Below are 115,343 nucleotides of genomic sequence, written 5' to 3' on the forward strand. Positions count from 1 at the left end.
GCCTTAGCAGAACAAGTCTCCTTTAACGATCCCAGCATTCAAGCCAGTTATGTGAAGTTTCCCTCCCCCGAGGGCTATGGCGAAGGTCGCGGTTATTTAGTGATGCCAGCTTCTATGCTGATCCCTAGCCAAAAGGCGGGCGATCCTAAGACCTTGGACCCCACTAAAAAAGCACCTGTGGTGTTAGTGGTGCATGAAAACCGTGGCCTGAATCCTTATATCGAAGATGTCGCCCGCCGCTTAGCGGCCAAGGGCTATATCGCCTTTGCCCCTGATGCCCTTTATAGCCTTGGCGGTTATCCTGGTAATGACGATGCGGGCCGCGCCATGCAGGCCAGCCTCGATAGAGCAAAAATTGAGCAGGATTTTATCGCCGCCGCCCGCTTTTTAAAGGCTCACCCGCAAAGTAATGGCAAACTTGGCGCCGTCGGATTTTGCTTTGGTGGCTATATAGTCAATATGCTCGCCGCAACCATTCCCGATGAGTTAGCAGCTGGTGTACCTTTTTATGGCACGCCAGCGGCTACAGAGTTACGCAGCCGTGTCAAAGGCCCGCTGATGTTACAATTTGCCGCGTTAGATCAACGGATTAACGACACCTGGGCCGAGTATGAAGCCCAATTAAAGGCTAACAAGGCCGAATATATTGCCTACCTCTATCCCAATGTGAATCATGGTTTCCATAATGATTCCACCGCCCGTTATGATGAGCCAACCGCCGAGCTTGCATGGGCAAGAACCTTGGATTTTTTTGGGAAGCATCTACAAGGTTAGGGGTTGCCGAATTGCAAAAGGGAATTTTGTGATGCGGGGACACATTTGTTGCGGCCTCTCGGCCGAGATAAATCAAAGTCGTGGGGCTTCACCCCACAGCCGATAATAGTGCTAGTTCGCTTGGTTGCTAATTAGCAATAGATTACTGCAAAGCAACAGTGCGCCCCATTGCCTGCGTAGGCTTTGCATTCTCTTGTATTAGCCACCCCAGTGACACGCCATGGTATTTGATTGAGCAAATAGACTCACGGCAGCATCTACTAAAACCTCCATGTTTTATAAGGTTACTGGTGCAACTGTGCCACTGCTGGCGTTCCTATTGACGATCGAATGTTAGTTTGATGATTGCCTATTCGAATTGAATTAAACATTTAATTTACATTTAGTTAGTTGACCGTGGTCAATAAACCGCAAAATCAGAGTGTTATATTTATTCTAACCATCGTGAGAGGATTTCTTCGAGCCTAAAGCATATACAAAGGTGATATATGAGCCTGCATCTGAAATTATCGTGGTTGTTTTTGGCATTATTAATTATGCCATCGGCTTTATTTATGACGGGTAACGCCACTGCGAAAGAGGCGTCCAATGCCCAACAACTAGAGGTGCCGTGCAAATGTCTTTGGGATAAAAATCGCAAATTCAATCCTGATAAAATTAACTATAAAGGCAATATTTGGCGATGCAGTGTGTATTTAGACAACGGAGCTTGCAATAAAGTGGAGCTTATTGGCCCCGCGGATACCACTAATCCACTTAATCCTAGCCATGTCTATAGCCTAATGACCGCCGTGCGAAAAGGGGAAACACGCATGGCTGATTTGTCAAATGCCGAGCGCAAAGCAGTGCTGGAAGCACATCTATCTGCGAGTAACTATCCCCATCAAACAGCGAATATGTCTTGCAATGAGGTAAAGTCGCGAGCTGCAAGTGCTAAGGCAAAGTTACTCGAGATGGTGACGGGATTGAAGACCTGTCTTCAAGGGGAATTGAGACAAGATTGCGACAATTTTTATCAGGACCAAAGACCACTGTGGGAGGCCTATACTGCTGAGCGTACAGAGCAGTTTTTCCATTGCGAGTAGTGCGTAAGTTTCACCCCACAACCCTATGATGTTGCTGGTTCGCTTTGTGTCGCGAACTGGCAATTGTGTCGCTGCAAAGTAACTTTGTAACTCATTGCCTGCCGCAGGCTTTTGCATTCTCTTATATTAGTCCCCCCTGTGATACGCCGTGCCAATATCTACTTTTAGAAGGTCACAGGTGCAGCAGTGCCACTTCAGGCATGCCCATTGAGTTTGCAGTTGTGGGCTTGACATAAAAGCTATTATCCAAATTAGTCATCACTTAACTATCTAATTTGTAATGTGAAAGTGGTAGACAGATGTTAAACAGAACGTTATCTTAGGTTTTTAACAAGGATGAAACTTAATCGTGACCACGGCTAAGTTCACTTGCATCAGGAAGATGTATCTTTATCTCGCAAGAAACACCTCCTGAACAATATGCGATAAGACTCTAGGTGCTAGGTGCTAGGTGCTAGGTGCTAGGTGCTAGATTCTAGATTCTAGATTCTAGATTCTAGATTCTAGATTCTAGATTCTAGATTCTAGATTCTAGATTTTATAAAAGCATTACAGCAGTGCAATCCCTTGGCTAACGGGCGTTGGCCAAGTGCGGTAGCCATGGCAGAGCTTTTGTTTTTGCGGCCTGTTGGCCGAGGTGAATCAAGGTCGTGGGTCTTCAACCCACACCCGACCAAGGAGGACTGCTCGTCCTATCCTCCTTGGATGCTCCAAGACGCCCCTAGCGAAGTTACATGCATTAGTTACTGGCCTAGCGCTTATTCGAAAATCACTAACGCTTCCGATGGTTCCGCTTTACATCCCTGTAAAGCCCTCCAGTTCGGCAGTCCCTGCCTCTCGCTCATGAGCGCGAAAATCACCGATTTTCATTCGCCCCTTCCCCGAAAGCTACGCAGACGTCCTGTCTGCGTCACGCGATTTCCTTCAACGCCCTTCAGCAACTTCGCAGGGGAGGTGAACTCCTTAGGCTTTGGAGTTGTATGTATATTTTTAAAAGCAAAGTGCCAAAATTAGTCATCACTTAACTATCTAATTTGTAATGTGAAAGAGGTAGACAGATGTTAAGCAGAACGTTATCTTAGGTTTTTAACAAGGATGAAACTTANNCGTGACCACGGCTAAGTTCACTTGCATCAGGAAGATGTATCTTTATCTCGCAAGAAACACCTCCTGAACAATATGCGATAAGNCTCTAGGTGCTAGGTGCTAGGTGCTAGGTGCTAGATTCTAGATTCTAGATTCTAGATTCTAGATTTTATAAAAGCATTACAGCAGTGCAATCCCTTGGCTAACGGGTGTTGGCCAAGTGCGGTAGCCATGGCAGAGCTTTTTTGTCGAACGACAAAGTTGAAACGTTTTGATGGTGCTGGTTTGCTAGGCGTCGCGAATTGGCAATGTTATCGCTGCCAATTATCAGTGTAGCTAATTGCCTGCCGCAGGCTTTTGCATTCTCTTACATTAGTTACACCAGTGACACGCCGTGCATACATCCCTGTAGGCTCTACTAAAACATCCATGTTTTAGAAGGTCACTGGTGCAACAGTGCCAGTTCTGGCGTCCCCATTGGCAATGGAGTGTGAGTTAGTTTGGGATTGGTTTTTGCGGCCTGTCGGCCGAGGTATGTTTAAAGTCGTGGGGCTTCACCCCCTGATTTTTAAACAAGAGCCGACCAAGGAGGACTGCTCGTCCTATCCTCCTTGCCTATTGTTTTCACATCAGCCAAGACGCCCCTAACGGAGTTGAAAGCCCCTTGTACTCATTGGCAAATTTGTTATCGCTTCCGAAGGATGCGTCCCTGCACCTGCGAAAGCTAGCTCGCCATCTGATGGGCAGGATGCCTGAATGTCGTGACGTGTATGGATGCACGATAACGACCATGGCGAGACTCACGCAATTTGCCTATTCGCCCTGCGGCAAGTCCGAGGGGATGGTGTACTCCTTTGGCTCAGGTGTTATAGGTCGATGGTTAAGGCATAAAAGTGCCTGTCCAATTTTTTTAACCTTAGTGTCAGTTATAAACAATGAAAGTTATACCTATCCGAATATTTTAAATAATTTAATAAAATCAAATAAATGGATGTTATGATATGAAATATGCACTTGTACCCCTTTTGTGTTTATGTCTTTCAGCATGTGGTGGCGGTGGTGGAGATTCTTCAGCAGAAACACCTACCCCACCTCCTGTCACCAAAGACCCCTTGTCTAAATTTATCAATATTAAAGACCAATATGCAGGTATTGAGTCTGCAGCTCCATTGAATACAGAAACATTAGGCCAAGTGTACAAGTACATCTTTACACTCATTCCTGAGTTACTACCGGACTATAACGATCAAAGTGGCGAACTGGGTTCGACTTGCTCTGGTGGTGGAACGATTAAAATTTCGAATGGAAGCTCAGATAAAGAAAAAAATATTGCTTTCACTAATTGCGTTGAAGATGGCATGACAACTAACGGTAAAGCTACTGTGAGAGCAAACCGATTTTCCACCGATGGAATACTTATTGATAGTACCGTGATTTTTGAGGATGTTGATGTAAAAGGTAATTTAGGTCACAGTTTACTTGCTGGTACTGCACAATATGTAGAGCAGGACTTAACTTGTGCAAAAAATGAAACAACATATAATTTAATGTTTTCAGATATAAATAATAAAAAACAAATCTTATTTTCAGATTTTAAATTTATTAGAACTGGTAATGAGATGGTGTTATGTGGAAATGATGGTTTTAGGATACAAGGTCGCTTATTCGATTCATCTTTAGGTTTCTGGGATGTCCAAACAAATGAATTATTTAAACTTAACACTATGGTACATGCCTATGAAGAAAGCGGTGAGTTTGTTGTTAGGGGAAGTAACAATAGTCAAGCAAAATTTTCAGTTGAATTCTATAAGGAGTTGAGAGGAAACATAATCTCTAATTACACCTATTATAAAATTATGCTACATAGTGGCATGGTAAATAAAGAATATGCTTTTTTAAAGGAATACTATAAACCCTCCATATTGACCTCATTTGAGGATGCGGATAACGATGGAATAACTGATGGTTGGGAGTTGGCTTTTGGTTTGAATCCAACATCGGCTTTGGATGCAACTCAAGATTTAGATGGTGATGGCTTTACAAATTTGCAAGAGTTCTTATCTTTTGGTCATCCAAAAGATAAACAAATACTTCCTAAAATTGCTGACCTCGGAGTTACTTTATCCCATCAAACCCAGGGTTATTCTAAAAAAATTATCGTAAAAGCTGAAGTCGAAAGTGATGTAAAGTCAACTGAAAGTGGAACAGTGTTGACGACCTATTCAACATCTCTTCCTGTTTATTTTGATAGCGATAGTTATGCTCATTCCAATTTTTGTACTTTATCTGATAATCTACTCGAACTGACCTGTAAATGGGATAATATATCTCCAGGATATAAAGCTGTTCACGATATATATTTAAATGCCGACTCAGCTAATGGATCAGAGATTAAGAGTGTTGTCACTGCAAAAATACAGCATCTTGGACATGATGAGGATTTGTCGAATAACCAAGCAACAATTGATGTTGCAAGACATGCTGCTGATGTATCTTATCGATTGTGGATTGATAACCGTCAAGAGTATATGATGGAATTAGTTGGTACTTCACAAAAGTTAGCGTTTACAATTCATCAGCAAGAATCTAAATTTGGTGGCTTTGATCCTGTAACCGGCAATAAAATTAGACTGGACATACCGGAACATATTACACTATTAAGTGCCGAATGTATTAATAGTCATGAAAAATATAGTTGTTTGGTTGGAAACGAAATTGTTTTTAAAGACTATCAATGGGCTTATAGTTTTACACTTGATATTAGGGGGGATAGTCAAGGGGAAGGGAAGTTAGTATTCAATTCACTTAGCTCTATAACTGGTGATAAAGTGTTATCTTCAATACCATTTCCAATAGTGGTTGGTCAATCTACAGATGCATTACAAAAACAGATTGATATGGCGGCCGATGGTGAAAAAGTTAATGTCCCAGCAGGGATTTATATTGGTAATGTAGATTTATCTAAAAAGCAAACTCTATTAGAGGCTGAATCTAAAGATGCTAAGCTTTATAGCAGCGAAACTTCATTTGGGCAACCTAGTTTAATTATTGATAAAAATAGTAGTGTAAATGGTTTTACCTTAGCTAATCACTATATAAAGGTAGGGAGTAGTGGTGGTGCTATTACACGCAATTTGTTCGATGGCACACCAAACAACCTCATGTCCGTATCCGTTTTAAATAGCGGAGATATGCTTTTTGAACAAAATATATTGATAGGTAAGGCTCTAGATAATGGTTATGTATCTAGTAATTTTGATGATGATTACCATTGCCCTAGGATTGAAAGCGGTAATTATGCTGTTGCACAAAATACTAAGACTAGATTAGTAAATAATATATATTTTGGCAATCTTTTAGATATGCCAGATTTAGATTTTGGATGTCAGTTCTTTAATGCTAGCATGTCTTCTGAATTAGAGATGTATAATAATACATTTCTTGGGCTAGAATCTGTAGTGAAGCTTTTTTATTATGGGCTTGATGAGCCATATTATAAAATATCAATTAATAATAATATTGTTTCAAAATCTAGAACGTTAATTGATAATGCTTCGTATGCTAGTACTTTATATAAGTTTGCTCCTGGTACCAGCATTAACTTAAGTAATAATATAGTTTATGAGGTAGACGACTTGTATATAGATATGCAGGATCAACACGTTGAAGTGAATACTCTTTTTGCCGATCCTTTACTTGATGGTAATGGATATCCTTTTAGTAACTCGCCGGTAATTGATGCTGGTGTGCCGTTAAACGTAGATGTCGATCTATATGGTGTTGCAAGACCAATTGACGGTGATAACAATGGAACAAAAGTCATTGATATTGGTGCAATAGAATTTAGATTAGACTGAATATGCTGCATTCTTTAATTGTTCTCTAATTGCTCAACAGTGGATGCAAGTTTGCTAAATAGCTACATATAGCTGTGTAGCAGCTTGGATCTACAGCACCGGAATGGTAGGTCAGTATTATTGTGACTTGCCATTTTTCATAACGTCACGGGTGTAGCAATGCTAGTTCGGGAGTATCCCGTAGCATTTATGTTTTCCTATGAAAATGACTAATTCAGAATAGTAATGGACTTTAGAAGTTAGCAGAATAAAATGGACATTCATTGTTAATAGCTCGGCCATAACATCATGATTCTTCTTGGGTTAAGCATTAAACAGATTATTTAATATTAGTCCTTATGGAATTCAGGAAAGCTTCGGATAATTAACAATGATTCGATATCTATTATTCATATTGTTTGCTCTTGTGACATGTGTGGGTGATGCGCTGGCTGGCGAATATCAGCTGGATTGGCCTGTCTCAGGCGAGGAACTGACTTATCATTCCTGCGGTTGTGCTGATTCATGTTGGGTTGCTGAGGTTCGCCAAGCTAAGGCGGAAAAACTGCTTATCGCCAAACTGAGATGCGACTGCGAAAAACTCTATTTTACTGATAAAACTGGTATAGAACGGGTTGTTGCTGAAAACTGTGATGACTTAAACACCGACAATAAAATGGATTTGATCCCAGAACGAATCAAGCAACTTCAGTCACATTTTATTACTCCACATTAAGTTGAATTCCTTTCTCGTTTTACGAGTGATACTATCTTCAGTGATATGCGTGGTTGAGAACTCGGTAAATGTTAATGATAACATGTTGAAATATTGTGTTATTTTTCATTATTGTCGATGTCTATTTAAAGTTAATCAATAGTCACAAGTAAAACAAGGAGTAGTAATATATGGATTTTTTACGAGATGGTTCAGTCCATCCAGCAGTGTTCTTTTACACTATCATCAGTATCGGTATTTCGATTGTCTGTTTTTTATTAGCTAAAGATAAAAGACGCAATACAGTTATTGCTGTTATTACAGGCCTTGTTCCAATATTAAATTACTTTGCACTTGCCTACTATGTTGGTATTACAAAGTTGGATGTAACTGAAGAAGTTTAAAGAGTGTAATCTGTGGTTTTTTTAGGGTGAGTAACATGTTTCGCTATTTATTATTGGTTTCAATGCTGCTCTTATCTGGCTGTGCCAGTGTAGATAAAACAAGTGTGAAATTAAGCTCTGCTACTATTAATAAAGTAAGTTACATAAAAAATTCTGATGGAGTTTTTGAGTTCTCATTCGACTATGTTATTGATAGTTTTTTAAGTGTTAAAAATATCTATTTTTGTTCCGTGCATGTGCTTGCTATTGGTGGAAAAACTATTATGTCGCCTATAGAGGGCGAGTCTTCAGCTTGTATCATTGATACATTTAGCGGAAAGGCTAAAGTAAATTGGACTGCAAAAGGAGATGTTAATTCTGATTTGACTGTTCAATATTTTATTGCCATCTATCAAAAAGAATCTAAAGATTTAAGCCAGAGTATTGCTAATAGCCAGTTAGCTAAGTTAGAAATCTAATTTTTAAAGATGCAGGAGATACATAGCTTTTTAAATGTGAAACGTTAACTCTACTCTTACAGAAGTTCACCTATCCTCTGCGAAGTTACTGATTAGTAAGAAGCCACTCTTCTTGTGGCTAATATTTGAATTAATTAGCCCACAAAATATATGCTGAAACTGATGGGTACACCAGATAGGGCATTGTTGCACCAGTGACCTTCTAAAACATGGATGTTTTAGTAGAGCCTACAGGGATGTATTCACGGCGTGTCACTGGGTAACAGTGCTAAAGCCTGCGGCAGGCAATGAGTTGCACTATCACTTTACAGCGATATTGTTGCTAGTTCGCAATGCAAAACGAACCAGCAACATCGGGTGTGGGGTGAAGCCCCACGACTTTAAGCTTTTATCTCAATCTCAAAAATTAAACCAAAAATTAAGGGGCTAGGATTTAGCCCCTTAATTTATCTATTTACTCAGTTGCCGAAGTTCACCTAAGGCAACTCACAGAGTAAACATGATTACTCTGGATCACTCCCTATTCGGGATCATAATCCAACACTGGCGCTAGCCACTTCTCCGTCTCAGCGACTGTCATCCCCTTACGCTTAGCGTAATCCTCCACCTGATCGCGGCCGATATTGGTCACGCCAAAGTAGCGGGATTTCGGGTGGGCAAAATACCAGCCGGATACCGCGGCGGTGGGGAACATGGCGTAGCTTTCGGTAATGTTTAAGCCAATGGTTTCATTCGGCTTTAACAGTTCCCACAGCAGGCCTTTTTCGGTGTGATCTGGACACGCTGGGTAACCCGGTGCGGGGCGAATACCTTTGTATTTCTCGCGAATTAAGGCTTCGTTATCGAGCTGTTCATCGGCGGCATAACCCCAGAATTCCTTACGCACGCGCTCGTGCATCCGCTCGGCAAAGGCTTCGGCTAAACGGTCGGCTAAACACTTGAGCATAATGGCGTTGTAGTCATCGTGATTGGCCTCAAAGCGGGCGATATGCTCATCGATACCATGGCCTGCGGTGACCGCAAAGCCGCCCATATAGTCGGCAACGCCGCTGTCCTTGGGCGCCACAAAGTCGGCCAGACAGAAGTTATCGTTACCCACCCGCTCAAGCTGCATCCGCAGGTGATGGGTGGTCATTTCGACTTCGGTGCGAGTCTCGTCGGTATAGAGCTCAATATCATCAAAGTTGATGGTATTGGCGGGGAATAGCCCAATCACGCCCTTGGCGGTGAGCCATTTTTCTTCGATGATTTTTGTAAGCATCGCCTGACCATCGGCGAACAGCTTTTGCGCCTCAACGCCGACTACTTTGTCTGTTAAGATCTCCGGGTAATGGCCGTGCAGCTCCCACGCGCGGAAGAAAGGCGTCCAGTCGATACGGTCAACTAAATCGGTTAATGGATAATCATCAAATACTTGGCGACCCAGCACATTAGGTTTGAACGGGGTGTAGTTTGCCCAGTCGTGCTGACAGCGGTTTTCGCGGGCAGCCTCCAGCGAGACGATTTCCTTACGCTTGGTTTGCGATAAACGCTTAATGCGCATCTCTTCGTATTCGGCGTAGGTCTCATCGATAGTCGCTTGGCGAGTTTCATTACTCACTAGCTTGCTGACCATAGGCACGGCGCGGGAGGCGTCGGCAATGTAAATCGCGCCATGGGGATAATGGGGCGCAATCTTCACCGCGGTATGGATTTTCGAGCAGGTCGCGCCGCCGATAATCGCTGGAATGGTGAGCCCTTCACGGTGGAAGGTTTTCACATTGTGCACCATCTCATCAAGGCTTGGGGTAATCAGCCCCGACATGCCGATAATATCGATATTGTGTTCTTTAACCGCCTCGAGAATGCGCTCTACCGACACCATTACGCCTAAATCGAACACCTCAAAACCGTTACAGGCGAGCACCACGCCGACTATGTTCTTGCCGATATCGTGCACGTCGCCCTTAACCGTGACCATCAAAATTCTGCCGTTAGATTGGCCTTCGACCTTCTCTTGCTCGATAAAGGGGTTGAGGTAGGCCACGGCCTTTTTCATCACCCGCGCCGATTTTACTACCTGTGGCAGGAACATTTTGCCCGAGCCAAACAGGTCGCCGACGATATTCATACCGTCCATCAGCGGGCCTTCAATCACATCCAAAGGCCGTGAGGCAAGTTGGCGCGCCGCTTCGGTATCTTCGTCGATAAATTCGGTTATGCCTTTGACCAGCGCATGGGCGAGACGTTGATTAACCGGCCATGAACGCCATTCTAAGTCTTCTTTCTTGGCGGCACTTGAGCCATCGCCACGGAATTTTTCAGCAATCTCAAGCAATTGCTCGGTGTTGTTTGAGTCTTCAACTGGGCAGGGCAGGTTGAGCACGACGTTCTCTACCTTATCCTTAAGCTCGGGGTCGATATCATCGTAAATCGCTAGCTGACCCGCGTTGACGATACCCATGTCCATGCCGACTTTAATCGCGTGGTACAGGAATACCGCGTGAATCGCCTCACGCACAGGATTGTTACCGCGGAAGGAGAACGACACGTTCGACACCCCGCCGGAAATCATCGCGTGGGGCAGGGTGGCCTTAATCTCTTTAATGGCTTCAATAAAATCGACGGCATAGTTATCGTGCTCATCGATACCCGTGGCAATGGCAAAGATATTCGGGTCGAAGATAATGTCTTCGGGTGGAAAACCCACCTTATCGACTAGCACGCGGTAGGCGCGGGTACAGATCTCGACTTTGCGCGCCTTAGTGTCGGCCTGACCTTGCTCGTCGAACGCCATAATAATGGCCGCGGCGCCGTAGCGTTTCACTAGGGTTGCCTGCTCGATAAACTTCTCTTCGCCTTCCTTCAAGGAAATAGAGTTTACGATTCCCTTGCCTTGAATACATTTGAGGCCCGCTTCAATCACCTCCCACTTAGAGGAGTCGATCATAATCGGCACGCGGCTGATATCCGGCTCAGAGGCGATAAGATTTAAGAACTTATGCATCACCTCGACGCCATCGAGCATGCCTTCGTCCATGTTGATGTCGATGATCTGCGCGCCGCTTTCTACCTGTTCACGGGCGACATCGAGCGCCTGCTCGAACTTACCTTCTTTGATCAGTTTTAAAAACTTAGCAGAACCCGTGACGTTGGTACGTTCACCCACGTTCACAAACAGGGTTTGGGCGTCGATAGTGAGCGGTTCCAAACCCGATAGACGGCAGGCGACGGGGATCTCGGGTAATAGCCGTGGGGCAAAGGGCTCTACAGCTTCGCGAATGACCTTAATATGCTCGGGCGTGCTACCACAGCAGCCGCCGATAATGTTGAGCATGCCTTCACGGGCCCATTCTTGGATAACGCTCGCCATATCCTCTGGGGTTTCATCGTAACCGCCAAACTCGTTTGGTAGACCCGCGTTAGGGTGCGCCGACACATAACATTCGGCGATGCGAGATAATTCTTCGACGTAGGTGCGCAGCTCCTTAGGGCCGAGGGCACAGTTAAGGCCGATGGATAAGGGCTTGATATGGCGAAGGGAGTTATAAAAGGCTTCGGTGGTTTGTCCGGTCAGGGTTCGGCCCGAGGCATCGGTAATGGTGCCGGAGATCATAACTGGCAAACGCACTGGTGAATTTGGTCCAAAGAGTTCATCGAACACGGTTTCGATGGCAAATAAGGCGGCCTTAGCGTTTAAGGTATCGAAAATGGTCTCAACCATAATGATATCGGCGCCGCCTTCTATCAGGGCGCGGGTCGATTCGCAGTAAGCGGTCACTAACTCATCGAAATGGATATTGCGAAAGCCTGGATCGTTAACATCGGGGCTGATAGAGCAAGTGCGGTTAGTGGGCCCTAACACACCGGCGACATAACGTGGCTTACCCGTGGCTTGCTCGATTTCATCACAGGCCTCACGGGCGAGGCGCGCACCTTCGCGGTTAATTTCGGCGGACAGCGACTGCATATCGTAGTCGGCCATGGCGATAGTGGTGGCGTTAAAGGTATTGGTTTCAATAATATCCGCACCGGCTTTAAGGTAGTCGATGTGAATTTGTTTGATGATATCTGGCTGCGTGAGCACTAAAAGATCGTTATTGCCCTTAACGTCGGTATGCCAATCCTTGAAGCGCTCGCCACGGTAATCGGCTTCCTCAAGCTTGTAGCCTTGGATCATAGTACCCATGGCGCCGTCTAAAATCAGAATGCGCTTTGACAACTGGTTGCGAATGTCTGCCAGTGTTTGGCTGGCTCGATGGAGAGATATCGCCATAAATGATTACCTTTACTACAGCTAAGTTGAGTCCAAAGTACGCAATCGGGTGACAAATTGCATTTTATTATTGAATGTCGTTCGTTATGCTTTGGACATTTATACGTATAGACGTCCATAATACGCGACATCGGATTGTCAGGGCAAGGTGAAAGTCATTAGGAGCGAGAATCTAGAATCTAGGCTTTGGTTCCTAGCACCTAGATTCTAGGCCCTAAGTTTTTAAAGGCATATATGAAACAAGTTCGCTTATTACTGTTGCGCCACGGGGAATGTGAAGGTGGGGCGATTTTGCGTGGCCGAGTCGACGTGCCTTTGAGTGACAAGGGCTGGCGGCAGATGTCGGCGGCGGTGGCGGCGCAGACAGCTGTGTGTCACGGCATTTATAGCTCGACCTCAAAGCGCTGCGCCGAGTTTGCTAAGGCTTTTGCGGCTGAGCTGCATTCGAGTGCGTCAGTAGGCATAAGTTTAGATGCGCCCGCGCCTTTGCCGCTCAAGGTCAACCTGCTAGAGGAGTTACAGGAAATAGCCTTTGGCGATTGGGATGGCTGCCTGCTCGATGACTTATATCAACGCGATGGCGAGCGGATGACGGCCTATTGGCAGAATCCCTGGGAGGTGACGCCGCCCAATGGTGAGACCATGGCAAGTTTCGAGGCCCGTATCGATGGCGCGATAGCGCAAATCCTCGATAAAGAGTTTGCGCTGCTGACTATGGATGATGAACAGGCCCATGGGGAGTTTAATGCCAGTGCTCCTGCGGCCAATATTTGGGTGGTGACCCACGGCGGGGTTATTCGCCACTTGATGTCAAGGGCGCTAGGGGCGGTGAAAACCTTAGGTTTTTACAGTCAGCTCGCCTTACCCGTGGCGGCGGTGGTGACCATCAATATCCTCGAGGATGAACAAGGCAAAAGATACTGGCGTTTAGATTGGCCATCGGGCCACTGTGAGTAGCTTGCAAGCATCAGTCACCGACATGATGAAAATTTTCTGATTTAAACAGCATTGCCTAATGAGCAAGATATAGGATAATGCTTTTCCCTGACGTTTGAGTTAGATAGCGTGCTCTGTACGTTTAACTCAAAGGTCGCAGAAATAGGTGTTAGGAATTTTGTGCAATTGAGTGCTATTGCTTAAAGGCAACAGTGTTTAAGCGCGCCGGATAACCCAAACATAATAGGGAATCGGGGAGCTGCCCGTCAGTAGCCCGAACTGTACCCGCAACTGTGAGTAGTTAAAAGAAGTACCTAGAACCTAGAACCTTCTTTTCTACAAGTCAGGATACCTGCCTATTTCTGTTTTCGCTGCGTGCAGCCTTAGTTCTCGAGCGGGTAACTCGAGGGAGCAGAAGATGACATTTATCAGTTTTGTCCTGTTGGCCCAAGTGGCAGCAGGCTTAAATCACACCAATCAATATCCATGTGGGAGCAATCGTTAGTGATGCATACCACATCGAGTCTTGCGCCAATAGCACCCGCTACTGCTTCTGCTAATACGGCACTTAAGGTCAGCCAATTGAGCTGGGCGATTGAGGGGAAAACCATTCTCTCGGAGATTAGCTTTGCCCTGCCGCAGGGGGAGATGCTCGGGCTGATAGGCCCAAATGGCGCGGGTAAATCCAGTCTGCTGCGCTGTTTATACCGCTTTATTCGCCCTGCTAAAGGTCATATCAGCTTGTTTTCGCAGGATATCAGCGAGCTGTCGCCCAAGGCGTTTGCCTGTAAAGTGGCTGTGGTGCAGCAGGATACACCGCAATATTTCGATATGACCACAGAGCAATTGGTTGCCATGGGACTCACCCCCCACAAGGGGATGTTCGATACCAACTCTAGCGGCGACGGTGAAAAAATTGCTAAGGCGCTGGAAAAGGTAGGCCTTAGTCATAAAGTGCATCAACAATACGATCGTTTATCGGGTGGCGAGAAGCAACGCGCCCTGATCGCCCGCGCCATAGTGCAGCAGCCGCAACTGTTGATTTTAGATGAGCCGACAAACCACCTCGATATCCGCTATCAAATTCAAATCTTAGAGCTAGTGCGCAGCCTTGGGATCAGCGTGATCGCCTCGATTCACGACCTCAATTTAGCCAGCGCCCTGTGTGACCACTTACTGCTGCTGGATAAGGGGCAGGTGAGTGCCATGGGCACACCAGCTCAGGTTCTAACCGAGGAACGTATCGCCGAAGTCTTTGGGGTATGCGCCCAAGTGACGCCCCATCCACAGCATGGTAACCCATTGATTAATTACTTTTATGGTTATCAAAAGCCACAGGGAGTTGCGGCGGATGCAGTTCATTCCCATACGCATCAGAAGCAAGGGGGGTCATCCGTGACTCATTCCAGCCACAGCGCAAACGCGCAAAATGAGAGCGTAGAGAATGCGCCATGATAGACACACTTAAACTGGTAACCATGAATTTATTAACCCAAATATTAACGCCGCTTACGCGCCAGCAATGGCTGATTTTAGGCTTGGTGGGCTTTGCTTTATTGACGCCAATTGCAGCGGCTAGTTTTGGCGCGGCCAATATTGGCTTTTTAGATGTTCTGCACGTGTTTATTAGTAAATTCAATTACTTTTTTGCCAGTGATGGGGCAGCCCGCACTAGCAGCATGACTGAGCGAATCGTCATGGAATTAAGGCTGCCACGGATTTTACTCGCCTTTGTGGCGGGGGCAGGGCTGTCCTTGGCGGGCAGTGTGCTACAAACGGTGACCCGCAACCCTCTTGCCGATCCTTATTTGTTCGGCATTAGCTCTGGTGCCTCTTTTGGCGCCGTGGTGATGCTGACCCTGTTTACGGGTTCTGGTCTTTTTGATAATGCAGGCGTGATAGCCAATTCGGGGATTTTTAGCGGTTCGGGGGCTTTTGCTGGCTTGTTATGGTTTAGCTTACCCTTCGGTGCCTTTATTGGCGCGAGTCTGTCGGTATTAATTGTGCTGGCATTGGCTGGTTTAGGCCTTAAGAGCCAAGTGGAGCGCATGTTGCTCTCTGGGGTAGCCACCTCTTTTATGTTTAGCGCCTTAACCAGTTTATTGCTGTACTTTGCCAGCCCGCAGGCTACCGCTTCGGTATTGTTTTGGAGCTTAGGCAGTTTTGCTAAGGCCAGTTGGTCATTGCTGGTGTTGCCATCCTTGGTGGTGCTGGTGAGCTTTATGATTATTCTCGGTTGGAAACGCCAAATCATGGCGTTGCAGGCGGGGGATGAAACGGCCCACACCTTAGGGGTCAATGTGCCTAAGCTGCGCCTCAATATGCTGCTACTCTGCTCGCTTATCACTGCAATCTTAGTCGCTACTTGTGGCGGTATTGGCTTTGTCGGCTTGATGATCCCACACACTGTGCGTTTGTTGTTCCCCGGTCGGCAGCCTATCTTTCTGACGGCGCTGGTGGGCGGTTTGTTTATGGTGTGGATTGATGTACTCGCCCGATGTTTACTTGGTAATCAAGAATTACCCGTAGGAATTATCACCGCCGCGATTGGTAGCTTCTTCTTTTTGCTGATTTTGCGGCGGCGCAAGTTATCGAGCTAATTGTTTTATGCAGATCATCAAAATGAGTACTTAGTGCGTATAGCAAATCGCTGCCGAATGCGTCGTAGTGGTTATCTTAGAATGTGTTATGAGCAGCGGATCTATCATTGGATCCGAAATTGCCACTGGAGTGTGAATGTCTCAATCTGTCCCGTTATTTCAAATCGAGCCTGTGAGTAAAGCGCAGGATCAACTCATCCAGCAAAAGATCGATCTTAAGACTAAGCCGCCCGGTGCTTTAGGGCAGTTAGAGTCTTTAGCACTGCAAATTGCCCGCATCCAAGGGGCTAAGCAGTTGCAGATTGTTAACCCGACTATGCTGGTATTTGCTGGAGACCATGGGATTGCCGCCGAAGGCGTGTCTATTGCCCCGAGTGAAGTTACGCGGCAAATGGTGCAAAACTTTGCCCATGGCGGCGCGGCCATCAATGTGTTTTGCCGTCAGTTAGGCTTCAATCTCGAAGTGATTGATTGCGGCATTTTAACCCCTGTTGAGGGTGTCGAAGGCATTATCGACCAACGCCTTGGCGCTGGAACTGGCGCGATTCATTTGGAGCCTGCCATGACGTTAGCCTCTGTGGATAAGGGCTTTGCCATGGCGCAGGCGTTAATCGAACGTCACCATCAAGCGGGCTGTAATTTGGTCGCCTTTGGCGAGATGGGCATAGGTAATACTTCGTCAGCGGCGGCGATTATGGCGGCTATTATGCAACTCGATGTGGTCGACTGTGTTGGCCGTGGCACGGGCATCAATAGCGAGACTCTAGAGCGTAAACAGATGCTTATCGAACTCGCGCTGCTATTACATCAGAGTGCGATGACTGGGCCTAAGCAAGTGCTGGCCTGTTTGGGCGGCTTTGAAATTGTGCAGATGACGGGGGCCATGCTCGCATCGGCAGAGCGCAAGATGCTGGTCGTGGTGGATGGTTTTATTGCGACCGCAGCGGCTTTGGTTGCCGTGACTATCAATGCCCATGTGCGGGATTATTTGATTTTTGCCCACCGCTCCGAGGAGCAAGGTCATCAGCGTATGTTGGAACATTTAAAAGCTAAACCCTTGTTATCTATAGGGTTGAGATTAGGCGAAGGCACGGGCGCCGCCTTGGCATTGCCGTTAATTCAAGCCGCAGTAAATTTTTACAATCAAATGGCGAGTTTTAGTGATGCGGGGATTGAGGCTGTTGTATGATGTGCGCTGCTAAGTGGCTTATTTAAAATAATAACTTTTAGCAGACCTTTTTAATCTTAAACCTTGCAGCAAGTGTTAATTCACTAAGGATGCTTTATGTCAGAACGCGAAAGCTGGCACAAAGAGATAGATTTGTTTTTAGTGGCCATGGGCTATTTTACCCGCATTCCTATGCCCAAATGGGTTGAGGTCGATGCCGACAAACTCAATAAAGCCAGCCGTTACTTTGGCTTAGTGGGCCTGCTGGTGGGGCTGCTCTGTGCCATCGTGTTTTGGCTCACCCAAAACTGGTTACCCGCCGGCGTGTCCGTACTGCTGTCTATGGTCACAGGCGTGCTGCTAACGGGTGGTTTTCACGAGGATGGCTTAGCTGATACCTTCGATGGTTTCGGTGGCGGTTGGACGGCGGAAGACAAGCTGCGGATCATGAAAGATTCACGCCTGGGGAGCTATGGCGCCTTGGCTTTGATGCTCGTGCTGATGCTCAAGTGGCAATTATTAGTGGAACTCGCGCTTTATGATCCCGTGGTTGCAGGCTCGGCGATGATCGTCGCCCACACTGTGAGCCGCGTAGTTGCCGCCAGCCTTATCTTTACCGAGAAGTATGTGCGCGACGATGAGTCCAGTAAATCCAAGCCGTTAGCACAGCATCAAGGCATTAATGAACTGTTTATTTTGATCGCCAGCGGCGTGTTAGTGCTGCTAGTGCTTAAGGGAATTGCCGCGTTGTCGCTGCTGTTGGTGATGATAGGTCTGCGCCGTTTGATTGTAGTGATCTTTAGACGTCAAATTGGTGGCTACACGGGCGATACCTTAGGCGCGGCGCAGCAGATCTGCGAAATCGTCTGTTATTTCGTGCTGCTCGTTGTGGGTAGCATACTGTGATTCATTTAGTGCTGGGCGGCGCGCGTAGCGGCAAGAGCCGTTACGGCGAAGCCTTAGTGCGCCAGTATACGTCTTTAGGATTCGATGCCTGCTATCTGGCGACCGCACAGGCGCTCGATGCCGAAATGAGCAGTCGCATTCGTTTACATCAGGATGGACGTGCCAAGGATGATATCGACTGGCAACTCGTCGAAGAACCCTTGGCATTAACCGCCAAGCTCAAACACTTAGCTAAATCCGGCCGGGTGATTCTGGTGGATTGTTTAACGCTTTGGCTCACCAATCAATTACTTGCACAAAGTCCTGATGCCGAGCCCGCTTCAACGGAATCGGACTTTGCAGTGGATTTTGCCAGTTCTCGCCATGAGCCTTTAGAACACTGGCGGCAGCAACGCGCCGATTTTATCCAGACTTTAAACACTCTTGAGGGCGTGGTGATTTTAATCAGCAATGAGGTCGGCTCTGGCATTGTGCCCTTGGGTGAATTGAGTCGTCAGTTTGTTGATGAAGCAGGGTGGTTAAATCAGGCGGTTGCCGAGGTGGCGGATCATGTGACCTTAGTGGTGGCGGGTCTGCCATTGGTGCTTAAATCGAGCTAAGACAAAGTGTTATCGACGCATTCTTAGTGAGGGAGCGAACCGATTCCCCTTTAGTCAATTTTCCTCTGTTGAGTGATGTTCTTGCCCATGAATTCAAATAACGCCTCTAATCCTACTTCAGCTTTGTCGCAAAAACAGTTTCAAGGTGTTGTAAGCCAAAGCGTGGCTCAGCATTCGGGCGCAAAAGTGCTTATGGTGCAGGGGACCACCTCGGATGCGGGCAAAAGTACGTTAGTGGCGGGGATTTGCCGTCTGCTCGCCCGTGAGGGGGTTAAGGTCGCGCCGTTTAAGCCACAGAATATGGCGCTCAACAGCGCCGTCACCATTGATGGTGGTGAGATTGGCCGCGCTCAGGCGCTGCAAGCCGCAGCCTGTTTTCTCGCGCCGCACACGGATTTTAACCCAATTCTGCTGAAGCCGAGCTCGGACACGGGCGCGCAGATCATAGTGCACGGCAAAGCCTTAACCACCTTAGAGGCCTCGGACTTTTTCGGAGAAAAATCTAAGGATTATAAAGCCATGGCGCTAAATGCCGTGCTGGAATCCTTTGCGCGTTTAGGGCTGCAATACCAAACGATTGTGGTAGAAGGGGCGGGAAGCCCGGCGGAAATCAATCTGCGCGAAGGTGATATCGCCAATATGGGCTTTGCCGAGGCGGTCGACTGCCCAGTGATCATCATTGCCGATATCGATAAAGGCGGGGTGTTTGCCCATTTGGTGGGCACTTTAGCGCTGTTGTCGCCCTCCGAGCAATCTAGGGTAAAAGGCTTTGTGATCAATCGCTTTCGTGGCGATATCAGCCTGCTACAGTCTGGTCTCGATTGGCTCGAGGCACATACGCAAAAGCCCGTGTTGGGCGTGTTGCCCTATTTGCATGATTTGCATTTAGACGCCGAGGATTCGCTTATCGAATCGCCCACTAAGCAGGCAAAAAGCCGTTTTAAGGTGCGGGTATTAGTGTATCCCCGCACCAGTAATCATACGGATTTTGATCCGCTTAGACTGCACCCCGATATCGATTTTGATTATGTGTCGCTCCAGACTCAGGCCTCAGCTCAGACGCAGGATATTGCCGCCGATCTGCTGATTTTGCCCGGCAGTAAGAATGTTCGAGCGGACTTGGCTTTTTTACGCGAGCAAGGTTGGGACAAACAAATTGCCAAGCATCTACGCTACGGCGGTAAGTTGCTGGGGATTTGCGGCGGCTATCAAATGCTGGGTGAAAGCATTGCCGATCCCATGGGGATTGAGGACACGCTCGGCGTGAGCCAAGGGCTGGGATATTTACCCATTACCACCGAATTTAAGGCTGAAAAACAGTTACGTAGGGTCACAGGCCATTTAGCGCTGCAAGGGCAACAAGTGGAAGTGAAGGGCTATGAGATCCACTGCGGTGACTCCCAATACCTTAACCTAAGTACCGCGGTAAACTCTGCCCCACTATGGCTGAAAACTGAGAATAGCCAACAGGCTAACCCCTTTGCCGATGGCTGTTTAAGTGACGACGGGCAAGTGCTAGGCACATATTTACACGGGCTATTCGACAGCCCAGAGGCGTGCCAGCTAGTCCTTAACTGGGCGGGGTTGGAAAATGCTCAAGCGATTGATATCAATGAAATTCGCGAACAACAGATAGATCGTTTGGCCGATGTATTAGCCGAGCATCTCGATATACAAAAACTTGCGTCCATTATAAATGCATAAGAATTAGCAGTAGGAAGAACAGAAGATCATGACAACAGAAAACGAAAAACAGCTCGACAATGAGCAAGTGCAAATCAAGGCTGAACGCCACAAGGCGCGCCAACAAAAACTCAAAGCGGGTGTTGATGCAAAAATTGCCGCCGCTCAGGATGAAAAGGGCATTTTGTTAGTCCTAACGGGCAATGGCAAAGGTAAGTCGACCTCAGGTTTTGGCACGGTTGCCCGCGCGGTGGGCCATGGCAAAAAAGCGGCGGTAGTGCAATTCATCAAGGGCACATGGGAATGCGGTGAACGTAATCTGCTTGAAGGTGCGGGCGTGGCCTTTCATGTAATGGGCACCGGCTTTACCTGGGAAACCCAAGACAGAGAAAAGGACACAGCTGCCGCTCTGGTGGCGTGGGAAGCCGCCGAAGCCTTACTGCAAGACGAGAGCATTGATTGCGTGATGCTCGATGAGCTGACCTATATGGTGAGCTATCACTATCTTGATGTGGAGCGGGTGCTCACGGCGCTGAAAAATCGTCCACCCATGCAGCATGTGATTATCACTGGCCGCGCTTGCCACCGCGCGATTATCGAACTGGCGGATACGGTTAGCGAAGTGCAGCCCATTAAACATGCCTTCGAAGCGGGCATTAAAGCGCAGCCGGGATTCGACTATTAAGTTGAGCGGCTATGGAGGGTGGGTTACACCGCGAGCGCCCTTTAAACCCAATTAGGGCTGTTGTTCCTCGGTAAAATCCGTTAGCGTTCTATTGAGCGGTTTAATGGGCATGGATAACTCAAGGATGATGCGATGAATAAACGTATTGTGATTTGTGCCGACGGCACTTGGAATCGGCCAGAGAAAGACCTTAAGGTGGATTTTCCCACCAATGTGCTACGTCTGGCGCGGGCTATCAGCCCGATGGCGGCCGATGGAAAACCCCAGCAGGTGTTTTACGACTGGGGCGTTGGTTCCTATTACGATGAAGTGATCGGCGGTGCGACGGGGCGTGGACTACATAAAAACATCATGGATGGTTACCGCTACTTAGTGCAAAACTACTCCCCCGGCGATGAGATTTACCTCTTTGGCTTTAGCCGTGGCGCCTACACAGTGCGCTGTTTGTGTGGCCTTATTAATAATTGCGGCATTCTTAAGCGCCCCGATGCTCGGCTTATCCAGCAAGCCTTTGACCACTATAAAAAAAGCAGTGCGCCCTTTGCTCCAAGCGGCGATAAATCCGTTGAATTTAGACAAAAGCACTGCCACGAATCGCGGGAGATTAAGTTTGTTGGCGTGTGGGATACGGTGGGCGCCATGGGGATCCCGATTTCGTTCCTCGGCTTATTCGAAGATAAAGACGAGTTTTACGACACTAAGATTGGCCGTAATGTGCGGGCTGCCCGCCATGCCTTGGCAATAGACGAACACCGCAGCGACTTTGAACCCACGATTTGGCAACTGCGCGACAATATGGATATGCAACAGGTCTGGTTTGCTGGCGCCCATAGCAATATTGGCGGCAGTTATCAGCCGGATAAGGATGGCTCGCTATTGTCGGATAATGCGCTCGCGTGGATGATGGCAGAGGCTGAGCGATTTAATTTGAGCTTAGAGCCGCACCTAGCGGCGAGTTTACACCCCAATCCCTTAGCAACCTTACACGACTCGCGCCGCAGCTTTTACCGAATTAAGCAATCCTATTTGCGCCCAATTGACCCTAATGTCGCGCCCGTGTTGCTGCATCGCTCGGTGAAAACGCGCTGGGATCAAGACCCTAAATATCGGCCTAAAAACCTGCAGACCTACCTGGAACAGTACGGCTGGCCAGAAGAATTCATCGATTAAATCATAAGGAATATCATGTTAATCCGACGCTTTATTGCCCTCGGCCTGAGCTTTGCGCTGTTACCCGCAGTAGCGATGGCCGAGCCAGCAAAACGTATTATTGCGCTTTCGCCCCATGCGGTTGAAATGCTCTACGCCATCGGCGCGGGGGAGTCGATTGTGGCCGCGACCGATTATGCTGATTATCCCGAAGCGGCGAAAAAAATCCCCAGTATCGGTGGTTACTATGGGATCCAGATTGAGCGGGTATTAGAGCTTAATCCCGATCTGATTGTGGTGTGGGATACGGGCAATAAAGCCGAGGATATCAACCAACTCAAAAACTTAGGTTTTAAACTCTATAGCAGCTCCCCAAAGACGCTTGAGGATGTTGCCAAAGAAATTGAGGAATTAGGCCAATTAACGGGGCATGTGGAGCAGGCTAATCAAGTGGCAGGTGATTATCGCCGAGAGCTGCTTCGGCTTCGCAATGAAAACGCCGCTAAATCTGAGCCAAAAGTGTTTTATCAGCTATGGTCCACGCCCTTAATGACAGTCGCCAAAAACAGTTGGATTCAGCAGATTATTGGTGTGTGTCATGGCAAAAATGTTTTCTACGATGCGGCGAGTGATTACCCGCAGGTGAGTTTAGAGAATGTGTTACTGACCTTGCCCGAGGTGATTTTACAGAGCGAAGAGGAAGGCAATGTCAAAGGGATAGATTGGAGCAAGTGGGCCGAAATCCCCGCGGTTAAAAACCAGCATATTTATCAATTAAATGCTGATCTATTGCACCGCGCAACACCTAGGGCATTACTCGGTGTGAAGGCGGTCTGTGATGCCTTGGATAAAGCACGTTAATCGCTTATCACGTATTATTCAATTTAATGCAATGTACTGTTTTATTGATATTTATCATCAAAATAATAAGGAAGTTCCATGCATACATTACTGACTTGTTTGTTTATCGCTATGTTATTGCCGTATTTGGCCAAGGGCCCCGTTGCATGGGCAATGGCCAAAGCCGGCGGTTATGATAATCATCATCCGCGCACGCAACAGGCACAATTAACCGGATTTGGTGCGCGGGCTCTCGCTGGGCATCAAAATGCCTTCGAGTCCCTGCTCATTTTTGGTTTGGCAGTGCTGACGGTTATTGCTACAGGCAAAGTGACGCCGACGGCTGAGTGGTTGGCAATCGTTCACATTGCTGCGCGGGTGGCGTATCAGATCTTGTATCTACTGAATAAAGGCACATTACGGTCTCTATCTTGGTTTGTGGCGATTTTTAGTGCTTTTGGGATCTTCTTCCAAGCGTTTTAAGAGGCGCAGACGTTTGAGCTGTCATTTTGTTATTAAGGCGTTTGCAAGCTCAGCAGAACGGAAAAATCTCATCTGAGAATATTATGTGTTGTTATAACTGATAGGTATTTCAGTAGATTGTGCTAGCTAAGAGCAACCATTAAGTTTGTGGTTTGCTAAGTAATCTGAGCTCTGGATAAGTAGAGCCGCTGACAGGGCATCTTTTCGGGCCTCTGTGCGTGGCTCTGTCTCACCATAGCTAGCAGCAGTGCGTCGAGCAAAGCTAAATTGTGAGTTTAAGGTATTAGATAATAGGATAACGTAATGAAGTTAGACGCTATTTTGTGGGATTATGACGGCACTCTCGTCAATTCTGTACCCAAAAATATGGCAATCACTAAGTCGATATTAGAGATTGTAGCGCCCCATTTAACTGGGGATAATCTTCCCTTATATTTGCAGACTGAGGCGCTTTATCATCAGGCAAACCATAGTGCTAAAAATTGGCAGGAATTATATCTCGAGTACTATGGGTTAACCCATGATGAAATGTTGCTTGCTGGTTCAATGTGGGCAGAACAACAACTGAATAACCAAACCCCCGTTATGTTATTTGATGGAATTAAACAGGTTGTCACTCAGTTTTCTCAACTTCCCCATGGTATTTGTTCTCAAAACGCTCAACATAATATTCGTTCAATCTTGAGTAAGAATGGGATTCACAACCAGTTTAAAGCCGTTGTCGGTTATGATGATGTTCCTAGCCAATATCAAAAGCCCCACCCGATGGGAGGCATGAAATGTTTAGAGGCGATTTATGGGCATAAACAACGTCAGCAACTGATTTATATCGGTGATCATGAAGCTGACACACAATTTGCGCGAAGTTTGCAACTGGCATTAGGTGATCAAGCTCAAGTCATTTCGATTGCAGCGGCTTACAGCGGTTCCCAGCCACAAGATTGGACTCACCAACCAGATCACATTGCCTATGGGGTTGAGGATTTAGTCCCAATTATTAATCAATACCTTTAACTTATTGGCGCTTCAATCAATAAGGGTGAAATACGTATCGTCATACCGATCTAGTGCTTGATAATAGATTTCGACATAAATGTACGAAAACGCATCAAAAACAATAGTTAAACGCTACTCTAGGGGATGTTGAGCAAGCTCTTGCTCTTACTTTCAATCATTCAACCCCGTCCTTCGGGAGCCTCACAGGCATCTCACTGGCGTGTTACATTGACTTAAAAGGGAATAACCATTTCTGCGTCAATGCGCCTTGGATTGAGATGTCCGTGAGGCTCTGAACTGATTAGATATTTAATGTGATTGGTATAATAGGCCCTAGAGCACAGAATTAACTTGTTGCGTCAAAAATTAATATTGATGAATTTATCGTCGATTTTCTGGCGTTAATTAAGCAGAACATGATTTATTGTCACTCGAATATTTGATGTCAACTATTCGAATGTTTTAAAGACTTTGATGCCTATTTTGACTTATAAGGCGTTATTTTGTCTTGAAACAGCTAAATCTATGTAATTAATGGGGTTTGATATTTTTTATCTTATTGATTAATGGCGGTTATTTGGCAGATTTAAGCCATTATATTGACAGTTTTCTTTATGAAAAACCTCAGCTATATTGCAATTGTTGATACTATTTTTGAGGTTTAAATACAATGTTACGTCTACTAACCTATGGCCTAGTTGCCGCTGGTGCTTGGTTTATTTATCAGGATGTTTCCGAGTATTTTGGTATGGAGACTTTTGATAAGGCGTTAGCTGAGGATGTGCAACATAAAGTGGAAGCGCGCAAGGCTAAAGCGGCGGCGGAGCAATACGCTCAGCAGCTGAAACAGCAGGCTGCTATAGAGTGCCAAGCAACTAACACATGCGCTCATTAATGGCGAGACCTACTCAATAACCTATATGTATCACCTTGGTTCTTGCTGCGCATCAGTATGAGCTATCTCTGTCATGGTGATAATTAGGGCGTGTTGACGTTTCGAGATTAGATTTTGTTCATTCTGGCAAGTACGTGCTCGCGCAACGACATTTGGCTGCAAAAATAACCCTGAAACGTCAACACGCCCTAGAGGGGCATATATAAATATTTGCCCCTCTTTACTTCCAAATCTTCTTTATCGATGGCAATGCCGCTGATCCTTGATGTTTACTTCTTATATTTACTTTGCTTGAGTCATAGCAGTTAGTTTATTTAACGTACTAAGTTTCATAAAAGTGCATTAAATGGAAAGGTAACTATACTTTTATACTGACCCAACCATGAATCAGGGAAGTTAATATGGCGCACAAGGATGTTATAACTAAAGATAATGAAGTTACCTTTTCTGAAGATCTGCAGTTAGTTTCGACCACCGATCTAAATGGCGTTATAACCTACGCCAACCCCGGGTTTTGCCAAGTTGCAGGATATCAACTGGATGAAATGGTGGGTCAGAACCACAATATTGTCCGGCATCCTGATATGCCAAAAGCAGCTTTTGCCGATTTATGGAAGCATTTAAAGCAGGGCAAACCATGGCGCGGTATGGTCAAAAACCGTTGTAAAGATGGCAGTTATTATTGGGTAGATGCCTATGTTACTCCTATCTATGACAATGGGCGGGTCTCCGGCTATCAATCTGTCCGCTGTTGCCCCACACCTGAACATAAGGCTCGAGCTAATGCGATGTACAAAGAGCTTAGAGCACATGAAAACAAGAAACATGTATTTTGGGGCAGTAAGTTAATGTCAACTCATCTGCTGAGTTTGTTTTTATTAGCAGTCCCCATTCTTTGTAGTGTTTGGTTGCTAACTTTGCCTCAATCACTATTAGTTATTTTGCCCCTATTCATGCTTATTATGCTGAATCGGCAGCAATTATTTTTGACACCGAGATACTTACAGCGTTTAGAAAACGACTACGATAGCATTAGCCGACTCATTTTTTCTGGCGATGCGCCCCATAGTATTGCAGATTTTCATATAAAGCTTGGGCAGGCACGGATTCGTACTGTATTAGGCAGAGTCGATGATGCAACGCTGTCGCTAAAATCGATTGCTGATCAGATTAGCACCTCAATGTCGACTACAAGTGATGATATCTCCTCCCAGGACTCCCAGATCCAGCAGGTGGCTACGGCTGTGACTCAAATGGCATCCGCAGCAGAAGAGATTAACCGTAATATTCAAGCGAGTAATCAGCAGATTGAAGAAGCTCGGCATCACTGTGTTGTGACCAGTCAACAACTTAAAACGGTGGAAACCGAAGTGGCTTCACTTGCGAGTCAAGCAGAACAAGCTTTTGAGTCTGCGGTAGCCCTATCGAGTGAATCAGAACGAATTGACACTATCATGTCGGAAATTCAGGGCATTGCTAATCAAACGAATTTGTTAGCGCTTAATGCTGCCATTGAAGCGGCTCGCGCAGGGGAGCAAGGACGGGGTTTTGCAGTGGTTGCGGATGAAGTGCGTAATCTTTCTACTCGTACTCATAAAGCGACAGAACAGATCCAAACGAGTATTGGGCATATTCAGCACACATTAGCGGAATGGAAAGAGTTAATGCATCAGAATGTTGGTCGAACTAATACCTGTCTCTCGAGTACTCGGATTGGAGCTGAATATTTAAATCATATTACGGTTGAAATAGATAAAGTATCAGCATTTTCTAGCCAAATATCATCAGCTACAACTGAACAACAAGCGGTTATTGAGGATATTAATAAAAATATTAATGTTATTTCATCCATATCCCATGACAATAGCATTAAAGTTGAAGATGTTAACGCCACAAGTAAAAGTTTATTGAATAGGGCGAACCAACTTAAAAACTTAAGTCAAACCTTTGGTTAATTAAGTTTGAATATGGGATTTAGCCATTTTATATGGAATAAGTTTAGCTGATTTTAATTATGGAGTGAGTTATGGACAGTACAATCAATGAACGTGTGCATTATGTTCATTCTCGACTCCGTAAGAATTTTGATAAACTCACTCGAATCGCTATTGCGATTTATGATAAGCATACTGACAAAATTAAAACCTTTGTTCACAGCACGGATGGTCGGCCACCTTTAAGCCTCTATGAGGCAAAGTTGAGTGAAACACCATCACTTCAACATATCGTTGAAAGTCGACAGGCGAGGGTACTGGATAATCTATGCTCTCAACTGATATATAGTTCGGAACATAGCCGAAAAGTGCTCGAAGCGGGTTATGAGTCGAGCTATACAGAGCCACTATACTTTAATGACCGGTTTATTGGATTTCTCTTTTGCAACTCTAAAGAAAGTGGATACTTTGATGATGCAATACGGGCAGAGCTTTCAGCGTACGCACAAATTCTTGCTGGAATTATTGCTGTTGAATTTCTTTCTATTCAAACTTTTAATGGGGCGCTGATTACTGCAAGAGCATTTGGCCGTTATCGCGATGAGGAAACCGCAAATCATTTGCATCGGATGTCTTCATATTCACGAATTATCGCTAAAACACTCGCAAAAGAGTTAGGCTTAAGTGATGAAGAAGTTGAGTTTATTTACCTATTTTCCGAGTTACATGATATAGGGAAAATAGCTGTACCTGATTCAATACTGTTGAAGCCGGCTAAATTAACCTCAGAAGAATTTGAAGTGATGAAAACTCATACAATCAAAGGTCGAGAGATGATTGAGCTGATGATCAATGAGTTTAGTCTTAATGGTCTTCACCATACAGAAATGTTAAAAAACATCATTAACTATCACCATGAGCGTTTTGATGGCACGGGTTACCCTGAAGGGTTAAAAGGGGATGATATTCCATTAGAAGCTCGTATTGTTGCCGTGGCAGATGTTTTAGATGCCTTAACGAGTAAACGTCCATATAAAGAGGCATGGTCATTTGAAGATGCATTTACTTATCTTGAGGAGCATGCGGGACAGCAGTTTGATCCTAGATGCGTCATTGCTGCACTCAAAAATAAATCCGAATTTTTGGCTATTCATAATCAATATATAGATTAATAAAATATCATACTTATATGTTGGTGTATTTTTTGTTAAATTACCCAAACCTATGCATGTAATATAAATAATTCAGTAGCGTTTTTTATAATCCAGTGTTGTTAGATTTCAAAAAATTGCCATAACTACTCTAAATTAATACATTAGCTGAACTCTCTAAAAACAAATTGGTTTTTCCCTTTGCGTTTTGCTTCATACATCAGACTATCTGCGGCATTAAGAGTGAATGGGGTAGCAGGCGTAGGATAAAAGGCACATCCCAAGCTTACCGTTAATGAAATCACCGTATTTGAGGCTAACGGTAGACTTTTCTGTGCTATTTGCTGGCAAATACGTTTAGCTAGTTGCTGTGAATCTTGTGCCGATTGGCCTCGGGTTAAAATGGCAAACTCTTCACCTCCAATTCTGGCAAACTGCATTTCAGGCTCAAGGACTTCACGCACACAAGTGGCTATAAGGCAAATAGCCTTGTCCCCTGCACTGTGTCCGTAAGTGTCATTTATCGACTTAAAATCATCAATATCAAATACGATTAATGTTAGGCTGCTAGCCAGATCTTGAGTGTCATTTAACTGGTTAAAAAAGTAATGGCGATTATGGATGCCCGTTAAGCTATCTGTCTGGGCGAGAAGGGTCAATCTACAGTTGGCATCTTCAAGTTGACGCGTGCGTATTCTTACCGTGCGACGTAATTGCAGGGTATAGAATAATCCTGCGCTCAACACTCCAATAGCCAAAGCAGGAATAAGATAGCGAGGATAAACTGTTTCAATATGGATCCAACGGCTTAAAATGCGATTTTTCTCTTGTGCATTAAGCTTTTTAAAGCCTTGATTAATTTGATTAAGTAATGCTTGATTGCCTTTTTGAACGGCGGGGCGAAGCGGCTCTGAATAGAGAAATTGCGCAGGCATAAATTCTTTTGCGCCATTAGCCACCACAATATAAAAGTTGCCGACTTGCGTATCAGCAATAAAGGCATCGAGCTCACCGCGTTTTGCGGCTTGCATCATCAAGTCATTATCAATGTACTCGATCAAAGACAGCTGAGGATAATGTCTCTGTGCAAACTCTTGTTCAAACCCACCTTTAACTACTCCTACCGCAGTATCCAACCGTCCTGCAAGTAGCTCCTGTAATTTGTCACCAAGCAGCGTTTGATGCACATAAAGTTGTGTGCTGATCTCTAATAAAGGCTCATCAAAATCAAGGTATTCTAGCCTTGCGGGTGAGCGGACTAACCCTGCATGAATATCCGCTTTTCCAGACTTAACAGCGAGCAGAGAGTCATTCCAATCCATTAGTTGAAATTCGATATCCACATTATTTGCTTGGCCGTAAGCGAACCATAGGTCAATTAATATGCCAGATGGCTTACCTTGGTCGTCGATATAAGAATAAGGTTTCCATGCCTTTGAGTTGGCAATGATCAACTTTTGTTTTTCGCCAGCAACGCCAATTGAACTAGATAGGATAGAGAACAGCATCAAGAGTGTGAATGACAAACATTGAACAAAGCGATAATTCATCCGTAGCTATCCTTGATAGGGCTCATCCGACATGAGGGTGATTAGTTTTCCATGAATATAGGTAAATAGAAAGTATGGAATTGAGTTGGGATGAATACAAATAACCTCGCAACATTGCGAGGTTATTAATACCAATCGTATTAAATATCTGTTCATTCAGCGGGAGTTAAACGGGCTTTAGACAAGGCGAAGGCTTGAAGGCATAGTGGCGCTCTGTCGAAAGCCTTAAACGCAGTATAAAGCCCGTTCAACCCCGCCCTGGGGAGCCTCACAGGCATCTCACTCCGATGTTACATTGACTTAAAAGGGAATAACCATTTCTTCGTCAATGCGCCTTGGATTGAGATGCCAGTGAGGCTCTGAACTGATTAGATATTTAATGTGATTCGTATAATTTGCAAATTCATGCGACTGGGTCTGGTTTATCTTTTTAACGATACTTTTTGGGATGCCATGGTGGAGGAAATATTACTTTTGCGTAGCGCGGTAATGGTCGAAGTTTTCAATATAGTCTTCGAGATTGGCGTCGATCATCTCTTTATAGCGCTCGATATAGTAATCCATCATTTCCTGTTTTTTGGCCTGCATTTGCTCTTTGGTTTCAAAGCTGGTGGAACCAAACCAAGCGTTGTAGCGGGCGACGGCCCACATAAAGGAAGCGCTGACCTCACCGGTTTGGATCTCGGTGTTTTGGTTTTGCTGGTTCGCGAGCTTAATCATCTCAGTGGCACGTTCGTAAAAGGCTTGTTGGTTATCAGACATCAGCAATTCCTATGGTTGGGTTAAGTAAAAAGAGCATGTGTTGTATCACTCTTTTGGCTGTTGCCAATAACCCTAAGGCATTTTGTGGCTGATGGACAGTCGTGCGCTTCACAGAATCCGTTGATATCACACCAAAAGGCGGCGCCGAAATGAAATATGAGATAGGCGTAACATTTTTCACCGCTTTGTCGAGCGCCTTTGCCGCAGATGATTGTTGCTACGCTAGTCAGCTTGATATGACCATTTAGAGCGCGCTCTAGTTAGCGGCAAAGCTCCACATCGCTTGGATAAGGCCATTGGATACTTCAAACACCACCATCACTTCAAAGGGTTCGTTGCGTATGCCGCAGATCCGTTCCTGATCGACGACCTTATACCAATCGTATTAAATATCTGTTCATTCATCGGGAGTTAAACGGACTTTAGACAAGGCGAAGGCTTGAAGGCAGAGTGGCACTCTGTCGAAAGCCTTAAACGCAGTATAAAGCCCGTTCAACCCCGCCCTTCGGGAGCCTCACAGGCATCTCACTCCCGTGTTACATTGACTTAAAAGGGAATAATTTCTGCGTCAATGCGCCTTGGATTGAGATGCCTGTGAGGCTCTGAACTGATTAGATATTTAATGTGATTGGTATTATTGCCGACCACCATACGATTTAGGATCTCGGCGTGCAGATGCGGCAAGTTAAAACGTTCATTCTGATAGAAATCACTAAAGGCAGCCTTGCCTCAGATCACGGGCTCTGAGGCGGGTGGGCGGTAAATACACACATCGTCGCTAAAGAGCGCCACAAAGCTTGCAAGGTCGCGTTGGTTATAGGCAACTAACTGGGCTTGCACTAAGGCTTCGGCTGTTTGTTCTGCTATCTGGGGTATTTGCTGGCTCAAGCTATCTTCCTTCAAAACCGGTGCTGAATCTGACAAGAGACGTTAACCCGTCAAGGTTAACGAGAAAGGGCTTTCAACGCTTATTATCGTTATCTCAGCCTGCTTTCCCGCCATCGCGATTAATGATGAATTTATATTAAAATTTATTATTCCAATAGCTTAAGCTGCGTTTGCCCCCAAGGTGTGGCAAAGGGCATGGCTTCTTGAGGGGTTAAGATAAACTCCTGCTCACAACCATCACCACGGGGCATTTCCCAAAACTTAATCCCATTCGCCTCGAGGGTGAGCTGAAAATACCCAGAGCCGTCGGCACTTGGGCATTCGGCATCTGGGACTGCATTGGCGAACAACTTTTCCTTAAGTGCAGGTGGGAGTGGATAACTCATGCTTTCTGGTAAGTTTTGCGTGGGTTTATCGGCGATAAACCACTGCCACGGATGGAAAGGTTTACCATCGACGAGGGAGAAGCTAACAAACTCTTGGCTGATTCCATTGGCGCCAAAACCCGCCGCCCAGCGGTATAAACGCACGCTGAGCCAATGCTGATTGAGGAAAATCGGTTCTGCATAGGTTTCATCGGCCACAAAATGGCCCATTTGAGACAACATTCTGCGGCGCGTATCAAAGGTTTGTGCCAGCTGAGTATCATCGGTGAGCTTTTTCTCAAGCCACTGATTAATGGCGGGAATGCCTTTTTGTGGGCCGTTAAATTCGATACCGACTTCGGTGCCATAGGTTAGCGGACGGTATTCAATGGTTTGAAAAGATTGCCATTTTCCACGGCTCAGTGAAGGTTTGGTTTCAAGCGGCAGATTGTAGGCATCGGCGCTGCAGTCATCCTGGTTGTCGGGGCTGAGTTTGCGCTCAAGCTTTATGGGTAAGGATTTGCCTGAATTGTCTTTAAACCAATGGCCGCTGAGTTGCTGCGCCGTCGCGCTATCAAACTGCCAGTTTCCGGTGTTGTTTTCTTCTTTCCAAATACCGTTTTGCAGCTCGAGCTGTATTGGGGTTAGGTAGCGTTGATAGTAGTAACTGCCGCTGCCGTATTGGTTAAAGCAGACTCTAATACTGCTTTTACCCAGCGTTCCTTGCCAGACTCCTGAGAGTTCATCGGCGGCAAGAGTGCTAAAAGGTAGCGTAGTGGCAAGCAATAGGCTTGAGGACAGCAGCGTTAGTAACGTCCGTGTATTCATGTTTTTCTCTTAAAAGATAATCGCTTATGGTTTTACATGTCGGTTATAAAAAAGTCGCCCTAAGGCGACTCTTAACGGTTTAAGCTTGATAAACGGCAGGCTTAGATCGCCGTTTATCGCGTCAAAAGGCCTGTTTATTCGACCTGCCAATCGATTTGTTCACCGGCGCGAATTGGCACCACATTGTTGTCGCCAAGTGGGTAACTGACTGGCACATCCCAAGATTTTTTCACTAGGGTGATGGTATCGCTGTTGCGGGGCAGATTGTAAAAATCTGGGCCGTTGAAGCTGGCAAAGGCTTCTAATTTATCCAGCGCATTGACCGATTCAAAGGCTTCTGCGTACAGCTCAATGGCCGCATGGGCAGTATAAGAACCCGCGCAGCCACAGGCGGCTTCTTTACGATCTTTAGCGTGTGGCGCAGAGTCGGTACCGAGGAAGAACTTCTTATTGCCACTGGCCGCGGCACCTAACAGCGCTTGCTGGTGGGTATTGCGCTTTAAAATCGGCAGGCAATAGAAGTGCGGACGAATACCGCCAGCCAACATATGGTTGCGGTTATAGAGCAAGTGGTGCGCGGTGATCGTGGCGGCCACGTTTTCAGACGCTTGAGTCACAAAATCGACCGCATCCTTAGTGGTGATATGCTCGAGAACGATTTTAAGCTTAGGGAAATCGGCCACGATCTTGCTGAGGATATTCTCAATAAATACCCGCTCACGGTCGAAAATATCAATCGATGAATCAGTCACTTCACCATGCACTAGGAACAACATGCCCACTTCCTGCATCGCTTCGAGGGCGGGGTAGATGTTCTTCAAATCGGTCACGCCAGAATCCGAGTTGGTGGTCGCGCCTGCTGGGTAGAGTTTCGCGGCAACGATTTTGCCCGAGGCCTTGGCTTTACGGATTTCTTCTAGGCTGGTTTTGTCGGTGAGATAGAGCACCATTAAGGGGTCAAATTGCGAGCCAGCTGGCACTTGCGCCTTGATACGATCGTAATAAGCCAATGCGGTTTCGGTATCGATAGCGGGAGGAACCAGGTTTGGCATGACGATAGCGCGGCCCATATAGCGGCTGATATCGCGAACCGTGTCTTTTAATTGTGCGCCGTCTCTTAGGTGAATGTGCCAGTCGTCAGGACGAGTAATAGTGAGTGTTGTCATAGGGCGATTCATCTTGTTGAATATTTTTGCTGCGAGGGTGGCAGGATCTTATGTGGCAAGGATTTAGCTGTAAAGGGAAACTCAGACAATTCGCTAAGAAAAGTGTTAACACATGTTGAGTGCCCACTGTCAGTCTTTCACTTAGCTTTACCTACCCATCTGGAGCGGACACTTTCTCGAAAATCTGCGGACACTTTTTAATAAAGCCCTCTGTGTCCGCGGACACTTTTATCTTGAGTTTCACTTAACTTTATGAAAATAAATATTTTAATGGAATTGGCATAGGCGTTGCTATTACTGGTTATCGATTTTTAATAGTGTCCGTAGCGATGGGCCTATCCAGCCCTACGACAGGGAAGCGAGAAACGCCATGATTAAAGATACCAGCGGCCAAGATAAAGTCCTTGTGCCATCGACCGCCAAGCGCCTCAAGTTGCCTCTGATGATTGGCGGCTGCACCTTACTGGTTAGCGCCCTAGTGTGGGCCAGTTTTGGTAGCGATAAAGTTAGCCAGTCCATCAGCCGTAGCGAGCTCACTACCGCCACTTTATATGTTGGCACGCTCACTCGAGATGTGGCCACCACGGGCAAAATTGTTGCCGCCAATGCCCCGATTCTCTACAGCACCGAAGAAGGCACAGTAACGCTATTGAGCAACCCCGGTGATAGCGTTAGCAAGGGTGATGTAGTCGCAAAGCTGGAGAGTCCAAGATTAACCAATCAATTAGAGCAGGCGAAATCGCTATTGGCGGGATTAGAGAGCGCCCTTGAGCGTGCCAAGCTGGACGCCAGACGCAACCAATTACAAGTCAATCAAACCTTAGATATGGCCAAGGTGGATTTGGAAGCAGCCGAGCGTGAGCGTCGTCGTGGCGAATTGCTTATTCAAAGCCAACTTATTGGTCAGATCGACTACGAGAAAGGTAAGGACGATCTGCATAAGGCTAAGTTGAAATTTGAGCATGCTTTGCAGGACGCTGCATTAACAAAAGATACCTTGAGCTTCGAAGTCAAAAATAAAGCCCTCGAAGTGGAACGCCAACAGTTAGCAGTGCGTGAGCTTGAGCGTCAGGTTGAGGCTTTAAATATCAAAGCTCCCGTTGGTGGCATTATTGGTAACTGGTTGACCGAGCAAAAAACGCGTCTAAGTGCCAATCAGCCCATCCTGACCGTGGTCGATTTAAGTGCCTATGAGGCCGAGTTAGCTGTGCCTGAATCCTACGCCGACGAGTTAGGACTCGGAATGGAGGTCGAACTGAGCTTCGGTGAAGTCAAACTCATGGGCAAGTTATCCTCTATTTCCCCCGAAGTGCGTAACCGTGAAGTGACTGCCAGAGTGCAATTTGCCCAGAGCGAAAGCTTGAAGCTGCGCCAAAACCAACGTATCTCCGCCAGAGTCTTGCTCGAACACAGGGCGAATGTGTTGATGGTTAAACGCGGCGCCTTTATGACCAGCGGTGGTGGCGATGAGGTGTATCAAGTCGAAGGCGATATTGCTACCCGCCGCGACATTAAGCTCGGCAGCACCAGCATGAGTCAGGTGGAAGTGATCGAAGGCGGTAAAGCGGGTGACGAATGGGTGATCTCCAGTGTTGAGCCCTTCAACCATGCCGAACAGGTCAAAATGCATTGATGACCGATAGTCAAAAATTACTTATTAATCAAATTGATGTAATTAACGCCGCTCTGGCTAAAAAGTCTGCGGCTAAGGTGTACAAGGAGTTCATTATGCGTACTAAAAGCGTCGATCTTGGTCTGCTGATGTCATCCAAATTGTTTGGTGTTCTGGCCTTGGCCTTACTGGTGGTGGCAGTGGAGCTGGGCATAGGTGAGGCCAACAGCTGGTTTTTCCTCGGTTTAAATATTTTGGAATGGACGAATCCCCTAGAAGAAGCGCGCCAGGTGGGTGATGTCTCGATGGAAAGTGTGAGCTTTATATTCGCTTGTCTTAATGGGATGTTTGATGCCTTGAGTGGGTTTGTGATGGGGCGTTTTGCGGGGTAATGGATTTGGCTTTGCGTCAGCCGTTACCACTTAAAGATAAAGAAATACTGGCGCGTTTTATAAGCCGTTTGCGCGTAAAGATAAAAATTAATCAAGGAAATTAAAATGTTATCAATGAAGAATATCAGCAAGGTTTTTAAAACGGACTTAGTGGAAACCCATGCGCTGCGGGATTTCAACCTTGAGGTGAACGAGGGCGAGTTTGTGGCGGTTACGGGTCCTTCGGGCTCAGGCAAAACCACCTTCTTAAATATCGCTGGCTTGCTTGAAGGCTTCACCCATGGGGATTATTTTTTAGATGGGATTAATGTCTCCAACCTCAGTGATAACAAAAGTGCCGCAGTGCGCAATGAGAAAATAGGCTTTATCTTCCAAGGCTTTAACTTAATCCCCGATCTTAACCTCGCGGAAAACATTGAAGTACCGCTACGCTACCGTGGTTTTAGTGCCAAGGAGCGTAAACGCCGTGTGGAGCAAGCGTTAGAACAAGTGGGCTTAGGCGCGCGGATGAAGCATTTGCCGACCCAATTATCCGGCGGTCAGCAGCAAAGGGTCGCGATTGCTCGCGCTTTAGCTGGGGAACCCCGTTTTCTGCTCGCCGACGAACCAACGGGTAACCTCGACAGCTTAATGGCCCGCCAAGTGATGGAGTTATTAGAGAATATTAATCAGTCTGGCACCACGATCATCATGGTGACCCACGATCCTGAACTGGCTCGCCGTGCCCAGCGCAATATCCAAATTGTCGATGGTCAAGTCTGCGACTTTACCATGTATCAACCCAATGCGGCCCGCAGTGCAAGCCATAGCAGTGTCGATAAACTGGTTGCTAACGCCCAAGGCTAGGAGCGGTTATGTTCTTCTATTACTTAGATTTAGCTTGGCGTAGCATCAAAAAAACGCCCATGTTGTCGGCATTGATGATCATGGCGATTTCTATCGGCATTGGCATCACCATCACCACTCTTAACATCTACAAAATGATGTCCACTAACCCTGCGGGAGAGAAGTCTGGCAAATTGTTTGCGGTGCAACTGTGGAGCCAAGGGCCAGATGCCTGGGACCGCTTCGATCCACAGATCACCTATCAAGATGGTTTTAACTTACTTAAGAGCGATATTCCACGTTTGCAAACGCCAATGTTCCGCACGGGCGGCGCGGTGCAAACCGAAGATCCTGCGTTTTTACCCGTGCTGCAATCTCGAGTGCGGGTGACCAATAACGACTTTTTTCCAATGTTCGGCCTCGAGTTTCAATATGGTCAGGCGTGGGATGACAGTGTCGATCAGGATGCTCGCTACGAAGTGGTGCTCACCGATGAGCTGAATAAGACCCTGTTTGCGGGCAAAAATAGCGTGGGTAAAACGATTTATTTCAATGCTAAGCCCTATCAAGTGGTTGGAGTGCTCAAGCCTTGGGCACCGAGTCCAAACTATTACGATCTTAACAATGGCGCTTTTGGCAATGTGGATACCTTGTTTGTGCCCTACAGCTTAGCGCCGATTGAGGAATATGGTAGTTGGGGAAATACCAACGGCTGGAACTATGAAAGCATCAACAACTATGCACAGCGTTTAACCTCCGAAAAGCATTGGACGCAGTTTTGGGTGCAACTGGATTCGCCTGAGCAAGTGGCAGAGTACCGTCAGTGGGTACGCCAATATATTGAACAGCAGAAGAAATTAGGTCGCTTTGGCTCACCTAAGGCCGATGTGCAGTTGTCCGATGTTGACCAATGGTTAGCCATTAATAAAGTGGTGCCAGAGGATAACAAGGTGCTGGTGGGCCTCAGTGTACTCTTCTTGATTGTCTGTTTAGTCAATATGTTAGGGTTGTTGCTGTCGAAGTTTTTACGTCGAGCTCCCGAAATTGGCGTGCGCCGCGCCATCGGCGCTAGCCAAGGGCAGATCTTTGCCCAGCATATGGTGGAAGTGTCTTTGATGGGATTATTCGGCGGTTTACTCGGCTTGGCTTGGGCCTGGGGCTCATTGATGCTGTTGACCAAGAAGTTTGACTTGGTGGCGTCTTTAACTCACCTCGATACCAGTATGTGGTTGATAGCACCAATGATCGCGATTTTGGCGGCTGTGGTGGCTGGTATCTACCCCGCGTGGCGTGTGTGTACGACTAACCCAAGTGTTTATCTCAAGAGCCAATAATCGGGGGCAATATGTTACATATCAAACCTATTTTAAGCAGTTTATTACGCAGTAAAAGCGGCCCCTTGTTACTGTTGTTACAGATCATTTTATCTGTGGCTATCGTGGCAAATGCTAGCTTTATTATCGCCGAGCGCCTGAATTTAATGGCCCGTGAGTCGGGAATTGTTGAAAGTGAAGTCTTCGATTTCAGTATTTATCATTTTGATAAATCGACAGATTTAGTCGCGCAGGATAAACGGGATTTGGAACTTCTGCGTGCTATTCCTGGGGTGATTGATGTTGCGCCCACCTCAATGGCTCCCCTTAGCGGTGGTGGTTGGTCGAGTAACTTTACGCTGGGGCCAGAGGAGCGCGCTAAATCTACGCCCAATACGGGCATGTATATGAGTGATGAGCATTTTATCAACTCCCTAGGACTGAAGTTAGTCGAAGGACGTAACTTCTATCCCCAGGAGATCACCACAGAGTTGCTGGAGGATGGTGGCAAGATGATTGTCACTAAAGCCTTTGTTGATAAAGTGTGGCCGAATGAGTCAGCCCTTGGCAAGAGCGTGTATATGGGTACGCAGCACTATGTGGTGATTGGGGTGGTTGAACGCTTACAAACGGCATGGGTTGATAACAGTAATCTTGAGTTTAGTTCCGTATTGTCGGTGAATTATCCCGCTGACTATAAACGCTATTTAGTAAGAGCTAAGCCGAGCGATATCGCGCGCTTAAAAGGAGTCATTCCCGAGCTGCTGCACAAGGAATATCCAAGCAGAGTGGTTGAAGACTTTACGACTATTGCTGAGCGACGCATCGAGGCGTACCGTGACCATGAGTTAATGGCAACTGTACTGACCATGATGGTGGTGTTACTGCTGTTGATCACATCCCTTGGGGTGACAGGCATGGTGATGTTTAATATCCAGCGCCGCACTAAGCAAATAGGCACTCGCCGCGCATTAGGGGCGAAAAAACGGGATATTATCAGCTACTTCCTCGTCGAGAACTATTTGCTCTGCTTGCTCGGCGGCGGCATTGGAGTGCTGTTAGCGATTCAGCTCGGCCAGCAATTGATGAGCCTCTATAGCCTGCCGATGCTGGAGATAATCTATCCATTGTTAACTGTGGTGGGACTGTTTGCGGTAACCACCCTTGCGGTGTACTTACCTGCTCGCAAGGCCGCTAAGATTTCTCCAGCGACAGCTACCCGCAGTGTTTAAATAAGTTGAAGGGCATTAAGTGTGATAACAGTAGGATGTTATTGCACTTTTTGTTACTTTAAGGTTAATAGTTTTACTCAGGACGCACATGCTCACATGGACACTATTCTGATTGTCGACGATAACCATGCCATCTGCCAAGCCTTAGGCTTAATGTTGGAGATCAATGGTTACCAAGTGTTGACTTGTCATACGCCCGAAGATGCCCTTAGCCTAATGGCAACCCAAGATGTTGATTTGGTTATCCAAGATATGAACTTCACCCGCGATACCACCTCGGGGGAAGAGGGAAAACAGTTATTTTATGCGCTACGTGAGCGTCAGTCTGATCTACCAATCATCCTGATGACGGCCTGGACCCAGTTAGAAACGGCGGTCGAGTTAGTGAAAGCGGGCGCCGCCGACTATATGGGCAAACCGTGGGATGATGCTAAGTTACTAAATAGTATCACTAATTTAATCGCGCTACATAAACTTGCCCGTGCAAACCAACAACTCGAACGGGTGAACTCTCAGCGCCAAGTGGCGATCGCCGATGCGGATCTCTGCGGAATCGTGTTTGGCAGTGGCGCCATGCAGCGCTGTATCGACTTAGCCTTGCAACTGGCGCGTTCCGATGTGTCTGTGTTGATCACTGGCCCCAATGGTGCGGGTAAAGACAAGCTTGCCGATATTATTCACGCCAATTCCCCTTTAAAAAACAAACCTTTTATCAAGGTGAATGTGGGCGCCTTGCCGATGGAGTTGCTCGAGGCCGAACTCTTCGGTGCTGAGGCGGGAGCTTTTACCGGCGCCAATAAGGCACGCATTGGTCGCTTTGAGGCGGCCGATGGCGGCACGCTGTTTTTGGATGAAATTGGCAATTTACCCCTGTCGGGCCAAGTGAAATTGCTGCGGGTATTACAAACCGGAGAATTCGAACGCTTAGGCAGCCATAAAACCTTAAAGGTGAAGGTGAGAGTGATCAGTGCGACTAACGCCGACCTTGCCCAAGATATTGTCGAGGGGCGTTTCCGTGAGGACTTATTCTACCGCTTGAATGTGATTGAATTGGCATTACCGCCGCTGAATCAACGTGTTGATGATATCTTACCTTTAGTGAAACATTTTGTCGGTGAGGGCTTTAGCCTGAGTAAACCTGCGCAGCAAGCCCTATTACAGCACCGCTGGCCGGGCAATGTGCGGGAGTTGGAAAACGCCTGTAAACGTGCGGTACTGTTGGCGCAAAGCCGAGTGTTAACCGAAGCTGATTTTGGTTTGCCCACTGCCCATGGAAATCATTCCAGTGGAATAAACACAACGACATTTGGGCGAACCTTGTCCGCAATAACACCGATTGAACCGCAGGTGAAAAGTTTGCCTCATGCCGAGCCTGCTCAATCGGACTCCAGCGACGCTATGGACGTTAGCCGTGAGCAGATTGAAATGGCCCTAAGGCAACACAAGGGCGTGATTGCGCGTGTGGCGAAATCCCTAGGCTTGAGTCGACAGGCCTTGTATCGCCGCATGGATAAGTTTGGTCTAGAAAAATAACCATAGCATGATAAACACTGAGCATTAGGCGGAATTTTAGGTGCAACTGCGAACAAAATTAATCATTTATTCAACCGTTTGTTGCGCCTTAGGTGTGCTCTTGACCTTAGGTGTTGTGAGCTATCGTCCGTCTATCTCGCCCGTTGAAGTCGCTGCGCCCATCAAGATCCCCGATATAACTATACCGCCCTTCGATATAGATAAGCTGCAAGAGACTGTCGAGGCGGCGATAAAGAATAACGAGCAATTACAACAAACTCTGCCACTACAGGAACGTTTAAGGACGGAACAAATTAGGCATGAGCTGCAAAAGTTGGAGCAACTTAAGCAAGAACAGCTGCAAATCAAGCTCTATAAACTCGAGCAACTTAAAGATGGACTCTTTAGCCCTTCAGTCCATCCTGAAGTGCCCCCCATAGCGCCACCCGCTGAATCTATCTCGCTGCCTAAGTTGAAGTTAGAACACGAGGCTGTGTCCACACCGCCAATCACTGAATGGCTATTCATATTACTGTTTGCCTGCGGAATCTGTGCCTTAGGTGTGGCTTGGTTTACCCGCCATTTAGCTCGCAGTCTCAATGCCTTAGAGGTTGGTTTACTCAACTTTAATGACAATGACTTTAGCGTCAGCATTCCTGCAAATGGTGAGGGGCAGTTGAAAGCATTGGCTGAGTTATTCAATGATTCGGCGGCTAAGCTGCGCCAAGAGCGGCAATACATTTACCAGCGCGAATTGCTATTGGATAAGGTGATTCAAAGCTCTCCGAATGTGATGCTGCTGTTTAACGACCACCAAAAACTCATGTATGCCAACGATGCGGCGCGGCATCTTTTTCATATCAAAGGCAAGATGGAAGGATTGAGCCTAGACGAGTTGCTGCAAGACTTACCCGAAGCGCTTGCCTTGGCCCTTAAGCAAGAAAAGAGCGGCCTGTTTACCATGGGTGAGGATGATACTGAGACTTGGTATCTGAGTCGTGGCCAGTTTTTACTGAATAACCAGCAGCATAACTTAATTTTGCTCAAGCAGATGACCCGAGAGCTCAATCGTCAGGAAGTGGCGGTATGGAAGAAGGTGATCCGCATTATCAGTCATGAGTTGAATAACTCTGTCGCGCCCATCGCCTCCATGGTGAACTCGGGGCGTTTACTGACGAAAGATCTCGATAATCCCAAGCTTAAGCTGATATTCGACACCATAGAGAGTCGCACGAATCACTTGAGCCAGTTTATTTTCAATTATGCGCGCTTTGCTAAACTGCCTTTACCACAGCGACGTGAGGTGCCATGGCTGCAGCTTGTCGAGCATTTAACCCAGCATTATCCTTTTACCTTAGCCAATGAGTTACCTGCTGAGATGGGCTATTTCGACCAAGGGCAAATGGAGCAAGTCCTGCTGAATTTACTGAAAAATGCCCATGAATCAGGTTCTAATCCCGATGAAGTCACGCTCTCGATTCGCTTTCAAACGCTGGTGGATGGAGCGGGCTTTAGTATCAAAATCGAGGATCGCGGCAGCGGTATGTCAGAGGAAGTGTTAGAGCAAGCCCTATTGCCCTTTTACTCAACTAAACAATCGGGTACAGGCTTAGGCTTACCACTTTGCCGCGAAATCATTGAGGCCCACGAAGGCAGTATTAGCATGCATAATCGCAGCGACGGCGGGCTATCTGTACAACTCTGGTTACCGCAATAATCTGCGATTAAGAGTGTATCAAGAGTTTTCATTACTCATTCTAACGTATTACCCAAATGGGCTATTTTGCGGTTTTTACCTTAGCTTTTTGGGCTAATTTAGGTCTCAGTCTAATGACTAGCGATCTTCAATCCTGTTAACCTTTCTTTAATGAAAATAAGCGTGAAATGTTACATGCACAACATGGCGTAGTATGCGTTTACGCTAAAGCGGCATCTTAAGGTAAGGAGGGACCTGTGAAATCGTTAATTCAGCGGTTGTTGTTCAGTTTCTTGTGTCCATTCTTGTTGATAAGCGCTCCCGGCGCGTTAGCCGATGATGATATTGAAATCAGTGGGCTTGTGATAGATAGAACCTTAACGCGTTTTGGTAAGGATTTTGGTTTTTACTACTCAAGTTATTGGCGCGAATTGCCGTTTACTCAAGGGTTTAACGTGACCTTGTATGAAACTGTATTTCCACAGGCGGGGACAGTTTTGAATTTAGAAGTGAATGGAACTCGTATTTACACCACACACTTTGGTCGTCGGGCGAACCCGATTAAGGAGAGCGCAGAGCAGGCCATTTTGTTGACGATTGATTACTTAGCTCAAGTCAGGGCTAATGCGATTACGGGTGATTTTTCAGGAACATCGGACGATTTGTAGGATAACAATAATGACATTCAGGACGTTACTTTCTCTTGCTGTGCTTTGCATAGCTCACACTAGCCAAGCAACCGAATTAATCTATACCCCTGTCAACCCAAGCTTTGGGGGCAATCCAGCGAATGGCTCCTTTTTACTCAATAAAGCGCAGGCTCAAAACGATAATAAAGCCAGCTCTAGTGAGAAGGACTTTGTTACTCGTTTTAAGGAATCATTGGAACGTAACATCATTAACTCCATCACCCGCGGCGTTGCCGATGGTGAGATCACCGATGGGGTGTACGATACGGGCGATTTTCGTATCGAAGTTGCTTCTACTGGCACCGGGGTGATGTTGACCATCACTAACATTGAAACTGGTGAAGTGACTGTGATTGAAATGCCAACTTTTGGAGGCGGAAACTAATGGCACGTTCCATCCTTATCGCTTCTATGCTGCTGAGTATGTCCGCCTGTAGCTTGATCCCAAAGCCTGACTTAAATATTACTCCTGCTCAAGTTAATCCGATGAGTGAGGTAATGAAGGAACTACAGAGTCAGCCTGGGCCTAAGTTTCCTATACCGGTAGCTGTCTATTCGTTTCGCGACCAAACAGGCCAGTATAAGCCTCAGGCGAACGTGAGTTCATTCTCCACCGCGGTCACACAAGGGGCGACATCGATGCTGATGCAAACCTTGATCGACTCTAAATGGTTTACGCCCGTTGAACGTGAAGGCCTACAAAATTTATTAACTGAGCGCAAAATCAGCAATAAACAAAATGGCTCAAAGGGCGATGATATCCCCGTGTTATCGACGGCGAGATTGCTATTAGAAGGCGGCATTATCAGTTACGAGACTAACACCAGTACAGGTGGTACAGGGGTTGAATATTATGGTATCGGCGCCTCGGAAATGTACCGTGAGGATCTGGTCACTATCTATCTGCGTGCTGTTGATGTTCACACAGGCAAAGTGATGATGTCTGTATCTACAAGTAAAAGGGTACTTTCACAGGAAATGCGTGCAGGCCTGTTCCGTTATACCAGTTTGAATCGTTTGGCCGAAGCCGAAGTCGGTTTTACGACTAACGAACCCGTGCAATTTTGCGTGTTGCAGGCTATCGAACTCGCGGTCGCCGAGTTGATCGATAAGGGCATTAAGCAAGGCTATTGGAGTCAGGCACAAGTGGCACAGCCCGCTGAAAAACAGCAGGAGTTGAGCCAAGGCTAATTCCTTTTGCGATAATAAGCACCGAGCCAGATACGTATCTGGCTCGTTTTTTTGTTTAATTAATCGGCCTGTAATGCCTTCCAAAACAGCGCAAAGCTGGCATCTCGGTAATGTTTATCTTTGCCTAATTCTGGATTATCGATAAAAAAGCGCGTGGCGGCCAAGTATTGCCCGTGACAGTTTTCAAGCATTAAATCAACGGGATAGTGTGCAATCAATCCCATCAGTTGTCCTTGTTTTATCAATTGCGCGATAAACCCTAAGATACTGTTCATCGCCTGCTCGCGAATATGCAGAGCGATCTGCGGTGACATAGAATACTGCTGAAAAAACAACTGTTTGACTGGATTTTCAATCGACCAATCGATCGCACTCTGCCAGAGAGTTTCGGCATTGTGTTTTAGATCTTGCCCCTCGCCGACTTTTAACAACAAGGCATCGGCGAATTCTTGCTTGATGGTAAGAAAAAGGCTTTCCATCAGTGCTTCCTTAGTCGGAAAATGATGGAACAGGGTGCCCGTGGCGACGCCCGCCTGTTTGGCGATCGATGCGGTCGAGGTGCCATGAAACCCTTGGTCGACAAATAGGCGTAAGGCGGTTTCCAAAATGGCCTGACGTTTATCCGTTATGGGTTTAGTGTCTGTATCTGTTGGTAATAAGCTCGGCATAACCACTCCTAAGCGCTTGTCTTAGCGTAAAAACAGCTTCATCAACATGCGTTGGATAAAAGTGCCATAGGGAGGATGGACAAACTTACCCGTGTTGAAGCGACCTCGACTAAGTACGGTTTTGGCGTGGCTAAAGGTCAGGAATCCTTCCTTGCCGTGGTAATGCCCCATACCCGATGGACCGATTCCGCCAAAGGGGGCATCATCGGCCGCCACATGGAACACGGTTTCGTTGATGCATACACCGCCGGAATGGGTTTGTTTGAGGATTTTTTGTTGGCTCGCTTCATCAAAGCTCATCACATACAGGGCTAAGGGGCGGGCGCGATGGTTCACGTAGCTAATGGCTTCATCTAAGCTATCGTAACCAATCACAGGCAGTAGTGGGCCGAAGATTTCTTCTTGCATCAATAGCATATCTTCAGTGGTGTCGGTAATGAGCTGAGTAGCGAGTTTACGATGCTGGCTATCAATAGCATCATTCGATGCGGAGATGACCTTAGCGCCTTTAGCCTTGGCATCCTCAAGCACGGTTAGCAAACGCTCAAACTGACGGACATTAATAATGCTGCCGTAATCTTTGTTGTGACTAATAGCGCCGTACATGGCTTGGAATTTCATCTGATAGGCTTGGATAAACTCTGCCACTTTCGCCTTAGGGCAAAGCACATAGTCAGGTGCTACGCAGATTTGTCCTGCATTCAAACATTTACCATAAATCATTCGTTCTACTGCTATCTCAAGTGGCATATCGGGGGCGATAATCACTGGCGACTTACCGCCCAGTTCGAGAGTCACTGGCGTAAGATTATTGGCGGCGGCGCGCATTACATGGCGGCCGACAGTGGTTGAACCGGTAAACAGTAGATGATCGAAGGGCAGGGCTGAAAACTGCGCCGCGACATCGGCTTCCCCTTCGACCACGGCAACATGGGATTCCTCAAACACTTCGGCGAGCAATTGCTTGATGACGCTGTTGGTCGCGGGGGTAAATTCCGAAAGTTTGAGCATGGCGTGATTGCCTGCTGCAATGGCCGTGACTAATGGTCCGATGGAGAGCATGACTGGGAAGTTCCAAGGCACGATTATCCCAATCACCCCGAGCGGCTGATAATGCACTTTTACTTGGGCGGGGGCGAGTAGGATGCCCGCATGACGGCGGCTTGGCTTGAGCCATTTCTTCAGGTTTTTCAGGCTGTAATTAATGTTATTGACCACGGGCATAATGTCGGAAATCAAGCTGTCGTCGACCGATCTGTGGCCATAATCCTGTGATAGAGCCTCGACGAGCGGCTGTTGGAATTTCAGTAAGGCGGCTTTAAGGCGGATTAAGCGTTCTTTACGGATGGCGTAATCGGGATTGGGGGCTGCCAAGTAACTTGCACGTTGGCGCTGGAGTAACTCGGTGAGTGGCGAGATTTTTGTTAGGTCTGTTGCCATATTCATAGTGATCCCTCGGGTGCAAGCCTTAAACTTTGGAAGTGATTTGTGGTGTAAAAAACAAACCGACTGATTAGTCGGTTTATCCTAGCTAACTGTGTGAGCATTCGCAAGTGTTCTGGTGTATTTTTGAGCAAGATCACGGCCCTGAGAAGGTATAAATTTTACACTCAAAAGGTAGTTTGTTAGACAAGGAGTGAGTATGACTTTGTTAAAGCATGGAATTTCTGTTGGCATTGAGCGTTATGGTGAGGATGATTTTTTTGTCGCCTTTAAAGCCATTGGTACCTTAACTCATCAAGATTATGAGGTGATGGTACCTGTGCTCGAAGCCGCGTTAGCTGGGGTGAAAGATCCCGATATTTATGCCTTAGTCGATGTGACTGAGCTTGAAGGTTGGGAACTTCAAGCCGCTTGGGACGATCTAAAACTAGGGGTTAAGCATGTTCGCCACTTTGAGCGGATTGCCATTGTCGGCAAAACGACGCTACAGGAGGTGATGGCAAAGTTGGCAAACTGGTTTACTCCGGCCGAGGTTAAGTTTTTTGTCGATAAACTGGATGCCATTACTTGGCTCAAAGATGAACTTAGCGATGACTAGCCATTAAGGAGAACAGATTATGCGTTCAGGTCAAATACTCTGGCCCACAGATTTTTCGGAAACTGCGGCCCATGCGCTACGTTATGCCATCGAAATGGCAAATTTATACCATGTTGGGCTAAAGATTTTACATGTTGTAGAGCAACCAATCGGTGACGAGAACTACATGATCCTAGCGATCACGCCTGAGGAACTCGCTAAGAGTATGGAAGAAGCCGCCGCAACCAAGATGCAGGCTTTACTTGAGGGCCTCAAAACCGAATTACCTATTACCACCCTGATTCGCCGTGGCGATCCCGTCGATCAAATTCTGGAAGAGGCGAATGGTAAGGATGTGGGTATGGTGGTGATTGCTAGTCATGGTAGAACCGGACTCTCGCACTTTTTACACACCAATGTCGCTGAAGCCGTCGCTAATGGCGCTAAATGTCCAGTATTAGTGGTTAAATAGCGAGTAAAACGCTTAGAAGAGGGCGCTTAGGCGCCCTTTGTTTTTGATTGCTAAAGCATAATTAATTTAGTGGCCTAGCTGTTTGTCCCAATTTACTGCGATAAAATACAGATTATCAGCAATGCTATTTGCCCCTATATTGGGCACAACAACCTAAGTGATGGATAAGATTATGCGTACTCAAGAAGTGTTATGCCCAACCGATTTTTCGGCAACTGCCGCCCATGCGCTAAAGTATGCGGTTGAAATGGCAAATCTTTATCAAGTAGATATCCGTTTGCTACATGTGGTCAGCCCTGCTAGAAGTGCTCACTTTTATGGTGTGGCAGTGGAGACTCCCGCGTCATTAGAGCAAAAGCTGGCCGAATTTGTTGCGGAGAAAATGCAAAGCCTACAGCAGGATATGCAGCAGGGATTGAAGTCTGGTCTGAGTATCAAATGCATTGTTCGCCACGGTGAGGCGAGTGAGGAAATTCTTGCTGAAGCCGCTGATGTGGGGATGGTGGTCATTGCCAGCCATGGCAGCAGTGGGTTAATGGATTTTTTAAAGCCTCATGTAAGTCAAGATGTTGTTAGGTTAGCTAAATGCCCGGTATTAGTTGTTAAGAGCTTACCACCTATAAAGGATCTTTCTTGAGTATTGACTGATCTACAACGCTGCTTGAGGCTTCAGCCTCTCCCTCAAGGGACATTAATCGCCGATACTTTTCTTGCAATGCGCTGAGTGTCCCGTCTTCACTTATTTGTTTTAAGCCAAGGTTAAAGTCATCTCGGATTTGCTCACTTAGAAAAGCAAATTTGTATTCCGTCGGTTGAAAAATACGATGACATATAGCCACTTGCTTCGCTTCTACTTCGGTTAATTTGCCCTCAATAAGCGCCTGCCTTAGATAGTAGGAGAATATATTTTTATCCATAACCACGACATCGGCCCTGTGCTTCATCAGCATATACACCTGCTGAATCTGACGAGCTTGCTCTTGATAGCTTGGATTGGATTTGATCATTTGGCTAAATTCATCGCCTAACAAGCTTGAGGCACGTTGAAAAGCGACGATCTTTTTATCAGCTAAATCTTTAATATTGTTAATGTTAAAGTGGTTTTTCTCTAAGCTGATAGCGCAATTTTGATACCGAATTGCCACATTAGAGTAAAACACTTTATCGACCATACCTTCCTTAACGTTGATTATGCCATCGAGTTTTCCTTCTTTTAATTCATGGAAGGTTCGCGCTAGGGGTAAATACTCAATATTGGCTGTATGACCTTTTACAGCAAGTGCTTGATATAGAAGTTCAAGTTCTAATCCGCTATTTGATTCTTGGATAACATAAGGAGGAATAGAGAGGCTGACGCCGATTTTAAGTTCTTCTGCGGCTGAAAATTGTGGATTCAATAACGCAATCATTCCCATCAATTGATAGCGAATGGGGGTTATTTTGGAGAAGCTGCAATAACGATTAGCTTGTTTCATCACTGTATAACCTTCACCATCCGCCATCTGATTATATCGCTGGTCATTCCTTGACCTCATGCAATAAGTGTAGTTTGCCAATCGATTATTTTAGGGATTTTATTTAAACAAATGCTCGTTCATTGCTAAAAAGATGACCCAGGTTGGCTTAAAAAGGCGATTTCTTCTGCGGTAGATTCTCTGCCTAATATCTTGTTTCTATGTGGGTAACGGCCAAATCTGTCGATAATCTCCTTGTGCCTCAGTTCAAATGCTAAATTGGCGATGGCCGCTTCTCGGTTGAACAATTTCACTGCAACTTGGTGAATAAGCGGCGACTCGCTATGCATGTAGGGCATAAATAAAAAGGGTACTTGTTTTGGCTTAAGTGCTTGGTCAACCTGCTGGGCGACGGCCTCTTGGGCAAGGACGAGGGCGATGGCATCGGCCTCAAACGCGGCGGGCGTATCGCGATAAATATTTCGGGAGAATTGATCCAGCACTATGATTTCGGCTAACCGACCTTGAGGTGTAACGCGCCAATCGGCAAGTTCACCCCGTTTGGCTTGTTTTAATAAGTCTTCAAAGCGAGACTGAATTAAGGCATCAAATTCAGGGTCTTTGATCCACCAAGATTTAGGTGAAATTTCCTCAAACCAGAAATGTAGCACTTGCTCAGCGGTAATCATTTGGCTCATCACTTGCTCCCATCGATTGACTCCTCTTAGAAATAACAGCCATGGGGGGATAAACACAAGTCAATGGAGTAAATTTGTCCACTATTGGCGGGTGTAGCCCCGTAAACCCTGCCTAATAATTTGTACTGAGGCTATTTCTTATTCACTGAATATCAAGTAGTTTTATAGACTCTTGATCAATTTTTGGATCGTTCCTCTATGCCCCTAGAAGCCGCAGCCACTCAATCGATGTCGAAACAGCATAAGGCATTTTTGCGTAAGTTATATTTAGCGCATTTAATGGATGATGAACGACATAACCTTTTATCACTCAATAAATTAACTGGAATGCCTCGGCGCACGCTGCAGGATTCTATCGCCGCATTTGAAGATATAGGGATTCGAGTCGAGTTTGTGCAGGACGGCAGCCGTAACAATGCGGGTTATTATCGTATCGTCACCTGGGGGCCAATCAGCAGCGCTTGGGTTGATACCCATGTCGATGAAATTGCTGCAATCATTGGTGTTAATGCCTCGAGTGAAGCGTTGGTGTGAAAGAGCGCGGATTTTGGTTCGATACTGAGCCTCAGTTAAATCAACGAGCCGTTTTACCACTCTTAGAGCAGGATATCACCGCCGATGTTGCCATTATCGGTGCGGGGTATTCCGGGCTTTGGACGGCTTATTATCTAAAGCAATACCAGCCAAATCTGTCTGTGGTTATCCTTGAGGCCGAACGCATAGGCCAAGGTGCATCCGGCCGCAATGGTGGTTGGTTGATGGGCAGTTTCAGTGGTGATGTCGCCTATCTCAATCGGCTCGAGGGCGAGCAGCGCCTTACCGCTAAAGCCATTATTCAAGCAACTATTTCTGAAGTGGCTACAGTTTGCACTAAGCACCATATCGACTGTGATTTACACCATGGCGGTAACTTGCGGGTGGCGGCGCGTTATCCCGAGCAACTCGCCAATATTAAAGCCGAACTGGCGCAGTGGCGCGTAGATGGCTTTGGTGAAGAAGATATACGTTGGCTGGATAAGCCTGAGCTCGATAAGCAAGTGTCTATGGCCGAGGGCCAAGCGGCACTTTTTACCCCCCATTGCGCGCGAATACATCCGGCGAAACTCGTCTGTGGTTTGGCTGACCTCGTACAAAGCTTAGGGGTGAAGATTTACGAGCACACGCCTGTAAATCACATGGCGCATCTTGGTGATGCACTTACTCAATTACAGACGCCGCTAGGAAATGTTCGGGCGGCGATTGTGGTGCCCGCCGTGGAAGGTTATCTACGTCAGCTCAGTGGACTTGGGCGATTTACTTTACCCGTGCAGAGTTTACTTATCGCCACCGAGCCATTAACGGACGCCACATGGGATGCAATTGGCTTAGCTAATCGCGCGACCTTTAGTGATGCCAGCCGCATAGTGACTTACGGCCAGCGGAGTCCTGATAATCGGTTGATATTTGGTGCCCGTGGCGGCTATGGCTTTGGGGCGAAAATACGTACCGAATTTGGTTTTGACCCTAGGCTCTTTAATGCGAAATTTCCCGTAAATCAAAGTCCGCCTCAGCACGCTTTCGAGGGCGAATTTGGCTTTCGTTATCAATTATTGTTGGCGTTATTTCCTCAACTTAAGGGCGTACAAATTACCCATGGTTGGGGCGGTACCTTAGCCCTGGCGAGGCGCTTTGCTCCCCATGCTATTTTTGATAAAAGTCTTGGTTTAGGCCTGATTGGCGGCTATGGCGGGGAAGGTGTCGGGGCGGCAAACCTATTTGCCCGTACGCTGGTGGACTTGATATTAGAACGTGATACACAGCTTGCGACCATGCCTTGGGCGTTTAATGCTTCAGTTCAACAGGTATTAGCCCCCTGGGAGCGCGAGCCTTTACCTTGGCTCGCTTACCATGGCATGAACAAGATTTTTGCGTGGGAAGATAGGCTCTACAGTCAGCCAAAGAGTGCGGCTTGGCAAAAAGGCTTAGCTAAGTGGCTCGCGAATCGATTAGTAGGCTTAATGAGTTAATCTACTTATAAACCATTGTGTTAGTCAGCCCATTACCGAATAATTTTTATTCATACACGATTTATTCATACACGATTTATTTATACACGATAAGTACTTTGATGATCCGAATATGTTAACCGAACAGTTTTTTCTACAGGGCCGCCTTAAGCTTGAAACCATTCCCCATGAAATGCGCATGTCCCATTGGGTGTATGCGCCGAGATTAACCGATACGCAAAGCGGGCAAGTGCTGCTCGACCTTGTCGGTCAATGCTGGGATTGTCAGTCAGCCATTGAGCGGGACAATACGCTTTGTCTAACACTCGATGGCTACCCCGACAGAGCCAACTGGCTCGAGTTGGCCTTTTTACCCGAGACGGGGCGAGTCCAGCTAAAGGCTGGCAATATCAACGCTAAGGCGCTAATGGCACAAGCGTTTTTGCCTCAGGAGCTGACTAGCTACCTTGATAGGTTACGCGCGCATCTCCTCAGTTAAAGGAAGATATAAGCCCCAAAGCCCAGCCAGCTAAGGAGTAACAAGGCGATGGCGGCCCAAGCAACAGAAGTAAATTGAGTCTGCGGCAGCGAAAAATCTTCGCCGTCATCTATTTCGTCGGCCGCGCTCGCTTGTTGGTTTCTAGCCCTTAGCTGTTGTTTTCTCAGTTTATCGCGCTCACGGGCCTTGGCTTTTTGGCGTTTTTTGTATTCGGCAATGCCTTTTTCAATCCCCTGCGCGATAAGCTTAGTCTGTTCCTTCGTTTGCCCCGGTTTTTGCGTGGCTTTGGCAATGCTTAAGGCGTCTTGCTGCGTCTCTGTGGAAATCGTGGTTTTCATCTGCTCAATGTACTGGCGATATCGATTGGCCCGATTATACCCTCAACTTTAAGTGAAAAAGCTTTGCGAGTTTGATTTTGGATCAAAAAATCAATGGGTAACCGCCCTGTGGTGCAGGAATAAACTCAGGTTCATAATCCCACACCTGCCGAATTATCTCGGCCGATAAAGCTTCCTTTGCCGAGCCTTCACTGACGATTTCCCCTTGCTTGAGGACGATAACCCTGTCGCTGTAACGGGCGGCCTGATTGAGATCGTGTAGTACCACAATCACAGTGTAGGCGTGTTTGTGGGCGAGATTTTTTGCCAGCGCTAATACCTTATGTTGCTGCGCCAGATCCAGTGCCGAGGTGGGTTCGTCGAGCAGTAAAATCGGCGGGAAGGGGGATTGGCTCAACTGAGTTAATACCCGCGCCAGTTGTACCCTTTGTTTTTCGCCGCCCGAAAGGGTGGGGTAGCTACGCTGCGCCAAGTGCACTATCTCCACCTCAGAGAGCCATTTTGTGACTAACTGCTGTCCCTCTTTTTGACTCAAGGTTAACGGATAAAGCCCCATGGCGACCACTTCATGCACCTTAAAGGGAAAGGTTAAACTCGCGTGCTGCGGTAGCACCGCTAGTGACTTGGCCAGTTCAGCCCTTGGCCAATCGACAAGCGGGCAGTGCCCAAGCCGAATGCTGCCGCGCGCGGCGGGGATCTCTTGGCACAGTGCCTTTAAAAGTGTGGACTTACCCGCGCCATTCGGTCCTAACAGTGCGGCGACACTGCCCGGTTGAAATTGCACACTAATGTCTTTTAACACTGCTTTATCGCCGATAGCGTAGCAAAGTCTATCCACGCTTAATTGGGTACGTTCAAAATGTTGTTTAGCGACGGGCGCAGCCGATAAGCTCATAGCCATGGAGTTCTCGCTTAGATTAATTTGCTGCGTTGTTGCAGGAGTAAAAAGATAAAGAATGGTGCGCCGATGAGCGCTGTCACTAAGCCAACGGGGAGTTCCGCTGGGGGTAAAAAGGCGCGCGCACCGATATCGGCAAGTGCTAACAAGGCCGCACCTAGCAGGGCACTCATCGGGAGGAGGCGCTGATGATCAGGCCCTAGCAACATACGCACTAAATGTGGCACTACTAAGCCAATAAAACCGATAATGCCCGTTGCCGCAACACTGACGCCGACCCCTAAGGCGCAGAGCAGGATGAGTCTCAGCTTGAGTGAATCAACATCAATGCCTAAATGCCTGGTCTCGGCCTCACCGAGCAATAGGGCATTAAGCGCCTTAGCATCACGATTAAATTGCCAACTCAGCAGGGCTAACACCACTAAACACAAGCCCACATATTGCCATTGTGCGCCGGCAATACTGCCCATTTGCCACAGGGTTAAGTCCCTGAGCGCCATATCATTGGCTAAATAGGTCAGTACGCCAATTCCTGCCCCTGCGAGTGCTGCAACGGCGACGCCAGATAAGAGCAATAACACGACCGATGTGCCTAAAGCGTTGCTGGCAAGACGATAGACGATAAGGGTGGTGATTAAACCAGAGACAAAAGCACTGACAGAAATCATGACCGATTCGGCGTGAGGGAACAGTACTATGCAGATGGCCGCACCTAATGCCGCGCCGGATGACACGCCAATAATCCCAGGATCAGCCAAGGGGTTACGAAACAACCCCTGCATCACCGCACCGCATTGGGCCAACATAGCCCCAACGGCAAGAGCTAATAAGGTGCGAGGTAAGCGGACGTTGCTAACAACCAGTTGCTCGTGGGGAGCAAGGTTGCCAATGTTTTGCTCCGTGGCCCAATTAAACACCGCGCTGAGGGAGTCGATAAGGCTGATATTCACTGGCCCGACACTGACGGAAAGTAAGCTGCTGAGGATAAGCAGCATTGCCATGGTGGGCCATAGCCAGCGATGTTGTAACATACTCATCAGCCCCACAACTTATTGAGCTTGCTTGAGCAACGTGGCTGCCAAGGTTTCAGCCGCACCGATAGCGCTAATGCCTAACCCGCCGAGTAAGGCTTGTGGGGCAAGGGTTTGGATATGGCCATTTTTGCCCGCGGGAGTGTGGGCGAGTAATGGCATTTCCTTCAGTAGTGCTTGCGCGGTTTGTTCATCCGTTTGTGCATCGCTCTGCTCGCTGCGCTTAGAGAGTAAAATTACATCGGGCTGGAGTGAGAGTATGCCTTCTTGAGAGAGACTCTTATAACCTTCAAAGTCGGCAATATTCTTTGCCCCCGAGAGCGCGATAATGGTATCGGCCGCAGTACCTTTACCGCCGACACGGGCGCCGCGTCCTTCCTGTAATAACATAAACAGGATTTTCGGCTGGGTCTGTTGCTGGCTCAATTGCTGTTGCTGTTTATTTAGCCCTTCAAGTCTTTGATGTAAATCTTGTTTTAACTTTATCGCTTGGTCTGTGCGTTTCAGTAGCTGAGCGAGGGTATCAATATTCGTCATCAGCTGTTTCTCATCGGCACTTGAGGGTAACTTCACCACCTCAATCTTGGCCTGTTTGAGCACATTGAGTGTGGTTTCTGGCCCCATTACCTCAGAGCCGACAACTAGAGTTGGCGACAATGCCATAATGCCTTCAGCCGACAACATTCTGTGATACCCCAGTTTGGCAATTAACGCTAAATGCTCTGGAAGATAGCTGGTGGAGTCCACTGCAACCAGCTCGTCAGCTGCATTGAGGGCAAGCACCAGCTCAGTCACCCCAGCGCCCGCGCTAACCAGTTTTATCTCCTGTGATAAGGCATTGGTCGAGAATAAGGCTGCGAACGTTGAGAGAGTGAGCGCCTGGAAAAATTGCCGCCACTGATTGACTGATTGATTGGCATGACGATTGGCTTTAAACAACATGGGTAAACTCCTACTTCATCTGTGTGCAAGGTGGGCAAAGGCCACTACCAAGGGAAATGGTTTCGAAAAATGTTCTGCTTTAATCTAAGCGATTAATGTTCCATCAAAATCTGTGTCTGGCTGATGGCATTGCCCTGCAAGAGTGCTAACAGCTGCATTAAAGGTTCTACCGGCGCGGCTTTATCCGCCGCGATAACAATACTGGCCTGAGGATGGCGTTTTAGTCGTTCTTCAAATGCCGAACTGAAGGCGCTTAACTCGGAATAGGTCTCGCCGTTTAGCGCCCAGTGGGGAGCGTTTGCCAAGATGTTGATAGCGATAGATTCTTTAGGTTCGACGGCCGTGATGGCGCTGCTTGGGCTTTGTGGCACTTCCACGGGTAAACTCATCAAACGGCTATTGGCGGTCAGTAATAGAAACACTAAGACGATAAAAATGATGTCTATCAACGCCGTAAGATCGATGCTCGGAAGGGGCTCTAAGGCCGAGATCCCCGCTTGAGGTAATGAGGCTCTATCGGCACTGATCATGGCTGTGACTCGAGTTGAGTGTTTGAGGCGGGTTTAGCACGATTAACGTCGGCAAAAGCCTGATAGTGATTCTGCTCGAGGGCGATATGTTCAACCCCAGATAGCCACAAATTGAGTTGATTCAATACATGACTCACTTTTACGCACTGACTATGGGCCCAGATCCCAAATAAATGGGCGGCAGTAATGGTCGGCACCGCGATAATCAGGCCCGCTGCAGTGGTGTTCATCGCCAGTCCAAGTCCTGCACTGAGCTGTGATGGGGTGACGGGGCCTTGGGATTGCCCTAACTGGGCGAACATCTCAATCAGCCCCAGTACTGTTCCCAATAAACCGAGCAATGGGCTAATAATACCAATCACTTGCAGTAACTTAAGGCCCGCTTGTAAGTCCCTTTGCTGCTTGTTCAGCCACAGGCTGAGTAATTCTTCCCTGAGCTGCTTTGGCTTATCGGCTTGTTTTAACAGTAAATTGGCGCCTCTTGTCAGTAAGTCCTGCTGACGACTCGTACTCTCGATGAGTGCTTGAATGGTTTCAGTGCTGGCCTTGGCATCGGATTGGCGCAGCGTTTTCACCCAAGCCTGTTTTTTGGGCGACATAGATGCAAAGGATTGCTGTAAAAATAAGGCGCTACGTTCGAGGCAAATCATTAACGCGAGAAAGGCGCAGATAAGTAGTGGCCAAGTCAGGGCACCGAGTTGAGCCTGTAGAGTGGAAAAGTCAGTCATGGGCATTAAGACTCTTAGGTTAAATTCGTTATTAAATAAGTAGTTATCAAGCGAGCAGCAAAAGTTAAAATGTTACGGTTAGGGACGTTCAATTTAAGGCGAACCGAATAGGTACTCTCACCTTGTAATGGCTGGCCAGTTTGTTGGTGGGGGCTTGAAACTCCCATGTCTCAACTGCCTCTAATGCCGCTTGATCTAATAGTCCAACCCCCGAGCTTTTTACTAAGGTGAGGGCCAGTTGTTGTCCAAATTCGTTAAACATCACTTCTACAGTCGCCGTGCCTTCAAGCCCTTTTTTACGTGCCATACGTGGGTAAGTAGGTTGCGGCGGTTTACTGGCAAAAGTCGGTGTTGCCAGCTCGATAACCTCGGGAGTGGCTTTGATGCTCTTGCTGGTACTTGTGGGCGTCACATCACTGTTGTTAATGGCGGCATTATCTTGAGTGTTGCTTTCTGCCATTTGCGACAACACTTGGTCAGAAGATTTTGTTATCTCTCCAGTTTCTTTCTGATGTTGTGTATTTGCGGCCATAAGAGGCTTTGCTGTTGTTGCATCGGCCTTAGAGGAGGTGTTTGGCGTTGGCTTGTTCTGCACTGCGGATTGAATCGTTCGTGGCTTATCTGTGGTTGGTGCGGGTGCTTGCCTTGCTATTTCAGTTATTGGCGTATCAGTGAGTGCTGGCGCCGTTTGGGGCTTACTAGTATTAGACACATGTGTCGAGGTCGCATCTACGGGAATCGTTTTCGCTGGCGTACTTTTTACCGCAGATATGGCCGCTGATTTTTCTGTGGCACGAGGAGCTGCAAAGCTTAAGGTAACCGCTTTATTTGCTTCATTGAATGCGGCCATTTGAGTCGATTCATTGAGACTACTTGGTAATGGCATAGAAGGCTGCGATGCAATTACACCCGTTTGGATTACAACGGTTAATGCGCCAAAAGCCAGATATCGTTTCGGTGTCACAGCAAGTCTTCCAAGTCCAAAAACAGTCACCCATCAATCAATGCTAATTAAGATACGCCAATATAAATAAGATCGCAAATGATAATGATTTCCATTTGATCAATTTTCCAATCTCAGTTAGAGTGCCTGCAATTGCGAAAAGGAATGCTTAAAAATGCAGCAGATTGGCTTAGGTTTACGGATTAACCTCTGACGGCTGATTTTGATTCTAATTGATTAATATCATTGATGATTTGAGGATGTAACCATGCAAAAGAAGCCGTTAGTTATCGCCATTGCGATCGCATTAACGACTACGGCGCTAAGTTTTACGTTAGCGGCTGAAGAAGGTATGACTGGGCAGCAGAAGGAAAAAAAGCCGGGATTAGTCGAGACTGAGTTTGATGAAGTATTAGTCAGCGCGACACGCTTGAGTGAAAAAGTCTCACAAACTAGCCGCAGTGTTGCCGTTGTAGGTGAAGAACAGCTCAATGTGGCTCAGGCATCATCGGTTGCTGAAGCGCTAAAAAATGAAGCCAACATCACTTTAACTAATGGGCCGAGAGCGACGTCTCAAGGGGTTGAGATCCGTGGCTTAAGCGGCGATCGCGTATTACAAACCATTGATGGCGCAAGACAGAATACCAGTTCTGGTCACCGTGGTTCTTACTTTATGGATCCAGAATTACTCAAATCAATTGAGGTGATTCGCGGTCCTGCCAGTAGTCTCTGGGGCAGTGGCGCCATTGGTGGTGTGGTGGCGCAGAATACTAAATCGGCTCAAGACTTCTTGGCTCCTAACGAAACCTTTGGTGGCTATCTAAAGCAAGGCTATGACACTAATGGCGACCGTACTAAAACCAGCGCTGCCGTGTATGGCCAACAAGATACTATTGATTGGTTAATCAATGGATCTTACTTTGACTCCAATAATATCAATACGGGTAATGACGAAACCTTAACGAACAGTGCTTCTTTGGGGAGCAGTGGTTTGGCTAAGTTTGGATGGCAAGCCGATGAGGCTTCACGCTTAGAGTTATCGGCAAGAGTTAACAAGATTAATGAACTCGTGCCGAGTAATCCTTCCGCAGCTGTGAGCAGTTCAGTGCCTTTAGTGCGCCGTAAAACGGACGATCAAAACGTTACCCTTAATTACAGCTTGGCGCCGGCAAATAATCCGTATTTGGACACTAAAGTGCAGGTCTATTGGAATAGCACGGATTATGACGAAGACCGAGTGACCAAAGGTCAATTCGATAGCACCGAATACCGCACCATTGGCATTAATCTCAACAACAGTTCGCAGCTGGGTAACACTAAGTTGACCTATGGTGTCGATGGTTATCGCGATACCCTTAAAACCGTTAGAGACGATAAGGGTCAAGTGGGGCAACGCCCAGGGGATATTGATGGTGAGACCACAGTGTGGGGCGCCTTTACCCGTGCCGATATTCAATTGACGCAAACCGTCAATCTCGACGCCGCCTTACGTTACGACAGCTTTAAAAACGAGAGTCACAACCTCAATGCTTCCGCGGATGACAATGAGTTATCCCCTTCGCTGGGCTTAAGTTGGCAGACTCAGCCGTGGCTGACCTTAAGTGCACGATATGATCAGGCTTTCCGTGCGCCAACGGTTGAGGAAATGTTTTCTACCGGCACCCATTATTGCATTCCGCCGATCCCCGGATTTTTACCTCAAGGTCTGTGTAATACTTTTGCGACGAATCCTAACTTAAAGTCTGAAGTCGCCCGCAATAAAGAACTGAAAGCCGATTTTCGTTTCAACGATCTAGCCGGTGATGATGAGCTGGCTTTCACCGTAAACATCTTCCGTAACGATGTGGACGATTTTATCGTGCAGCAAGTCTCCAATCCGTTAATGGGGATCCCAGGATTTGAGCAAACCACCTCATGGAATAACGTGGACGATGCGCAATTAACTGGCTTTGAGCTCAGCGGCCGTTATCGCATTGGGCAAACACGGCTGGCGATGAATTACGGTCAGACCCGAGGTGAAGACCGTAAGACAGGCGACTATATCGAGGGTATGCCCGCCAATAAGTTTAACGTCGATCTCTCCCAAGGCATTATGGAAGGCGATATGAAACTCGGCACCCGAGTGACCTATGTCGCCAGCCAATCTAATACGCCCGAAGGTTATCGCGTGGCTAAGTATGACGACTATACCCTGTGGGATGTGTACCTAGCTTGGGAGCCAGCAATGGGGGCTATGTCAGGCCTGAGAGTCGACTTTGCCATCGAAAATATTGGTGATGAGAAATACCAGCAGGCATGGCAGACCCTGTATCAGCCTGGTCGCAATATGAAGTTGTCAGCACGTTATATGTTCTAGGCCCAGCCTTAGGAGACGCAAATGACACAGACAATCGACACTGAAATTACACACCCGAGCCATCACACTGATGCCGATTCGCAGTCTATGTTAAGGCAGCGCTTTATCAACCAGCCCGATTTAATGCCCGCACAGTTGGCGAGTGAATTAGGGATTGCCGAGCTTGATGTGGTCGCAGCACTGCCGCAAGCGCAGCGGGTGTTTTTACCTTTGACACAAATTGACGAGCTGCTGCAGAGCTTACCCGAGTGGGGACCTCTGACCACGATAGTGATGCTCTCGGGCAGTGTTTTTGAATTTAAAGGTGATTTTCCCCAAGGGAAATTTGCCCATGGATATTACAACCTCTACAGCAAAGGTGATGGCCTTCATGGCCATCTCAAGCTGGATAACATGCGAGCTATCGCGTTAATCAGCAGACCCTTTAGGGGCAGCGAGAGCCATTCGATTAACTTTTTTGGTCCTCAAGGCGAGGTGGTATTCAAAGTTTATTTAGGACGAGACAAGCAAAGAGTGCTTTTTCCTGAGCAAGTTCGCCGTTTTAAAACGCTTGCGAGCACCTTTGCTACTCAATAGTCATCGATATAATTTATTAAGGTATCCAATATGAAGCCTGAAATCTCCGAGCAAGAACAACGTTTAAGGGACAAACTGTTACCCGAAATTGAGGCCTTTAAACAGCAGCGCCATACTTTGCAACTCGCGACAGTCGATACGGGTGGTCAACCCAATGCCAGTTATGCTCCGTTTGCCTTAGCTGACGATGGATTTTACATCTTAGTGAGTGACTTAGCGCGTCACGGCCACAACCTTAAGCAGTCGACAAAAGTGTCTGTCATGCTGGTGGAGGATGAAGCCGAAGCAAAATCCGTATTCGCCCGTAAACGTCTAACTTTCGATGCAATCGCTCAAGCGGTTGAGCGGGATACGCCCTCGTTTAGTAAGGGAGTCAGCCTGTTATCAAAACGCTTTGGCGAAATGTCCGATAATCTCGCGGCATTGACGGATTTTAATCTGTATAAGTTAGCGCCCCATCAGGGATTATATGTGAAAGGTTTTGGCCAGGCCTTTAGTCTGACAGGCAGTGAATTACTCGATGTCAACTGGAAGCGTGATGGCCACCATGGCACACCTAAAGCGCCCGAAGATATGCAAGTAGCTTAAGTCGAGTCTTAATAAATTTCTGTGTCTCACACTTCAGCGCCTTGAGCTTGACCGACTCAAGGCGCAAGCATAAACCCGCTCTCTAGGCGGGTTTATTGTTATATTCCTCGAGGCATTTGGGTTTTGCCTTTATCCTTTGTTATTGCCCGCCTTGCAGCGACTCCTTGCGAAAGTCACTTTGTTTATCCTTAAGGCTTTCGGGTATGCTCTGTTGATACTCGCATGTGCTAAGGTTGATGAGCATATAAAGCCTAAGGATATCAATGGTGAACAAATCGCTAACTGAGCCTACAGAATCGAGTACACTTCCCCCACGATCATTATCAGAGTCCACTATGTCTCACAACGCTGCTAATTCTTCGATTCGCCAACGGGCGGTATTGCCCTGGATTTGGCAATTTCTTAAGCCCTATCGCCTGCGGGTGGTAGCGGCGATTGTATTTCTGTTGATTGGTTCCTTGGCCTGGCTATCCCTCGGGCAGGGCGTGCGGTTGATGGTGGACGAAGGCTTTATTAAGGATAACGCCCAGCGTCTCAATGAAATTATTCTGTTGGTGCTGCTGATCACCGCCGTGAGTGGCACCGCGGTGTTTTGCCGTTTTTATCTGATGACTTGGCTCGGCGAGCGGGTCAGCGCCGATATAAGGCTGACGGTTTACAATCAACTGCTGAAGTTGTCTCCGGCCTTTTATGCCAAGGTGCGTACCGGTGAGGTGATTTCGCGCTTTACCGCCGACTCTACTCTGCTGCAAACCGTGGTTGGCTCGAGTCTCTCGATGGCGCTGCGCTCCGGTGTGACTGTGATTGGCGGGCTGGCGATGATGGGGATCACTAGCGTGAAGATGACGCTGCTGGTGCTACTGGCCGTGCCTTTGGTGCTGGGGCCTGTCGGTTTCTTTGGTCGAAAAGTGCGAACCTTAGCGCGTGAGAGTCAAGACCGAGTGGCGGATTTAGGGGCCTATGTGGATGAAACCTTACATGAAATCCACACAGTGCAAGCCTATGGCCATGAAGATAAGGACCGCAGTTTGTTCAATGGCCGCGTCGAAGATGTGATGACCGCCGCCAGTGGTCGCATCCGTTACCGCGCCATGTTGATTTCCTCCGTGATGTTTTTAAGTATTGCCGCCATTGCATCTGTGACTTGGGTCGGCGCCCACGATGTGATGTCGGGTAAGATGACGGGTGGTGAACTCTCGGCCTTTATGTTTTATGCCGTGATGGTGGCAGGCGCCGTCGCCACCATTAGTGAAGTCGTTGGTGAAATCCAACGCGCCTCGGGCGCCGCCGAGCGCTTAATCGAACTGGCCGAAAGTGAGGTCGATATTCCTGCGCCACTGGTACCTAAAACGCTGCCCGCGAAAGTGCGTGGCGAGCTGCAACTGCAACAGCTGAATTTTCATTATCCCGAGCAAACTCAGTTAGTGCTCAGCGATTTAGAGCTAACGATAACAGCGGGTGAGCGGGTAGCCTTGGTCGGGCCGAGTGGTGCCGGCAAGAGTACGCTATTTCAGTTATTGCAGCGGTTTTATGTACCGTCTTCGGGCAGCATTCATTTGGATGGGATTGATATTGCTGAGCTTTCACCAAAGGATTTGCGGGCGCAATTTGCGCTTGTACCGCAGGACTCAGTGATTTTTGCTACCAGTGTATTCGAGAATGTGCGCTATGGCCGCGTCGATGCCAGCGAGCAGGAAGTGATTGATGCTTGTATCGCAGCCCGTGCCCATGAGTTTATCAGTGAGTTTAGTGAAGGTTATCAAACCTATTTGGGTGAGCGCGGTGTGCGCTTATCCGGTGGTCAAAAGCAACGTATTGCCATTGCGAGGGCCATTTTAGCCGACAGGCCTATCTTGCTGCTCGACGAGGCGACCAGTGCGCTCGATGCCTTAAGCGAGCAGAAAGTGAAGCAGGCACTCGATGAATTGATGACGGGGAAAACCACGCTGATTATCGCCCATCGCCTCGCCACAGTGATCAATGCGGACCGAATTATCGTGTTCGATAAAGGGCGTATCGTCGCCAGCGGTAAGCACCAAACCCTAATGCAAACCAATGATCTATATCGTGAGTTTGCCAGTTTGCAGCTGCTCACGGATGAGGTGAGTGTGCTTAGCGAGTAAGGTTTGTATGGACAATGTAATATAAATAAAACCCCAGAGTGTTGCTCTGGGGTTTTGTTTTGGATTTAAGATTGCTCAAACGTCACTGATGTTTGCGTATGTTTAAGCCTGATTTTTGAGTTCTCTGCGCAGAATTTTACCCACGGTACTCTTAGGTAGTTGCGGCATAAATTCAATCAACTTGGGCAGCTTGTAGGCGGTGAGTTGCTCGCGGCAGAAGTTAAGAATGGCGGTTTTCATCTGCTCATGGTCTTGGCTGTCATTCTTAAGTACAACAAAGGCTTTGACCGCTTCTCCCGAGTGTTCGTCCTTTACGCCAACCACGGCACATTCAATGATATTCGGATGGCTGGCGAGCACGTTTTCGACCTCATTCGGATAGACGTTAAAGCCGGAGACAATAATCATATCCTTTTTGCGATCAACGATTTGATGGAATCCTTCCTCGTTCAAAATCGCAATATCCCCAGTTTTAAAAAAGCCATCAGCCGTCATCACATTGGCCGTTTCTTGCGGATTATTCCAATAACCTAGCATCACTTGTGGTCCGCGGGCGGCGAGTTCACCGGCTTCTCCTTGCGGGACTTCATTGCCGTTTTCGTCTAACAGTTTGACCTCTGTGCCGAGAACGGGCTTACCGATAGTGCCAATCTTTTGATATCCAGGAGCATTAAGTGAAATTACCGGTGAGGTTTCGGATAACCCATAACCTTCACTGATGGTATTGCCCGTGGTTTGCTGCCAGATATTGGCAGCGGCAGCGGTCAGTGCGGTACCACCCGAAATAGTGATTTTTAAATGACTGAAATCCAGCGCCTTAAATTCGGGCTGATGGCACAGAGCGACAAATAAGGTGTTAAGTCCTGCAAAGCCGGTAAAAGGGTATTTAGCCAGTGTCTTGATTAAGCCACTAATATCACGGGGATTGGGGATTAATACCGAGCAACCACCACATTCAAAATACAGCACCAAGTTCACCATAAAGGCATAGATATGATAAATCGGCAGTGGCGCGACAAAAATATCTTCCCCTTCTGTGATAACACTGCCAATACGGGATTTTACCTGCGCCGCATTGGCGAGCATATTACCGTGGGTCAGCATAGCGCCCTTGGAGAGGCCAGTTGTACCACCAGTATATTGCAGCGCCGCTAAGTCATTTGCTGCGGGAACAAAACGGTTAAAGGGCAACTCTGCCCCTTGTTTTAGCACTTGGCAGAATTCGACATTTTTAAGCCCAGTTTTGGGCTGAACTTGTGGGTCGATAAGATCTAACGGGTGGGTCGAAATCACCAATTCAATCGGTGTGGTCGCAACCACTTTGGCGAGGGTTGGCAGCAGATCCGACAGCACCACTAAGGCCTTAGCACCCGAGTCATTAAACTGATGAATAAGCTCTCGCTCGGTGTAGAGTGGGTTAGTGTTAACTAGGATAAGCCCCGCTCGCAGCGCACCATAGGCGGCGATAACGAACTGGGTAATATTGGGTAATTGAATCGCGATCCGATCGCCTGGTTTTAGGTTAGTGTTATTCTGCAAATAGGCGGCAAAATAGCGTGAATCGCGTTCTATATCATTGAAGCTGCTGGTTTTCCCCAAACAAGCATATGCCGTTTTATCACCAAAGCGTTGGCTAGTGCGTTCGATTAAGTCTATGAGTGATGAGTATCTGCCAAGTTCGAGTTGTGAGTCTTGATCGTATGCCATGCCTAACTACCTCAAATAGGTTTATCGTTGTTATTATTTTAAAATCAAACGAGTGTTTAGATTAGAAGGATTCAACCTATAAGGTCAATGTTTATCGATAAATAATTCTAACCTGCCAGATGCTCTATCTTTATGTTAAAAATAGTGTTTTTACTCTATATGAGCGGAGTAGAGTTAAGTCGTTATTAACTTGGGTATATTTGGGTGTGTTGATGTTATAGGGCATTTTTATAGCGATTGGTAGATGAATTGGGGAAGGAAAAGGACCCGTAATATGGGACATTTTTAAAACCAATAAGACGCTCAATCGATGGCGCCTTATTGGTTGTATAGGGTTAAATGAGAACGTTTAAGCTATGAATTAAGGGCTAAAGAAGCCGGTTTCTTGGCTAACGCTTTGTTCTGGTTTGCTGACATCCGTTACCGAGAATTCGATAATTTTGCGTCCCGCTGGGATTGCATCCTTATCGGCTAATACTGTCACGGGATAATCAGATTGCTCGCCCGGAGCTAGGGTGATGACTGGATCGGCAATTAAACTAAAGGGCACTTCGCTGTTGACCGCGAGTTGATATTGCTTAGTTTGCTGAGTCTTGTTACGGATCTTCAGCTGGTAAGTATTTTCAACTTTGTTATCGGCGGTTTCACGGTATAGGCTTTGCCTGTCGCGGATAACGTTAAGCTGAATTTCACTGCGACTAGAAAGATCTAAACCTATCACAACCAACATAATGACAACGGCGGCGCCGTAACCTAAAAAGCGCGGCGAGCGCCAGTTGGAATGGGCGATACCCTTTAATTCATTTTCGCTGACATAGCTAATTAGATTTTGTTTGTAGTCGAATTTTTGCATGGTTTCATTACAGGCATCGACACAGGCGCCGCAGTTAATACACTCGTATTGGAGGCCTTGGCGAATATCAATCCCCGTCGGGCAGACTTCGACACATAAGTTACAGTCAACGCAATCACCGAGTTCAGTCGGTTGTTTGCGTTTACGTGGGCCGCGCGCTTCGCCGCGTGCGGCATCATAGGTGACGGTTTTGGTGTTGGCATCGAACATCACGGCCTGAAAACGCGCATAGGGACAGCAGTGTAAACACATTTGCTCGCGCATCCAGCCAGCATTTAAGTAAGTACAAATCGCGAAAAACCATACCCAGCAAGTCGTCCAAAAGCCGGCGTTGCCGGTAAAAATATCCAAGTAGAGTTCGCGCGCGGGGATGAAATAACCGATAAATCCACAGCCAGTAATTAAGGCGGCTAATCCCCACAAACCGTGTTTAAGGCTTCTTTTACCGAGTTTATTGGCTGACCATGGCGCCTTATCGAGCAATTTGCGTTTGTTGCTGTTGCCCTCAATCCGGCTCTCGAGCCAGACAAACATAAAAGTCCACGCGGTTTGCGGGCAAAGATAGCCACACCAGACGCGCCCCCAAAACACTGTGATGAAAAACAATCCAAAGGCGGCGGCAATAAATACCCAAGCGAGCAAGGTGAAATCCTGTGGCCAGAGCGTTAGGCCGAAAAAGAAGAACTGCTGCTGACTCACATCCAGCAATATCGCTTGCCGACCATCAAAGGAAATAAAGGGCAGGGCAAAAAACAGCAGCACTAATAGGCTATTCATTGTGGTTCTCAGGCGTTGAAAATAGCCCTTCTGCTCACGGAAATGAATCTGGCCACTGCTTTTATGTGCTGGTTTATCGTCCGCCTGGATATTTTTTACGGGGATAAATTGCTCGGCAGAGGAGCGCTTGGCGTTCTCACTCTGTAGGGTGTCACTCTTGGGCATATGCTGTCCTAACGGCTTAAATAAGATTCGGCTCCCTATAGCAAGCGTTAGGCCAAGAGTTTTTATGATTTAACGTATTGATATTTAATGATTAAATTGGGTTGTGATTTAGCTGGTGTCACGATATATCGCTAATTGGCGATATATCGCGTTTTTAAGGCTATTCTTCCGCAGCGGTTTGGCGTGTAATCCCGAGTTTTTTCATCCGCGATCTGAGTGTACTTGGCGGGACGCCGAGCACATTGGCCGCACCATTGGGGCCCGAAATACGCCAATTGAGTTGCTTTAATGTTTGCTCTATATGTTGCGCTTCCGCCTCGGCCAAGGTTTGTAATGGTGAAGCAGCGGTTTGAGTCTGTAGATGATGCGTAGGCATGGCATGGATATGTAAAATATCCGTTTGGGATAAAATGGCCTCCCGCTCGAGGATATTTTGCAATTCGCGCACATTGCCGGGCCAGCTGTAGGCCATCAGTTTTTGCAGACCTTTTTGGCTTACGCCGCGCAGTTTCTTACCGAGTTTACGGTTTAGGGAATGCAAAATGTGGCTGACAAGCTCGGGCATATCTTCAAGCCTTGCCCTCAGCGGCGGTACTTGAATTGGGAAGACATTCAAACGGTAATAGAGATCCATCCTGAATAAGCCCTGTTCAACGCGCTTGAGTAAATCATGGTGGCTGGCGGCGACTAAGCGAATATCGACCTTAATGGTTTCGCTACCGCCGAGTCGTTCAAAGGATTGCTCTTGGATCACTCGCAGTAACTTAGATTGCGCCTCCAAACTTAATTCGGCCACCTCATCGAGAAACAGTGTGCCTTGATGGGCGAGCTCGAAGCGGCCCTTGCGCTGCTGAGTCGCACCCGTAAAAGCGCCTTTCTCATGGCCAAACAACTCACTCTCTAGCAGTGAGGCTGAAAACGCCGCGCAGTTAACGCTGATCATGGGTTTATCTTTACGGCGACTCAGTTGATGTAAGTTGCGGGCAACAAGTTCTTTGCCTGTGCCATTCTCGCCACAAATCAACACGGTACTGTCGGTATTGGCCACCATATGCAGTTGCTGGATCATATGGCGGATCACCGCGCTACTGCCCGAAATATCCACATCGCCGGTCTTATCGGCTAACTCGGCTTGGAGATAGTGATTCTCGCAGGCAAGTTGCTCCGACAGAGCTTGAACCTGCGCCAAAGCTTGGCGTAGCGACTGCTCTGTTTGTTTCTGAATGCTAATGTCGCGAAATATCGCGACTACGCCGATAAGCTTGTTGTCCCGATAGACGGGCGTAGAGCTGTAATGCACTGGAAAGCTGCTACCATCTTTGCGCCAGAACACATCGTGGGTAATTTCCCTTGCTATCCCATCTTTTAACGTATTGTAGATGGGGCAATCTTCCTGCGGATAATGACTACCATCCGCGTGGCTATGATGATGGCAATTATGGATATTTTTGCCGAGTAACTCTTCATTTTTCCAGCCCGTCATGCGCTCGGCGGCGGGATTGATAAAGACAGCATTACCATTTAAATCAAACCCATAAATGCCTTCGCCCACGGCATTAAGCAGTAACTGATTCTCGGGCAGAAAATGTTTATCTAAGGGCATTGCGGCGGGCTCTATTGATGTCATTCCGTTGATTCCTTAATACGAATGAGTGCCCTAAGTATAACCCCTTGAGTCGTGTCGCGATATATCGTGAGTTTCTCTGTGATGCTTGAAGTGAATGCTTTAGAGGCAAGCTTAGAGGTCTGACCATTAACCTGTTGATAATAAAAAGCTTATATTTTAATCGATCGAAAGTTGTATTTAATGCTGGCGTAAAGGGTTAAATTGTTATAAAAATGTTTCATAAATATCTTTGGCTAAGTTGACCTGAAATAAGTAGGCTTGCCCTTAATACTGGGGATTCACGGCAACGCGGGGATGTTTATTGAAGTACGGTGTGAGTGATCGAGCGAGTTAAATAGCGTTTTGGGGTTAGACGGTTGTTAAGAGTACGGAGCGATTTTCTGCCCACCTTTCCGGAAAATTGCTTTCTACTGATTTGAAGTGTGCAAAAAGGCTGCGATGCAGCCTTTTTTATTGCGCGAGTATTGAGCTTTTCGGCTTCGTTTTTAAATTAAACGCTTACAGTGCTTTTGCCTGCGCTAAGCCATTAAGCACGGCCTCTATGGTGAGTGTTGAAGGCAGCACTATGCCGTTAGGTGCCCTTGGGCCATAAACCTTATTGTAAGGTGTGCCCGGTACGCCTTCATGCTTCATATAACCCGCAATGGTGGAGTCGGCTTCGCTCCAATTTCCCTGCATCAATATAACCTTGTCTGCCATCAGCGCATTCACCACTTGTTCCCTATGCGTGACTTCCGCCTTGTTGGTTTGGCAAATGCTGCACCAATCAGAGGTGATATCCACAAACACTGTGTAGCCATCGGCGACCAGTGGCGCGATTTTTTCAGGTGCCAGCGTGTGCCACTGCAGCTTTTGATAGGCTTGATAATCTTCGCCTTTATGTACAAAACCGATAATTCCGCCTAGGCCGACGGCGAAAAATCCCAACACAAAAATTACCGCCAATGGAATGCATTTACCTTTGCTGCGTTGCCAGATTAACAGGCCTATCGCGCCCACAAGTAATGCGAGAATGACCAAACTGATAAGAGTGATAGTGCCCATAAATGCCTACATAAGTTTTCGATAATCCATTCTATCTTAGCGACTAACAGCTTAAATCTGCGTGAATTTATCCTTTAAAAGCCGATTAAATCTTTGACGCATTCGGTTGCAATTGTGCTTTTGCGCCGAGTGCACAGTCTTTGTAAGCTGGTGCACTAATAAAAAAACACAACATAACCACTACAGAAGGGAAGAATAATTGATGCGAGCGCTAACAGAGAAGCAAACGCCCACAAGGCTGAAATGGGCAAGTGTGTTGCTGCCCTTGTTATTCACTGTGTCCATGGTCGGCCATGCCGAGCCAGCTAAAAAAAGCGATGCCAAAGTGGATAAGCTAGTGCCAGAGGTGGTGACCACTAAGCACAGAATGACGATTCAAAATCAGAAGATCAGTTATCAAGCCATCAGTGGTGAGACCATTTTAGAGGATGATAAGGGGGAGCCTCAGGCCTGCATCTTCTCTATTACGTATTTACGGGATGATGTGCAGGACAGCAGTAAACGCCCGGTCACGTTTATTTTTAACGGTGGCCCAGGTTCTGCCTCGCTGTGGCTGCACATGGGGCTCTTTGGGCCAAAACGTGTGATTGTGCCCGGTGATGCTAAAGATGATGGTGCGGCGCCTTATCGGATAGAAGCCAACGATTACTCATTACTCGATGAATCTGACTTAGTGTTTATCGACCCTGTGGGCACGGGTTTTAGCCGCGCCCTCGGAGAGAAGAAAGGCGCCGATTTTTGGGGCGTGAAAGAAGATGCCCAATCGATTGCTGAGTTTATGCGCCGTTGGTTGATTGAACATAAGCGTTGGAATTCGCCCAAGTATCTGGCGGGTGAAAGCTATGGTACGACGCGAGCCGCAGCATTAGTGGATGAGCTCCAAGGCGGCTGGACCGATATCTCGGTCAATGGCGTGATGCTGATTTCATCGATTCTCGACTTTAGCCACGCCCGCTATCAACCGGGTAATAACCAACCCTACATTGGTTTTTTACCGACCATGGCGGCTACCGCGTTTTATCACAATAAAGTCAGCGATGGCGACAAGGCATTAGGGCTAGAAGCGTTTGTCGAACAGGCGCGTCAATTCGCAATCAAGGATTACGCCCTAGCACTATTACAGGGTAGCCGTTTATCGCAAAGCGATTATCAAAGCGTACGTCAACAGTTGGCGCGTTTTACTGGACTGAGTGAGTCTTACCTCGACCGAGTGAATTTGCGGGTGAGTGCGAGTCGCTATACCAAGGAATTGCTCAGGGATCAGGATTTAACGGTCGGGCGGTTAGACAGCCGCTACACCGGCAAAGATTACGACAGTGGCGGTGATTCGACCGATAATGATCCGTCTGGATATGGTATCGATGGCGCTTATACGGCGGCTATCCACCAATATCTGTATGAGGATTTAGGGGTTAAATTATCGCGTCCCTTCAACGTGCTCTCCACCGATGTTAACCGTGGCTGGAACTGGAATATCAGCGGTAAGCAAATGCATTATGTGAATGTTGCGCCCTATTTAGGGCAGGCGCAGCGCGAGAATAAAGATCTGCGCATTTTTGTTGGTAACGGTTATTTCGATTTTGCGACGCCCTTCTTCGCGACCGAAAATACCTTTGCCGATAATGGTATAGATAATAGCCGCGTCACTATGCATTACTACAAGGCGGGCCACATGATGTATGTGGAGCCCGCATCGCTTGCGCAACTGGTGCAGGATATCCGCGCTTTTTATCATCCTAACGCGGCGAAATGAGAGTGACCGTATTGTTTGGCCAGTGTTAAACTGCCACTCCTGTGAAGGCCCTACTGAGGGCCTTTTTATGCTTTAAAGGGTTAAAAATGAGCTTTAGTACTTGGTTAGGGCTACTGGCGATTTGTTGCTTGGGCGCTATGTCTCCTGGGCCGAGTTTGGCCATGGTGGTGCGTCATACCTTGGGCGGTGGTCGTGGTAAGGGAATCGTTTGCGCTTGGGCGCACTCGATCGGTATTGGCATTTATGCGTTAGTGACGTTATTCGGCCTAGCCGTTGTATTGAAAAAAGCACCATTGATTTTTAATGGGATCGCGATTTTAGGCGCGCTCTATCTCGCATGGATGGGGATCCAAGCATTGCGCTCAAACGGTGGCATGCAGGCAAAACTTGCGGCGGGGGAGGCGACGGATACACTCACGGCGGCGCGCGATGGTATCGCAATTTCCCTCTTCAATCCTAAGATTATGCTGTTCTTTTTAGCGCTGTTTAGTCAGTTTGTTATGGTGGCTGATAGCTTGACGGGTCAAGCGCTTATCGTGTTAACGCCTTTGGTGGTTGATGGGCTTTGGTATACCTTGATTGCCTTACTGTTATCCCATTCGAGCATATTGCCTAAGTTACGGGAAAAAGCGGGACTTATTGATAAACTTTCTGGCGTGGTGCTGATCCTGCTCGCGATACGCGTGGTGTATACCCTCTAACGTATTGCAATACGCATAGAACAATGCGAAGAGAAATACACAGAGATAAAAAACGCCATCTTAGTATGGCGTTTCTTATGGAGTTTTGGCAGACGATGCTTGGCGTTTAGCGCTGGCCCTGTTTTAGGGGTTAACCCTTAAAAATTTGTACCGAATCATCCACAGCACCAGCTTCTTCCTGCATAACGGGTGGATTGGCGATATGGTCGTCTAGGTTGTCGTTCAGCATTTCGCGGTATTCGGCGCTAAACCAGTCGAGTGCGTTGTCTTTTTCTGCGCCTAAATCGGCAGATTTAATCGCGGCTTCAAAGGCATTAAAACGGGCTGCTGCGAAACGCAGTGCCGTGCCGACTTTACCGACATCGCCTTCTTGCTGGCTTAGCTGATTGGCTAGAGCAATAAATTGATCGGCAAGTTCAAAAATCGTGGTGTTGCTGGTATCAGTCATAGCGCTTACTCAAAATAATTTATTGGTGGGGGATTCTAGCCCAATTTGGCAAAGAAGGAATCGCCCGCACTTAACTATTGGGATCCAAGTCCGTTGTGACAGTTCCCGTTCGTGAATCGTAATAGATAGATAATTTATCGTTGGCTCGATAAAAGTAGGTACATTGATTCGGATTGATATAACTCGCTTTGTAGTCTGTTTCGGTGGCATCGACATTGAGTCGTGAAACACTTGGTTGTGAGTTTTGGAACAGCACTTCCCATACCGAAACACAGTCTTCAACATTGTCTAAAGCCGGTGATGCCTCGTTACCATAAATATAGTGCTGTGCAGGCCAGCCGTTGGCATTAAAATCCACTTGCTCGGATTGTGCTGAACCGAATACGGGTAAATCTTCCTTTGGACCCGAACCGACTTTTACAGCCCATACTGAGCGGGCAAGATTCAAGCCCGATTTAAACCCAGCTCCCGCAGCTTTGACTGTGGCTATTTGTGCATCTTGCTGCACATTAATAAATTTAGGCAGTGCCACCACGGCTAATACCCCAAGCACAAGAATCACAACCACAAGTTCGATGAGGGTAAAGCCTGCACTGTGCGCTTTTAGGCGGTTATTGGTCATTTAAATCAATTGATAAACGATAAAGACAGACACTATAGCACTTTGTTAGTCGCATTTTAACTTGAGATAGAGCCAATTCTGGCGAATTCAACACCTAGTTAACTTGTCATGTCTCTCTATCACTTTTAAGCTAGCGGCATTGTAATCCAAGCAAGAGAAACAGATTTTGGCGACTTGGCAGGAATTTATAGACCATCAACGTGCTCAACCCTATTACCAGCAGTTGATTGCTTTTGTGAATCAAGAGCGAGCTTCGGGAAAGGTGATTTATCCCCCCAAGGAGGATGTGTTCAATGCCTTTAAGACTACCCCTTTGGAAAAGGTGCGTGTGGTACTTATTGGTCAAGATCCTTACCATGGCCCTGATCAAGCCCACGGTCTGTGTTTTTCGGTTAAGCGAGGCATTAAACCGCCGCCATCGCTGGCCAATATGTATAAAGAATTGGTCAACGATATTCCCGGTTTTCAAATCCCTAACCATGGCGATTTAACTCAATGGGCGGAGCAGGGGATCTTAATGCTTAATACCGTACTAACGGTGGAGCAGGGGCAAGCACATTCCCATGCTAATGCGGGCTGGGAAACCTTTACCACTGAGGCGTTAAAGCTGCTTAATGCGCAGCAGCGGCCGATTATTTTTGTCCTTTGGGGAAGCCATGCCATTAAAAAAGGGGCGGTGATTACTGCGCCACAGCATCAAATTCTATCGGGGCCGCATCCGTCACCGCTGTCGGCCTATCGCGGCTTCTTTGGTTGCGGGCATTTTTCTAAAGTGAACCAACTGCTGATGGCACGGGGCGAAGCGCCGATCCAATGGCAGGTTTAATACGATTGGTATAAGTTCACTTTGATAAAGAACGTTAAAAATAAAAAGGCCTTGCTAAGCAAGGCCTTTTTATGGGGTTATCGCTGCCAATTAGTGGTTGCGGTCAACGGAGATTTTTGCCAGCGAAATTAATGCGGTTTTGAAGTCACTGTCGGGTAATACCGCCAATGCCGCAATCGCCTTGTTGGATTCTTCAATGGCTTTTTGCTGAGTGTAAGTGAGCGCGCCGCAGTGATGCAGAGCGGCTACAATTTTCTCAATGGCGTGGGTGCCATCACCTTGCTCAATCGCTTGACGAATGAGTTGCTGCTCTTCTTCTGTGCCATGGGCAATGGCATAAATCAGCGGTAAGGTTGGCTTACCTTCGGCGAGGTCATCACCGATGTTTTTACCTAACTCTTCACTGTCGGCGGTGTAGTCGAGCAAATCGTCGGTGAGCTGGAAGGCTGTACCTAAAAACTTACCATAGTCGCCCAATGCGGCTTCTTGCTCGGGTGTGGCGCCGGCTAATACGGCGGCCAGTAACGTGGCGGCTTCGAATAGCTTAGCGGTCTTGCAATAGATCACCCGCATATAGCTTTCTTCGGTAGTATCTGGGTCATTACAGTTCATTAGCTGTAATACTTCGCCCTCGGCCAATACGTTGGTGGTGTCGGCTAATACACGTAATACGCGCATGCTGTCGAGTTCGGTCATCATTTGGAATGAGCGGGTATAAAGAAAATCACCCACTAATACACTGGCGCTGTTACCAAAAAGAGCATTGGCGGTTTCGCGGCCGCGTCTGAGGGTCGATTCATCGACCACATCATCGTGCAATAATGAAGCGGTATGAATAAATTCAATAATCGCGGCAAGCTTAAGGTGGGCTTCACCTTGGTAGTCGACGGCGCGTGCTGCGAGGACGGACAGTAAAGGACGAAGACGTTTACCACCACCATTAATAATGTAGAAACCTAACTGGTTTATCAGGGCGACATCTGACTCCAGCTGTTTATAGATCAGCTGATTGACTGCTTGCATATCAGTGTCAGCCAGTTGACGAATAGCGTTTAAATCCATAATAGACTCTGGTTGTGGGGCCATTACGTACCCGGCCTCTATTTTAGGCTCACGTGTTATATAGAATGAATTTTACCTAAAATTCCGACATATGACAGTACTCACACTACTAATGTGCGAGTTATTCCGGCCTTTTTTTATTCTTTCCTAATTAGGGCTTGCCAGATAAGGATTCTTCGCGTAAACTCCGCGCCCATTGTCAATAAAGTTTTTGTAGCACCCTGCCTCCCATAGTGTGAGCCAGCGTGTTAGGAATATCGGAGTAAAATAGCTATGTACGCTGTTTTTCAAAGTGGTGGTAAACAACACCGTGTAGCCCCAGGCCACACAGTTCGTTTAGAAAAATTAGAAGTTGCTACTGGTTCAACTGTTGAATTCGATCAAGTATTACTGATCGCTGACGGTGAAAAAGTGCACGTTGGTGCTCCTTTAGTAGCTGGCGGTAAAGTCGTTGCTGAAGTAGTAAGTCATGGTCGTGGCGAGAAAGTAACTATCGTTAAGTTCCGTCGTCGTAAGCACCACGACAAGAAGTTGGGCCACCGTCAGTGGTTCACCGAAGTTAAAATTACTGCTATCAACGCATAATAGGAGTCTAACTCATGGCACATAAAAAAGCTGGCGGTTCTACTCGTAACGGCCGTGATTCAGAAAGTAAACGTCTTGGTGTTAAGCGCTTTGGCGGTGAATCAGTTCTAGCTGGTAACATTATCGTTCGTCAACGTGGTACTAAATTCCACGCTGGTGTAAACGTGGGTATTGGTCGTGACCACACTCTGTTTGCTCTGACTGACGGTAAAGTAAAATTCGAAGTTAAAGGTCCTAATAACCGTAAGTTTATTAGCATCGAAGCTTAATTTTCGAGTCTAGCTTATACTGTAAAGCCCCGCCTTTGGTGGGGCTTTCTGTTTTTTATGCTTCTATTTACCTGCGTTTCTGGTGAGTTTGGTAAATCTTTATCAAATTGAGGGCGTTGGCTGGTAAGATTGGGAGCAAGTATCTCGAGTTTTTTGGCGACCGATGAAGTTAAACGGTATAATTCCTTCATTCAGTGATGCCAGGAGTAAGTATGAAGTTTGTCGATGAGGCAGTAATTAGGGTCGAAGCAGGCGACGGCGGTAGCGGTTGTGTGAGTTTCAGACGCGAAAAATATATCCCTGATGGTGGTCCTGATGGTGGTGATGGTGGCGATGGTGGCAGTGTCTATCTGCAGGCCGATGAAAACCACAACACCCTGATTGAATACCGATTTGAACGTTTTCACATGGCTGAGCGCGGTGAAAATGGCCGAGGCCGTGACTGTACTGGCCATAGCGGTAAAGATTTGATTTTAAAAGTGCCTGTGGGTACGCGTGCTATTGATGATGAGACCGAGGAAGTCCTCGGCGATTTAACCACCCATGGCCAAAAGCTATTAGTGGCTAAAGGCGGATTTCACGGCTTAGGCAACACGCGCTTTAAGAGCAGTACTAACCGTGCGCCACGTCAAAAGACCTTAGGTACTCCGGGTGAAGTCCGTAGCCTGAAATTAGAGCTGCTGTTGTTAGCCGACGTTGGCTTGCTGGGTATGCCTAACGCGGGTAAGTCGACCTTTATTCGTGCCGTATCACGTGCAACGCCAAAGGTTGCCGATTACCCCTTCACGACGTTAGTGCCTAACCTCGGTGTGGTTAACCCTCGCCCTGGTCAAAGCTTTGTGATCGCCGATATTCCTGGTTTGATCGAAGGCGCGGCAGAAGGCGCAGGTCTGGGTATTCGCTTCTTAAAGCACTTAGAACGTTGCCGTATTCTGTTACATATCATCGATATCGAGCCCATTGATGGCACAGATCCTGTGGATTCTGCCCGTGCGATCGTCGGTGAACTTGAAAAATATTCGCCAAAATTGGCGAGCAAGCCACGTTGGTTAGTCTTTAACAAGGCTGATTTGCTGCTCGAAGATGAGCTGAAAGAGAAAGTGGATCGCGTAGTTAAGGAACTAGGTTGGGAAGGTGAGGTTTATACCATTTCTGCCTATAGCCGCGATGGCACTAAAGAATTAGCGACCAAGCTGCTGGACTTCATCCAAAGTCTTCCACCGGAAGATAAAGATGCGAACCCAGATGCAGAGGTTGAGTTCAAGTGGGACAATTATCATCAAGCCAACATTGATGCGATCAATGAAGACTATGACGATGAATTCGACGATGACTTTGATGATGACGACTACGATGTAGAAGTGATCTACCAAAGATAATATCCCTATCTAAGTTTTGAGAGTCCCGTGTACGCAGATACTCAAAATGACATTACTCGGCAGGTTGTGCGTGTCGCACAACTGCTACTGGCCTACGGTGCTGAATCTGATTTAGTTGAAGAAATCAGTCAGCGCCTGGGTCAGGCCTTAGGATTGGCAAGTGTTGAGCTTTCCATCTCCTCTAATTCCCTCGTGTTAACCAGTTTAGTGCATGGTCGTTGTATCACGACAACGCGTCGGATCCGCGAGCATGGCATCAATATGACCATAGTCTGCGAGTTGCAGCGCATCTGTTTATTGACGGAAAAAGGTCTCTATGGTCCCAACGAAGTGCGTAAACGCCTAGCGCGGATTGAACCTAAGACCTATCCACCATATTTGGTTGTATTGATGATAGGTCTGTCCTGTGCAAGCTTCTGCCATCTATTTAATGGTGATGTCGCCGCATCAATCATCACTTTTTTTGCCTCAGCAGTGGGGATGTCGGTGCGCCTTGCGATCGCCAAGCGGCATTTTAATTTGCTGGTTAATTTTGCGGTGACGGCATTTGTCACCAGCTTATTGGCGCAGACGGGTTATGTGTTTAACTTGAGTGAGACTCCGCAGGCGGCCATGGCGGCCAGTGTGTTGATGCTGGTGCCGGGTTTTCCGATGATCAATGCGATTTCTGATATGGTCAAAGGCCATATGAACGTGGGGATTTCTCGCTGGGGTCATGCCACCTTGCTTACAGTGTCATCCGTTATTGGTATCACCATTGCGATGCAGCTAGGGGGGATCTTCCTATGATCGCCTTATTGTGGACGCTATTACACGATGCCTTTTTCTCAGCAATTCCCGCTGTAGGCTTTGCCATGGTGTTTAACGTGCCGAAACGTTTCTTACCCTACTGCGCGCTTGCAGGCGCCATAGGGCACAGCTCACGCACGTTAATGCTGCAATTTGGCTTGCCTATCGAATGGGCGACCTTTGCCGCCGCGGCTTTAGTGGGGACTATCACTATCGGCTTTGCCAAGCGTCACCTCGCGCCGCCCTTGATGTATGCCGTTGCGGCGATTATCCCGATGATCCCTGGGACCTACGCTTTTAATACCGTAATAGCCCTAGTGCAATTAACGGCGCAGTCGCAGGTTAGCCAAGAGCTCACCGGACAAGTGATCAGTAACGGCTTAAAAACCGTGTTTATTTTAGGCGCGCTGTCGGTGGGCCTTGCTTTACCAAGTCTGCTGTATTTTAGAACCCGCCCTGTTATTCAATAAAAACAATACCAAAGGAGTGCCCATGCGCATTGCTATGATAGCCGCGATGGCAAACAATCGAGTCATTGGAAAAGACAATAAAATGCCATGGCATCTGCCCGAAGATTTACGCCACTTTAAAGCCATGACCTTAGGTAAACCTGTGGTAATGGGGCGTAAAACCTTCGAGTCCATCGGTCGCCCTTTACCTGGACGCCACAATATTGTGATTTCTCGCCAAGCGGATTTACAGATTGAAGGCGTGACCTGCGTGACCTCGTTCGAAGACGCTAAACTGGCTGCCGGTGATTGTGAAGAGTTGGTCGTTATCGGCGGTGGACAATTGTATCAGCAATTATTACCTCAAGCTGACAGGCTATACCTCACTCAAATTAATCTGGATGTTGAAGGAGATACCTTTTTCCCCTCATGGGATAGCGATAAATGGCTAGAAACAGAATCCTTAACTAGTATAAATGCTGATGGGTTGGAATATCGCTTTATCAATTTGACAAAAAAATGTTAAATTACGTTGTTCTGTTGTGTACCCTGTGCGTATGGATTGTCAATATGTCTAAGGTATTAGATCCGATAGGCCTGACTTAGTTGAGATAGCGGTATTTTACGGCTTTTTTACTGATGACTCCTAGGAGGCCGATATCCGCTAGAGATAGACGCAAACCATACAAAACATAATAAAACTATAAGAAAGTATTAAGGAGTATCGGATGCGTCTTATGCCCGTAGCTTTGGCTGCACTCATTGGATTTAGCTATGTTTCTGTGCCTACCACGGCGAAAGCTGCTGAAGCAGATCCACTGGTCGCAAGTATTTGTGATTACGTAAAAGCCAATGATAAAAACCGTCTACGTAAAAAACTAAAAGAAAGCCGTGTTAAATTACGCCAAGTGTACAGTGGGATTAGCTGTGATGGTCAAAGCTTATTGCGTACTGCCTATGCAGCAAATGCGAATGATGCGGGTGAGTTTGTGGCCAAGCGTTTATCTGTCAATGAACTCAGCGTACCAGAAGCCGATGGCATGACGATTCAAGCATGGGCTGAAGCGAATGGCCATGGCGCGAGTCCTATCACTGCTGCGGTGAAAGAGCGTTTAGGCGCAGCGGCTGGCGGTGAAGAAGAGTAATCATCTATTCCATCATTTTTAGTGTGTTTTTACACAGTAAAAGAATGATGCTTAAAATGCCGAACTGAGTTCGGCATTTTTTATAGGCGTCGTTTAGTTAGTTTTTGCCAAATATCCTGTATTGATATTGAGTTGGATGTTGATTGCCGAGTTCCTGTGTATTGCCACTGCTACCTGCTTTAATACCAATCGGATTAAATATCTGTTCATTCAGCGGGAGTTAAACGGGCTTTAGACAAGGCGAAGGCTTGAAGGCATAGTGGCGCTCTGTTGAAAGTCATAACTGCGGGATAGCTTAAAAGCCAAGCGAAAGCACAGGCATAAGCGCAAGCCAAAGAAAAGGGCCGCTATTGCGACCCTGTTTATACTTGCGTGTTTGCTTACACTCTAAATTCACCAACAGAAGCTTGCAGCTCTTCGGCGAGCTTAGCGACTTGATGACTCGATTGCGCGGTTTGATCGGCACCAATCGCAGTTTCTTCAGAAATTGCGGCAATATGCTCAAGCTTCTCAGATACTTGCTGGCTAACCAGATTTTGTTCCTGTGCAGCATGGGCAATGTGCGTGCCCGCATCGTAAGCTTTATGTACCGATTGGCTGATGGTCTCTAGGGCGAGATTAGCTTGCTCTGTCTTATCGACACAGGCATTGGCCTGGGCACGGCCCATATCCATGGCTGCTACGGCTTGCTGTGCCCCCTGTTGCAGCACCTCAATCATTTGCTGGATCTCGCGGGTCGAGACTTGGGTTCTAGATGCTAGGCTGCGCACTTCGTCTGCCACAACCGCGAAGCCTCGGCCTTGTTCACCAGCGCGTGCCGCTTCGATAGCCGCGTTTAATGCCAGCAGGTTAGTCTGCTCAGCAATACCACGGATCACATCGAGAATTGAGCCAATAGATGCACTATCCGATTGCACCTTGTTGATCACTTGGCCAGCCTTAGCGACTTCGTCTGCGAGGGCTAAAATGGTGCGCTTATTCTCTTCGGCAATAGTGCGCATATGCTTGGCTTCTTGATCGGCCTGCTTGATCTGCGCCAGTGCATCATCGGCGCTCATCGAGACTTGTTGTGCACTAGAGCTTAATTCTGTTGTTGCCGTAGCGACTTGATCTACCTGATTCTTTTGCTCTTGAATCCCGGTCGTAGTTTGCGCAGTGATAGCCGATGTTTGTTCTGCGGCGGCGGCTAGCTGATTTGAACGATCTAAAATCCCAACGATTAAGCCACGTAAGCTATCAACTAAACGGTTGCAGTTTTTGGCGAGTTCGGCAAATTCATCGTGACCAGAGTCATCTAACTTATGGGTTAAATTGCCCGATGCGAGCACATTCAAAGCATTATTGACTTGGTTGAGTGAACGTTTTAAGGGCGTAACTACCGCAAAACTGATGATAACTGCGGCAACAATGGCAATCAGTACAACTATCATTGTGCGGATACTCGCGGCATCAATCTTGGCAATTGTCTCTTGGCTCATATTGGCCGCAACTGACTCGATGTTATCACTCACATCTTCCATATTGCGGTCGATAACTTTGACATCTTTCTCTATTATCGCCAATTGATTAGAGGCTGATAGGGCATGATTTAATTGGCTAGCTTTAAGTAGGACCATAGAATCTGGACCTTCGAGCAACGCGAGTACCTTTTTAATGTCCTCATTGACTGATGTTAAGGTATCCGCATCCACAATACCCTGCGCATGACGGTTAACGTATTCGAGCTTATTTTTGCTTTCACTAAGGATGTAATCGAGTTCCTTGGAAATGAGTTCGTGTTTACTCATTTCTTCGTTTGTCACCAAATCCGCAATAGTGGTGATGATATTTCCCATGCTGCTATCAATTGCGCTGGCTGAAGCAGCAAGACTCTGGGCATCAGGATTTTGACTATTTTCTAAATCGATAATATCGAGCAGTACCGATGAAGCATCATCAGCGGCATTTTCAAGCTTCTTCTTTAGGTTAATAAGCTGTTCTTGCTTGCTGAGGGCGGCTTCTCGTTCAGTAAGCATCGCGAGGCTGTCACGTTCAAAGGTTGAGAAACTACCGCTTAACTGGGAAATCAATGATGCTAAGTTGTCTTGTTTTTGAACTAGTTGATTGAGGTTGGTTATCTCATTTTTAAACTGAGTACCATGGTCGTTAAATACTTTTCGGATATCGGGAATAAGTTTGGATTTAGGGGCATGGTAGGCGATTAATACTTGACGTTGCTGTTCACTTAAGGATTCAGTCAAATGGTTGGTTGCCTTTAAGGCTGGAAGACTCAGCTCTTGCATCATTGCCGAACTATCTTTAAGGCTAATGTTCGTCAGGTACGAGGTAAATCCTAACAACACAAGTAAAAGCGTCACTATGCTAAACCCGCCAATGACTCGGGTGGCTACATTAACTTTCATAGGATACTCCGGTTATTATTATATTATTCCGAATGAAAAGATGATTAAAATTCAGGGCTTAGATGTACTGTCGTTTATCGACCAAACTCCGTGTTAGTTTAACTCTTTTTTAACCTTTTTTGGGTAATTTTTTGGTCTTTTTCAAGATGCCATAGGGTTAGATGTTCCCCCCAGCAACAGCCCGTATCTAATGCCTTTAGCTTAGGATCATTAACTTTACCCATCAATGCCGCCCAATGACCAAACACTAAGGTGTGACTTTCACGCAGCGCAGAAGTGAATTCAAACCAAGGCCGTAGCTGTGGATTAGTGCAATCCTCTGGCGGTTGTTTGCAGTCAAAGTCTAAATGACCATCGACATACAGATAGCGCATGCGGGTCAAAGCATTGATACAAAAGCGTAGGCGATTGATCCCTATAGCGCTTGGCTCCCAACGCTCGGCGGTATCGCTGTACATTTGGCTTATGAGCGCTTCGAGGTAATCGCTCTGTTTGAGGGCGTTGCTGACAAGTAAAGATTCTTGCCTTAATACCTCCAACGACCATTGTGGCGGCACGCCGGCATGGGTCATGATGACTTTGTGCTCTGGTAATTCTCGCATTAACGGCTGTTGTCTGAGCCAGTCTATTAAACTCGTTATATCGGGCGCATTTAACAGTGGCGCGAGGTTATCGCTGGGTTTATCCCGCTTGAGTTTGCCGTGGAGGGCGAGTAAATGCAGATCGTGATTACCGAGGACGGTTTTGCCCGCATCACCTAAGGATTGAAAAAAACGCAGTGTAGCTAATGAATCTGGGCCTCTGGCAACCAGATCGCCAACCGCCCAGAGTTCATCGCGGGATGGATTAAAGTCGACTTTAGCAAGTAATCGTTGAAGTTCGGCAAAACAGCCTTGGACATCACCAACAAAATAATGGGCCACAATATCCTTTCTATAATTAAATCAATGTAATCAATGTAATAAACCGGGGAGTGCTAAGCGGAAGGGCTTAATCGTTGCCTTAAAGTGCTCGCCTGATTCGCTGACCATACCATAAGTGCCATACATAATGCCAAGGGGCGTATCGAGCACTGTGCCGCTGGTATATTGGTAAGCGGTATTAGGGGGAATGGTTGGGGTTTCGCCGACAACACCTGCGCCTTGCACTTCACTGATTTTGCCGTTGGCGTCGGTAATAATCCAGTGGCGAGTTTCGAGCTTTGCGGCTTGCTCACCGAGGTTGATGATGGTGATAGTGTAGCTAAAGAGGTATTTCTGTTCCTCGGGTGAGGACTGTTGTTCAATGTATTCGGTTTTGACTTCGACTCGGATTGAGTCATCCAATGCGCTCATGCTGCTCCCTTTAATAAGATAGGGCACCCTAAAGTGCCCATCAAACTGATATTGCTTAAGCCTGCTTATCACACACCATATTCGCCATGGCGACATATTGCTCAACACTGATTTGCTCAGGGCGCTGATTGGGATCTATGCCTAGTTGCTCAAACTCTTCATCGCTTAACACTTGCTTAAGGTTGTTACGCAGTGTTTTACGGCGCATGTTAAAGGCTGTGGTGCACAGCTGGCGCAGTACATTCACATCCTTACAGGGGAATGGTTTTTCGGCATAGGGTAGCAAACGAACCACGGCAGAATCCACCTTTGGCGGTGGCGCAAAGCTATGGGGCGGCACTTCGAGCACGGGAACCACTTGGCAGAAGTATTGTGCCATCACAGTTAAGCGGCCGTAGGCCTTGTTGCCAGGGCTTGCCGATAAACGCAGCACCACTTCTTTTTGCAGCATAAAGTGCATGGTTTCAATCTGCTCGGCAAACTCGAACAGATGGAACATCAAAGGGGTAGAAATGTTATAGGGTAAGTTACCAAATACTTTGAGTTTTTTACCCGGTACCACCAACTGGCTAAAGTCGAACTGCAGCGCATCGCCTTGGTGAATCGTGAGCTTATCCTTAAGTACAGGGTGATTCTGCAAGCGCTCAACCAGATCGCGGTCTAACTCGACAACGGTCAGATTATCTATCGCCGTGGCGACAGGTTCGGTTAAGGCGCCAAGGCCGGGGCCGATTTCGACCATCACGTGGTCATTATCGGGGGCGATCGCACCCACAATGCGGTTAATCACATTGTCGTCGGTTAAGAAGTTTTGTCCGAAACGCTTTCTGGCCGTGTGGCCTAAATGTACTTTGCTACTCATTAATATCTAATCGTTTAGTTTTTTGAGGATAACTCAATGGCTTTATTCAAGGCGCAGACAAAACTGCCAATATCGGCTTTGCCTGTTCCCGCAAGATCGAGCGCCGTACCATGGTCAACCGAGGTACGGATATAAGGTAAACCTAAGGTAATGTTTACCGATTTGCCAAATCCCTGTGACTTTAGAACGGGTAAGCCTTGGTCATGGTACATGGCCAACACGACATCCGCGTCCTGTAAATATTTAGGTTGGAACAGGGTATCGGCGGGTAGAGGACCGACAATGTTCATTTGATACTCTTCACGCAGTTCGTTCAGTGCCGGAATAATCACATCGATTTCTTCCCGGCCAAGATGGCCGTCTTCACCCGCGTGTGGGTTTAATCCACAGACATAAATTTTAGGGGAAGCAATGGCAAACTTGCTGATAAGGTCAGCGTGTAAAATCTTGATAATATGATGCAAACGCTGGCGCGTAATAGCTTTTGCCACATAGGCAAGAGGGATATGGGTGGTCACCAGTGCCACCTGTAAGCCTTGAGTCGCTAACATCATGACCACATCGGGGCAGTTGGCCTGATGGGCAAAAAACTCGGTATGGCCGCTAAAGGAAATCCCCGCTTGGTTGATGATCCCTTTATGGACTGGGCCAGTAACTACGGCATCAAACTCGCCGCTCATGTTTTTCTCACCCGCATAACGCAGCGTTTCAACTACATAGGCACTGTTTTGCTCATCGAGCTGGCCGCAAACGGCGTCGGTCACCAGTTTGAAAGGCGCGATGGTAAGTGTACCGGCCTCTTGGGGCCTTGGGGCTTGATCGGGCAAATAAGGGCGGAAAGTAACATGCAGGCCGAGTCGTTTAGCTCGGCTGGCTAATAATTCGGGATCCGCACAAACGACTAACTCAGCAGGCCAAGCCTGCTGAGCGAGTTGCACGACTAAATCGGGGCCGATACCCGCAGGTTCTCCGGGGGTAACGGCAATACGTTTAGTGGTCAATTTACCTTAACCTCGGTTTGACTCAGGCTGAAAGACTTCAATGTATGCGTCGGCACGCATTTCGTCTAGCCAGTTTTGCAGTTCTTCATTAAATTTGCGACGGAAGATCAGTTGGTGCGCACGGTTAGTATTAAATTGATCCGTGGCATCGGTTTTTCTACGCTCTTCCAGCTGCGCGATATGCCAGCCGTGCGTAGTACGGAAAGGCTCACTGATTTGATCTTGGCTTAAGCTGTTAAGGGTTTGCGCAAACTCAGGCACATAAATGCTTGGCTCTGCCCAGCCCAGTTCACCACCTTTAGTGGCTGAACCTGGATCTTCAGAATACTGACGGGCTAAATCTTCAAACTTAGCTTCGCCTGAGCGAATTTGTTTTAAGAACTGCTCTAACATGGCCTTAGCGCGGTCTTCCGACAGAATTGGCGATGGCTTGAGCAGGATATGACGCGCTCTGACTTCTTCAATTTCTTTGGTTTGTAAACCACGGGCATCCATGATCTTGATGATGTGGAAACCTGCGCCACTCTTGATTGGACCGATAATATCGCCTTTCTTCGCGCCGTTGATCACTTCGGCAAACAGCGTTGGCATCTCGTTGATGTTCATGTAATCCCAGATACCGCCTTCCAGCGCCTTAGGACCCGATGAAGAGGCGATGGCGGTGCGGCGGAAATCCTCACCACTCTTCAAACGCTCGAGTACGGCGTTCGCGCGCTTGCTGGAGGCTTCCAGTTGTTCACTGCTTGGGTTGTTCGGTACGTCAATCAGGATATGGCCGATTTGGTATTCGACGTCCTTCATACCTTGCTCTTGGATCAGTTTTACCAGGCCGGTGATTTCCTGTGGTGACACTTGGATACGGCGTTGTACTTGGATACGTTGGATTTCACCTAGGGTGATTTCTTCACGCAGTTGCTCGCGGTACTGGCTGAAGCTTAAACCTTCGCTCTCGATTTTTTGCTGCATTTGCGCCACGGTCATTTTTTGCTCGCGGGCAATGTTTTCAATCGCTTGGTCTAACTGTAAGTCACCGATATGCAGACCGATACGATCCGCCATCTGCAACTGCAAACGTGTGAGGATGAGTCGCTCGATAACCTGAGTACGCAGTGCACTGTCGGATGGCAACGATTGATTCGCGGCTCTTGCATTGGCTTTGACAGTGTCAATCATATTGGTGATTTCACTTTCGAGCACAATACCGTCGTTGATTTGAACGGCAACACGGTCGATAGGCTGAGGTGCGGCCATAGTAGGCTGGCTGATAGCGAGTGCAAATAAAGCAAAAATCAGATGTTTACTGGGTTTCATCCACAAAATCCTTGGCACGTTCTAAGGTCAAATTCGACGGCTTATTTAAGTTAACTTTACCATTTATATCGAAATTACAGTGAGTTGCCTAAATGTTCTTTTGTTAGTAACTCTAAAAGCGTGCGTTCCTAAACTCTTTTTGGGGGAGCGCACGGCTTTCATTAACCTGTTTGGACTCTCAGTCCTTGTTGAGGTTCAGCAATCTACCACAAATCTTTGCTAATTCCTCAGATAAAGCGGTTTTCTGTAGTTAAACAGACCATCATTGAGCATATCCGATACGCCTAATGGGCCTGAACCACCGAGTCCTTTGATGACTAAATTCAAGTAAACACCGCTTTCAAATTGCTCACGGTCATTGATTGCGGCTGAACCAATATTGTCATCGTAGTTGGTTTTAATGCGATAGTGATAACTGAGACGAATAGCATAACAGCATGATTCATACTGGAAACCCGTATAGGTTTCTATGCTGCGACTCTCGTTAAGGTCGTAGTACCAGTTACCGACAAAATACAGGCTGTCGTTAATCGGCCATGCTCCACGCACACCCGCTTGGGAAATATTTACCAGATCGTTGGTGTTGGAGTTCAGCAGATCCGGTACATAACGATAACTGAGTTGTAAGAGCTTATTGACCTCAGGACGGAAGTCTAAGGTAACTTCGGTTTTCTTGTTATCACTGGTATTGGTATCGTACTGAATCGCAGCGCCTAAATACCAATCATGGCTTAAGCGAGTATCTAATTCGGCAGCTAATACTGATGTAGATTGATTTTGTTCGAAAATATTGTCTTCGTAACCTAGCTTACTGTCCTGCAGATAGATAATTTGGCCGAGGCTGAACTTAGTCGCCTCTTGGTTGTGATCATCAAATAAACGGGTTGTGACACCAAGAGTGACTTGGTTAGCATCGGCGATACGGTCTAGGCCGGAGAAGCGGCGGTCACGGAACAGACCGAAGTAGTCGTCCTGTAACTGGGCGGTATCGTAAATGCCTATGCCACGCTGATCTTCATAACCTACGTATAAATATTGGAACTGAGGTTCGAGCGTCTGGCGGTAGTTTTGATCGAACAGTTCGGTAAAACGCTCGAAGTTGATCTGACCATTAATTCGCACCTGCGGAATGGTGCGGCTGACAGTGTCGTCTAATTCATCGAATCCACTGTTGTTTTTTTCTTGCCAGTAGTTGGTCTGCATCAGTTTAACTTGGCTGGTTAACGAACCCGAAGGGCCATGGATTGGCAATGTTAAGCTAGGCGCCATATGCAAACGAGTAGCGGTATTGACATTGTCATCTTGGTGGGCAAAGTTTGTTAGCTCTGAATTGAAGCCAAAGTCCAAGTTATTCCAAAAGTCGGCGGCGCGGTAGTTAAAGTTTACCTGCGGCATCACTTGATATGGTTTTTCGTCCTCACCTAGTACCTTAATATCTTGCACCCGGGTGCTGATATCCCAATCTCGTTCGAAGTAGCTGACTTCGCCAATCCGCGATAACTGGTTATCGGTCGCGCGGTTAACATCAGATTTTAAGTCATTGAAATAGTTGTTATCTGACACTTCGGTAAAGTTAGCGAGTACCCGCCAGTTTTTATCGATGGCGCCTTGATGTTGCCAGTTATAAAGGTAACGGCTTGGGCTGCCGCTGATCATCTGATCGTTGCCCAGATATTCTAAATTCAAGCGGCCATTTTGAGCCTCACCCGCGAGATAACGAAACTCTGTCTTGGTGAATAAACCACGGTTAGACATATAGTTAGGTGTAAAGGTGAGATCGTATTCCGGCGCGATATTCCAATAATAGGGCGCGGAAACTTCAAAACCGTTAGTGGTGCTGGTGCTAAAGCTTGGGTAGAGGAAGCCGGTTTTACGTTTATCGGAAACTGGCACCGTCATGTAAGGAATGTAGAACACCGGAATGTCGGCAACTCTTAGCTTAGCATTCCAAATCTCGCCCCATTCTTCTTCGCTGTTAATCTTGATTTTTTCTGCTTCGAGCAGCCAAGAAACATTGTCTGGCGGGCAAGTCGTGAAGTTAGTGTTGGTTAAGATCAGGTTGTTGTTGATGGTGATTTGCAGCTTTTCGGCATCACCGTGAACCTGTTGACCATGCAACCAATACTGTGCACCCTTTAGGGTCGCGCGATTGCTGCGCATTTGTGCCTGAAGTGAGTCGGCGGTAACAGTAAAATTGCTGTCTTGGAAAACTAGGTTACCATTGGCATCAAACTGCTCGGTCGCTTGGTCGAGAATTGCCTCATCGGCGGCAATGTGCCTGTCGCCCTGGCTGAAGACTACATCACCGGTAAAAATGGCTTGTTTGCCCATCTCGGCGTTTGAACTGTCCGAAACGATACGAATTTTCTCTTTGTCAGCTGCGCTCAGGCCGGGTTGAGATACGATACGAGGTACTGGCGGTTCAATGACGCATTGTGACGCTGAGGCTGTGGGAGATTCGTCTGCCAGGACAACTTGCGGTAACAGGCTCAAGGCCAGAAAGTAACGGATCTGCATCTTAGGTCAATAATAATGATTTCTTTGTCTGGACAAGTATCGACGGGGAAAGTTGCAAACTACAAGTGCAACGCAGCAAATAAATCTCTCAATTTCTTAGCTGTTTCCAAATTATATGCCAGCTATAATAAAGCAATTTTTCTATAAGAGCCATGAAATGACCTTATCCGACTCGAGATTTATTTCCCTTAATCAGTGGCTGAACCGTTATTTTTCCTATGATGTGACTCCAATTCTGATTTCCGGTGACGCCAGTTTTAGGCGCTATTTCCGGGTCACGGACCGCGATGCGAGCTACATTATTGCTGATTCGCCGCCTACCTTAGTGCCTATCGCACCTTTTATCGCCCTCGCCAATGCCTATGCGGCGGCGGGACTGACAGTTCCAAAAGTCATCGCCTCCGATGCCGAGCAAGGCTTTATGCTACTGAGCGATCTTGGGGATACTCAGTTATTGTCAGTGCTGACCGATGCGAATGTCGCGGACTACTATCGCCGCGCCTTGGCATTGTTGCCTCAGGTGGCCTCAGTAGTTGATAGCCTTGACCCTGTTACTGGCACTACGCAGCCATTGCCTTTATATGACGAGGCGTTTGTGCGCCGTGAGTTGGGGATCTTTACCGAGTGGCTGTTAGACAGGCATTTACAGCTCGAACTCACCCACGAGGAACGCTCGCTTATGGAAGAAAGCTTTGACCTCTTGGTGGAAAATGCCCTCGCGCAACCTAAGGTGGGCATGCACCGCGATTACCACAGCCGTAACTTGATGCTAAAAGAGGGCGAGTTGTGCGTGATTGATTTCCAAGATGCGGTGCTCGGGCCTGTAACCTACGATGCTGTGTCTTTACTGCGGGATTGCTATGTGCGTTGGCCGCCAACCATGGTGCAGGAATTAATGCAGCAGCATTATCATCAAGTGCTTGAGTTGGGGCAAATTCCCGCACAAACATCCTTTACCCAGTATCAAACTTGGTTTGATTTAATGGGGCTGCAGCGCCATATCAAGGCCGCAGGGATTTTTGCGCGTTTACATTATCGGGACAACAAGCCGGCCTATATGGCCGATATTCCGTTAACCTTGTCGTACATTGTTGATATCGCCAGCCTTTATCCTGCGCTCACACCATTTTCCGCTTGGGTGCAATCGCGCATAGTGCCTGCGTTTACGCCCAAGGGAAAAGAGACTCAGCAGGGAGACAAGCAATGAAGGCAATGATCCTGGCGGCAGGCAGGGGAGAGCGTTTACGCCCCTTAACCGACACCCTGCCTAAACCTTTAGTGCCCGTTTTAGGTAAACCGCTGATTGTGTACCATATCGAGAAGTTGGCCGCGGCGGGGATTGTCGATATTGTGATTAACCACGCTTGGCTTGGGCATAAGCTGGTAGAAACCTTAGGGGATGGTCATGCCTTTGGGGTCAAGATCCAATATAGCGCCGAAGTATCGGCCCTCGAGACCGGTGGCGGAATTAAACAAGCCTTGCCTTTGCTAACTGACGGCGACTCGGATGCGCCGTTTTTAGTGCTCAATGGTGATGTGTTTATCGATGCCTTGCCGACGATTGTCCCCTTAGCGGATACTGCTTTGGCGCATTTATGGTTGGTGCCGAATCCCGAGCAACATCCTAACGGTGACTTTGCCTTGGAACAGGGCCTTGTACGTGAACTGGGTGAGCAAAAATACACTTTCTCTGGGATGGGTTTATATCGGCCATCATTATTTGACGGCACGCCGGATGGTGCCTTTGCCCTTGGGCCTTTGCTGCGGGCTAAAATGGCCGATGGCCTGATCACTGGTGCACACTTTAATGGACTCTGGTGCGATGTCGGGACGATTGCACGTCTGCAAGCATTAGAGTCTGCGCTGGCGTAATGATAAGGCATATCGCCTAACGTTGAGCGCCTTGAGTGAAGGGTTTCACTCGCTATGTCGATTGAGTGACTGAATAAATTATCAAATTGGGAATTAAGATGCGCCTTTGGGGTAAGTTTTTTGGATTTGTTATCGGGTTTATGTTTGGCCGTATTTTCGGTGCGCTACTGGGCTTATGGCTTGGGCATCTCTACGACAAACGCGCTGGTGGTGGCGCCAGTTTTAGTCAGCTTTTAGGTCAGGCCAAGAATCGACAGGGGATATTCTTTAACACCACCTTCGCGGTGATGGGCCATGTGGCCAAGGCGTCGGGTCGAGTGACTGAGACCGATATCCGTATCGCGACTATGTTGATGGATCAGATGCGCTTAACAGGTGAAGCCCGTAAAGAGGCGCAGCAGGCGTTCCGTGAGGGTAAAGAGCCTGACTTTGACCTGCGTAGCAGCTTACAAGCCTTTCGCGCCGTGACCCAAGGTCGCCAAGAGCTGGTGCAAATGTTTATCGAGATCCAAATTCAAACCGCCTTATCGGACGGTGAGCTCGATCCCGCTGAGCATGCAATCCTGATGACGGTGGCCCAAGAGTTAGGTTATGGTCGTGGGCAACTCGATGAATTACTTAAACGTTGGCAAGCGGAATACCGTTTCCACCAAACCTCTAATGGAAATAAAACCTCGATTACCGACGCCTACCATTTGCTCGGTATTAATGCCGAGGCGACGGATCAAGAGGTCAAGCGTGCTTATCGCAAGTTGATGAATGAACATCATCCCGATAAGTTAATCGCTAAGGGGTTACCACCCGAGATGATGGAAATAGCCAATCGTAAGGCGCAGGATATCCAAGCTGCGTACGACAGGGTGAAATCGGAGCGCGGCATGCGCTAACGCTTCGGTTAACGTTGTCGACGCAGGGAATAATAACGACAGATAAGGGATTAAGATGAAATACGTTAACCGATTAAGTGTGATAGCTGGTTTATTACCTCTAACCCTCGCATTACCAACCTATGCCGAACCCGAGCTGTTTGTCGCCCCCTACGGTGGTTACAGCTTTGGCGGCAGCTCGTTCGATATCAATGAACTCGATGCTAACAAGGCTGAAACCAATAATAAGCAGAGTGTGGGTATCGAAGAGGCAAGTCATTACGGCATCATGTTAGGGATTGGTACTAACGATCCCGGCAATATTTACCTGCTCTACAGTCGCCAATCCTCCGAGCTGAAAAGCGGTGGCCTGTTTACCCCAGACTTAGTCGCCTCCTTAGATGTGGACTATATCCACCTTGGCGGTACTTTATTCTTCCCAAGTGGCGATTTTCAGCCCTACATTACCGCCAGTGCCGGGGTAACTCGGATGATGCCCGATGATTGGTCAACGGAAACCCGCTTCTCCATGGGCATTGGTGGCGGCGCCGAATATCGCATGACGCAAAACTTCGCGCTGTTTGCTGACTTGCGAGGCTACGCGACCTTTATCGACAGTGACAGCTCGCTTTTTTGTAATGAAGACCAATGCCTATGGCATGTAACGTCGGATGTGATGTGGCAAGTGCAAGCTAATCTTGGGGTCAAACTCAGTTTTTAATTCTCCAGCTTTATGGGCAAGGCGCAAACGCAGTTAAGAGGTAAAGATGAAAATAGTCGTACTCGATGGTGAAACCTTAAATCCTGGGGACCTAAGTTGGCAGGCTATCAGCGAATTGGGCGATTTTAGCTGTTTTGCCCGCACTCCCTCGGCCGAGATTATCCCCCGCGCTCAGGATGCCGAAATTGTGCTCACCAACAAGACGCCCCTCGATGCCAACACCTTAGCCCAACTGCCTAAGCTTAAATATATTGGTGTGCTCGCCACCGGCACTAACGTGGTGGATCTCGCCGCTGCAAAAGAGTTAGGCATAGTGGTCACCAACGTACCCGCCTATGGCCCCGATGCCGTCGCGCAAATGGTGTTTGCCCATATTTTGCATCACACGCAAGCGGTTGCGGCGCACCATCAAGCCGTTGCCGCAGGGCAGTGGAGCAATTGCAGTGACTTTTGTTTCACCTTAATGCCGCTGCAATCCCTCAAAGGCAAAACCTTAGGCTTGATTGGTTATGGGGATATTGGCCAGCAGGTCGCTAAACTTGCCTTAGCCTTCGGCATGAAGGTATTAGTGAATACCCGCACCGAGCCCAGCAATTTACTCTTAGGAGTGAGTTGGACATCCCGTGATACGGTATTTAAGGAGTCCGATATTCTCTCGCTACATTGTCCTCTCACTCCTGAAACGACCGAGCTAATTAATGCCCAAACCCTCGAATTAATGAAGCCGCAGGCGCTACTGATCAACACCGCGCGCGGCGGCTTAATCGATGAGACCGCGCTGGCGGCGGCATTAACGCAGGGCAAAGTCTTTGCCGGCGTCGATGTTCTCTCAACCGAACCACCGAGTGCAGATAATCCGCTACTCACTGCGCCGAATATCAGTATCAGCCCCCACAATGCCTGGGCAACCAAAGAAGCACGGCAGAACTTACTTAATATCGCGACGGCAAATCTCAGCGCCTATTTAGCTGGCGAGCGAGTTAATTGGGTGAATCCATAAGGCTTGTGGGTTAGGTTGTTCTTGTAGGAAACGTTTTCATTCCAAAGAAATGCAGTTGGAATTGAAGGGGGAAAAATGTGTTGGATAGTTCCCTTAACGGCATAAAATTTGGGGGAGACGATATTTAAGTGCTGAGTTATAGGTGAGCCATGGTATTCGCTCACCGACGCGCAGCGAGTCCGTCCGTGGATGCTCGACCGCCCCGTCCATGGGGCGGACGGTCGTCTCGCAAACCACCATAGCTCACCTGTTTAGCATCGGCGTCGCATGTGAGTATTAACAAAGAAATACACCGAATGTTTTGGGACAAAAGAGTGATTGCCCCTTTGCTTTAACTTGTCAGTTTCGGATGAAAATTTCTATGGAGATAACGCCGTGCTCAACGGCAGTTTGTAAGTTGTGGTTTTGTGGATTACTTTTGCGCAGCAAAACCACAAAGCCGCGACTTACAAACTGTCCAGCGCACGCAGTGCGCGAGTTGCAGCACTTTGTTATGTGCGACAGTTTTATTTATTCAATTTCTTGAATTACCCACTCACCACTTTCTATTTCATAAAAAGATAGATAACCCGACTTCAACCCTTTAAACCTAGAAATCCAAGGAAATTTTTCGAATATACAACCCATACAAATAACCATTCCGTCATCTGAGTCATTGGTGGAGTTACACATAAATTGCCAACCACCGTCATCCCAGTGCAGAACCTCAACTATTGGTCGATCTCCATTCATAACATACTTTGTTGTGACCGCTAGAGTGTCGTCACTAAAATCGAAAGGCCAATCTTCCTTTTTGTATAAATGTGTATGCACTTTCTTACTCCGCTCTCATTTCACATGACGCCCCGCGCATGCGCGCGAACTCGTGAGCGTCGCAGGGGCCGCAGGCCCCGAATGACGCGGAATGTTATGTGAGCTTTTAATAAAATGGGCTTTTACCATACTTTGATCTCAAAGATTTCCTGAAAGGTATAAAAGTTGCCACAAGAAAAAGGCAGACAACACCAATAAAAAACAGAACCCCTCTCATTACACCATGTTCATAAGCAATCAAACTCGCAGGCACAGCAGCAACGAATACAATGGTAAAAATTGCGATTCTATGACTATTCCAATACAGCAAGAAGTTACCGAGTTTCAGAAGATACCTCCGCCACATAACATTTTATTNGTGCGCATGCGCGTTTATCACGTTAGACCAGTAAAAATGCGCACGGTTAACTAGCTGTATGCAAAGAACTTATCAGCTTTCTGCCAAATACACCATCTGGAAAAACGCGCACGTATGTTGCTCTCAAAACCCTCAAAAACTAGCGTAATACGATATGACTGTATATCTAACCAGGATTCGGCTGTTATAGAGAAGCATTAAAGTGGAGGGCTAATAGATGAGATTTTGTAGGGTAACTCTTTCGTAAAGACCAGAACTAACAAACGTGTGCTAACAAGTTTTGGGGCAATATCTTTTTAGCTGAACGAGCAGCTAGAGGGATAGTTAGGATTGCCATTGTAGCAACTGTGACCGTTGGCGGCATGGCCGCTCTTTCACATACATGTGAACGCGGCATTTACACTTCCATGTGTTGCAGATGCCGCCGTCGAGCCTATAAGGACATATTCATGGCGTGTCACTGGGAAAACAATGGCAATTCTCCCTGTATTCCAGCAATTCATCAGCTTAGCTTTAGCGCCTTTCTTGTGGTTTATAAGAAAGGCGCTTTGTGTTTTTACTGCTTATGCTTTCTTCTGCGCCACGCGTAAGCACCGAGTAGGGCGGCGATGATGGCAAAGCTAACGGCCACAGGCTTTTTGAGTTTGTGGTAAATCGCATTCCACTTGGCGATTTGGTTGGCTTTTTCCCGTTCGACGGAGCGGTCAAAATCTGGGGTTTCACATTGCGTACCAAAATTCTCCGCCCAAGGCACAAAGGGACCATTGGCGACGTATTTTTTATAGTAGCGGCGGGCGAGTTCATCATCGCGATATAACACCCAACCTGTGGCTTGGCACAATAGTGCAGCATAGGCTTGGCTGTTGTGGGGCACGAGATCGGCTGCTTTGTTTGCCAACTCGGCTGCTTGGTAACGATAGTGGAAGCGTTTATCGGGAATGGCTTGGCTGGCGCTGATGCGTTGTTGCTCTTTATCGCTGAGCTTATCCGCAGCGTACCAATCCCTTAGGTCGAACATCCCGGCGTAAATCGAATAATCCGGCGCTAATTCAAAGCCTAAGATTTCCATGCCTTGATGACGCGCGAGTTCGGCAGCCGCCCAATAGGCGCGGGCGCTCTCAATGCCCTTGCTACTCTTGGCTGTGGTCAGCGCCTTGCCATACTCCTGCACGTTGGCGTTGAGTGTGGGATTACTGAAATAAACAGGCGCTTCGGCAATCGCGCCTTCACGCAGCAAGCGGCGACCCAGTAAGTAACGCAGGCGGTTGTTGATTGGCTCGACACTGTCGTACCAATCGCTGTCCTTGGGATACTCGAAAGTCATTACCGGCACATGCTTGTCGATAAACAGCTTAAGCTCGGCGGTGGTGAGCACGCGCTCGGCCACATAGGCGATATCCTGCCAATACTCATCGCCACTGGCGAGTAATTGGCCTAGAGCATCGACATATTCACCACGTTCGAGGGATAGCACGCCCTGCTCGGCGCGAATACGGCAATAGGTGGCTTGCTGGGCATCGGCGTCGATGGCCTGTTGTTGGGTATCCTTAGCATTTAAATGCTCAGTGCCTGAAGTCGCATCGGTTGGAAAGTGATGCACTGCTTGGGCATAGGCCTTAGCCGCTTGGGCTTGGTCCCCCTTTTGCAGCATAAGCTTCGCCGTGAGCCACCAAGTCAAGCCGCTCGGTTTGGCGAGTGCCAGCATGCGCTCGGCGCTGGCATAGTCACCCAATTGATAGTAAATCGCCGCTAACTTATCACCCTGGCTCAGTACTACACCATCGGTTGGGAATACAGTGAGGATTTCGGCAACCTTTTGGCCCATCTCCATCAGTTGTCCGTCGAAGGCGAAATCATTGGCACTGCTCTGCCAGTAAGCAATGAGCAATTGTTGCACACTCGGCTGCTGTAATAATGGTTTTAGCTCATTGATATTTTTAGACATTAAACTGCGGCTTAACATCAGTAGCGAATCATAACCGCTACTGTCGCCCTGCACCGACTGGGTGGCATAGAGTTCAATGACTTTATCTAAGGTAGCAGGATTTAAGGCCACATCTATCTTGGGCGGCTCATATTCCCCACGAGTGACTTCAATTTGAGCTTGGCCTTGATGCAGCAGAATATAAGCCTGTTCGCCAAGGCCAGCTAAGCTTAAGCGCAGCGGATCGGCGGCGCCTTGAGTCACCTCAGTTTGTAGTTGCTGCAAGTAAGCATTGGCTTGAACAAAATGGCTATTATCGCTGGCGGTTTTGCTTTTTATCAGCTCGATACGAGACAAGCTATACAGTGCCCATAGGCTGCGACCCGCGCGCTCACTCTCAGGTAGGGCGATGACTTTTTTAAAGTAATCGCTGGCCCTATCGTACTCTTTGGCATCAAACGCCATGGCGCCAAGGCTGTACCAAGTTAAGGCGGGCGCTAAGCTCTCTTTTAACTGTGCGGCGATTTGCTCGGCCTCTGCCACGCTTTGCGCATCACGCAGGCTATTTACTAGCGTGAGCTGAGCCTCGGGTAACTCGCTGTTTTCATAGGCGCGAGTCTGGGAAAGATAGCGACTATGCACCTCATCCCAGAGGTATTCCTGCGCAGCAGGCGCATCTTGAAACTGCCAAGCCAGTGGTTTTGCTAAACCGCTAAGTTGTTGGCTAAAACTGGTTTGCGGTAAATAGCTTAGGTTGTACTGCCTGTCTTGGGTTAATTGCAGCGGAAAGTCTGGCCCGCAGGCTAATAGCGCAGGGGAGAAGAAACTTAAGCCAATCAGGCTGGTTTGTTTTAATTTGGTTTTCCAGCACGGAATGGCCTTCGCTGGCAATGAATTTGACTTATGGCGCATAAATTCCCTGTAAATATAATGACTCACAACGTGCCCAACCGATAACTCTACGCCCGTTTGGGCTTAGCTCGACCGCTGAGATTAAATTCGGCGCAAACTGCGAGGAGGCAGGCTCTGCTGTGCGTTCCGTTGAGGTGGCTTGCGGTAACTGCCACACTAATGTCCCTTGGGTTAATTTGGCTTGATAACCGTTTTGCGCATCATACCCGCTGCACGCCTGCGCCGCTAGGGACAACTGGCCCGGCAACTCGCCCGCAATATTGCCCTTATTGACTAACACTAATTGAAATAAGCTGGTTTTCGGTGCCTCAGGTGCGAGCCTGGGCTCAGTGTTTAAGATTTCTAGCTCAATCTGCGGGGCGAGTGCTTGCTGCTTGGCGACCGCAATCAGGGTCGAGAGTGGCCAAACCCGCTTATCGCCTTCGAGGGGTAATCGAAACCAAATCATTCCCTTAAGCTTGGGGTCGGTAAAGGTGTGCAGTTTTTTAACGAAGGACTGCAACACCTGTGGATCGGCCATCAGCTCTTGGCGCGCAAGATGCTGCGAAGTTACAGTATCAGCCAATGGCATTCGCATCGGCACTTCACTCTCCACTCGATAACCTGATGCTGTGCTATACACCGCCGAGCCATAGGACGGGAGGGCAATCAGATAGGGTACCTTAGCTAACTGCGATAGCTGCTCGACCCATTGCCAACCTTGCGTAGCATCGAACAACCCTAAACGTGGGTCACTGACACTGTGAATTTGCAGTACCAGCTCATCGATATTATCAAATAGCGGCGGAAACGCCGGGCTGCTCAACCAAGCGGGCAATGAGGTAATACTGAGTTTAAGCGTGTGGGGTAATTGGCTTTTTAACTCACGTAAAAAAGCGTTATAGGCTGCGAGTTTACTGCTGGCGCTATCGTGGTCGATTTCAATTCCCGCAAGCTTGGTGCCCTTTGCCTGCCAGTCTTGAATGAGCGCGAGAATTTTTTGGAGAGCTTCGCGATTATTTAGACGCGTTAGTTGGCCATCTAATCTTATTACCGCCACTTTAGGGCGTGGATCGGCCTGTAACCATTCATGGTTGACCCGCACTTCGAACCAGATATCCGCGCCATTGGGTTTGGGATGGGCTTGTAATGCAAGAATGCGCACGCCATTAAACGCGCTTTGGCTTTCGACCAAGGCGCTTTGATTGGCATCGCGCCATTGCCGCTGCCAGACATACACTTCTTGGCTTAATTTACGCTGGGCGACGGTGTCTGCCTTGCTGCTCGATGTATCTTGATTTGCTGGCTGACAGGCGCCAAGGGACACTGAGCCAAAGGATAACGCCAGTAACAGGGAAAAGGTGCTATGTATCGCTTGCAAGGATTTTGAGCGTCTAGGCTCAAAATCCTTGGCCTCAAAGTGTTTGAACTGAGTGCGCCTAGAGGGAAAGAGAGAGGAATAACGACTGCGTAAATCCATGGGATCAGAGTAAAAGCCTAGCGTGGATTGTGCCAAATAGAGGTCTACTATGCCTCAAAACCACCTTGGATTGCATCAAGCTTTTGCATTAGACGCGAAATCAATTTGAGTAGAAGTGAGTATGGCAGTTTACTCGGCTTTGATACCTTAATAACGCGCCCAGCAACAGGCTGGGCGCAGTGATTATCGCAAAGGTGTTAGCGACAAGTCGTTAAGCATTCAAGCCTAGAAAATCACCTTTACCTTAGATGCACTATCCAGCGCTTTGTTGACTGCGCTTTCGATATCCTTATCGCGGGCGAGGGCAACCCCTAAACGGCGGCGACCATCGATTTCAGGCTTAGCGAATAATCTGAGCTGAGTATTCTCTGCGGACAAGGCATCGGCAAGACCTTGATAGCGAATGTTTTTCGATTTGCCTTCCACCAATACTACTGCCGAGGCGCTGGGGCCATGTTGGTGGATATTCGAAATGGGCAGCCCTAGAATCGCCCTGACATGCAGTGCAAACTCGGATAAATCTTGGCTAATTAAGGTGACTAAGCCGGTATCATGCGGACGAGGCGAGACTTCAGAGAAGTAGACATCGCTGCCCTTCACAAACAGCTCGACCCCAAATAAGCCGTAGCCGCCGAGGGCTTCCACCACTTTTTTGGCGATTGCTTGGGATTTTGCTAGTACGTCGGCCGACATGGCTTGAGGTTGCCATGACTCGCGGTAGTCGCCGTCTTCTTGTCGATGACCAATTGGCGCGCAGAAGTGGATGCCGTTAACCGCACTAATGGTTAATAGGGTGATTTCGTAATCGAAGGGAATAAAGCCTTCAACAATAACGCGACCACCGCCCGCGCGGCCGCCTTCTTGGGCGTATTGCCAAGCTTTGGCGCTTTGGGCCGCATCACGGATAACGCTTTGGCCCTTGCCCGATGAACTCATCACGGGTTTGACCACGCAGGGTACGCCAATCTTGCCAATGGCTTGATTAAACTCGGTTTCAGTGTCGCAGAAGAAATAGGGCGAGGTCGGCAGACCTAAGGTTTCGGCTGCGAGGCGACGAATACCTTCTCTGTCCATGGTCAGCTGAGTCGCACGTGCGGTCGGCACGACATTGAGGCCTTCGGTTTCCATCTCGACTAAGGTTTGAGTGGCGATGGCTTCAATTTCTGGGATCACTAAGTGGGGCTTTTCTAGCTCAATAATGGCGCGAAGGGCCTTGGCATCGAGCATATTGATCACATGGGAGCGATGGGCAATTTGCATGGCAGGGGCATTGGGATAACGATCGACGCCAATCACTTCAACGCCTAAGCGTTGTAACTCAATGGCGACTTCTTTACCTAGCTCACCGCAGCCAAGCAACATGGCGCGTCGAGCGCCCTCGGTGTAAGGAGTTCCTATCATGGTGTGGGTACCTTTTTATATTGGGATAATTGACGCCTTCGGACGTTCTTGGGCCATAGTCTACCCCGATTGGCGCTAAAGCATGAGACTGAAATTAACAACTGTGTTTTCGATCAAGCTATTTAAGGGTGATTAGTGCTTGGGTGTGGTAAAAATCCTGTTTGTAGCGGTGTTTTATGTTAACTTTTGGTTTCATAACGGATTATGGACTTAAGATATGCAAGACATTCGCGATTTGACCGCTGTACTACGCTCTAAAACGCCCATCGTGGTGATTGAAACCTATGAAGAATATCGTGTTGTTGACATGCTTAAGCGAATCGCGAATGTACTCTATCAGCCGCTATTTACTTGGAGTATTACCCAAGGGCTCACGCGGGTTGATAAGCCTATGCCTGCACAGAAATTTAATACTGAACCTGGCGATATCTTGGGGCAGATTAAATCGACGACCCAGCAGGGGATTTATGTGCTCTGTGATTTTCATCCCTTTGTGATTGATGCGCCAAAGAATGTCCGTCTGCTGAAAGAAATCGCCCTCGAATACGATGCGCTGCAACATACGCTGGTGCTAGTGAGTCATGCCTTTGAGATCCCGCCCGAAATTAAGCGTTATTGCGCCTATTTTCAGCTCACTCTGCCGAGCACCTCCCAACTGGAGAATTTGATTTACCTTGAAGTGGATAAAGTGCGCGGCCAAGGCATGCCGCTCACTGTGGATGATAAAGCCGTGGTTAAACTGGCGGAAAACCTGCGCGGTGTGACCTTAGATGATGCCAGACGATTGATCCACAAGGCCATTGTGGATGATGGCGCCATTACCCATTCGGATGTGGACCTTATTAACAAAGCCAAATTCCAGTTGCTCGACCTCAACGGCATATTGCAATTTGAGTACGACACCAGTGATTTTTCGCAGATTGCCGGATTACATAATCTCAAAAAATGGTTAAAGCAGCGCGCGCCCGCGGTGCAGGCAACCACTGATACCAAGGCTGCCGTACAACCCGATACTCCAAAGGGCGTGCTATTACTCGGGGTGCAGGGCAGTGGTAAAAGCCTTGCGGCCAAGGCTGTAGCGGGTGTGTGGCAACGGCCTTTGCTCAGACTCGATATGGGCGCCTTATATAACAAATACATAGGCGAAACTGAAAAGAACTTGCGCAACGCCCTCGAGCTGGCCGATATGATGTCGCCCTGTATCCTTTGGATTGATGAAATAGAGAAAGGCTTAAGCGGCAGTAGCAGTGATGAGGGCACTTCGACCCGCATTCTTGGCACACTGTTAACTTGGATGGCGGAGCGTAAGTCCGAGGTATTTGTGGTCGCCACCGCCAACGATATTCAAGCGCTGCCGCCCGAGCTGATGCGTAAGGGGCGAATGGATGAAATCTTCTTTGTCGATTTACCCGACGAAACCATCCGTAAGGCGATTTTCCTGATCCATTGCCAGCGCCGCGGTATTGATGTGACTCGGCTCGACCTTGCGCAGCTATCGCGCCACAGCCAAGGGTTTTCGGGAGCTGAAATCGAGCAGGCCGTGATCGCCGCCATGTACAGCGCCCGCAGTTTAGCGCGAACGCTCGACCAAGACATGTTGCTAGAAGAGCTGACCAAAACTAAACCTTTATCCATAGTGATGGGCGATAAGATTAATGCCCTAAGACAATGGGCCGCGGGGCGCACAGTCAATGCCCATGAGTAGGCAAGGCTGGCTGATTGTTCTGCTGTGGTTTATGGGGGATCCAGTTCTTATCCGCCATAAAGCGACTTTAGATATTAGTGTTGGCTTGTGGTTGAGGAAAGAGTTGGAAATCACCACCGTCGGTGTTAACTTGCTGGTCGATATGGATTATTTTTCAGTTTCTAATCGCAAGTTTTCTAGTGTGAGTAATATTTGCCGTTTGTGTTGTACAGCATGATAAGCAGGGAAGAGATGAGTATCGAGCAAGAGTTTACAGAAAAAGTCGGTGGCTACTTAGACAATCTCACCGATAAGTTACAGCCCGTTCTTAAGCAATTGATTGAGCATGACTATCCCCAAGAGGTAGTCACGCTGGCATTTGAGATCTTTGCCGATAGTTTTTCATCCCAATTCCCGGTGCGGGTATTTTTTATGGATATCGATGGCAAGGCTACATACGCCTCGCCAGTTAATCCTCATTTACTCGACATAGACCATGTTTATCCAGATGAATTTGAAGAGGAATATATCGAAAAGGATGAAGATCTTGACCCCTGGCAGATTGCAACAAACGCGCTTATTGAATGGTTCTCTAAATGCTGGATTGCCGCGGGTGGCCAAAGCTTTAAATTAAACGCCAATATCGCTCCCCATGATAGCCACTATGAGTTCAATTTAGTCGAGTGTCAGTGGCAAGAACGATGCTAACTCGCTTGAAGTTAAATATTTTTATATTAAATACGTTTTAAATTAAACACTTGGGTTTTGTATTTTTGGGTTAATACCCAGAGTGAGCCATCATATTGTTATCCAGCCTTGGTGTGCTCGCCTCACCATCGGGTGTTTCCCCATAAAAACCTAAGCTGATATTAGCTTACTGCAAATCTTGTCTTTGCTTACGTTACGCGTTGCTCACTCACGCTAGCGCCTTCTCAAAACAAAAGGCTTAGGCCTAGGCTTTTGAGCTATCTTAGCCCCGCCGTTTGCTGCATTTGGCAAACAACAATCTCACCTTAGCTATCGCAATTCGTCGTTACTGATAGTGCATCTTTGGATGCCATTAGCCGCACCGAAATAAACAATTGTGTTTTTGATCAAGCTATTTAGATGGATTTGTTGCGAATTTGTTTTCATGGTGTAGAACTATATTGTGCTGCACATTGATGGATACAGTTGGTAAAGGGCGGTTTCGGCAAGGGAATTGATTTCTAACCGAAATAAAGAGCGGGAAGGGAGTGGGAGCTGAACATGTTTTTGGATTATTTTGCCTTAGGCATTTTGTTTTTTGTCATAGTGGTGATCTTCTATGGCGTGATTGCCATCCACGATATCCCCTATGAAATTGCGAAAAAGCGCAATCATCCCCAGCAGGATGCATTGCATATCGCTGGCTGGGTCAGTTTATTCACGCTACATGCGATTTGGCCTTTTTTATGGATTTGGGCGACCTTGTATCGAGAGGATCGAGGCTGGGGATTTAGCACTGTGATGAAGCGCGAGCAGGCGTTGGAGGATGATGTTAAAGCGCTTAGGGAAACGGTATTGGCCTTGCAGACAAAGCTTGAACAACTGGAATCGACAGCTAAACCTGCGGTGGTGAAGCAATCCGAGGCAATACCCACAGAAGCCAGTGTGACCGAAACTAGCCCAAAAGCCGAGGTGTAACATGGATTTACTACTGATATTAACCTACGCCTCGATCTGCATTGTGATTTTTAAAGTGTTTAAGATCCCAATGAATAAATGGACAGTGCCGACCGCCGTATTAGGGGGCGTAGTGTTGATTGGGGCGCTATTGCTTATAATGAACTACAACCATCCCTATTCCCGTTTCGCGCGGGAATACTATGTGACCATTCCCATTACGCCAGCTGTGAAAGGTATAGTCACTTCTGTTGATGTCAAACCTAATACGCCGATTAAACAAGGGGATGTGTTGTTTCGCATCGATCCAACGCCCTATGAAGCTGTTGTTAAAACTAAAAAAGCGGCGTTGTTAGCAGCAGAGCAAGAGGTGCCACAACTTGAGGCAGCATTGGAAACCGCTAAGGCAAATGTGGCGAGAGTTGCCGCAGATAGAGATCGCAATAAGTCAGCCTATGATCGTTATGAACAAGGCCATCGTAAAGGTGGGGCTAACTCGCCTTTTACTGCACTGGAATTAGACAATAAACAACAATTGTATTTAGCCTCTGAAGCACAACTTACAGCGGCACGAGCGGAAGAGTTACGCGCACGTCTTGCCTATGAGTCCAATGTGGATGGGGTGAATTCTAAAGTTGCTGGACTACAGGGGGATCTTGAAAGCGCGCTCTATAATCTCGAGCAAACCGTAGTGCGGGCTCCGGCCGATGGTATTGTCACCCAAATGGCGCTGCGCCCAGGTGCGATGGCGGTGCCTTTACCTTTACGGCCGGTGATGAGTTTTATCCCCGACGAGCAGCGTTATTTTGCTGGCGCATTCTGGCAAAACTCCCTGCTGCGTTTGCAGGAAGGGGATGAGGCAGAAGTGGTATTAGATGCGGCGCCCGGGCAAGTGTTTAAGGGTAAAGTCGCTAAGGTTCTCCCTGCGATGGCTGAGGGGGAAATTCAGATGAATGGTACGCTGCAGTCGTCTAATCAACTGTTCCAAAGTGGTCGGGTTATCGTATTAATCGATATTGAAGATGACGCGATACGTCGCCAATTCCCGGCGGGCGTTGCGGGACAAGTGGCTGTGTATACAGAACATTTTCACCATGTCGCCGTGATGCGTAAAGTGCTGCTGCGGATGCAGGGCTGGCTAAACTATCTGTTCTTCGATGGGCACTAGTGGAGTTTTACGCTAACGACTTCGCTCGGAGCTGGTGTTAAGCTGCCAAGAGTGAATAAAAAAAGCGCTGACATGACTGTCAGCGCTTTTTTGTTATGCGAATGCTGGCTGCGATTAAATATCGAAGGCCAAGCTGCCCGGCGGGAGGAAGGGCCAGCTTTGACGCACAGGCGAGCCATCACCTTGTTCACCAAAGAAATAAGCCGTTCTTGGGGTGGCGTAGACCACACTGCCTTTTTGCAGTCCTAATTCTTGCAGATGATGGTGGGTAAAGGTGGCTTCCCACAGTTCTTCACTCTGCCAGCCGATAGGCGCCAGTTCGACACGCACTTCTGCGCCCACCGGTGTTATTGCCACTATGGTAAAGGGAATATGGGCTTGGCTGTTGGGTTTATCCGCCAGTGCCAGCTCATGGCTACGCACATAGAGCGCGCCGTGTTGTTGCAGTGGTGTTTGCTCCGGCGGCACTAAGAAGGCGTCACCATTAGTCCAACGATTTTGTTGCCAGCTCGCCTCAAATCGATTGACGTTACCCAAGAAATCAAACACAAAGCGGCTATTGGGTTGGGCGTACAACTCAATCGGAGTATTGACCTGCTCAATATGGCCGTTGCTCATCACCACCACTCTATCGGAAAGCTCTAAGGCTTCGTCCTGATCGTGGGTCACAAACACGCTCGTGAATTTCAGCTCATCGTGAAGACTGCGCAACCAGCGGCGCAGTTCTTTACGCACCTTGGCATCGAGGGCGCCAAAGGGCTCATCCAGTAACAGCACTTCGGGCTGAGTCGCTAAGGCACGGGCCAAGGCGATACGCTGTTTTTGTCCGCCCGAGAGCTGCTCAGGGTAACGCTGTGCTAAATGGCCCAGTTGTACCATTTCGAGTAAATGGCTGATGCGCTTTTGGATTTCAGCCTTAGACGGGCGCTGTTTTTTCGGAATGACTTCGAGCCCAAAGGCGACGTTGTCGGCGACCGTCATATGGCGGAACAGGGCGTAGTTTTGAAACACAAACCCGACTCTGCGGTCGCGCACATGCACTTGGGTCACATCGCGATTACCGAAATGGATTTGGCCGCTATCCGCACCCTCAAGGCCGGCAATAATCCGCAATAGGGTGGTTTTACCCGAGCCAGAAGGACCGAGAAGACCTATCATCTCGCCTTCTTGAATATCCAGATTGAGCGGCGAGAGCGCCTGAAATTGGCCAAATTTTTTGGAAATATTAGTTAAACGAATACTCATAATGATTGGCTCTGCTCTTGGTTGTCATTGGCGGATAAGCTGCGTTGTTGGCGCCACTCTACTAAGGCTTTTAGCAGTAAGGTACATAGGGCGATCAAGGCAAGCAGTGACGCGCTCGCGAAGGCGGCTTCGGCCTGATAATCTTCGTAAAGTAATTGCACATGCAAAGGTAATGTGTTGGTTTCACCGCGGATATTGCCAGATACTACGGCAACGGCACCAAACTCACCCACGGCTCTGGCGTTGGTGAGGATCACCCCATAAATCAGTGCCCACTTGATATTGGGCAGAGTCACGCGGCGAAACAGTTGCCACCATGAGGCGCCAAGAATAACCGCGGCTTCTTCCTCCGATGCGCCCTGTTGCTGCATCAAGGGGATTAATTCTCGGGCAACAAAAGGGCAAGTCACGAAAATGGTGACTAACAGAATCCCCGGCCAGGCAAACATAATTTGTAAATCGTGTTCGAACAGCCAAGCGCCGAGCCAGCCACTGTTGCCGTAAAGCAGCAGATAGAGCAAGCCTGCGACCACGGGCGATACGGCAAAGGGAATATCAATCAAGGTGATGAGTAACTTACGCCCCGGAAACTCAAAGCGCGTTACGCTCCAGGCGAGCAATACCCCAAACACTAAGTTAATCGGCACGGTCAGCGCCGCGACCATAAGGGTCAGCCCGATGGCGTGGAGTGAGTCGGGTTGGCTGAGATGCTCGATATAACGCTCCCAACCACCGACGAAGGCCTGCTGGAAAATACTGACTAATGGTAGCAGCAACAATACCATGGCCAAGAACACAGCAAGGGTGATTAGGCTCCATTTGATGAGGGGCGCTTCACCGACTCTTAAAGGTTTAAATGAGTTCATGGTGGCTCCTTATCGGCCGTGAATGCGGCGTAAATAACGCGCCTGCCACAGGTTAATCAGCAGTAGCAGCAACAGCGAGGTCAGCAGCACGACGGAGGCAATGGCGCTGGCGCCGGCAAAATCAAATTCCTGTAGACGAACGAAAATCATCAGGGAGGTGATTTCACTGATGTAGGGCATATTACCTGCGATAAAAATCACGGCGCCAAACTCACCCAGACTGCGGGTAAAAGACAGCGCAGTACCGACCACTAAGGCAGGCCAGAGGGAAGGTAAAATCACCCGCCAAAATACGGCACCATCGGTTGCGCCTAAGGTCATGCCAGCTTCTTCTTCATCGTGGGATAACTCTTCCAATACGGGCTGAACGGTTCGCACTACGAAGGGAATGCTGGTGAAGATCATCGCAACCACAATCCCCAATGGTGTGTAGGCCACTTTGATGCCAATTTCGGCCAATAGGCTACCAATCTGGCCATTTTCTGCGTACAGAGTTGCTAGGGTGATACCCGCCACGGCTGTAGGTAAGGCAAAGGGTAAATCAACTAAGGCGTCGAGGATACGCTTACCCGGAAACTCGTAACGCACCAACACCCAGGCGAGTAACAGGCCGAAAAGGCAGTTAAACAGGGAGGCGGCCAGTGCAGATAAAATAGTGACTTTATAACTTGCCAGCACGCGGGGATCTGCAATCACGCCCCAATACTCGGCCCAGCTCATCTGGCTGGTTTGCATAATCAGGCCAGTGGTGGGAAGCAAGAGAATTAAGCTAACAAACAGTAAAGACACACCTAGGCTGATACTAAACCCCGGCAAAACCCGCTTGTGGCGTAAGCGCCCATTATTAAATATCACTGAATAACCACCCGATAAGGTTAATGGAGTTAATCCAATATTATTATGCCATTAGCACGTTATTGCTCAATCGCGATAAAGACAACTTGTGATAGCGACCTTGTCCGTTGCCGCAATATAACCACAAAACCCGGGACATTGCCCGGGTTGTGGATTTGGTGACTTAGGTACCCAAGCGGATGATCAACGTTTTAATAACTGATCCAGTTTGGCGCCATTGGCAAATTGGGTCTTCATGGCGTTGTCCCAGTTACCTATGATTTGCTCAACGGTCATTAACTCAACCGCTGGGAACTGTTTGGTAAATTCGGCAACAACCTTCTCGTTGTGAACGCGGTAGTTAAACCCGGCTAACAAACGTTGTGCTTCTTCGCTGTAAAGATAGTTTAAATACTCGGTCGCTAATTCTTGAGTGCCGTTACGCTTTGCGTTTTTCTCTACGACGGCAACGGGGAATTCCGCCAGAATCGAGGTTTTAGGCACGACAACTTGGTAATCATCGGCACCATATTGCTGACGGATATTGTTCACTTCAGATTCGAAGGTGATCAGCACATCGCCGATGCCACGCTCTACAAACGACGTGGTTGCACCACGGCCGCCCGTATCGAATACGGCAACGTTACCGAGGAACTTCTTCAAGAACTCATCTAATGAGGCTTGATTATCTTTGCCATAGTTTTTCTGGGCATAACCTAAGGCTGCTAAGTAGGTGTAGCGAGCATTACCCGAGGTTTTTGGGTTCGGGAACACCAGCTTAACGTCATCTTTAGCTAAATCATTCCAGTCGCTGATTTGCTTTGGATTATCCTTACGCACCAAAAACGCGATGGTAGAGTAGTAAGGTGAGCTGGCATTCGGCAGCAGTTGTTGCCAGTTTTCTGGGATTAACTTGCCGCGGTCATGCAGAATTTGTACATCGGTGACTTGGTTAAAGGTCACCACATCGGCGGGTAAGCCCTGAAGAATCGAGCGAGCCTGAGCGGAAGAACCCGCATGGGATTGCTTGATTTCAACGGTCTTGCCGGTTTGTTCTTGCCAATGTTTAGCAAAAACAGGGTTATAGGCATTAAATAATTCCCGCGCGATATCGTATGAGGAATTTAATAGTGTCTGATCGGCGGCTGCCACATTGAGGGTGGTTCCCAGTAATAGGGTTCCCAGCAGGGCTTTAGTCAATTTTACTGGCATTTTGTACTCCTTAATCTGGCAACTGTGTCAGTGTATAGGAATAGAGTAATAGAAGATTTTATTTATAAAAAGCCACATTAATAGAACTTTTTTGAATAACTATGAGCGAATAATTGTATGCTTCAGGTGAGATTCATCGTGTTTGTTGTGGCTAACCCCCTTAAAATAACCCTATGCTGAATCGCTTTATCAAAAGGATCATTCAAGTGTTTGACTTTCCGACTATTGAAGCCTGTATTGGGCAAACTCCGCTGGTGCGTTTGCAGCGGCTTGATTGTGGTAGCTCAACGGTATTGTTAAAGCTGGAGGGGAATAACCCGGCTGGCTCGGTAAAGGATCGAGCGGCGCTGAATATGATTATTCAGGCGGAGCTTCGCCAAGAGATAGCCCCCGGGGATACCCTGATTGAAGCCACCAGTGGCAATACGGGCATAGCCTTAGCCATGGCTGCGGCGATTAAAGGCTACAAGATGATCCTGATCATGCCGTCGAATTCGACCCAGGAGCGTAAGGATGCCATGCAGGCCTATGGCGCCGAGTTGCTGCTGGTGGACAATATGGAAGCCGCGCGGGATTTAGCCTTAGATCTTCAGGCACAAGGCAAAGGTAAGGTGCTGGATCAGTTCAATAATCAAGATAATGCTAACGCCCATTTTCAGACCACTGGTCCCGAAATTTGGCAGCAGAGCCAAGGTAAGATCACTCACTTTGTCTCCAGCATGGGTACCACAGGCACTATTATGGGCGTGTCGAAATACCTAAAGAGCCGTAATCCCGATATCACTATTGTCGGGCTACAACCCGCCGATGGCAGTTCGATTCCGGGGATCCGCCGCTGGCCGCAGGAATACCTACCGGGTATTTTTGATGCTGCCCGTGTCGATACCGTGATGGACATTGAGGAGCAAGACGCTAAAGCCATGGCGAGAACCTTGGCCCGTGAAGAAGGTATTTGTGCAGGTGTGAGTTCTGGCGGCGCGGTGTTTGCGGCGCTCGAGATTGCGAGGCAGAATCCGGGGTCCGTTGTAGTCGCAATTGTGTGTGATAGGGGCGACCGTTATCTGTCATCTGGGTTATTTTCTTAATCCTAACTTAGATAGAAATTTGTTTTTTCTTCGGCAATAGAAATGGGCGTTTATCGCCCATTTTTATTGCCTATTGTATAAGCCACAGTGATTTAAACCATTAATGGTTAAAGTCATTATGGTTTACACCATCAAGGGCTAACCGCCATCAGATCAATCAGTGCCGTTTTAATCAGGCTTATGGCTGCGGTGGAAACTGCGCCAAAATCCGGCTAACGGCTTTGGCTGTGTCTTGAGCTTTTTTATCGCCGCCGCCATCAAAATCGAAACTATCAGTGCCGCGCCAAATCAGCTTATTAGTTTTAGTGTCGATAATATCAATTTGAATAGTTTGGATTTTTGCCGTGTCACTGCCAAGCGGCACGCCGACGCTCGTACCTACGCCAATGCCGCCAGAACGGCCAAAACTGCCCGTGCCTAAGCCTATGGATAGGCCTGAGTCTTTGGGTTTGTCTTGAGTTAGTAAACCATAGGCGACTTTAAAATCGGGGGAAGAGGCATTTTCAGTAAAGCCCTTTTGGCTTAATTGCTGGGTGATTTCGGTTTGAATGCGCTGGGCGCTGAGTGGGTCGTCACTGGGCTGGGGAGCGAGCTGGCTGAAGCTCTGTAATGCCTTAAAGTCGTAATTGAGATCGTAATCGTTTTTCGGCTTACTGCTGCAGGCGCTGACTAAGACCAAGGCGACAAACAGACTGGCGATATTTTTGTATCCCATGATGGCACTCCAAGTTGTACAAACTCTGTTCAATGTGCCTTGATTAACAGTAAGACTGCAAGTAATTTAGTGAAAAGTGTTTAATTTTTGTATTGTTTTACTTGTGTATCTAAGGTCACGTATTTTAGATGCTTAACTGGTAGAGTCGCTCAACATCATGGAACAGTTAGCCTTTTTCGAAATACCTAGTCCCTGCATCGGTGTGTGTCAAACCGATGCCCGCGGCTATTGCAAAGGTTGCCTGCGTAATCGTGAGGAGCGATTCAATTGGTTGCACTTCACCGATGCCCAAAAGCATGATGTGATCCGTTTATGCCACCAACGTAAACGTCGGCGGCAGTTGGCCTTATACAAAGCTCGTCAGCAAGCACTTGAGCAGGAGAGGGCGGCGCTTAATCCACAACTCGATTTTGAGCCGCAAGACGCCGCTGAGTTAGACCTCAGGGATTTTGACCTCGATGAATAATCTAACTTTGAGAGCGATACTTAAGGGCTTAGATTTCCCGCTTCTTCGGCCAGCTTAAGGTAAAACGCGTTTGAGTGGGATTGCTGCTGACGCTCACTTCGCCCTGATGACGCTGCATAATTCGTTTGATAATCGCCAGACCTAAGCCATGACCCTTGTTACCATTTTGCACCGATTGGCTGCGATAAAAGGGCTCGAACACCATAGGTAAATCCACCTCTGGAATAGGCTCCCCATCATTACTGACACTTAAAGTCACCCTTTGCGGGGTTTGGCTGACTTCAATCAATATTTGCTGGCGAGCAAAACGCTGGGCGTTGGTCAGCAGGTTTTGTAGTGCGCGTTCAATCAGAGCGGGTTCGCCGACCAAGGGGAGAGTTGTCATCTCCGCCTGTAAGTGGATAGGGGTATCACTTAAGCTGCTCAAGCGTTTGATGCTCTGGTTAACTAAGCTAAGCAGATCGTATTCGTCTAAAGGCGTGCCTTCGCGCTGAGCCTCAAGACTGGCGTAAGTTAGCAGTTCCTGCAGCAGGTTTTCCATTTCCTTAATGTCGAGCTGCATCTCATTGAGAAAATCCTGACGCTTTTGCTCGTCAGAATCGGGCTGGCAGTACATCGGCATTAGGGCGAGGGCGAATTTCAGCCGTGCGAGTGGGGTGCGGATCTCATGGGAAACCGCATTGGATAAATGTTTTTGGTTTTCGATTAACGCACTGATATGGCGCGCCATTTCATTAAAGGTGTTCGCTAAGGGTTTAACCTGCGAGCGGTTTGAGAGGCTAATGCGTGTATCCCATTTGGCCTCGCCAAAATCCTTGGTGGCCTTACGTAGAATACTCAAATCACGCGACAACGGGCCGACCCAAATCAGCGCAACCAATGCCAACGAGAGATAGAAAAACAGCGTAAACAGATTCCGCAGTGAGGCTCTAGGGTCTATCTCTATGGGACCTGCCATTAACACTTGCTCGCCAACTTGAATAAACTGGAATTGCTCGCCCTCGCTGGTTGTGGTGGTAACCACATGATTGGGCGTGAGCTGTTGGTCTTTGGCTAGCGCAATTTGATCTGGGCTGAGCAGATTAAGGGGCAACTGATCATGGCTGGGCAGCGCCTCAAGATAGTCGTTACGATTCTCCTCTGGCAGTTGGGTTAGCAACTGGGCTAACGCAACCAGAGGAGCGTCTAACGCATTATTTTCGTCCACATTTTTCTGCCACAGGCTGTCCAGTGTCCAGCCTATGCCTAGAAAACTGAGGCTCAGCAGTAAATATAAGCTGATAAAGAGACGTTTCACGGCAGCTCTTAGTTGTTCCAAGCCTCGGGGGCGAAGAGGTAGCCCTGTCCCCAGACGGTTTTAATTCTGAAAGGGGTCTCAATATTGTCGTTGAGCTTTTTACGCAGCCTTGAAATGCGCACATCTATCTTTCTGTCTTTACCATCAAAATCTATGTTAAGCAGTAATTGATAGATGTACTGACGGCTCAGCACTTGTCCCGCCTGCGAGGCCAGTAACCAGAGGAGTTCAAACTCATGGCTGGTGAGGTCGACTTCTTTATTGTCGAGGCGGATAGCATGAGTATGGGGATCGATACTCAGCTTACCAAAGGTCAAGCAGTGGGATTCGGCCTGCGGCGGTTGGTTTTGGCGACGTAATAGGTTGTTGATACGAGCAACCAGCAGCGCGGGGTCGACGGGTTTCACCACATAGTCGTCGGCACCGAGTTCTAAGCCTTTGATCTGATCTTCGCTCGACCCTAGGGCACTCATCAGCAGGATAGGGCCGGCAAAGTAATCGGGCAGCTTTTCACACAGGCTAAGGCCATCTAGACCTGGCAACATAATGTCTAGCAGTATGATATCGGGCTTGTAGTTGATTAAGCGGGTTAAGACTGTGTCACCGCGGCGCTCGACTTCAACGTGCATACCGTGTGATTTCAAATAATCTACGATTAAATTCGCAAGACGGACATCGTCTTCAACCAATAACACTCTGTGGGGTGATTGTGGATTCGTCATTAAAATAAACTCCAAGGGTTACGGTAACGTCTGCGCACCTGAGGCTGCGAGGTTGACGTAATTTTTAATTTGGCTCCAGCCAGTGTTTGATTGGTGTCCTTACTCACTAAGATAAATTGAATATCGTTTAACGTACTGACATTCAACGTTATTGCATGCTGTTCCAGTGATTCGCTACACCATTTAGGATAGGCGTTATTATCGGACAAGATACAGACTAGCTCGTCGTTGGCGAGTTGCCACTGTAGCTCTACGCGGATCTCACAGGCTTGGCTTTCATCCCCAGTGATACAGATTTCGGGGGTGAGTTTTAAGGTTGACTCTTCATTCGATGCTGCAAGTGTATGACTGGGCCCCATCAAGCTAACGCTTAGGCCTAACACGCACAGCATCCTGATATGAAGAGGAGTCACTAGTGTCAGAACCTATACGCCGCGCCAATAAAATATGTGCTGCTATAGTCTTGATCGAGCAAGGGGCTGGCGGCAATTTCGTCTGCAAGTTGTGTGTAGCGGAACGCAAAAAGCATGTCCCAGTTATCAGTTAAGATATAACGGGCTGTCATTTCTATCCCTTTATTCCAACCTGCATCGGCATGGTAATGTTGGCTCCAATAATCATTTTCACTCGGGCGAACACCATAGTAATAATCGACCACATTGGTACTCTTCCAATCGAATACGAGTGACATATCCATCACCCAGCGCGTTAAATGCCAGCCATAGGTCCATTTGATTTGCGCTTCAGACCCTTGGTGCACATTAAACATATCATGGGTATAGGCTAACCTCACTACACCTAACGGGCTATAAATAAAGGCTTCAGCGCCGCCGAGCATGGTAAAGTTGCGCGATTCTAAGGAGTTAAATACGGGGTCTGGCTCACTGCTCAGGGCGGTATTGGTTGAGAGCAGTCTGGCTTCTTCCTGTGAACTGCGTTTTAGGAAGATATTGGACGGATCCCAACGGTAAAAGTAGGCCCTATCTAAGCTATAACTGGTCACTAAGTTTAAGCTGAAGTACTTCTGCTCGGTTAAACTGTAGCCCAAGTTGCCATTATCAAAAAACCAATGCTCACCATAGTAAGCTACGGTGGGAATAAAGAAGACTGGGATATCATCAAAATCTCGCAATGGATTGGTCTTCTGTCCCCAGCCGATCGCCACCCCTAAATCCCAGTTACGCATTTCAATACATTCATCTTTAGTGACGCACGGCTCCTTCGCCATTCCTATTGAAGGCAGGCTAAGTGCGGCGAGTAAGATAAATAGAATTCGATACATGATTTTGCGTTCGGGTTTAATGTCTGTCGATAATGGGCAACAGATTAGCATTTTATGCTTAATTCCACAGTGCTTTCACCTTTAGGGATGCAAAATGATACAGATATCATATAAATAGCTGATATGTAGATTACGCAATCAGTTGAAAGACAAAATAAAAATTTTAAATGCCGTTGCTTAACACTTTTAACGGAGTTTGATTTTTGTGTTTTATGTGTTGTGGCTTTAGGTGTTTGTGGTTAATGACTTTGTTGTGACGGATAAAAATGCCATTCAAGATTTGAATGGCATAGATAGTGTGAGCTAAAACCCCATGGAGCCATAGGCTAAAGGAAGTAAAAAATCGATCAGTTAAGCTCTTTGACGGTTTGATAACCCATTTCTGTCAGTTGGTCATTCACGCAGTCGAGCACATATTGTTTAAGCTCGGCATTTTCGACCTGATCTTCCGAGGCCATTTGTTGGCACACTTCAGTCAGTTGGGCGATATCATTTGCTGGGGCAGGAGGAAGTGTCGATTCATCGGCAAAGGTTGCGAAACTCATTAGTGCCGACAGTGTGATAACAGCTGATAAGGTTTTCATTTTATTTCCTTTAGTTATTGATAGTTAACAACAGCCTAACTGGTTTCCCATCATGCCGCTGTGTCAACAGATAGCAA

Annotated in this window: 107 protein-coding genes, 2 pseudogenes and 1 riboswitch (1 of these 110 only partly in view); of the genes and pseudogenes, 63 read left to right on the forward strand and 46 right to left on the reverse strand. The window is 47.5% G+C overall.

The features are described from left to right. The 6 genes from EYR25_RS10990 to EYR25_RS11015 all read left to right on the forward strand — a co-directional run. On the forward strand, positions 1–774 hold the 3' portion of the coding sequence (locus tag EYR25_RS10990) for a dienelactone hydrolase family protein (RefSeq protein WP_133180073.1). Its footprint begins 189 nt before the window's first position; only the last 774 of its 963 coding nucleotides appear in the window; its start codon lies beyond the left edge, outside the window; its stop codon occupies positions 772–774. Between the two features lie 488 nt (positions 775–1,262). Then, a complete protein-coding gene (locus EYR25_RS10995) occupies positions 1,263–1,859 on the forward strand; it encodes a hypothetical protein (RefSeq protein WP_133180075.1) in 597 nt (198 codons plus the stop codon). Between the two features lie 2,087 nt (positions 1,860–3,946). Further along, a complete protein-coding gene (locus tag EYR25_RS11000) occupies positions 3,947–6,802 on the forward strand; it encodes a choice-of-anchor Q domain-containing protein (protein ID WP_133180077.1) in 2,856 nt (951 codons plus the stop codon). Positions 6,803–7,217: 415 nt separating this feature from the next. Beyond that, positions 7,218–7,517, forward strand: coding sequence for a hypothetical protein (locus EYR25_RS11005; protein ID WP_243729873.1), 300 nt, complete (start codon positions 7,218–7,220; stop codon positions 7,515–7,517). 170 nt (positions 7,518–7,687) lie between these two features. Then, a complete protein-coding gene (locus tag EYR25_RS11010) occupies positions 7,688–7,900 on the forward strand; it encodes a hypothetical protein (RefSeq protein WP_133180081.1) in 213 nt (70 codons plus the stop codon). Positions 7,901–7,935: 35 nt separating this feature from the next. Continuing rightward, entirely contained in the window at positions 7,936–8,358 is a 423-nt protein-coding gene (locus EYR25_RS11015; protein WP_133180083.1) for a hypothetical protein, read from the forward strand. 520 nt (positions 8,359–8,878) lie between these two features. Here EYR25_RS11015 and metH read toward each other — a convergent pair. Further along, a complete protein-coding gene (gene metH, locus EYR25_RS11020; RefSeq protein ID WP_133180085.1) occupies positions 8,879–12,613 on the reverse strand; it encodes a methionine synthase in 3,735 nt (1,244 codons plus the stop codon). A 234-nt stretch (positions 12,614–12,847) separates the two neighbouring features. Between metH and EYR25_RS11025 the strand changes: the two genes are divergently transcribed. The 15 genes from EYR25_RS11025 to EYR25_RS11095 all read left to right on the forward strand — a co-directional run bounded on the left by EYR25_RS11025 (position 12,848) and on the right by EYR25_RS11095 (position 28,659). Beyond that, positions 12,848–13,570, forward strand: coding sequence for a histidine phosphatase family protein (locus tag EYR25_RS11025; RefSeq protein ID WP_133180087.1), 723 nt, complete (start codon positions 12,848–12,850; stop codon positions 13,568–13,570). Positions 13,571–13,742: 172 nt separating this feature from the next. Beyond that, positions 13,743–13,923, forward strand: a riboswitch (cobalamin riboswitch). Positions 13,924–14,056: 133 nt separating this feature from the next. Further along, entirely contained in the window at positions 14,057–15,004 is a 948-nt protein-coding gene (locus tag EYR25_RS11030) for an ABC transporter ATP-binding protein (RefSeq protein WP_243729969.1), read from the forward strand. Further along, a complete protein-coding gene (locus EYR25_RS11035) occupies positions 15,001–16,149 on the forward strand; it encodes a FecCD family ABC transporter permease (RefSeq protein ID WP_133180089.1) in 1,149 nt (382 codons plus the stop codon). The genes EYR25_RS11030 and EYR25_RS11035 overlap by 4 nt, the downstream gene beginning before the upstream one ends. 136 nt (positions 16,150–16,285) lie before the next feature. Then, positions 16,286–17,338: a nicotinate-nucleotide--dimethylbenzimidazole phosphoribosyltransferase gene (cobT, locus tag EYR25_RS11040; RefSeq protein WP_133180091.1), complete on the forward strand. Its 1,053-nt coding sequence runs from the start codon at positions 16,286–16,288 to the stop codon at positions 17,336–17,338. A gap of 96 nt (positions 17,339–17,434) precedes the next feature. Then, the gene (locus EYR25_RS11045) at positions 17,435–18,223 is read left to right on the forward strand and encodes an adenosylcobinamide-GDP ribazoletransferase (RefSeq protein WP_023268095.1); all 789 of its coding nucleotides are present in this window, start codon (positions 17,435–17,437) and stop codon (positions 18,221–18,223) included. Next, positions 18,220–18,822 carry a bifunctional adenosylcobinamide kinase/adenosylcobinamide-phosphate guanylyltransferase gene (cobU, locus tag EYR25_RS11050; protein ID WP_133180094.1) on the forward strand — a complete coding sequence of 201 codons (603 nt, stop codon included), beginning with the start codon at positions 18,220–18,222 and terminating at the stop codon, positions 18,820–18,822. The genes EYR25_RS11045 and cobU overlap by 4 nt, the downstream gene beginning before the upstream one ends. Positions 18,823–18,909: 87 nt before the next feature. After that, entirely contained in the window at positions 18,910–20,526 is a 1,617-nt protein-coding gene (locus EYR25_RS11055) for a cobyric acid synthase (RefSeq protein WP_165953491.1), read from the forward strand. A gap of 28 nt (positions 20,527–20,554) precedes the next feature. Further along, positions 20,555–21,190 carry a cob(I)yrinic acid a,c-diamide adenosyltransferase gene (gene cobO / locus EYR25_RS11060; RefSeq protein WP_023268098.1) on the forward strand — a complete coding sequence of 212 codons (636 nt, stop codon included), beginning with the start codon at positions 20,555–20,557 and terminating at the stop codon, positions 21,188–21,190. 132 nt (positions 21,191–21,322) lie between these two features. Next, complete coding sequence (locus EYR25_RS11065; RefSeq protein WP_133180096.1) at positions 21,323–22,360, forward strand: DUF2235 domain-containing protein; 1,038 nt, start codon at positions 21,323–21,325, stop codon at positions 22,358–22,360. A 15-nt stretch (positions 22,361–22,375) separates the two neighbouring features. Beyond that, positions 22,376–23,200, forward strand: a complete 825-nt coding sequence (locus tag EYR25_RS11070; protein ID WP_133180098.1) for a cobalamin-binding protein — start codon at positions 22,376–22,378, stop codon at positions 23,198–23,200. Between the two features lie 78 nt (positions 23,201–23,278). After that, positions 23,279–23,662 carry an MAPEG family protein gene (locus tag EYR25_RS11075; RefSeq protein ID WP_039976938.1) on the forward strand — a complete coding sequence of 128 codons (384 nt, stop codon included), beginning with the start codon at positions 23,279–23,281 and terminating at the stop codon, positions 23,660–23,662. Positions 23,663–23,965: 303 nt separating this feature from the next. Next, positions 23,966–24,676 (forward strand): HAD family hydrolase, encoded by a 711-nt coding sequence (locus tag EYR25_RS11080; protein ID WP_133180100.1) that lies wholly within the window; start codon positions 23,966–23,968, stop codon positions 24,674–24,676. A 652-nt stretch (positions 24,677–25,328) separates the two neighbouring features. Beyond that, the gene (locus EYR25_RS11085) at positions 25,329–25,553 is read left to right on the forward strand and encodes a hypothetical protein (protein WP_133180102.1); all 225 of its coding nucleotides are present in this window, start codon (positions 25,329–25,331) and stop codon (positions 25,551–25,553) included. 401 nt (positions 25,554–25,954) lie between these two features. After that, on the forward strand, positions 25,955–27,508 hold the full coding sequence (locus tag EYR25_RS11090) for a methyl-accepting chemotaxis protein (protein WP_133180105.1): 1,554 nt from the start codon (positions 25,955–25,957) through the stop codon (positions 27,506–27,508). Positions 27,509–27,579: 71 nt separating this feature from the next. Beyond that, positions 27,580–28,659: an HD domain-containing phosphohydrolase gene (locus EYR25_RS11095; RefSeq protein ID WP_133180108.1), complete on the forward strand. Its 1,080-nt coding sequence runs from the start codon at positions 27,580–27,582 to the stop codon at positions 28,657–28,659. Between the two features lie 143 nt (positions 28,660–28,802). Here EYR25_RS11095 and EYR25_RS11100 read toward each other — a convergent pair whose 3' ends face one another. Together EYR25_RS11100 and EYR25_RS11105 are read right to left on the reverse strand one after the other, a co-directional pair. After that, positions 28,803–30,188 (reverse strand): sensor domain-containing diguanylate cyclase, encoded by a 1,386-nt coding sequence (locus tag EYR25_RS11100; protein WP_133180110.1) that lies wholly within the window; start codon positions 30,186–30,188, stop codon positions 28,803–28,805. 468 nt (positions 30,189–30,656) lie between these two features. Next, the gene (locus EYR25_RS11105) at positions 30,657–30,950 is read right to left on the reverse strand and encodes a DUF3144 domain-containing protein (RefSeq protein WP_023269008.1); all 294 of its coding nucleotides are present in this window, start codon (positions 30,948–30,950) and stop codon (positions 30,657–30,659) included. 101 nt (positions 30,951–31,051) lie between these two features. On the opposite strand from EYR25_RS11105, the gene EYR25_RS21205 reads away from it, so the two are divergent. Continuing rightward, positions 31,052–31,198, forward strand: coding sequence for a hypothetical protein (locus tag EYR25_RS21205; protein WP_023269009.1), 147 nt, complete (start codon positions 31,052–31,054; stop codon positions 31,196–31,198). A gap of 388 nt (positions 31,199–31,586) precedes the next feature. Here EYR25_RS21205 and EYR25_RS21530 read toward each other — a convergent pair. The 3 genes and pseudogenes from EYR25_RS21530 to pyrC all read right to left on the reverse strand — a co-directional run. Next, positions 31,587–31,826, reverse strand: a pseudogene (locus EYR25_RS21530) (nuclear transport factor 2 family protein); the annotation flags it as partial. A gap of 158 nt (positions 31,827–31,984) precedes the next feature. Then, positions 31,985–33,031 (reverse strand): hypothetical protein, encoded by a 1,047-nt coding sequence (locus EYR25_RS11120; RefSeq protein ID WP_133180112.1) that lies wholly within the window; start codon positions 33,029–33,031, stop codon positions 31,985–31,987. A gap of 134 nt (positions 33,032–33,165) precedes the next feature. After that, positions 33,166–34,197, reverse strand: coding sequence for a dihydroorotase (gene pyrC / locus EYR25_RS11125; protein WP_133180115.1), 1,032 nt, complete (start codon positions 34,195–34,197; stop codon positions 33,166–33,168). A 370-nt stretch (positions 34,198–34,567) separates the two neighbouring features. Between pyrC and EYR25_RS11130 the strand changes: the two genes are divergently transcribed. From EYR25_RS11130 to EYR25_RS11175, 10 genes are all read left to right on the forward strand, one after another. After that, on the forward strand, positions 34,568–35,830 hold the full coding sequence (locus tag EYR25_RS11130; protein ID WP_133180117.1) for an efflux RND transporter periplasmic adaptor subunit: 1,263 nt from the start codon (positions 34,568–34,570) through the stop codon (positions 35,828–35,830). Beyond that, positions 35,830–36,201 (forward strand): hypothetical protein, encoded by a 372-nt coding sequence (locus EYR25_RS11135; protein ID WP_243729875.1) that lies wholly within the window; start codon positions 35,830–35,832, stop codon positions 36,199–36,201. Before EYR25_RS11130 ends, EYR25_RS11135 begins: the two co-directional genes overlap by 1 nt. Before the next feature lie 105 nt (positions 36,202–36,306). Further along, a complete protein-coding gene (locus EYR25_RS11140) occupies positions 36,307–37,047 on the forward strand; it encodes an ABC transporter ATP-binding protein (RefSeq protein WP_023269017.1) in 741 nt (246 codons plus the stop codon). An 8-nt stretch (positions 37,048–37,055) separates the two neighbouring features. Beyond that, entirely contained in the window at positions 37,056–38,360 is a 1,305-nt protein-coding gene (locus EYR25_RS11145) for an ABC transporter permease (protein ID WP_133180120.1), read from the forward strand. Positions 38,361–38,371: 11 nt separating this feature from the next. Next, positions 38,372–39,571 carry an ABC transporter permease gene (locus tag EYR25_RS11150; protein ID WP_133180122.1) on the forward strand — a complete coding sequence of 400 codons (1,200 nt, stop codon included), beginning with the start codon at positions 38,372–38,374 and terminating at the stop codon, positions 39,569–39,571. A 96-nt stretch (positions 39,572–39,667) separates the two neighbouring features. Further along, a complete protein-coding gene (locus EYR25_RS11155) occupies positions 39,668–41,104 on the forward strand; it encodes a sigma-54-dependent transcriptional regulator (protein ID WP_133180124.1) in 1,437 nt (478 codons plus the stop codon). Between the two features lie 40 nt (positions 41,105–41,144). Next, positions 41,145–42,800 carry a sensor histidine kinase gene (locus tag EYR25_RS11160; RefSeq protein ID WP_133180126.1) on the forward strand — a complete coding sequence of 552 codons (1,656 nt, stop codon included), beginning with the start codon at positions 41,145–41,147 and terminating at the stop codon, positions 42,798–42,800. Positions 42,801–43,036: 236 nt separating this feature from the next. After that, on the forward strand, positions 43,037–43,447 hold the full coding sequence (locus EYR25_RS11165) for a curli production assembly/transport protein CsgE (RefSeq protein WP_133180128.1): 411 nt from the start codon (positions 43,037–43,039) through the stop codon (positions 43,445–43,447). 10 nt (positions 43,448–43,457) lie between these two features. Continuing rightward, positions 43,458–43,853 (forward strand): curli assembly protein CsgF, encoded by a 396-nt coding sequence (locus EYR25_RS11170; RefSeq protein WP_133180130.1) that lies wholly within the window; start codon positions 43,458–43,460, stop codon positions 43,851–43,853. Next, positions 43,853–44,659 (forward strand): CsgG/HfaB family protein, encoded by an 807-nt coding sequence (locus EYR25_RS11175; RefSeq protein ID WP_023269024.1) that lies wholly within the window; start codon positions 43,853–43,855, stop codon positions 44,657–44,659. Before EYR25_RS11170 ends, EYR25_RS11175 begins: the two co-directional genes overlap by 1 nt. Before the next feature lie 59 nt (positions 44,660–44,718). Here the strand turns inward: EYR25_RS11175 and EYR25_RS11180 are convergent, their stop codons facing one another. Both EYR25_RS11180 and EYR25_RS11185 read right to left on the reverse strand, forming a co-directional pair. Next, positions 44,719–45,327, reverse strand: coding sequence for a TetR/AcrR family transcriptional regulator (locus EYR25_RS11180; RefSeq protein ID WP_023269025.1), 609 nt, complete (start codon positions 45,325–45,327; stop codon positions 44,719–44,721). Positions 45,328–45,348: 21 nt separating this feature from the next. Next, complete coding sequence (locus EYR25_RS11185) at positions 45,349–46,773, reverse strand: coniferyl aldehyde dehydrogenase (RefSeq protein ID WP_133180132.1); 1,425 nt, start codon at positions 46,771–46,773, stop codon at positions 45,349–45,351. A 196-nt stretch (positions 46,774–46,969) separates the two neighbouring features. Between EYR25_RS11185 and EYR25_RS11190 the strand changes: the two genes are divergently transcribed. The 3 genes from EYR25_RS11190 to EYR25_RS11200 all read left to right on the forward strand — a co-directional run bounded on the left by EYR25_RS11190 (position 46,970) and on the right by EYR25_RS11200 (position 48,456). After that, complete coding sequence (locus tag EYR25_RS11190) at positions 46,970–47,368, forward strand: SpoIIAA family protein (protein WP_023269027.1); 399 nt, start codon at positions 46,970–46,972, stop codon at positions 47,366–47,368. A 19-nt stretch (positions 47,369–47,387) separates the two neighbouring features. After that, a complete protein-coding gene (locus tag EYR25_RS11195) occupies positions 47,388–47,819 on the forward strand; it encodes a universal stress protein (protein WP_023269028.1) in 432 nt (143 codons plus the stop codon). A 172-nt stretch (positions 47,820–47,991) separates the two neighbouring features. Beyond that, the gene (locus EYR25_RS11200; RefSeq protein ID WP_039978902.1) at positions 47,992–48,456 is read left to right on the forward strand and encodes a universal stress protein; all 465 of its coding nucleotides are present in this window, start codon (positions 47,992–47,994) and stop codon (positions 48,454–48,456) included. Here the strand turns inward: EYR25_RS11200 and EYR25_RS11205 are convergent. Together EYR25_RS11205 and EYR25_RS11210 are read right to left on the reverse strand one after the other, a co-directional pair. Further along, positions 48,437–49,294 (reverse strand): substrate-binding periplasmic protein, encoded by an 858-nt coding sequence (locus EYR25_RS11205; protein WP_133182830.1) that lies wholly within the window; start codon positions 49,292–49,294, stop codon positions 48,437–48,439. The genes EYR25_RS11200 and EYR25_RS11205 overlap by 20 nt on opposite strands. 125 nt (positions 49,295–49,419) lie before the next feature. Then, entirely contained in the window at positions 49,420–49,971 is a 552-nt protein-coding gene (locus EYR25_RS11210) for a DUF924 family protein (RefSeq protein WP_133180135.1), read from the reverse strand. Positions 49,972–50,169: 198 nt separating this feature from the next. Here EYR25_RS11210 and EYR25_RS11215 point away from each other — a divergent pair, with 198 nt between their 5' ends. The 3 genes from EYR25_RS11215 (at position 50,170) to EYR25_RS11225 (ending at position 52,455) form a co-directional block, all read left to right on the forward strand. After that, positions 50,170–50,505: a winged helix-turn-helix domain-containing protein gene (locus tag EYR25_RS11215; RefSeq protein WP_133180137.1), complete on the forward strand. Its 336-nt coding sequence runs from the start codon at positions 50,170–50,172 to the stop codon at positions 50,503–50,505. After that, positions 50,502–51,977, forward strand: a complete 1,476-nt coding sequence (locus EYR25_RS11220; RefSeq protein WP_133180139.1) for an NAD(P)/FAD-dependent oxidoreductase — start codon at positions 50,502–50,504, stop codon at positions 51,975–51,977. Before EYR25_RS11215 ends, EYR25_RS11220 begins: the two co-directional genes overlap by 4 nt. Positions 51,978–52,089: 112 nt before the next feature. Further along, a complete protein-coding gene (locus EYR25_RS11225) occupies positions 52,090–52,455 on the forward strand; it encodes a hypothetical protein (RefSeq protein ID WP_133180141.1) in 366 nt (121 codons plus the stop codon). On the opposite strand, the gene EYR25_RS11230 is transcribed toward EYR25_RS11225, so the two are convergent. From EYR25_RS11230 to EYR25_RS11260, 7 genes are all read right to left on the reverse strand, one after another. Continuing rightward, positions 52,452–52,793, reverse strand: coding sequence for a DUF2956 domain-containing protein (locus EYR25_RS11230; protein ID WP_133180143.1), 342 nt, complete (start codon positions 52,791–52,793; stop codon positions 52,452–52,454). The genes EYR25_RS11225 and EYR25_RS11230 overlap by 4 nt on opposite strands. Positions 52,794–52,875: 82 nt before the next feature. Further along, positions 52,876–53,694: a heme ABC transporter ATP-binding protein gene (locus EYR25_RS11235; RefSeq protein WP_133180145.1), complete on the reverse strand. Its 819-nt coding sequence runs from the start codon at positions 53,692–53,694 to the stop codon at positions 52,876–52,878. 11 nt (positions 53,695–53,705) lie between these two features. Next, a complete protein-coding gene (locus EYR25_RS11240; protein WP_133180147.1) occupies positions 53,706–54,722 on the reverse strand; it encodes a FecCD family ABC transporter permease in 1,017 nt (338 codons plus the stop codon). An 18-nt stretch (positions 54,723–54,740) separates the two neighbouring features. Continuing rightward, complete coding sequence (locus EYR25_RS11245; protein WP_133180149.1) at positions 54,741–55,664, reverse strand: hemin ABC transporter substrate-binding protein; 924 nt, start codon at positions 55,662–55,664, stop codon at positions 54,741–54,743. A 92-nt stretch (positions 55,665–55,756) separates the two neighbouring features. After that, positions 55,757–56,194, reverse strand: a complete 438-nt coding sequence (locus tag EYR25_RS11250; RefSeq protein ID WP_133180151.1) for an ExbD/TolR family protein — start codon at positions 56,192–56,194, stop codon at positions 55,757–55,759. Next, positions 56,191–56,928 (reverse strand): MotA/TolQ/ExbB proton channel family protein, encoded by a 738-nt coding sequence (locus tag EYR25_RS11255; RefSeq protein ID WP_133180153.1) that lies wholly within the window; start codon positions 56,926–56,928, stop codon positions 56,191–56,193. The genes EYR25_RS11250 and EYR25_RS11255 overlap by 4 nt, the downstream gene beginning before the upstream one ends. An 82-nt stretch (positions 56,929–57,010) precedes the next feature. Continuing rightward, on the reverse strand, positions 57,011–57,886 hold the full coding sequence (locus EYR25_RS11260) for an energy transducer TonB (protein ID WP_243729876.1): 876 nt from the start codon (positions 57,884–57,886) through the stop codon (positions 57,011–57,013). Between the two features lie 247 nt (positions 57,887–58,133). Here EYR25_RS11260 and EYR25_RS11265 point away from each other — a divergent pair, with 247 nt between their 5' ends. From EYR25_RS11265 to EYR25_RS11280, 4 genes are all read left to right on the forward strand, one after another. Then, positions 58,134–60,221: a TonB-dependent hemoglobin/transferrin/lactoferrin family receptor gene (locus EYR25_RS11265; protein ID WP_133180155.1), complete on the forward strand. Its 2,088-nt coding sequence runs from the start codon at positions 58,134–58,136 to the stop codon at positions 60,219–60,221. A gap of 21 nt (positions 60,222–60,242) precedes the next feature. Then, on the forward strand, positions 60,243–60,797 hold the full coding sequence (gene hutX / locus EYR25_RS11270; protein WP_039978908.1) for a heme utilization cystosolic carrier protein HutX: 555 nt from the start codon (positions 60,243–60,245) through the stop codon (positions 60,795–60,797). 30 nt (positions 60,798–60,827) lie between these two features. Then, complete coding sequence (hutZ, locus tag EYR25_RS11275) at positions 60,828–61,385, forward strand: heme utilization protein HutZ (RefSeq protein ID WP_133180157.1); 558 nt, start codon at positions 60,828–60,830, stop codon at positions 61,383–61,385. Between the two features lie 335 nt (positions 61,386–61,720). Continuing rightward, positions 61,721–63,508, forward strand: coding sequence for an ABC transporter ATP-binding protein/permease (locus EYR25_RS11280; RefSeq protein ID WP_133180159.1), 1,788 nt, complete (start codon positions 61,721–61,723; stop codon positions 63,506–63,508). A 102-nt stretch (positions 63,509–63,610) separates the two neighbouring features. Here the strand turns inward: EYR25_RS11280 and EYR25_RS11285 are convergent, their stop codons facing one another. The 4 genes from EYR25_RS11285 to EYR25_RS11300 all read right to left on the reverse strand — a co-directional run bounded on the left by EYR25_RS11285 (position 63,611) and on the right by EYR25_RS11300 (position 69,681). Then, positions 63,611–65,215: a long-chain-fatty-acid--CoA ligase gene (locus EYR25_RS11285; RefSeq protein ID WP_133180161.1), complete on the reverse strand. Its 1,605-nt coding sequence runs from the start codon at positions 65,213–65,215 to the stop codon at positions 63,611–63,613. A gap of 361 nt (positions 65,216–65,576) precedes the next feature. Next, positions 65,577–67,010 carry a cytochrome c oxidase accessory protein CcoG gene (ccoG, locus tag EYR25_RS11290; protein WP_133180163.1) on the reverse strand — a complete coding sequence of 478 codons (1,434 nt, stop codon included), beginning with the start codon at positions 67,008–67,010 and terminating at the stop codon, positions 65,577–65,579. Between the two features lie 160 nt (positions 67,011–67,170). Next, positions 67,171–68,637, reverse strand: a complete 1,467-nt coding sequence (locus EYR25_RS11295; RefSeq protein WP_133180165.1) for a sigma-54 interaction domain-containing protein — start codon at positions 68,635–68,637, stop codon at positions 67,171–67,173. 498 nt (positions 68,638–69,135) lie between these two features. Continuing rightward, complete coding sequence (locus EYR25_RS11300) at positions 69,136–69,681, reverse strand: thioredoxin family protein (protein WP_023269049.1); 546 nt, start codon at positions 69,679–69,681, stop codon at positions 69,136–69,138. 202 nt (positions 69,682–69,883) lie between these two features. Here EYR25_RS11300 and EYR25_RS11305 point away from each other — a divergent pair, with 202 nt between their 5' ends. Further along, entirely contained in the window at positions 69,884–71,434 is a 1,551-nt protein-coding gene (locus EYR25_RS11305) for a S10 family peptidase (protein ID WP_243729970.1), read from the forward strand. An 86-nt stretch (positions 71,435–71,520) separates the two neighbouring features. Continuing rightward, a complete protein-coding gene (locus tag EYR25_RS11310) occupies positions 71,521–72,135 on the forward strand; it encodes a LysE family translocator (protein ID WP_133180169.1) in 615 nt (204 codons plus the stop codon). A gap of 130 nt (positions 72,136–72,265) precedes the next feature. Here the strand turns inward: EYR25_RS11310 and EYR25_RS11315 are convergent, their stop codons facing one another. Then, positions 72,266–72,583: a DUF3144 domain-containing protein gene (locus EYR25_RS11315; protein WP_023269052.1), complete on the reverse strand. Its 318-nt coding sequence runs from the start codon at positions 72,581–72,583 to the stop codon at positions 72,266–72,268. A 70-nt stretch (positions 72,584–72,653) separates the two neighbouring features. Beyond that, a complete protein-coding gene (locus EYR25_RS11320) occupies positions 72,654–73,205 on the reverse strand; it encodes a prepilin-type N-terminal cleavage/methylation domain-containing protein (protein ID WP_023269053.1) in 552 nt (183 codons plus the stop codon). Between the two features lie 166 nt (positions 73,206–73,371). On the opposite strand from EYR25_RS11320, the gene ung reads away from it, so the two are divergent. Beyond that, the gene (gene ung / locus EYR25_RS11325) at positions 73,372–74,031 is read left to right on the forward strand and encodes a uracil-DNA glycosylase (RefSeq protein ID WP_133180172.1); all 660 of its coding nucleotides are present in this window, start codon (positions 73,372–73,374) and stop codon (positions 74,029–74,031) included. 90 nt (positions 74,032–74,121) lie between these two features. Here ung and ispB read toward each other — a convergent pair whose 3' ends face one another. After that, complete coding sequence (ispB, locus tag EYR25_RS11330) at positions 74,122–75,093, reverse strand: octaprenyl diphosphate synthase (protein ID WP_039978538.1); 972 nt, start codon at positions 75,091–75,093, stop codon at positions 74,122–74,124. A gap of 273 nt (positions 75,094–75,366) precedes the next feature. Between ispB and rplU the strand changes: the two genes are divergently transcribed. From rplU to EYR25_RS11365, 7 genes are all read left to right on the forward strand, one after another. Then, the gene (rplU, locus tag EYR25_RS11335; protein ID WP_011073451.1) at positions 75,367–75,678 is read left to right on the forward strand and encodes a 50S ribosomal protein L21; all 312 of its coding nucleotides are present in this window, start codon (positions 75,367–75,369) and stop codon (positions 75,676–75,678) included. A 14-nt stretch (positions 75,679–75,692) separates the two neighbouring features. Continuing rightward, a complete protein-coding gene (gene rpmA / locus EYR25_RS11340; protein ID WP_007650346.1) occupies positions 75,693–75,947 on the forward strand; it encodes a 50S ribosomal protein L27 in 255 nt (84 codons plus the stop codon). A gap of 212 nt (positions 75,948–76,159) precedes the next feature. Next, the gene (gene cgtA / locus EYR25_RS11345) at positions 76,160–77,326 is read left to right on the forward strand and encodes an Obg family GTPase CgtA (RefSeq protein ID WP_023267951.1); all 1,167 of its coding nucleotides are present in this window, start codon (positions 76,160–76,162) and stop codon (positions 77,324–77,326) included. A 27-nt stretch (positions 77,327–77,353) separates the two neighbouring features. Beyond that, complete coding sequence (locus EYR25_RS11350) at positions 77,354–78,115, forward strand: threonine/serine exporter family protein (RefSeq protein WP_023267950.1); 762 nt, start codon at positions 77,354–77,356, stop codon at positions 78,113–78,115. Next, on the forward strand, positions 78,112–78,585 hold the full coding sequence (locus EYR25_RS11355; protein ID WP_011621694.1) for a threonine/serine exporter family protein: 474 nt from the start codon (positions 78,112–78,114) through the stop codon (positions 78,583–78,585). The genes EYR25_RS11350 and EYR25_RS11355 overlap by 4 nt, the downstream gene beginning before the upstream one ends. Positions 78,586–78,607: 22 nt before the next feature. Further along, entirely contained in the window at positions 78,608–79,090 is a 483-nt protein-coding gene (gene folA, locus EYR25_RS11360) for a type 3 dihydrofolate reductase (RefSeq protein WP_023267949.1), read from the forward strand. Between the two features lie 202 nt (positions 79,091–79,292). Next, positions 79,293–79,709, forward strand: a complete 417-nt coding sequence (locus EYR25_RS11365; protein ID WP_023267948.1) for a DUF3718 domain-containing protein — start codon at positions 79,293–79,295, stop codon at positions 79,707–79,709. A 97-nt stretch (positions 79,710–79,806) separates the two neighbouring features. On the opposite strand, the pseudogene EYR25_RS21360 reads toward EYR25_RS11365, so the two are convergent. From EYR25_RS21360 to lptD, 8 genes and pseudogenes are all read right to left on the reverse strand, one after another. Further along, positions 79,807–79,986 (reverse strand): annotated as a pseudogene (locus EYR25_RS21360) (hypothetical protein); the annotation flags it as partial. A 103-nt stretch (positions 79,987–80,089) separates the two neighbouring features. Then, positions 80,090–82,111 carry a methyl-accepting chemotaxis protein gene (locus tag EYR25_RS11370; protein ID WP_023267947.1) on the reverse strand — a complete coding sequence of 674 codons (2,022 nt, stop codon included), beginning with the start codon at positions 82,109–82,111 and terminating at the stop codon, positions 80,090–80,092. 98 nt (positions 82,112–82,209) lie between these two features. Beyond that, entirely contained in the window at positions 82,210–83,034 is an 825-nt protein-coding gene (locus EYR25_RS11375; RefSeq protein WP_133180174.1) for a symmetrical bis(5'-nucleosyl)-tetraphosphatase, read from the reverse strand. Between the two features lie 30 nt (positions 83,035–83,064). After that, positions 83,065–83,445 (reverse strand): Co2+/Mg2+ efflux protein ApaG, encoded by a 381-nt coding sequence (apaG, locus tag EYR25_RS11380; protein WP_023267945.1) that lies wholly within the window; start codon positions 83,443–83,445, stop codon positions 83,065–83,067. Positions 83,446–83,500: 55 nt separating this feature from the next. After that, positions 83,501–84,307, reverse strand: a complete 807-nt coding sequence (rsmA, locus tag EYR25_RS11385; protein WP_133180176.1) for a 16S rRNA (adenine(1518)-N(6)/adenine(1519)-N(6))-dimethyltransferase RsmA — start codon at positions 84,305–84,307, stop codon at positions 83,501–83,503. Positions 84,308–84,321: 14 nt separating this feature from the next. Then, positions 84,322–85,308: a 4-hydroxythreonine-4-phosphate dehydrogenase PdxA gene (pdxA, locus tag EYR25_RS11390; RefSeq protein WP_023267944.1), complete on the reverse strand. Its 987-nt coding sequence runs from the start codon at positions 85,306–85,308 to the stop codon at positions 84,322–84,324. 6 nt (positions 85,309–85,314) lie between these two features. Then, positions 85,315–86,619, reverse strand: coding sequence for a peptidylprolyl isomerase SurA (surA, locus tag EYR25_RS11395; protein WP_023267943.1), 1,305 nt, complete (start codon positions 86,617–86,619; stop codon positions 85,315–85,317). A 219-nt stretch (positions 86,620–86,838) separates the two neighbouring features. After that, positions 86,839–89,136, reverse strand: coding sequence for an LPS assembly protein LptD (gene lptD / locus EYR25_RS11400; RefSeq protein ID WP_133180178.1), 2,298 nt, complete (start codon positions 89,134–89,136; stop codon positions 86,839–86,841). Positions 89,137–89,251: 115 nt separating this feature from the next. Between lptD and EYR25_RS11405 the strand changes: the two genes are divergently transcribed. The 5 genes from EYR25_RS11405 to EYR25_RS11425 all read left to right on the forward strand — a co-directional run bounded on the left by EYR25_RS11405 (position 89,252) and on the right by EYR25_RS11425 (position 93,595). Continuing rightward, positions 89,252–90,343 (forward strand): aminoglycoside phosphotransferase family protein, encoded by a 1,092-nt coding sequence (locus EYR25_RS11405; protein ID WP_133180180.1) that lies wholly within the window; start codon positions 89,252–89,254, stop codon positions 90,341–90,343. Further along, positions 90,340–91,008 carry an N-acetylmuramate alpha-1-phosphate uridylyltransferase MurU gene (gene murU, locus EYR25_RS11410; protein ID WP_133180182.1) on the forward strand — a complete coding sequence of 223 codons (669 nt, stop codon included), beginning with the start codon at positions 90,340–90,342 and terminating at the stop codon, positions 91,006–91,008. Before EYR25_RS11405 ends, murU begins: the two co-directional genes overlap by 4 nt. 98 nt (positions 91,009–91,106) lie before the next feature. Then, the gene (gene djlA, locus EYR25_RS11415; protein ID WP_133180185.1) at positions 91,107–91,895 is read left to right on the forward strand and encodes a co-chaperone DjlA; all 789 of its coding nucleotides are present in this window, start codon (positions 91,107–91,109) and stop codon (positions 91,893–91,895) included. A gap of 55 nt (positions 91,896–91,950) precedes the next feature. Next, positions 91,951–92,595 (forward strand): outer membrane beta-barrel protein, encoded by a 645-nt coding sequence (locus EYR25_RS11420; RefSeq protein WP_133180187.1) that lies wholly within the window; start codon positions 91,951–91,953, stop codon positions 92,593–92,595. A 46-nt stretch (positions 92,596–92,641) separates the two neighbouring features. Beyond that, positions 92,642–93,595, forward strand: a complete 954-nt coding sequence (locus tag EYR25_RS11425; RefSeq protein ID WP_133180189.1) for a D-2-hydroxyacid dehydrogenase — start codon at positions 92,642–92,644, stop codon at positions 93,593–93,595. 510 nt (positions 93,596–94,105) lie between these two features. On the opposite strand, the gene EYR25_RS11430 is transcribed toward EYR25_RS11425, so the two are convergent. From EYR25_RS11430 to purT, 4 genes are all read right to left on the reverse strand, one after another. Then, on the reverse strand, positions 94,106–94,408 hold the full coding sequence (locus EYR25_RS11430; RefSeq protein WP_133180191.1) for a hypothetical protein: 303 nt from the start codon (positions 94,406–94,408) through the stop codon (positions 94,106–94,108). Between the two features lie 914 nt (positions 94,409–95,322). Further along, positions 95,323–97,602, reverse strand: a complete 2,280-nt coding sequence (locus tag EYR25_RS11440; RefSeq protein ID WP_133180193.1) for a hypothetical protein — start codon at positions 97,600–97,602, stop codon at positions 95,323–95,325. Next, positions 97,592–99,061: a DUF3142 domain-containing protein gene (locus tag EYR25_RS11445; protein ID WP_133182834.1), complete on the reverse strand. Its 1,470-nt coding sequence runs from the start codon at positions 99,059–99,061 to the stop codon at positions 97,592–97,594. The genes EYR25_RS11440 and EYR25_RS11445 overlap by 11 nt, the downstream gene beginning before the upstream one ends. 225 nt (positions 99,062–99,286) lie before the next feature. Further along, positions 99,287–100,462, reverse strand: coding sequence for a formate-dependent phosphoribosylglycinamide formyltransferase (purT, locus tag EYR25_RS11450; RefSeq protein WP_133180195.1), 1,176 nt, complete (start codon positions 100,460–100,462; stop codon positions 99,287–99,289). Positions 100,463–100,679: 217 nt separating this feature from the next. Between purT and EYR25_RS11455 the strand changes: the two genes are divergently transcribed. The 4 genes from EYR25_RS11455 to EYR25_RS11470 all read left to right on the forward strand — a co-directional run bounded on the left by EYR25_RS11455 (position 100,680) and on the right by EYR25_RS11470 (position 104,958). Then, the gene (locus EYR25_RS11455; protein ID WP_133180198.1) at positions 100,680–102,167 is read left to right on the forward strand and encodes an AAA family ATPase; all 1,488 of its coding nucleotides are present in this window, start codon (positions 100,680–100,682) and stop codon (positions 102,165–102,167) included. A 231-nt stretch (positions 102,168–102,398) separates the two neighbouring features. Next, positions 102,399–102,854, forward strand: a complete 456-nt coding sequence (locus EYR25_RS11460) for a hypothetical protein (protein ID WP_133180200.1) — start codon at positions 102,399–102,401, stop codon at positions 102,852–102,854. Positions 102,855–103,394: 540 nt separating this feature from the next. After that, the gene (locus tag EYR25_RS11465; RefSeq protein WP_133180202.1) at positions 103,395–103,811 is read left to right on the forward strand and encodes a DUF3302 domain-containing protein; all 417 of its coding nucleotides are present in this window, start codon (positions 103,395–103,397) and stop codon (positions 103,809–103,811) included. A 1-nt stretch (position 103,812) separates the two neighbouring features. Next, positions 103,813–104,958 carry an HlyD family secretion protein gene (locus EYR25_RS11470; protein WP_023267928.1) on the forward strand — a complete coding sequence of 382 codons (1,146 nt, stop codon included), beginning with the start codon at positions 103,813–103,815 and terminating at the stop codon, positions 104,956–104,958. Between the two features lie 114 nt (positions 104,959–105,072). Here the strand turns inward: EYR25_RS11470 and EYR25_RS11475 are convergent, their stop codons facing one another. From EYR25_RS11475 to cysP, 4 genes are all read right to left on the reverse strand, one after another. After that, positions 105,073–106,203, reverse strand: coding sequence for a sulfate/molybdate ABC transporter ATP-binding protein (locus EYR25_RS11475; RefSeq protein WP_133180204.1), 1,131 nt, complete (start codon positions 106,201–106,203; stop codon positions 105,073–105,075). Next, a complete protein-coding gene (gene cysW / locus EYR25_RS11480; RefSeq protein WP_011627003.1) occupies positions 106,200–107,069 on the reverse strand; it encodes a sulfate ABC transporter permease subunit CysW in 870 nt (289 codons plus the stop codon). Before cysW ends, EYR25_RS11475 begins: the two co-directional genes overlap by 4 nt. Before the next feature lie 9 nt (positions 107,070–107,078). After that, positions 107,079–107,924: a sulfate/thiosulfate ABC transporter permease CysT gene (cysT, locus tag EYR25_RS11485; RefSeq protein ID WP_088210373.1), complete on the reverse strand. Its 846-nt coding sequence runs from the start codon at positions 107,922–107,924 to the stop codon at positions 107,079–107,081. 183 nt (positions 107,925–108,107) lie between these two features. Next, the gene (cysP, locus tag EYR25_RS11490; RefSeq protein ID WP_133180206.1) at positions 108,108–109,115 is read right to left on the reverse strand and encodes a thiosulfate ABC transporter substrate-binding protein CysP; all 1,008 of its coding nucleotides are present in this window, start codon (positions 109,113–109,115) and stop codon (positions 108,108–108,110) included. A 206-nt stretch (positions 109,116–109,321) separates the two neighbouring features. Here cysP and cysM point away from each other — a divergent pair, with 206 nt between their 5' ends. After that, positions 109,322–110,200: a cysteine synthase CysM gene (gene cysM, locus EYR25_RS11495; protein WP_133180208.1), complete on the forward strand. Its 879-nt coding sequence runs from the start codon at positions 109,322–109,324 to the stop codon at positions 110,198–110,200. 178 nt (positions 110,201–110,378) lie between these two features. Here cysM and EYR25_RS11500 read toward each other — a convergent pair whose 3' ends face one another. Next, positions 110,379–110,915: a DUF4136 domain-containing protein gene (locus EYR25_RS11500; RefSeq protein WP_133180210.1), complete on the reverse strand. Its 537-nt coding sequence runs from the start codon at positions 110,913–110,915 to the stop codon at positions 110,379–110,381. 157 nt (positions 110,916–111,072) lie between these two features. Between EYR25_RS11500 and EYR25_RS11505 the strand changes: the two genes are divergently transcribed. Then, the gene (locus EYR25_RS11505; RefSeq protein ID WP_133180212.1) at positions 111,073–111,381 is read left to right on the forward strand and encodes a DUF1289 domain-containing protein; all 309 of its coding nucleotides are present in this window, start codon (positions 111,073–111,075) and stop codon (positions 111,379–111,381) included. Positions 111,382–111,409: 28 nt separating this feature from the next. On the opposite strand, the gene EYR25_RS11510 is transcribed toward EYR25_RS11505, so the two are convergent. The 5 genes from EYR25_RS11510 to EYR25_RS11530 all read right to left on the reverse strand — a co-directional run bounded on the left by EYR25_RS11510 (position 111,410) and on the right by EYR25_RS11530 (position 115,266). Next, a complete protein-coding gene (locus tag EYR25_RS11510; protein ID WP_011718007.1) occupies positions 111,410–112,678 on the reverse strand; it encodes a sensor histidine kinase in 1,269 nt (422 codons plus the stop codon). An 8-nt stretch (positions 112,679–112,686) separates the two neighbouring features. After that, the gene (locus EYR25_RS11515; protein ID WP_011718006.1) at positions 112,687–113,400 is read right to left on the reverse strand and encodes a winged helix-turn-helix domain-containing protein; all 714 of its coding nucleotides are present in this window, start codon (positions 113,398–113,400) and stop codon (positions 112,687–112,689) included. Then, positions 113,400–113,792, reverse strand: coding sequence for a DUF3019 domain-containing protein (locus EYR25_RS11520; protein WP_165953568.1), 393 nt, complete (start codon positions 113,790–113,792; stop codon positions 113,400–113,402). Before EYR25_RS11520 ends, EYR25_RS11515 begins: the two co-directional genes overlap by 1 nt. 26 nt (positions 113,793–113,818) lie before the next feature. Then, on the reverse strand, positions 113,819–114,682 hold the full coding sequence (locus EYR25_RS11525; RefSeq protein ID WP_088210405.1) for a MipA/OmpV family protein: 864 nt from the start codon (positions 114,680–114,682) through the stop codon (positions 113,819–113,821). Between the two features lie 347 nt (positions 114,683–115,029). Next, complete coding sequence (locus EYR25_RS11530; protein WP_011718003.1) at positions 115,030–115,266, reverse strand: hypothetical protein; 237 nt, start codon at positions 115,264–115,266, stop codon at positions 115,030–115,032. Between the last annotated feature and the right edge of the window lie 77 nt (positions 115,267–115,343).

The sequence above is a fragment of the Shewanella decolorationis genome (assembly GCF_004354305.1).
In the GTDB taxonomy this organism is placed as follows: Bacteria; Pseudomonadota; Gammaproteobacteria; order Enterobacterales; family Shewanellaceae; genus Shewanella; species Shewanella decolorationis.

Excerpts from the sequence above, each read along its gene's own strand:
- EYR25_RS11185 (WP_133180132.1), bottom strand. The coding sequence starts at position 46,773 with ATGAATATGGCAACAGACCTAACAAAAATCTCGCCACTCACCGAGTTA.
- EYR25_RS11070 (WP_133180098.1), top strand. The coding sequence starts at position 22,376 with ATGTTAATCCGACGCTTTATTGCCCTCGGCCTGAGCTTTGCGCTGTTA.
- cobO (WP_023268098.1), top strand. The coding sequence starts at position 20,555 with ATGACAACAGAAAACGAAAAACAGCTCGACAATGAGCAAGTGCAAATC.
- EYR25_RS11370 (WP_023267947.1), bottom strand. The coding sequence starts at position 82,111 with ATGAAAGTTAATGTAGCCACCCGAGTCATTGGCGGGTTTAGCATAGTG.
- EYR25_RS11065 (WP_133180096.1), top strand. The coding sequence starts at position 21,323 with ATGAATAAACGTATTGTGATTTGTGCCGACGGCACTTGGAATCGGCCA.
- EYR25_RS11405 (WP_133180180.1), top strand. The coding sequence starts at position 89,252 with ATGCCAGCTATAATAAAGCAATTTTTCTATAAGAGCCATGAAATGACC.
- EYR25_RS11265 (WP_133180155.1), top strand. The coding sequence starts at position 58,134 with ATGCAAAAGAAGCCGTTAGTTATCGCCATTGCGATCGCATTAACGACT.
- EYR25_RS11045 (WP_023268095.1), top strand. The coding sequence starts at position 17,435 with ATGTCAGAACGCGAAAGCTGGCACAAAGAGATAGATTTGTTTTTAGTG.
- surA (WP_023267943.1), bottom strand. The coding sequence starts at position 86,619 with ATGAAACCCAGTAAACATCTGATTTTTGCTTTATTTGCACTCGCTATC.
- apaG (WP_023267945.1), bottom strand. The coding sequence starts at position 83,445 with ATGAGCGCATTGGATGACTCAATCCGAGTCGAAGTCAAAACCGAATAC.
- EYR25_RS11225 (WP_133180141.1), top strand. The coding sequence starts at position 52,090 with ATGTTAACCGAACAGTTTTTTCTACAGGGCCGCCTTAAGCTTGAAACC.
- cysW (WP_011627003.1), bottom strand. The coding sequence starts at position 107,069 with ATGAACTCATTTAAACCTTTAAGAGTCGGTGAAGCGCCCCTCATCAAA.
- EYR25_RS11295 (WP_133180165.1), bottom strand. The coding sequence starts at position 68,637 with ATGACATCAATAGAGCCCGCCGCAATGCCCTTAGATAAACATTTTCTG.
- EYR25_RS11475 (WP_133180204.1), bottom strand. The coding sequence starts at position 106,203 with ATGAGTATTCGTTTAACTAATATTTCCAAAAAATTTGGCCAATTTCAG.
- EYR25_RS11530 (WP_011718003.1), bottom strand. The coding sequence starts at position 115,266 with ATGAAAACCTTATCAGCTGTTATCACACTGTCGGCACTAATGAGTTTC.
- EYR25_RS11305 (WP_243729970.1), top strand. The coding sequence starts at position 69,884 with ATGCGAGCGCTAACAGAGAAGCAAACGCCCACAAGGCTGAAATGGGCA.
- EYR25_RS11315 (WP_023269052.1), bottom strand. The coding sequence starts at position 72,583 with ATGACTGATACCAGCAACACCACGATTTTTGAACTTGCCGATCAATTT.
- EYR25_RS11190 (WP_023269027.1), top strand. The coding sequence starts at position 46,970 with ATGACTTTGTTAAAGCATGGAATTTCTGTTGGCATTGAGCGTTATGGT.
- EYR25_RS11085 (WP_133180102.1), top strand. The coding sequence starts at position 25,329 with ATGTTACGTCTACTAACCTATGGCCTAGTTGCCGCTGGTGCTTGGTTT.
- EYR25_RS11100 (WP_133180110.1), bottom strand. The coding sequence starts at position 30,188 with ATGAATTATCGCTTTGTTCAATGTTTGTCATTCACACTCTTGATGCTG.
- pyrC (WP_133180115.1), bottom strand. The coding sequence starts at position 34,197 with ATGACAACACTCACTATTACTCGTCCTGACGACTGGCACATTCACCTA.
- rsmA (WP_133180176.1), bottom strand. The coding sequence starts at position 84,307 with ATGAGTAGCAAAGTACATTTAGGCCACACGGCCAGAAAGCGTTTCGGA.
- EYR25_RS11175 (WP_023269024.1), top strand. The coding sequence starts at position 43,853 with ATGGCACGTTCCATCCTTATCGCTTCTATGCTGCTGAGTATGTCCGCC.
- EYR25_RS11230 (WP_133180143.1), bottom strand. The coding sequence starts at position 52,793 with ATGAAAACCACGATTTCCACAGAGACGCAGCAAGACGCCTTAAGCATT.
- EYR25_RS11285 (WP_133180161.1), bottom strand. The coding sequence starts at position 65,215 with ATGGCATACGATCAAGACTCACAACTCGAACTTGGCAGATACTCATCA.
- EYR25_RS11280 (WP_133180159.1), top strand. The coding sequence starts at position 61,721 with ATGTCTCACAACGCTGCTAATTCTTCGATTCGCCAACGGGCGGTATTG.
- EYR25_RS11120 (WP_133180112.1), bottom strand. The coding sequence starts at position 33,031 with ATGAATACACGGACGTTACTAACGCTGCTGTCCTCAAGCCTATTGCTT.
- EYR25_RS11150 (WP_133180122.1), top strand. The coding sequence starts at position 38,372 with ATGTTACATATCAAACCTATTTTAAGCAGTTTATTACGCAGTAAAAGC.
- EYR25_RS11010 (WP_133180081.1), top strand. The coding sequence starts at position 7,688 with ATGGATTTTTTACGAGATGGTTCAGTCCATCCAGCAGTGTTCTTTTAC.
- EYR25_RS11440 (WP_133180193.1), bottom strand. The coding sequence starts at position 97,602 with ATGCGCCATAAGTCAAATTCATTGCCAGCGAAGGCCATTCCGTGCTGG.
- EYR25_RS11035 (WP_133180089.1), top strand. The coding sequence starts at position 15,001 with ATGATAGACACACTTAAACTGGTAACCATGAATTTATTAACCCAAATA.
- EYR25_RS11245 (WP_133180149.1), bottom strand. The coding sequence starts at position 55,664 with ATGTTGTTTAAAGCCAATCGTCATGCCAATCAATCAGTCAATCAGTGG.
- EYR25_RS11470 (WP_023267928.1), top strand. The coding sequence starts at position 103,813 with ATGGATTTACTACTGATATTAACCTACGCCTCGATCTGCATTGTGATT.
- EYR25_RS11320 (WP_023269053.1), bottom strand. The coding sequence starts at position 73,205 with ATGACCAATAACCGCCTAAAAGCGCACAGTGCAGGCTTTACCCTCATC.
- EYR25_RS11090 (WP_133180105.1), top strand. The coding sequence starts at position 25,955 with ATGGCGCACAAGGATGTTATAACTAAAGATAATGAAGTTACCTTTTCT.
- EYR25_RS11080 (WP_133180100.1), top strand. The coding sequence starts at position 23,966 with ATGAAGTTAGACGCTATTTTGTGGGATTATGACGGCACTCTCGTCAAT.
- EYR25_RS11155 (WP_133180124.1), top strand. The coding sequence starts at position 39,668 with ATGGACACTATTCTGATTGTCGACGATAACCATGCCATCTGCCAAGCC.
- metH (WP_133180085.1), bottom strand. The coding sequence starts at position 12,613 with ATGGCGATATCTCTCCATCGAGCCAGCCAAACACTGGCAGACATTCGC.
- EYR25_RS11505 (WP_133180212.1), top strand. The coding sequence starts at position 111,073 with ATGGAACAGTTAGCCTTTTTCGAAATACCTAGTCCCTGCATCGGTGTG.
- EYR25_RS11520 (WP_165953568.1), bottom strand. The coding sequence starts at position 113,792 with ATGCTGTGCGTGTTAGGCCTAAGCGTTAGCTTGATGGGGCCCAGTCAT.
- EYR25_RS11235 (WP_133180145.1), bottom strand. The coding sequence starts at position 53,694 with ATGGCTATGAGCTTATCGGCTGCGCCCGTCGCTAAACAACATTTTGAA.
- EYR25_RS11210 (WP_133180135.1), bottom strand. The coding sequence starts at position 49,971 with ATGAGCCAAATGATTACCGCTGAGCAAGTGCTACATTTCTGGTTTGAG.
- EYR25_RS11170 (WP_133180130.1), top strand. The coding sequence starts at position 43,458 with ATGACATTCAGGACGTTACTTTCTCTTGCTGTGCTTTGCATAGCTCAC.
- EYR25_RS11255 (WP_133180153.1), bottom strand. The coding sequence starts at position 56,928 with ATGCCCATGACTGACTTTTCCACTCTACAGGCTCAACTCGGTGCCCTG.
- EYR25_RS11055 (WP_165953491.1), top strand. The coding sequence starts at position 18,910 with ATGAATTCAAATAACGCCTCTAATCCTACTTCAGCTTTGTCGCAAAAA.
- EYR25_RS11445 (WP_133182834.1), bottom strand. The coding sequence starts at position 99,061 with ATGGATTTACGCAGTCGTTATTCCTCTCTCTTTCCCTCTAGGCGCACT.
- EYR25_RS11500 (WP_133180210.1), bottom strand. The coding sequence starts at position 110,915 with ATGGGATACAAAAATATCGCCAGTCTGTTTGTCGCCTTGGTCTTAGTC.
- EYR25_RS11025 (WP_133180087.1), top strand. The coding sequence starts at position 12,848 with ATGAAACAAGTTCGCTTATTACTGTTGCGCCACGGGGAATGTGAAGGT.
- hutZ (WP_133180157.1), top strand. The coding sequence starts at position 60,828 with ATGAAGCCTGAAATCTCCGAGCAAGAACAACGTTTAAGGGACAAACTG.
- EYR25_RS11240 (WP_133180147.1), bottom strand. The coding sequence starts at position 54,722 with ATGTTACAACATCGCTGGCTATGGCCCACCATGGCAATGCTGCTTATC.
- EYR25_RS11205 (WP_133182830.1), bottom strand. The coding sequence starts at position 49,294 with ATGAAACAAGCTAATCGTTATTGCAGCTTCTCCAAAATAACCCCCATT.
- cobT (WP_133180091.1), top strand. The coding sequence starts at position 16,286 with ATGTCTCAATCTGTCCCGTTATTTCAAATCGAGCCTGTGAGTAAAGCG.
- hutX (WP_039978908.1), top strand. The coding sequence starts at position 60,243 with ATGACACAGACAATCGACACTGAAATTACACACCCGAGCCATCACACT.
- EYR25_RS11145 (WP_133180120.1), top strand. The coding sequence starts at position 37,056 with ATGTTCTTCTATTACTTAGATTTAGCTTGGCGTAGCATCAAAAAAACG.
- EYR25_RS11130 (WP_133180117.1), top strand. The coding sequence starts at position 34,568 with ATGATTAAAGATACCAGCGGCCAAGATAAAGTCCTTGTGCCATCGACC.
- EYR25_RS11365 (WP_023267948.1), top strand. The coding sequence starts at position 79,293 with ATGCGTCTTATGCCCGTAGCTTTGGCTGCACTCATTGGATTTAGCTAT.
- rpmA (WP_007650346.1), top strand. The coding sequence starts at position 75,693 with ATGGCACATAAAAAAGCTGGCGGTTCTACTCGTAACGGCCGTGATTCA.
- cysP (WP_133180206.1), bottom strand. The coding sequence starts at position 109,115 with ATGCCAGTAAAATTGACTAAAGCCCTGCTGGGAACCCTATTACTGGGA.
- EYR25_RS11465 (WP_133180202.1), top strand. The coding sequence starts at position 103,395 with ATGTTTTTGGATTATTTTGCCTTAGGCATTTTGTTTTTTGTCATAGTG.
- EYR25_RS11455 (WP_133180198.1), top strand. The coding sequence starts at position 100,680 with ATGCAAGACATTCGCGATTTGACCGCTGTACTACGCTCTAAAACGCCC.
- ispB (WP_039978538.1), bottom strand. The coding sequence starts at position 75,093 with ATGGATTTAAACGCTATTCGTCAACTGGCTGACACTGATATGCAAGCA.
- cgtA (WP_023267951.1), top strand. The coding sequence starts at position 76,160 with ATGAAGTTTGTCGATGAGGCAGTAATTAGGGTCGAAGCAGGCGACGGC.
- EYR25_RS11355 (WP_011621694.1), top strand. The coding sequence starts at position 78,112 with ATGATCGCCTTATTGTGGACGCTATTACACGATGCCTTTTTCTCAGCA.
- EYR25_RS11030 (WP_243729969.1), top strand. The coding sequence starts at position 14,057 with ATGCATACCACATCGAGTCTTGCGCCAATAGCACCCGCTACTGCTTCT.
- EYR25_RS11135 (WP_243729875.1), top strand. The coding sequence starts at position 35,830 with ATGACCGATAGTCAAAAATTACTTATTAATCAAATTGATGTAATTAAC.
- EYR25_RS11215 (WP_133180137.1), top strand. The coding sequence starts at position 50,170 with ATGCCCCTAGAAGCCGCAGCCACTCAATCGATGTCGAAACAGCATAAG.
- EYR25_RS11250 (WP_133180151.1), bottom strand. The coding sequence starts at position 56,194 with ATGATCAGTGCCGATAGAGCCTCATTACCTCAAGCGGGGATCTCGGCC.
- folA (WP_023267949.1), top strand. The coding sequence starts at position 78,608 with ATGCGCATTGCTATGATAGCCGCGATGGCAAACAATCGAGTCATTGGA.
- EYR25_RS11095 (WP_133180108.1), top strand. The coding sequence starts at position 27,580 with ATGGACAGTACAATCAATGAACGTGTGCATTATGTTCATTCTCGACTC.
- ccoG (WP_133180163.1), bottom strand. The coding sequence starts at position 67,010 with ATGCCCAAGAGTGACACCCTACAGAGTGAGAACGCCAAGCGCTCCTCT.
- EYR25_RS11200 (WP_039978902.1), top strand. The coding sequence starts at position 47,992 with ATGCGTACTCAAGAAGTGTTATGCCCAACCGATTTTTCGGCAACTGCC.
- EYR25_RS11300 (WP_023269049.1), bottom strand. The coding sequence starts at position 69,681 with ATGGGCACTATCACTCTTATCAGTTTGGTCATTCTCGCATTACTTGTG.
- EYR25_RS11140 (WP_023269017.1), top strand. The coding sequence starts at position 36,307 with ATGTTATCAATGAAGAATATCAGCAAGGTTTTTAAAACGGACTTAGTG.
- EYR25_RS11515 (WP_011718006.1), bottom strand. The coding sequence starts at position 113,400 with ATGACGAATCCACAATCACCCCACAGAGTGTTATTGGTTGAAGACGAT.
- djlA (WP_133180185.1), top strand. The coding sequence starts at position 91,107 with ATGCGCCTTTGGGGTAAGTTTTTTGGATTTGTTATCGGGTTTATGTTT.
- EYR25_RS11460 (WP_133180200.1), top strand. The coding sequence starts at position 102,399 with ATGAGTATCGAGCAAGAGTTTACAGAAAAAGTCGGTGGCTACTTAGAC.
- EYR25_RS11425 (WP_133180189.1), top strand. The coding sequence starts at position 92,642 with ATGAAAATAGTCGTACTCGATGGTGAAACCTTAAATCCTGGGGACCTA.
- lptD (WP_133180178.1), bottom strand. The coding sequence starts at position 89,136 with ATGCAGATCCGTTACTTTCTGGCCTTGAGCCTGTTACCGCAAGTTGTC.
- EYR25_RS11310 (WP_133180169.1), top strand. The coding sequence starts at position 71,521 with ATGAGCTTTAGTACTTGGTTAGGGCTACTGGCGATTTGTTGCTTGGGC.
- EYR25_RS11180 (WP_023269025.1), bottom strand. The coding sequence starts at position 45,327 with ATGCCGAGCTTATTACCAACAGATACAGACACTAAACCCATAACGGAT.
- purT (WP_133180195.1), bottom strand. The coding sequence starts at position 100,462 with ATGATAGGAACTCCTTACACCGAGGGCGCTCGACGCGCCATGTTGCTT.
- EYR25_RS10995 (WP_133180075.1), top strand. The coding sequence starts at position 1,263 with ATGAGCCTGCATCTGAAATTATCGTGGTTGTTTTTGGCATTATTAATT.
- EYR25_RS11195 (WP_023269028.1), top strand. The coding sequence starts at position 47,388 with ATGCGTTCAGGTCAAATACTCTGGCCCACAGATTTTTCGGAAACTGCG.
- EYR25_RS11420 (WP_133180187.1), top strand. The coding sequence starts at position 91,951 with ATGAAATACGTTAACCGATTAAGTGTGATAGCTGGTTTATTACCTCTA.
- EYR25_RS11105 (WP_023269008.1), bottom strand. The coding sequence starts at position 30,950 with ATGTCTGATAACCAACAAGCCTTTTACGAACGTGCCACTGAGATGATT.
- EYR25_RS11075 (WP_039976938.1), top strand. The coding sequence starts at position 23,279 with ATGCATACATTACTGACTTGTTTGTTTATCGCTATGTTATTGCCGTAT.
- murU (WP_133180182.1), top strand. The coding sequence starts at position 90,340 with ATGAAGGCAATGATCCTGGCGGCAGGCAGGGGAGAGCGTTTACGCCCC.
- EYR25_RS11000 (WP_133180077.1), top strand. The coding sequence starts at position 3,947 with ATGAAATATGCACTTGTACCCCTTTTGTGTTTATGTCTTTCAGCATGT.
- EYR25_RS11015 (WP_133180083.1), top strand. The coding sequence starts at position 7,936 with ATGTTTCGCTATTTATTATTGGTTTCAATGCTGCTCTTATCTGGCTGT.
- rplU (WP_011073451.1), top strand. The coding sequence starts at position 75,367 with ATGTACGCTGTTTTTCAAAGTGGTGGTAAACAACACCGTGTAGCCCCA.
- EYR25_RS11525 (WP_088210405.1), bottom strand. The coding sequence starts at position 114,682 with ATGTATCGAATTCTATTTATCTTACTCGCCGCACTTAGCCTGCCTTCA.